Origin of the sequence: Psychrobacter sp. ANT_H59, from assembly GCF_008369225.1 — a bacterium.
Classification (GTDB): domain Bacteria; phylum Pseudomonadota; class Gammaproteobacteria; order Pseudomonadales; family Moraxellaceae; genus Psychrobacter; species Psychrobacter cryohalolentis.
Map to the genome: position 1 here is coordinate 403,699 of NZ_VOBE01000002.1, position 115,343 is coordinate 519,041.

Below are 115,343 nucleotides of genomic sequence, written 5' to 3' on the forward strand. Positions count from 1 at the left end.
TGACTTAGGCGATGCTTTGGATAAAGCGGCATTGAATGAAGCTCTGTCTACCATCACACAGCAACCATATCGCAGTATTGGTGTTGGCGCACAGATTTTGCGTCATTTAGGGGTACGTGATATGCGCCTCTTGTCTTCACCGATGAAGTTTTATGCCTTATCAGGTTTTGATTTGAACGTGGTTGATTTTGTCCATGCACCAAAGCAAGATTAATAGGCTTAATTAATAGAAACTTATGATCAATAAAAAAGGCGCATCAACTGAGGTTGGTGCGCCTTTTTTCTTATTTGCTCAACGCTTAATCACAAAGCATCATACTTAGAGTTGTGGGATATGACCGAATGTTGCTTCTAGAGCTAGTAGTCGTTCACGCTCCTCATTCGTCCATGGCTTTTTATCTTGACCATTGCTCTCTAAGCGCACTATCACTGCCTCAGCGGTCGCAACGATGGCAGCTTGTGCCGTACTATAATAGCTGTACTCGATTACTATGCTGGTGGTACCCAAACGCTGGCAACGAACGCCTAATAACAAGGTATCAGGAAAAATCACTGGGCGCAAATACTGGCAGCTTGATTGTGCCAATACCGTAACCATATTGCCATCAAACATGCCCAGCGTTTGCAAATAGCCAATACGGGCTGACTCAGCGTAGCGATAGTACACCACATTATTTAGGTGATTAAAGGCATCCATTTCACCCCAATGAATCGGCTGCTGATGGATAATAGGATAATGCGCTAGCTCTTCAGGACAATGATTGTCCAAATTATCAATGATAGATGTTTGATTGAAAAGTTCCATAACTGCCTGTCTCTTATTTTTATAATACTTTAAAACAATAACACTTTAAAACAATCGTATAAATCCGTAGTGCATTAACGTTGCGGCTTATTTAAAATCTGTGAGGTTAATAATGGCGATGTTTTTGGTGCATTGACAATCAGTCTATTCAAACCTTCTATCACTTCTGGCATATTCTTAGGAGAGGATTTGGTCTGCAAGTCATTTTTGTCTGACTGTTGCTTGTTATCGATAGAAGCCTGTGATTCTGCTTGTTTAGGCATCAGCGTTTGTAGCTGCTTACGTGCTTGATTTAAATACATGACTAACTGATCACGATCGTGCATATTGCTGGCTTGGCTGGCTAGATTTAAGGTCATGATGGCTTCATGAATCGTCAGCTGCCGACGCGTTAAACGGCTATTGTCAGTAAATTGGCTCGTAGCTGTGTTTTTCTGTAATGAACTGTTGAGCTCAGTATTAGCAGCACGCTCATGGCGATATAAAAAGTCTTGAATATTTTGAATCGCCAGATTTTGCAGCTGCCAAGAGCTTGGCTGAGCACTTCTCGCCTGCAAGCGCTCAATATCTTTAACCAAGCTTTGCTTAATAACAACCGTTAGCGCAGGCGCAATCTCATTACTTTTCTGTGAAAGCTGCCAATGCAGACCTTGCAATAAATCAATCGCCGCACTGCCATTACTGTCTGCCAACAACCTATCAGCAGCTTGTATCTGGATACGTAATAAATCCAGCTGGTTTTGAGCTTGGCTATTGACCGCTGCACTAGTCGCTGGCAGCGTTTGTTGACTCATCGCAAATAAGCGGTCGTCCATCTCATTTAAACGGCTGACAACTTGCTCATTACTTTGCAAGCGCTCATTGACCGTATGCTGAAAACGCTGCTGACTGATATACAGCCACAGTAAGACGCCTATCAACAATAAAATAACCACCCATTGCAAGCGTAACAAGAACATATTTGCTTGCCGGCGCTGCTGAAGAGCAGAAGGATCTTTCGATAACGATTCAGAATTCATTGGCATAAGGCCACACCGTTCATGATTGATAAGGTTAAGCGTAAACAGTTGAGCAAGTAGTTTAAATAATTTTAGAGTAGTAGCACGTTACGCTAAACGTCTCTTTTTTATCTCAAATTTACTATATGTTAAATATTATAAACTGGTTTTCTTAATAGTAATAAGAATGGTTTCTGGCGCCAAATCCTCTACGCGCCAATAACTTAAATTTTGCTCAGCAACCATATTGGCTAAGCGCTCACCCAATACCACATAACAAAAGTCTGATAGTTTAAGTGGCGCATTGACTGACATTACTTGGTGTTCTGCTGCTACATCGAATGTCTTAGTAGACAGAACGATACTTTCCCAATGCTCAAATGCGGTACCACTACTTACAATGACAATGGGTTTTATTTGCTGCGACGCGGTTATGCCAACGGTCGCATTTCGATTATTGAAATCTTGTAGCCATTGCTGATACTGCATCATGGCATCAATAGGCATTTTGCGCTCGTACCAAGCAATGCTATCGATATGCACACCGCGCGCTTGCAAAGTATCGACCAATAATCGTCGTCCACCAAGACCTCGCCACACGAGTAGCTTATCCCCCGCCTGCAGGCTATCAATCTCAGGCATCGCTAGCATACCTTCGTTATTAGCAATAGCAGGCTGTAGTACTTGATAACTGGCGTTTGATAACTTTGCCTCATTTAACACAGCAGCAGTCGCTTCACCAACCGTAATCAGATGGCTTGGCGCTACTAAAATATTAGAGCTACCTTCTATAGCCTCTACTTCTTTATCAGTCGCGCCATTATCTTGGTGCTCACGCTCAAGCAACTGCCAAATAGCCAAACCTGAGGCTGCCGCTGTCGGGCTCACGATGACCAGTGCTTGATACTCTCCTGCTAGCCATTGGCGCATCAGCATCATATCGTTATCAGTGGTCAAACGCGGTTGCAGTGTCAACATCGGCATATCAACAACCGACATACCTGCCGCTTGTAAATGTCGCGTCAGCGGTGCGGCACGCTCGACTGGGCGCGTATTGATGACAAGTTGCGGCAGCAATAATGGCGTATTAATTGGTTGATTTGAATCCGTGGACTTAGATGATGACCAAGACATAAATATACCGTGAAAAAAGCAAATAGAGTTAGCACCATCATAGAGTCATCTAAACTCTGATAACTCTATGACTGAGTTGATAATGGTGATCCAGTGTTATACAGACTAGCTATTACTCAGGATGATAGATCGCTGATAGAATCTCACCAGCACCTGCTTGTAATAACATCTCAGCAACTTCGATACCCAACTGGTTTGCTTGGGCTTCTTGCTCAGCTTGACTGCCCATCAACGTCTGGCGCTTGTCCACCTTAAGCAGCTCGCTACCATCTTCTTGACCAACGCGACCGCGCAGCCATAAGGTATCGCCAGCATCGTTGTTACCATTGTCATTATCATTGCTATCATTATCAGCAGCCAATGCATCTGCTTTTTGTAATACAGCATAAGCGGCGATAGGTACTTGGCAACCGCCCTGCAGATGACGATTTAATGCGCGCTCAGCGATTAAGCGGATACGGGCTTTGTCGTCATTGAGTGGTACCAATAATTTTAATACGTCGGCATCATCTTCACGACATTCAATTGCTAACGCGCCTTGCCCAACTGCTGGCAAGCAAATATTGATATCCAACTCACTACGAATACGTGCATCAAGCTCAATGCGCTGTAGACCACTAGTCGCCAAAATAATCGCATCATACTCGCCCGCATCTAACTTGCTTAGTCGCGTGCCGACATTGCCGCGGAGGGTTTTAATTTGCAAATCGGGACGATAAGCTTTGATTTGACACTGACGACGCAAACTTGCAGTACCGACTACCGCCCCTTGTGGCAACTCATCGATACTATGATAAGTATTCGATACAAAAGCGTCGGTTGGTGAAGCACGTTTGCAATAAACGCCTAGCGTCAACCCTTCTGGTAAATCCATGGGCACGTCTTTGAGTGAGTGCACTGCGATATCTGCTTGCTTGTCATATAGTGCTTGCTCAAGCTCTTTAACAAATAAACCTTTGCCGCCAATTTTAGCCAGTGGCGTATCCAAAATTTTGTCACCTTTAGTGACAATTTTTAGCAGATTAATTGTCATCTCAGGATACAAAGCTAGTAATCGATCACGAATATGCTCAGCTTGCCATAATGCCAGTGGGCTCTGGCGCGTAGCGATATTTAAGGTAGTCAAAGCAGGTTGCTGCATGGTGCTCATAAAAGGCCTCAATAATTTTAATACTAAACGGTCATTGCTCGACGATAATGTGAGTTTTTCGCCCAAGATGGGGCATAAAAATGGTTTATAACGATAATAATGCAAAAAAAATACCCCTATTTAAGCATAAATAAGGGTTTGATGATATGGCGTGATTATTTTAGGAGACAAAGTGAGGCATGCTTAGATGTTTTGAATCTTTTCGCGCAGCCCTGGTAAATGGCGGCGGCTCACTGCCAAAGTCTCATCAATTCCTTTAAAATGTAACTGATATTGGCCGGCATCTAAAGTCTCTAAAAAATCTAAATATTTGATATTGATGATAGCGTTACGATGTACCCGGAACAGCTTGTCTTCAAACTCTTGCTCAAGCTCTTTTAAGGTGTCATCAATGAGCACGATGCCATCCTTGTGCCGTACTTTGACGTACTTCTGATCTGCCGTAAAATAGTAGATATCTTTGAGTTTTATCAGCTCAACACCGCGATGGGTACGCGCTGCAATATGTTCGCGCACTGGACGAGACGTTGGACTTTCAAGTTTACGAATCTCATTGAGCTGCGCCGCATTGAGATTGGTGGCTTTTTCTAGGGCTTCGAGCAACTCATCTTTATTGGCAGGCTTTAGCAAGTAACCAATGGCATTGGCTTTCAAAGCGGCAATGGCATAATGATCATAGGCCGTCACAAAGATGATTGCGGGCGGATGTTGCAGCTTAGCAAGCTCTTGCGCACACTGTACGCCATCCATCTCAGGCATACGAATATCTAGCAATATGATGTCTGGCTGCTGAGATTTTACGGCACTAATGGCTTCGATACCCGTCTTTGCTTGGGCAACCACCTCATGACCTGACTCTTTAACAATCCTAACCAAACGTTCACGAGCTAATGGTTCATCATCACAAACTACGATCCGCATGCAAGCTCCTTTTAAGGGCATACTTTGAACATATATTTAAAAATATCAATAATATATTAGCACTTATAACCTATCATTTAGTATAGGGAAATAATGGTTTTTGATAATAGATTTACCTTAATCAGACTTATCATCTGTCCATACTATTCGTGCGATATAATAAATGCTGCAATAAATATGCCACGGTTAAAAAAGCTATAAGCTAACGTCCTGTAGCGGATAATCGATAGTGGTCATAATCTGTTTGCTTGTCACCCTACTTTGGATATCTGCACTCTGACCAAAATACGCTTGTAAGCGCTGCGCTTGAATATGAAAATCCATATGCTGGCGCAAATCATGATGGATCATTAAACTATTTTTAGGTAATTGCACATTAATGATGATTGCCACACGGTGCTGCAGCCACGTGACATGAATATCGATATATACAGTCTCAGTGCTCCTCTCAACCACATTCAGCAGCATTTTTTCAATCACGCTCTGTAAACCCAAAGCGGTGATGACCATGTCATACATGATATTTTCATCAGGCAGCTGCCAACTTACTACCAACTTGTCTGCCAATCGAATCGTCTCAATGGCCAAATAATGCTCACAAAGTGCCACCTCTTCTGCAAAACTGATCTCGCGTGCACCATTAAAGCTGGCACGAAATAATACTGAAACGTGTTGTAATAAATCAGCAGCGCGAGAAGGATTGGTCTCAATCAGTGACATCAAGGTATTAATGGTATTAAAAAAGAAATGCGGTGCCAGACGCGCTTTTAATACATCATTTTGTGCGGCAAGCTTTTTTTCAAACGATTGCTTCAACGCCGTCATCTCACGATAACGACGTAAAAAGATCAGCAATCCCGTAATAGTAAATCCTGCAATAATTAAAGTATTAAAGATAACGGTTGAAATAAAAGCAGTGAGAGTAAAGGTAAAGGCGCCTGTATTGATCATCAATAATAGAACCAGTATCAACGTGATAATGGCACTGATAGTAATGATGAACAGAACATATAAGCTCACCTTCAATGTACGCATACGTTTAAAAACAGGGCGTAGATAGTCAATGAGATAAAAGGAAGGCAGTAGTGTTAAGGTGGTTTGGATAAATCTTGCCGTCATTTTTATGGCAAATTGTGTTTCATTGACAACGCTATGACGATCGACAATCGCTAAAAAAAGCGACCAAAAAAATATTACCAGCAGCCATTGCCAAGGTTTCATGATTTCCATGAGCTTGGGTATAAAAAACTCTAAGCGCTCCGCTAGTAAGGCAACCTCATCATTTGCTATACTTGAGTTCTTATTCTCTTGACTTGTCTTAGACTGATATGAACGCCAATTCTTCAAACCTTAGTAATCCCGATTCAAATAAAAATTCATCTGCTTCTGAGTTTAGCACAGATGCTTCTATAACAAACGCTGCCGCACAGAACAGCCCTACTACTAGTAGTAGTCAGGGTCAGCAAATGTGGGGAGGACGCTTTAGTGAAGCGACCGACAGCTTTGTGGCAGCCTTTACCGCATCGGTTGGTTTTGACCAGCGCTTTGCCCGCCACGATATTCAAGGCTCAATTGCCCATGCGACCATGCTCAGAGAATGCGGTATCTTGGAAGCTGATGACGTTGCAACGATCATTGATGGTTTGCATCAAGTGCTACGCGAAATCGAAGCCGGTGAGTTTAATTGGTCGATTGCGTTAGAGGACGTGCATATGAACGTCGAATCGCGCTTGACGGATATCGTCGGCGCGGTGGGCAAAAAGCTGCATACGGGTCGCAGCCGTAATGACCAAGTGGCGACTGATATTCGTCTTTGGTTACGCGAAGAGACTGATAATATCATTGGGCTATTGGTGCGCTTGCAAAGTGGCTTGCTAGATTTGGCTGAGCAACATACTGATACCATCATGCCAGGCTTTACCCATTTACAAACCGCGCAGCCGGTCAGCTTTGGTCATCATGTCATGGCATGGTTTGAGATGCTATACCGTGATACCGAGCGCCTAGTCGATGCCCGTCGCCGCATTAACCAAATGCCGCTTGGTAGCGCGGCACTTGCTGGTACGACTTTTCCAATTGACCGTACCATTACCGCTGAGCTATTAGGTTTCGAAGGCATTTGCCAAAACTCGCTAGATGCCGTATCAGATCGTGATTTTGCCATCGAGTTTACTTCTGCAGCATCTATTTTAATGATGCATATGTCACGCATGAGCGAAGAGATTATTCTTTGGATGTCAGCACAATTTAACTTTGTGCAGATTCCTGACCGCTTTTGTACCGGCTCATCTATCATGCCGCAAAAGAAAAACCCTGATGTACCAGAGTTGGTTCGTGGTAAAGCCGCACGCGTATTTGGTCAATTGATGACGCTACTTAGCCTAATGAAAAGTCAGCCGCTTGCTTATAATAAAGACAATCAAGAAGACAAAGAACCGCTATTTGATTGTGTTGATACCTTGACCGGTTCATTACTAGCATTTGCTGATATGCTACCAAATATCACGCCGAACAAAGAAAATATGCGCGCCGCCACGATGAAAGGTTATGCAACTGCAACTGATTTAGCGGATTATCTGGTGCGCCGTGGCGTGGCGTTCCGTGATGCTCATGAAGTGGTCGGTAATGCCGTCGCTTTGGGCATTGCTGAGGGCGTTGATTTAAGCGACTTATCTCTTGCGCAACTCCAGCAGTTTAGCGATGCGATTGGTGAAGACGTGTTTGAGTATTTAACCTTAGAAGGCTCACTTGCCGCGCGTGATCATTTGGGCGGTACTGCGCCGAATCAAGTCAAACAAGCCGTTAGCCGTGGTCGTACTCGATTGGAATTATTCGCTTAATATCTGTTTAATAGTATTAGCGCTTTATTATTAAAAATGCCCGCCTTCGTTGCGGGTGTTTTTTTGAGCATAATCAGGTACAGTATTAGGTAATATCATTTGTTATTAACCTCATTAAAAAAACCATTATAAACAGGAGTCATTCATGACCGAAACCTTTAACCCACAAGCCAATACCGTTTTTTGCCGCAAATATCAGCAAGAGTTACCAAAAATGCCGCATCCGCCTTTTCCGAATAAAAGAGGTCAAGAACTGCAAGAAACCGTGTCTGAAAAGGCTTGGAAAGAGTGGCTTGAGCAGCAAACCATGCTGATTAACGAAAACCATCTTAGTATGCTAGATCCAAAAGCGAAGCAATTTTTGACTGAGCAGCGTGATAAATTTTTAGATAATGAAGATTATGAGCGTGCTCAGGGATGGACACCAGAAAGTTAATATTGAAACGGTACTAACAAATCGGTAAATGACTAGGACTTGTCGTCGAAGTTTGATAGTATTAAGAAGATTCACAACACTGACAGACTCGGGGTGCGATATATATTGACTGCTTAATATGCAGTTGACGTATGGTCGCTGAGAAACCACCCGCCGAACCTGATGCGGTTAGTACCGACGCAGGGAAGTCTTAAGCTTATGTTATATCTGTATAAAGGGCGCGCAGAAATGCCTTCTTATTATTGTTCATATCTAGCAGCGCTTTATATTGCTGTATGCCAATAAATAAAATGATGCCCACCAATCCTTTATAGATAAGCTATCAAAATAAATTTTGATAGCATTATTGTTTCGTGATTGAATTTATCGATATGGGATAGGCTTGCCCCGCAGATACTGGCGGTGTTGATTTTATTCAAAAACCAACACGCTAGGACAGCATATGACTATTTCAGATATTGGCTCGCAAGCCACCACGCATACCCCTGTAAAAGCAAGCAAAGCAGACGCACTAAAAACTCCCGCCCATCGCAGCGAAACTGACGCCCGTTTTGAAGAAGACGCACGCGACCTACATCGCATTTTGCCTGCCTCTCGCAAAGTCTATATCGAAGGCTCACGCCCTGATATTCAAGTGCCGATGCGCGAGATTACCCTAGACCCTACTCCTATCCAAGGCGTGTCCGAGTCCGAGTGGGAGCAAAATCCACCGTTTTATGTGTATGACACCTCAGGCGTCTATACCGACCCCAATGCCACGATTGACTTGACCAAAGGTCTGCCAAAACTACGCGAAGGTTGGATAGATGAGCGCGGTGATACCGAACAGCTAGCTGGTTTATCAAGCTCATACGGTCTAGCGCGCGCACGTGATATCAGTACTGCAAACTTACGCTTTGCTCATATTGACAAGCCTCGCCGTGCTAAAGCTGTTGATGGGAAAGTAGGTAACGTTACTCAATTGCACTATGCTCGCCGTGGCATTATTACCCCAGAAATGGAATATATAGCTATCCGCGAAACTCAAAAACAGCATGAGCTGACTGATATGCGCCAGCACGAAGGCGAGACTTTTGGTGCGCACACGCCAGCAATTATCACCCCAGAATTTGTCCGCAGTGAAGTTGCCGCGGGTCGCGCTATTATCCCTAACAATATCAACCATCCTGAATCTGAGCCGATGATCATCGGGCGTAATTTTTTGGTGAAAATTAATGCCAATATCGGTAACTCAGCGCTGGGTTCTTCTATCGATGAAGAAGTCTCGAAAATGACGTGGGCGACGCGTTGGGGTGCGGATAACATCATGGATCTGTCTACTGGTAACCATATTCATGAAACCCGTGAATGGCTGATTCGTAATTCACCTGTACCGATTGGTACGGTGCCGATTTATCAAGCGTTAGAAAAAGTTGATGGCGTAGCCGAAGATTTAACGTGGGAGATTTTCCGTGACACCTTGATTGAGCAAGCCGAGCAAGGTGTTGATTATTTCACCATTCACGCTGGCGTATTGCTTGAATACGTACCGCTAACTGCAGGACGCTTAACCGGTATCGTCTCGCGTGGTGGCTCTATCATGGCACAGTGGTGCATGTTTCATAATAAAGAAAGCTTTTTATATACTCATTTTGAAGACATCTGCGAGATTATGAAACAGTATGATGTGGCATTTAGTTTGGGCGATGGCTTACGTCCGGGCTGCTTGCAAGATGCCAATGATGAAGCGCAGTTTGGTGAGCTGCGTACCCTTGGCGAGCTGACGCAAGTGGCATGGAAGCATGACGTACAGGTCATGATTGAAGGTCCGGGACACGTGGCAATGAACCGTATTAAAGAAAATATGGATTTGCAGCTTGAAGTTTGTGCTGATGCGCCCTTTTATACACTAGGACCCTTAACCACCGATATCGCACCCGGTTACGACCATATTACCAGTGCCATTGGGGCGGCAATGATTGGCTGGTTTGGCACTGCGATGCTCTGCTATGTGACCCCAAAAGAGCATTTAGGGTTGCCGAATAAAAAGGACGTCAAAGATGGCATCATCACTTATAAAATCGCCGCTCATGCTGCTGACCTTGCCAAAGGACACCCCGGTGCGCAGGCACGTGACAACGCGTTATCCAAAGCGCGTTTTGAATTCCGCTGGGATGATCAGTTTAATCTAGCGCTCGACCCAGATACCGCGCGCGAATTTCATGATGAAACCTTACCCAAAGATGCACACAAGACGGCACACTTTTGCTCGATGTGTGGTCCAAAATTTTGCTCGATGAAAATTACTCAAAACGTGCGCGATTACGCTGCTGGACTCAAAACCTTAGCCGATACAAAAAACAGGGTGACTCCGCAATCAGGTGCGCTCAATGATGCCGAGCATTTGATTAAAAAGGTGGATACAAAGCTGGTCGATCAAGTCGGCTCAGCAAGCGCTGATGAAGTCAGTAAAGGGATGGCAAAGATGACTGAGAAATATAACAACGAAGGACATCAGTTATATAAAGAGGTATAAGTTTTATAAGCTCATTATCGTAAGTAAAAAAAGCCCTACTATTTAAGTATTTACACACTTATTTAGTAGGGCTTTTTGCAGTCTGACATCTAATAAAAATACTTTCAGTATTTTTCACGGAGTTAATTAAAGTAAATTTAAACATAAAATTTTTTTGTAAAAACTATGTATGCAAGGTAAGTCATAAATATCTTTGATAACTATAAAAGAGACAAGTAACCAATATAAAATTACGAATGTTCGGATAAATAAAAATAGACAATTCTTATATATCGAGTAATATATCCGTAAGGAACACTAACATTTCTGTTATTTAACATTCAGGGTAAAAGTATGAATCATATTTATCGTGTTGTCTTCAATCATTCTTTAGGTGTCTATCAGTGCGTGTCTGAACTTGCCAAAACTTGTGGCAAATCTTCTGGTAAATCATCAACCTCTACCTCAAACAACAATTTTTCCTTACGCGCATTATCAACTGCTCTATTTAGCGTCCTCGGACTGAGTATAGCCAGTGTGACTCATGCCACTACCTATGATAATGGCACAGTAAACATTGTGGGTAATGGCTACACTATCGTTGACGATATCGTAAAAAATGATGGCACTATTCTGAAGAATAATGATGATACGAATAACTATTCTTCTATGCAGATGAGTGGTGATCAAGATGCACCTTCACGTCTTTTGATTACAAAAAACGGAGCGGTGCAGACTAACCGGTTCGATGTCTCTAGAAATGCATTATTAAATATTGAAGCTGGTGGACGTTTAGACACTGACAATATATATACGAATAACTACTACGGCCCAGATAGTCAGCAAGTAACTGGTGATATTAATATTAATGTCAATGGTTCAGGTTCATTGCTGAAGGCTCAAAATTATCTACAAATTATCTCTCACAATACCGGAACAACCACACTTGCCGTAGAAAATGGTGGCACGGTCGAAGCAGGCTATTTAAATATATCTTCATACAGCTATTTTGATGAAAACAATCAGTTAATAACTGGTGAAACCAGTGTCAAAATTGATGGTTTAGACTCATCCCTGAAGGCACAAGATTGGTTCTCGATTGGTTCTCAAAATTCAGAAACCACGCTTACTGTAGAAAATGGTGGCACAGCTGAAGCAAACTCTCTAGGTATATACTCATATGGTTATTACAATCAAGATAATCAACCAGTAACAACTAGCAAGACTAATGTCAACATTGATGGTTCAGGCTCATCCCTGAAGGTTAAGGGAAATGTGAATATTTCCTCTGGAAATTCAGGAACAAGTACACTGACCGTAAAAAATGGTGGCACAGCCGAAGCAAACTCTCTAAGTATAGATTCATATGGTTATTATTATCAAGATAATCAGCCAATAACAACTGGCGAGACTAGTGTCAATGTTGATGGTTCAGGCTCATCCCTAAAAGTTCAAGAAGATGTGCTTATTAGCTCTCGAAACTCAGGGACCAGTATACTTACCATAGAAAATGGCGGTACGGCCGAAGCAGACAATCTATACATAGGCTCGGATGACTATAACAACTCTACCAGCACTGCTAGTAAGAGTGTCGTGAACGTCAGTGGTAATGGCTCATCACTAACTGTAAACAACCTGTACGCTGGTATAGGTAGCTCTGATAGTGATCCTCATATTGGTATTCGTGCTGTTAACGCTGTTAATGCTGTTAATGCTGTTAATGCTGTTAATGCTGTTAATATTACTAACAAAGCAGTTCTGAACTCTAATAACGCCTATATTGGTTCATCTGCTGGCGTAGATGCAAAAGTATCATTGGCAGGTGGTGCACGATGGAACAACGTGGAAGCCATATATATTGGTACCTCTACACTTCCATTCGAGTCTGAATTTCCACCTGAGCCTCAACCTGAGCCTCAACCTGAAGCCGAGCTTAAAACTGCCCTCTTAGAGATAAGTGGAGAAGACACCAAAGTATCTACAATGGATCTTTTCGTAGGGGCTGCTGCTAGAGGTAAAGGTCAAGTTGATGTTACTGATCAAGGGACACTAGAAGTGACTCGTCAGTTGCAGCTCGGAGGCTCTGATACTGAAGGTGCAAATGCAGTAGGTGAATTGACAGTAGATAATGCTACTTTGATCGCGCCCGTCACTGTCGTAGGTGCTTTTGGCAGCGGTAAATTAAATATTGTTAATAATGGCGTCATCAAGACTCAAAGTATCGGAAGATTTGATAATTCTACAAAATCGGAAATCAACTTTGATAACGGTACATTAGAACTGACAGAGTTTCAGCCAGAACTATTCAGAAACTTTACGGGTGACAACCTCATTAATTTAGGTACGGGTGGCGGTACAATTGATACTGCTGGATTTAACGCCCGCTTATTTGAAAACACCACTTTAGCAGGTAGTGGTGCCGTTATTACTGGCTCAGGTGACTTTACCAAGAAAGGTACTGGCATGCTAGCGATGGCCACTACTGCCAAACAGTGGAAAGGCGCTACTAACATCAAACAAGGCACTCTTCGTCTCGATGGCGACTACACCATGCGTGATGGTGAAATACTAGGTATTGGCCTAAATAGCTTAGATGATTATGGTCAGCTAGTCGTAAAAGGTAACGCTAATATCAGCCAAGGTCAACTACAAGTCAATGCATCAGACGCTGTAGCAGGCATGTCTGGCAGCAATGAGTGGAAAAATATCGTTAGCGCAGACAGTCGTACTGGTGAGTTCACGGCTGTAAATGACAATAGTAACCTAGTTAGCTTTGTGGCAGATTATAGCAATCCAAATGCTGTGCATTTAAAAATGGTAGCGCCGACTCCGACTCCGACTCCGACTCCGACTCCGACTCCAACTCCAACTCCAACTCCAACTCCAACTCCAACTCCAACTCCAACTCCTGATACTACTTTTGTAGAATCAGTAACTAATCAATCACAGCGTAATGATCTAAGCCTTGCTTACGTCTTAGATAGAGCTATTCAAGATCGTGTAGCGAATGGAAACAATGATTTAGCTGATGACCTTATTAGCTCAACCATTAACTTTAACCAATCTAAACTGGCGGCAGCAGCGAACCAATTGCAGCCATTATTTATGGGTGCCACTAATCGCATCATTACTGATACCAACTATGCCGTTAGTGAGGCAGTGACTGAGCATCGTTCAACCACGCTTGAGCGCAATCTTTGGGCAAAAATAATCGGTAATAACGGCACTCATGAAGCGGAAAACGGTATTACTGGCTATGAGACGGAAGGCTATGGTGCTGTCGTTGGATTAGATACACCGATTAATAGCGATTTTAACTTAGGGGTTGCAGTTTCTTATATCAATACTGATGCGAACACCGATGGCAGTAATCTAGATCATGATTTGACCGCTAAAAACTGGCAAATTCTCGGTTACGGTAACTATGCTGCGAGTGACGCGACGAATGTAAACTTCCATGCGGGTGCTGGTAGCAGTGATGTGAAAGGCGAACGCAATCTATCTATCTTAAATAATGCTGTTGCTAGCTCTGACTACTCTGTTGATACCTTGCAAGCAGGAGTGGGTGTTGGTCATCGCGTCGGTACTGAGCAGCGTCATATAACACCATTTGCTCAATTTAACTACGCACAAGCAAAAAGTGATAGTTATCAAGAAACAGGTGCTGGTGTCTATAACTTGAATGTCGATGGAAATAAATACGAGTCAATGCGCTGGACAGCGGGTCTGCGTTTATCACAACTATTAACGCCAAAACTTGCTTTGACTGGTCAATTAGCAGCCGCCATTGAAAACGGTGATCAACATTCTGATATTACTGCCAGTTTCATTGGTATGCCGAATGACAAGTTCACGACCGTTGGTCAGGAAGTTGGTCGTGAGATTGGTATCGCTGGTATCGGTCTTAGCTATACTCCGACTGCTAATATGAAGATCTCAGCGGGCTATCGCGGAGAATGGCGTGATAACTACGATGAGCAAGGCGCGAGCATCGCCCTACAAACGACTTTTTAGTATTTAAATAGTTATAAAACAAAAAAGCTTGAATCTAATTAAATTAGGTTCAAGCTTTTTTTATGTTTCTAATTTAATGTTCACTTATCTTCGATATTAATTCTCGAACCTTAAACCTTCGACGCCTGATAAATCTCATCAATTGAAGTATTAATAGTATCGGCAAACTCTTGATCGCTTTGCTGCTTGCTCAAACCTTCAGTAAAGGCACGTGAGAAGCTGGCAATCATACCCGGATTTTGCTTCAATTTTGCGCAGGCATCCGTGCGACTATAACCACCCGATAATGCCACGACTTTCAATACTTTTGGATGATCAATCAGTTCTTGATAAAATCCGGCTTCTTCAGGTAAGGTCAGCTTGAGCATCACTTGTTGCTCATCATTTAAGCGCTCAAGATTGTGCAAAATACTGGTTTTAAGAATCAGCTCACAATCATGCTTTTTCTCACTATTGATATCAATTTCTGGCTCAACGATCGGCATTAGACCCTTTGATAGGATTTGCTTTGCTACGTCAAACTGCTGTTGGACGACTAGCTCAATGCCATCAACACTTGGCTCATAAATCACGGAGCGCATTTTAGTACCAAATACTGGATAGTTTTTTGCTTTGTCCAATAATAGATCTAGATTTGGCATCGAGCGCATGACTTGCACGCCATTCATACGCTCTGCTAAGCCTTTATCTACCTTTAAAAAAGGGACGATTTGCTTGTCTTCCCATAAATAGTTGGCAGTGGGCTTGCCATTGACCGCGCGCTCCATAGTATCTTCAAACAAAATTGCACCAAGTACCCGCTCATTATCAAAGCAGTCGCACGTCATGATACGTGCTCGCATCTCGTGCACTTGGTCAAACATGGCTTCGTCATTGTCATAGGCATCGCCCATAACCCCATAATTCTCTAACGCTTTTGGCGTGCTGCCACCACTTTGGTCAAGGGCTGCAATAAATCCCGAACCATTTTTGATACGTTGTAATTGCTTTTGGTATTCCATGGAAAGAGCATCCTATTTTATTTATTGAGGTCAAGTGTCACAAATGATATTTTTAGCTGATATTAGTTTAACTGTTCGTAGATAACCTTACCATAGGATGCTATATGTGCCTATAACTGAACGGCAAAAGCATTTATAAAATTGTTGTCATACCTATATTACACCAAAGATATCTACGCCAAAAACAAGACTGTGACACAGCAAATCGCCAATAATAAACCCAATATATTGATACGGTTGAGTGATTCTTTAAATACTCCAACGCCTATAAGAGTAGCAACAGCAATCACACCAACGTTCATCCCAGTAAAGACGATACTTGGCGATTCTGACAATACTTGATGGGCGCGAATATAAGCATAAATATTACCCATATTTAGCGCACCAAGTAATATCCCTGCTGCAAGTGCACTGCCCTGCCAGCGTACGCGCATGATGAGCAGATAAATCAACAATAGCAGACCTGCCAACCCAAAACTGACAAAAAGTGTCAGTGGAAAGGCAGCACCTTGCTTGGCAACTTGTTTAAATAGAATATCAATAACGCCATAGCCTGTCCAAACGCCAAACAACCATAGCGGTGTATGTTTGGCTTGTTTGCTAATCTCACCCTGCTGCGGACGATAAATCAGCGCCCCGAGCGCCAAAAACCCGAGCAATAAGCCAAAAACGCGTATGCCGGTGAGCACTTCACCAAATAATAAAAAAGCGGCGACAATAGGAATGATCAAGGACAGTCGCTGAGCGGCATCAGTAGCTACCATACCGACTGCTTCAATCGCGCGCCCGAGTATAATAAATACCGCAGGCAGTAGTACACCAAGGGCAATAATAATTGCCCATGCTCCACCAAGGTCACTCATGCCACTGACATCTGGCTTCAATAAAAACCAAGTCAATAAAAAGGCGACCGGATAGCCGGCAACGATGGTTTGACGAATATCAATATCACGTTGGCGCAATATTTTAAGTAACACAGAGACGGCAACGCTACACAGCACTGCTATCGTTAAATACATCATAACGCTTTACCTTAGTCATCCATCATATCAAGGGTATATATCAGTATTAATTTAAAAGGAGAGAAAACCATAGAATGTAACAATATATTTCTTATGCAGCAAGCTATTTATGCCCATGTATCATCAGATCGTCCTATGAGTGTCTGATGCGTTCAAATTACAATTAGCCTGTAAGCGTGAGGGTTAAGATTTGCTAAAATAGCACACTACTTACTCACTTATATAATTGCTCAAGATTGCGTCTATTCACGCTTTTCTTGACGTATTGCTATTGCCTATGAACGCTCTATTTCGCTTTTTTGAAAATCGCCTGCCGGCCTTCCCTGAAACTCCAATGCCGCTGCCCTCACCTCGCGATGGTATGCTAAAGTTTCTGTGGGCGTGCACCAATGGTTTACGCGGCTGGCTACTGCTGTTTATGATTTTGTCAGCCGGTATTGGTATTTACGAAGCCATGCTCTTTGCTTGGATTGGTAATATTGTTGACTGGCTTGGGGTTTATACCCCGCAAAATCTGTGGCTAGAAAAAGGCGACATGCTGCTGCTTATGCTGGCGGTCATGATTGTCAGCCCATTATGGATTGCCTTATCCTCATTTATCCATTTTCAAACCTTGCAAGGGGTATTCCCCATGCAGATGCGCTGGCGTTTTCATCAGCGTATGCTTGGTCAATCGATGCAGTTTTATCAAGATGAATTCTCCGGTCGCGTTTCTGCTAAAGTGATGCAAACCGCATTGGCAGTACGTGATACCGTTATGACAGTTACTGACATGTTTATGTATGTCGCTGTCTATTTTATTACTTCAGGTATCATTCTCTTCAATCTTGATAGTTTGCTACTGATTCCCTTTATCGCGTGGTTTGTATTAGTTTGGCTTGCGATGTGGTATTTCATACCTAAACTCAAACAGACGGCTATCGTACAAGCAGATGCGCGCGCCTTGATGACGGGGCGCATTACTGATGCCTACGCCAATATTATGACCGTCAAGCTGTTTAGTCACTCGCGCCGTGAGCTCAGTTATGCCAAAAACGCCATGGGGCAGTTTTTGGGTACCGTCCATGCACAAATGCGCTGGGTCAGCTATCTTGAGTTTTCAACGCATTTGATTAGTGTTGTTTTGGTCAGTAGTACTGCCGGTATTGGCTTGTATTTATGGCAACAAGAAGTCATTGGTGTCGGTGCTATTGCTGCTGCAACTGCCATGGCGCTACGCTTGAATGGTTTAACGCGCTGGATTATGTGGCAGACGGCAAGTTTGTTTGAAAGTATCGGTACGGTACAGGACGGTATGCGTACCTTATCTGCACCGCAAACCATCATTGACAAACCCAATGCACCAGCTTTAAAAGTCACAGAAGGTCGTATCGTCTTCGATCATGTCGACTTCAGTTATGAGAATGACAGCGATGATACAGACAATAATGATGGTGGTAATTTAAACGACGGCAATCTATCAGCCACGTCTACTATCAAACTTCTCGATAATTTTTACTTGGACATCAAACCCGGCGAAAAAATCGGTCTGGTTGGACGTTCAGGTGCCGGCAAATCCACCTTGGTCAATCTACTCTTACGCTTCTTTGATGTCGATAAAGGTAAAATCCTCATTGATGGTCAAGCGATTGATGAGGTGACCCAAGAGTCCTTACGTCAGCAAATCGGCATGGTGACCCAAGATACCTCTTTATTACATCGTACCGTACGCGAAAATATTGCTTATGGTCGTCCTGATGCTACTGACGAGCAGATTATCATCGCGGCAAAACAAGCTCAAGCATGGGACTTTATCAAAGATTTATATGATGATAAAGGCAACATGGGGCTTGATACTCAAGTTGGTGAACGCGGCGTCAAACTTTCGGGTGGGCAGCGTCAACGTATTGCCATTTCACGTGTTATGCTAAAAAACGCGCCTATTCTACTGTTAGATGAAGCCACCAGTGCGCTCGATTCTGAGATCGAATTTGCAATTACTGAAAGCTTAAACGATATTATGACTGGCAAGACAGTTATTGCCATCGCCCATCGCTTATCAACCATTGCTGCTCTTGATAGACTGGTTGTGATGGATAAAGGTCAAATTATTGAGCAAGGCAGCCATGATGAACTATTGAATCTACATGGTATCTATGCACGATTATGGCATCGCCAAAGCGGCGGCTTCTTAGGTGAAGACAGTTAATTAAAAGCGCTTTATTAAGAGCAACTTCTCACAGGGACGTGTTTATTTTATGGAAGCTTATACAAATCGCATCAACCTTGCTGGTAAACAGGCTCGCTATTATGACTTACAGCAACTAGGCTCAGCCAATCAAACTGATTATAAACGTGCGTCTGCCCATTTTTATGGGGGTAATAGCTTTACCGTTGGTACCTATACGCCATTGTTAAATGAGCTGGCAGCCAGCTTTGAGCTGAGCTCATTGGCATTACGCGGCTATTGGTACGATAAACCGCAAGCACGCCGCCTAACGCGTGAACAAGATGCTGAAATGCTGATTGAGTTTTTAGAAAAAACCCAAGATAAACCAGTTGTTGGCATTGGACACTCGCAGGGCGCAACTGCTACTGCAATGGCGGCGGCTCAGCGTCCAGAGCTTTTCTCAGAACTCTATCTTATCGAGCCTGTTACCTTTACCAAAAAACAAGCAAGAATATATAATCTGTTGCCGCGGCAGTTTTTACTAAGCCAAGAACCCTTTAAAAGTACAGTAACTAAGCAAACCACTTGGGCAAGTATTCAGGAATACTTCGATCACTTGCGGGAACAGAGAGCGTATCAACGTATCAGTGATGCTCACTTAAAAACCTTTGCTACACAAAGCTTGAGCGCTAACAATGACGGTAGCTATACTCTGCTATTCTCACCAGAACAAGAGTTAGCTAATTATTTTGGTGCCCCTCATATTGATGCCGCACTCAAGAAATTAAGCTGCCCTTACACTTTGATTACTGGCAAACCCACCTTATTTATCAATCCAAAAGTGCGTAAACAATGGCACAAATTTGTTCCTGATAGCAGTATTATTTCCTTACCAGAGTATGGACATTTATTACCCATGGAGGCGCCAGAAATCTGCGCTCAAATTATCAATGAGCATTATCAGAGCAATAAATAAGCTGACCTATGACTGACCTTTTTGCGCCCAAACCGACTAACAATCTACTGCCTTATGACGGTCAGGTAAATGACTTAGGAATTGTGATCGATTATCCCAGCCCTTTATTTTATAACTTGGTGACTGAGTTACCTTGGCAAGAAGATATCGTTACTTTATTTGGCAAGACACATGTCACAACGCGTCAAATCGTTTGGATGGGTGATAGCAATATTGACTATCAGTACTCTGGTCATACGCGTCAAACCATACCTTGGACAGATACTGTGTTTCATGTGAAACATCATATCGAACAGAAATTATTAGATCTTGGAATTGATGCCAATTTTAATTCCTGTTTACTTAACTATTATCCTTCTGGTGAGGATGGTATGGGCTATCATGCCGATGATGAAAAAGAGCTTGGTGAGCAACCGATTATCGCTTCATTATCTCTTGGTGCTACGCGTAAATTTGTCTTTAAACATAAAAAAACTCAAGATAAAGTTGAGCTTTATCTTGAGTCAGGTCAGCTAATTGTCATGCATGGTGATACTCAGAGCTTTTGGAAGCACAGTATTACCAAGACTAAAAAGGTAACCACAGGACGCATTAGCCTAACCTTTCGGCAAATATATCCAAATAATCGAAGCTAACCATTAGCTAAATCTATTATCCAATCAACCTCGGCTCAACTGACTTTCAATACCAATTTACCAAAAGCATCGCCTTTTTGCAGCTCATGATGGGCGGTAACGACTTCTGACAATGGATAAGTCTTTTGCAAACGTAAAGTTAGCTGACCATCTGCTACCAGCTGTAGCACTCGTGCCATATCTTCACCATTACGCTGAGCCGCATAACCTTCAACGCTTAGATTTTTTTGACTGCCTGCTTCTTTGAGTTTATCTACCCAAATTGTTGGTAGTACATATACACGTCCAGACTCTTTGACAACGTCTAGCGCCCTTACACCCGCTTCATCACCGACCAAATCCAATAAGACGTCGGCTTGCAGCTCAGGGAACGGATCATTTTTGGTGTAGTCAATCCAGCCTGTAAGCTGGCTAGTATCTATCAAGCTATCCAGTTTTTTATACTTTTCTGCTGAGCAAATAAGCGTAACTTTAATATTATGTTTAGCGATTTTTTTCATCAAAAGCTGTATCAATAGATGACCAACACCGCCTGCTGGGGCATTCATCACTACATGCTCGCCCTCTTTGATATCAGCAAACTCAACAAACTGTAGCGCCGTTTGTCCGATACAAGGTAATGCGCCTGCCTGCTCTAAGGTGACAGCTTCAGGTACACGTGCCAGCATTTTAGCATCAACAGCGACATATTCAGCATAGCATCCACCGTTAAAAGTTAATGCTGCGACTTTATCACCAACAGCAAATTTTGTACTTTGACTGTCAACTACTGTGCCTGACATATCAAAACCCAAAATAGCTGGTTGATTATGATCAAACTTATCTTTTTGGATATTGGTGGCGCCCCAGCCTTTACCTTGACGAGTTTTATAATCGACTGGATTGATACCGGCGTAAGCAACTTTTACCAGCACTTGATCATCTGTCAAATCAGGTACGGCAACATCATCTTGGTATATCATGACTTCAGGTTCACCAAACTCACGTATGAGTACGGCATTTTGAGTCATTGGTATGCTTTCATCAGACATTATTTATCATCCTTGTTTATTTTACGGTTTAGCGTTATTTATTCCATTAATAATTTTTACTCTATAGCAACGCCAGTTCTGCACTCAAAGGCAGATGATCAGACAGGGTTGACCACGGTTTACCCGTATGTACCCAAGCATCTTTTATTCTGAGATTACGGACGTAGATACGGTCTAAGCTCAATACAGGTAGCTTTGCTGGAAAGGTAGGCAGCAGTTTGCCGTGACAATGTTTAAAAGCTTCCGTCATACCCAAGCTTGATGCCAATCTATCACAAGACATTTTTTTCCAGTCATTAAAATCGCCCGCCAAAATCAGTGGCTGGTCAGGGGCAATCTCATCTCGGACATAGTTAGAAATCGCTTCATATTGCTTGATACGATCGCGCTCAAATAGGTTTAAATGGGCGCATAAAACCACCACTGGCACCTCCCAACCTACCGGCTGCACTTCACAATGCAAAACCCCGCGCTGCTCAAGCTTATTGACCGTAATATTGACGTTGTGCTTGGGATCAAGTGGAAATCGGCTCAATACGGCATTGCCATGATGGCCATTATCGTACTCTGAATTTTTGCCATAACTGTTTTCTAATTGCAGATATTCACCAAACCATTCGTGCTGAGACTGGTCAGGGTACTCGTTATATTGAATATTGCGCTTAAGGTTTTGCCCCTGTACTTCTTGTAGGCAGAGTATGTCGGAACCTATAATATCAAGTGCTTGGGCGATACCCTGAACTTTGACCTGGCGATTCATCGGCGACATGCCTTTATGAATGTTATAACTTGTGAGTACAAAAGAGGTGGTATTAGTCATAATGGTAGTAGTCATAAACTCAGTATTTATAGAGTAGGTATTAGGTATTGAATATGGTCAGCTCAAAATAAAAAATAATCGTTTGAAATAGAATCGAGGCACTAGAAAACCATACATGTAAAAAGAGCATTGGCTCATACTGAACCAATGCTCTCATACTATACCTATGTGCTATCAATGACCAATGGCTAATTCGTTACTGAGCCTATGTCATCTATTAATAGCGGGTGACAAGAGCAATCGGTTGGTCTGCATTCATAATATCTTGTGGCATAAAGACCGCTTTACCGCCATTATGAATGACATGCTCAATGATTTCACCAATAGCATCATCAGTGATACCTTCTGCACTTGAGTCGTCCGCAAGACTTAGCGTTTGCGCTTTTTCATCAATTTTGGCTGGTTGAATATAGCCACGGCGGACATACAAGGTATCGCCTATACCCTGAAAAGCACTGCGATAGACTTCTTGCAAATCAGTCTGTAGTTTGTTTGCCCCGCGCGCTTTATCAATCTCGCCCAGTGCCGCTTGGTGTAAGGAGGTACGATAACCTTCTACTGCTTCTTGTACACTGTTGATAACATGCTGTGCACCACCCTCATCTAGATTGGTGGCGTTTGATACCGTAGCAATGATATTATCCGGACGGTCACAAACATCTTTATAGTAGCCAATATTTTTGCTATCACCGACTACGACTAGCGGCATTTTATGCTCGCCCCACAGCTCTTGAACACTCTTATCTACTTGGTTAAAGAACTCTTTTAACGCACTACTCTCATTATTCGCTGAGCGATCTGATCCGCCATCGCTTGTCGTATGAAGTCCATTATTGTCGATAGGAAATGGAATGTTTTCCATATTATTTTGGGCAGTATCGTCTAGATCGAACTCTCGTATCACGCGATCATTAGAGGCTTCAATTAAACGTGCCTTATCACGAGTCAATACCAAAGTATAATAATGCACAGCGCTTGCCATATCACGCACTAAATCACGGGTCGCAAAACGATGTGAGATAACCACGCGCTCAGTGGTATCAATAGGCATACGGATCACTTGCACATCGTCAGTACTAGCAAAAATAGCTAAGGTATCTAGATTAAGATTATGATTCAGCTCTTTGGTCTTAGCATGGATATTGTCTAAGATAGTGGTTGCCGTACGCTTGTCATACTCATTGGTTAGACGTTCTTCGACGACTTTTAATTGGTTTTTTAGGGCAATAGGGTCTTTGTCATTAGCAGGGTGTTCGCGGTGCGTTTTGACAAAAATACTGACTGCTGGATTCGCCTTTGTCTCACGTAAGCTTTTAAGAGTTGCTTTCATTTAATACTCCTTGTTTTATGACTATAAATTTCCAATACTACTTTTGGTACGCCTTGCCTGTTACTTATTCTAGATTTTTGCGGTCAGGCGACTGCATACTCTTAATAACATAGCATGCTTAACAGGCTATTCATACTACAGCACTATTAACGCCTGTTATCCTATTACACTACCAACTTGACCACACAAGCTATAGGGTTAATTTGCAAGCAAATGATGATGCTTTGTAAATAATATCAACGCTTGCCACAATAACCTTAATAACAGTAGCCTTAATAAAGGTCACTTGATTAACAGCTTATCAAAGCTCAAGCTTTCAGCTTGTATTTTCATTAATGAAGACCCATCATTTAAATATTACAATGCTGATTATTAACAATGTTTATCAATACACCATAACGATTAGCCTCACATCAAACTATTTAACATTAAGAAACCTTGATATTAATATATCTTTAAAATATAAACAGTAGCGCCTGTTAATCATTTGAACGATTTGAATAATTACGCCAAATTAAACCCTTTTATCTATCAAACTCATTATTTATAACGGAACCTTTTATGACTTCTATTTCTTCAAAGTTACATCTTGTCGATTTTGCCGATACTGCACCAAGCACTTTACAACAGCAAGTAATCAGCGGCATTGACACGGCTAATGCGTTTTTAGATGAGTTGACGGTGTGTACAGATAGCAAGGATACGTCTACCTCGATAGACGCTGAGCAAGCGCTAATTGATATAAAAAACTTTGACCACATCAATTTGGCATTGGATCGAAGTTGGGGCATTTTGTCGCATCTGAATAGTGTCATGAGTAATGATGAGATCCGCCATGTCCATCATGAGCTGTTACCAAAGCTATCAGCTTACGGTACGCGCGTTGGGCAGCATCAGCCGCTATTTAGTCGTTATCAAGCGATTGTCAGTGATAAAGCTTTCTTCGCAACTCTTGAGCCGGCACGAGCACGAGCTATTGAGCTTGCGCTACGTAGCTTTGAGTTATCAGGAGTCGCATTACTAAAAGCTGAGCAAGATAAATTTGCGGCTATTCAAAGTAAGCTATCTACGTTATCAGCCACTTTCTCAGACCATGTTTTAGACGCCACTCAAGCTTATGCGTTGCCGCTTAAAACAGAGCAGTTAGTAGGTTTGACTGAAAGTGGTTTGGCATTAATAGCCGATGCTGGTGAGCAGTACAAAACAAGCCAGCTTGCAAATGGTTCGCTCACGCAAACAGAGATTGATACCTTACCGATGCCTTATTATGTGGCAAGCTTAAATATTCCTGTGTATCTTGCCATTATGACCCATGTCGATGATCGCAACTTACGCGAGACGTTATATCGTGCCTATGTCACTCGCGCCTCTGAATTTGATGATCATACTAATGCTAAAGGTCAGTCTCTAAATAACGCAAATATCATGAGTGAGATTTTGCAGTTACGTGAACAAAAAGCCAGACTATTGGGTTTTCATAACTATGCAGAGGTATCGCTATCGACCAAAATGGCAGACAGCGTGGCAGAAGTAGAAACCTTTTTACGTGATTTAGCAGTTCAAGCAACGCCAACTGCTGCGCAAGATTTGGCGCAATTGCAAAAATATGCGCAAGATTACGGTATTGAAGATTTGCAGCCGTGGGATAGTGCTTATATCGCCGAAAAGGTCAAACAAAGCGAGTTCAGCTTATCACAAGAAGAGATTCGCCCGTATTTCCCATTACCAAAAGTGATTAGCGGGTTATTCGCTATCGTTGAGCGTTTATACGGTATCAAAGTACAAGAGCAAAATGAATCCGTATCACGCTGGCATGATGAGGTGCGTTTTTATCAGTTATTTGATGCTGATGATAACTTGCTTGGCGGTTTTTACTTTGATTTATTTGCCCGTAGTGGTAAACGCGGCGGCGCCTGGATGAGTGGCTTTCAGTCACGTTATAGTTATGAAGAGCAAAACCATCAACAGCTACCAGTGTGCTTTATGGTTGGTAACTTCACCCCAGCACTCGATGGTAAGCCAAGCTTATTGACTCATGATGAAGTTGTCACCTTGTTTCATGAGTTTGGTCACGGTTTACATCATCTGTTGACTCAAGTAACGGTAGGTGATGTTGCTGGCGTCAATGGCGTAGAATGGGATGCCGTCGAGCTGCCAAGCCAATTTATGGAAAACTGGGCATGGGACGCGGAAGGTATTGCTCTTATTAGCAGTCATGTCGAAACTGGCGCGCCATTACCAAAAGAGAAACTCGATGCGCTATTGGCAGTCAAAAACTTCCAAAGTGGTTTGCAAACGCTCCGTCAGATCGAATTTGCTTTGTTCGATTTGTTGATTCATGCGCACACGCCAGCGCTTAATTATGAAGGTATCTTGACTACGCTTAACAGTGTACGTAATGATATTGCCATTTTACAGACGCCTGATTACAACCGCTTTGCCAATGGATTTAGTCACATTTTTGCTGGTGGTTATGCCGCTGGTTATTATTCTTATAAATGGGCAGAGCTGTTGTCTGCTGATGCTTTTAGTAAATTTGAAGAAGACGGCATTTTTAATCCCATCACAGGTAAAGCCTTCCGTGAGACTATTTTATCAGTGGGCGGTAGTTTTCCAGCTAAGGTGAATTTTGAAAACTTCCGTGGTCGTAGCGCCAGTATTGATGCTTTGCTACGTCATAGCGGTTTTTCTGATACTAAAGACCAGACTAAAAGTAGTACGGCTGCCAATGCCTCAATAACACGCGAGGTGATTTAAATGCGCTATCAATCAACGCGTCCAAAGCGGCAGTTTTTAGCGGGCGTTCGCTGTCCGAAATGTCAGGTCATGGATGCAGTAGTACAAGTCAATATCGTTGTGCCAGCGCCTGATGAATATATTGAATGTACGCTATGCGGGCATACTGAAAATCGCCCTGATCCTGATGAAATCAGCGCAAAGAACCATCTTGAAGACCAATTAACTCGTGACGCCATGATTACCGGAACCAGTGGGACGGTCAAATTCAAAGAATAACTCTTTATATTTGACAATCAGAAAGTCATATCTCATGATTGCTATAAACAATGCTGTATTTAATCGCCCTTCTATCAATAGATGGGCTTTTTTATTTCGAGTTTGCTATAGTATGGCAGGATATCTTTAACCTAAATTGAACGTAGTATGAAAAGCAGAAAAATGCGTCCTTTCTCCCATAAAGTCTCAAAAAAATCTACCCATTCTGCTAAGCCACGTCAAAAATGGTGGTTTGGTATTTTATTAATTGTGCTGTTAATCGGTTATTTCGTTTGGAAAGGCACGGCACCTCAATCTAATCAGAGCTCTGCTGAAAATTTGCCGGTGACTTCCGAACAAGATAAGCCTCCACAGATTGCTTCTGTACCATTAGAAGATGACGTTAATAATATTATTGATGATGAAAATCAAGGTAGCGCTAGCATAACGGATTCTGATATCTCAGATCCCAAGGCCATCTTAGAAGCCCCATTACCAAAAACGAACAGCTTAGCCAAAGAAGAGATTGATCGTTTAGAAGATGAACGTAAGCGCTTAGCCGAACAAGAAAAGCTCGCTGCTGAACAGATTGCCATGACCAAACAATTAACCGAACTTAAGGCTCAAGAAATCGCATTACTTGAGCAACAAATTGCCCAATTAGAGGCTGATACTGCGGTTAAAACCAACACTAATTAGCAGTTATCGCCAAATAATGTATGCTTTTATTCAGGGGTTGATGATGGCATCTTTGCAACTCACTCATAATCCTATTTTAAATAGCAGCGCTCAGCTGCTCATACTTCCTGTTAATAGCGCTGGTCTCCTTTTAGATCCTATTTTGACTCGCGCAAAAACCCTATATCCTGATAATTATCAACGTTACTATCGTGCGTGCCGTGATGGTAGCTTAATGGTTGGTAGCTGTTTGTTGCATAAACGCATACGTGAGCAAGCTGGTCTTAGTGTCAGTAGTAATGGCAACCAACCCAGTTATATTGCCAACCTTGTTATATCAGATCACCCTTATCATCCAGTAAGAGTACGCTGGTTGACGGCAGCTTTAGTAGATTTACGACAACAACTGACAACGCTGATACGCTATCAAGGTATCCGTCACATTGCTCTGCTTGCCCGTCCACTTATCTACAACCATTCACGCAATGAAGCCAATCCTTCGACGAATGAGTTTCTTATAACAAACGCGCTTCCATTGGATTGGCATATTGATATATTGCCTCTCATAGCCCATTATTTAGCAAATTTACCTAAGCTTCGCATTGATATCCATGTACCTAAAGACGTTGCCATATAACATATTTTCTAATTTTAGTTATATTTTACGTCCATAAAAAAACCGCCTTGAGCACTCATAATAAGTGATTCAAGGCGGTTCTTTAAATATTAACGCTATCAAATATCAAGCATTAGCTCTGCTCAATACCTTTCATAGTCAACTTGATACGACCACGATTATCAACGTCTTGAACCAATACTTTAACGATTTGACCTTCTTTTAGATAGTCAGATACATTCTCTACGCGCTCGTCTGCGATTTGCGAGATATGGACGAGACCATCAGTATTTGGCAATACGTTAATAAAGGCTCCGAAGTCAACGATACGAGCAACCGTACCTTCGTAAGTTTTACCTACTTCAACTTCTGCCGTGATTGCTTCAATTTTAGCGATCGCTGCTTTGGTTGCCGCTTTATTTTCACCAAAGATACGGATGGTACCAGCATCATCAATGTCGATAACCGCGCCAGTTTCTTCCGTTAGCTGACGAATCGTTGCGCCGCCTTTACCGATAACATCACGGATTTTATCCGGATTGATCTCAATTACGGCGTAGTTAGGTGCATGAGCATTAATTTCAGTACGGCTTTCAGGCAATACTTTGTTCATCGCATCTAGGATATGGATACGACCAGCATGAGCTTGTTTTAACGCTTGCTCCATGATATCTGGGGTAATACCTTCGATTTTAATGTCCATCTGTAGAGCAGTAATACCGTCTTTAGAACCAGCGACCTTAAAATCCATATCGCCAAGATGATCTTCATCACCTAAGATGTCAGACAATACGGCAAAGCGCTCGCCTTCTTTAACCAGACCCATGGCAATACCAGCAACCGGTGCTTTAATTGGCACACCAGCGTCCATCAATGCCAAACTTGCACCACAAACAGAGGCCATAGACGATGAACCATTTGATTCAGTGATCTCAGAAACCACACGGATAACATATGGGAAGCGATCGCTATCAGGCAGCATCGCTTGTACACCACGGCGTGCTAGACGACCATGACCGATTTCACGACGTTTAGGAATGCCTTCACGACCTGTTTCGCCTACTGAGAAATGCGGGAAGTTATAATGCAACATGAAATGGTCACGAATGGTACCCGCTAGTGAGTCAATCATATTGACGTCACGAGTATTACCAAGGGTAGTCGTTACCAATGCTTGGGTTTCACCACGTGTAAACAATGCTGAACCATGAGTAAATGGTAATACGCCGACTTGTACATCAAGGGCACGAACGGTTTCTAAATCACGACCGTCAATACGTGGCTTGCCTGACAAGATATTGTCACGAACGGTACGATATTTTAGATCGTTATAGATTTCTTTAAGCTCAGCAACATTATTGCTATACGCCTCTGACTCAGCATCACCAGCAAGAGCCGCGATTGCAGCGTCTTTGATTTCGTCAAGTTTCGCATAACGAGCTTGCTTATCAGTAACGGTATAAGCGTCAGATACTTGCGTACCGAACTGCTCTTTCATGCTGGTCTCTAATGCTTGATCGCGTACAGGAGCGGTATATTGTTGCTTAGCAGTACCAATTTCTTCTGCCATTGAGGCAATGTTATCGATAACGATTTGCTGCTGCTGATGACCGTATAAGACCGCACCTAGCATTTGATCTTCTGATAGCTCTGCAGCTTCAGACTCAACCATCAATACTGCAGACTTGGTACCAGCGACGACCAAGTCAAGATCACTTTCTTTAAGCTCTTCAAGGGTCGGGTTCAGTACGTATTCGCCATTGATAAAACCAACACGCGCCGCAGCAACAGGACCATTGAACGGGGCATCAGAGATAGCTAACGCTGCTGAAGCACCGATTAGTGCTGCGATATCCGCTGATTGAGTTTTGTCAGATGACACAACCGTCGCTGTGATTTGAATCTCGTTTACATAGCCTTCAGGGAATAGTGGACGGATTGGGCGGTCAATCAGACGCGAGGTTAAGGTTTCAGACTCGCTCGCGCGACCTTCACGTTTGCCGTAAGCACCTGGAATTTTACCTGCTGCATACATTTTTTCTTGGTAGTTTACGGTCAATGGAAAGAAGTTTTGACCTTCTTTGGCATCAGACTTTACAACCGCTGCTACCAATACAGTAACGCCGCCCATATGGACTAAAATCGAGTTGGCTTGACGCGCAATACGTCCTGTTTCGATAACAACTTGCTGGTTACCGTATTGGAATTCACGCTTAATGGTATTAAACATTGTCATATAATTTTCCTAATATTGACTGACGAAATAATATCAGCACAAAAAACACTGATATCTGTCATTAAAATTCTTTGTATATAGCTTCTAATTGACTGTCTTTACAGTTATAAATCCTGTCTATCGAAACTATTATTATCAAATATTTATCTTATGCTACTGGCTTGTCTAGCTCGCTTAGCCCTGCATATTGGTTAATGCTAAAATTCGGTTTGCTATAACGATCATTTAAATTTTTATAGCATCAAAACCACTCCATCTATGGAGCCTCTTCACTACTTTACCTATGCATGTTTATCTATCATAAACAGTGCAAAAACCGACTAAGGCATCATTTTACAGTGATTTATGGTCATTGACCAACCTAATGCACTACTATCTATTTCTTAATAATTAGTTAAATATAAGCTTTTGTTTCTGTACTTAAACTCATACCATACTAATAAGCATAAAAAAACGGCGTGAAACTATTCCACACCGTTTTTAGAAAAATCTATTTTATCGATATCAACAAGCAAGTTCCAAATAGCTGCGCAAAAAATCTAAAATACTTCCCAGTTAAGGCATATCTCGTTTTAGCAACCATTTGTACTACTGTCGTCAAATTAACGACGTAGACCTAACTGGCTAATAAGGGTGGTATAGCGACCAAGATCTTTACCTTTTAAGTAATCAAGCAGTTTACGACGGGTATTAACCATACGGATAAGACCACGGCGGCTATGGTGATCCGCTTTATGTGCTTTAAAATGGTTTTGTAGATCGTTGATGCGAGCACTTAACAAAGCTACTTGAACTTCTGGTGAACCAGTGTCACTTTCACCACGTTGGTATTGAGCAATGATTTGTTCGCGATCGGCATTAGTTAGCATAAATCTCTCCGGCAATGCTAAGAGCACCAAGATAACCTTAAAAGTTTAAGTATCAAGGGGCAATAGAATAGTCAATAAAATAGCCTGTACGTCATTCAGGACAACCCTGCATTACTAGAGTTGACCTAGTGTACGACAAGCTCAATGAGTCATAACTGTCATTTAAAACCATTTAGAATAATCTAAACCGTATTTAAATATGACGCCAATTATAACAAAAAACTGCTGGGCTAACAGCAGTTTTTTGTTATGGTTTTAAGAATATCTGATTATTGGTAAGTAAGTTTAGTAAATTGTTAGTACCCATCAAAAGTAAACATGAAATGTAGATACCAGCCTTATAATCTAAGACTTATTTATTTTTTTGGATATCTTCTTCACTAGCCGTACCGCCTAGCTCATCGTCTGCTAAAGGCACAGTCGTAGCTTCTGCTAAACTATCAGGAGAGTTATCAGCACGAGGATTGATATCTTCTACAAGTTGATTAATCTCTTGTTCTTGCTCATCCATATTTTTTACTGAATTGCTCATAGTAACTCCTATTTACATTTAACTCATATATTCATACTTAAGAAGCTATTTATCTTCCTTCGTTTCCAAGTTATCAGCAATACGCTCTGCGGCAGCTTCAGTGTCTTCTGTATGATTATCTTCCGTCTGGCTTTTAAGCGCTGCTTTAGCAGAATCAGAACGTTGTTGCTCAAATTTGGTATCGTTTGGATTAGGCTGTGTCATCGTGTTATATCCTTATAGATAATGAATAAAAATTACTCTAAGTTAAAACGATTAGAACTTATGTTAAAGCTTTATCAATCGCTGCGACGAAATTATTAATATCATCTGGGTTGCGTGAAGTAATCAGATTACCGTCTATCTGCACGCTTGCGTCTACGAATTTTGCCCCAGCATTTTCTAAATCAAGTTGTAAAGTATGATAAGCCGTTAACGTTTTACCCTTAGCTATACCAGTATTGATTAATATCCAAGGCGCATGGCAGATAACAGCAAGCGGTTTACCAGCCTCATTTATTGCAGTAATAATACTATGTGCATCTTCGTTACCACGCATGGTATCAGCATTAACCGTACCACCCGGCAAAACTAAAGCATCATACTCCACAGGTTTTGCATCTTTTGCAAAAATATCAGCGGTAAAGGTATCGCCTTTGTTGACGTCTTGCTGCATACCTTGGACTTCTTTTTCTTTATTGGTGGTTATTAGAAGTGTGCTGTAACCTTTGGCTTTTAGTTTGTTGTTAACCTCTTCATATTCTGCTTGTTCAAAGTTGTTATGAAGTAAAAAAGCAATCGTTTTCATAGTACCTCCTATTATTTGTAAATTATATTTATGACTGAATAATTTTCTTATAATTGTAAAAATTAATTTATATGAATTAATGTCTTGTTATTTTTATTTAGTTTTACTGCTCAAATTTATCATTATTATTATTATTTTATTCAACAATAATCTATAGTAAATCCGTTTTGTATTATTATCACCCTTTCATATTGTACTTTCTTATTATTCTTTTCATCCATGTCATGCTTTCCCTAGCTGACTTAATCAAGATACAAAAAAAGCAGGTTTCACTATAGGTGAAACCTGCAATAAAATGTGACGATATGTGATTTGTGTGAACTCTTAGTAAGTTTTGCAGCTTTTAAGTTATAAATCTAACCAGATTTACATGTTGAAATTACAACTGAATCAGCTTTTTAGGTTGCAATCGACCATTTAAGCTCACTGCCCCTAAACCAATAAACGCACCCTGCTCATCAATAAGACGAATATCTATCGGTATTTCATGTACCAATTGCTGCTCGTTATCATCGTTAGTATCTTCTATATTTTGACTATCAGCAGCGCTGTTATTGTTAGCAGCTAAATGCTGATCGATAGCTGTTGTGATATAACTTTGCACATCATCAGTCAACTGATCGATAACATTCAAGCGTTGACCCATTTGTACGCGCTCGCACTGCTCTGACGATAGTGACAGCTCAGCACTAATATCAATGCAGGCATCTACTGGCAATAGATATGTCTGACGTTGTTCTAATGGCAATGCTTCTAAATCTGCAAGCGCAATTGTCTCATCGATTTTAAAATCACCCACTTGTAGACGGCGCAATGCCGTTAAATGTCCAAGTGTACCCATCGCTTTAGCAATATCTTCTGCCAATACACGCACATAAGTGCCTTTTGAACAAGTTACTGTTAACTGGATTTGCTGCTCATCGGTTGCTTTTAACTCAATGGCTTTAAGGACAATGTCTCTTGGCGGGCGGTCTACTTCTATACCAGCACGAGCATATTCATAGAGTTTTTTGCCATCTTTTTTTAAGGCAGAATACATCGGTGGAATTTGCTGCTGGGCACCTAAAAACTGCTGAGCGACTTTGTCTAACAGTGCATCATCAAACGCTGGAATCGGTGCCTCAGCAGTGACTTGACCATCGGCATCACCAGTATCAGTTTGACTGCCAAGTAAAATAGTCGCTTGATAGGATTTGTCCGCATCAAGCTGATAGTGACTGAATTTGGTCGCTTCACCCAAACAGATAGGCAATAATCCCGTTGCCATTGGATCAAGTGTACCGGTATGACCTGCTTTCTTGCTGTCATGGTTAGGTGATTTAAATAAATATTTTACCTTTGAAACCACTTGCTGAGAAGTCATACCTTGAGGCTTATCGACTAAAATCACACCAGAAACTTTAATCTTGTTAGGGTGATTACTAGACTTTTTACCCGCTTGCGTAGACGCGATAGACATAATGGCTTTTACCCTTCTATTCTTCGTTTTCTTGCTCGTCAGATTCATTTTCTTCAGTTTTAATAACTGCTTTACTGATTAAATCCATCATGTAATTACCACGGGCAGTCACTTCATCATAATGAAAGCGCAAACGCGGTGTTGTGCGAGTCTTTAAACTATGGCTCAGCTCCGTACGCAAAAATCCTGCTGCTTTGTTTAGCACCTTGATGCTTTCTTCATGATTTGACATGGTCATGGCATCATTGAGCTCAGGCTCCATAATGGTCACATACACATCAGCATAGCCCAAATCTGGGCTGACTTTAACACTAGAGATAGTGACAAAACCTGTCAGACGCGGATCATTGACCGCGTCACGGATAAGGACAGCAAGCTCACGCTGAATCTGATCAGCTAAACGTTGTAAACGTTGGTTCATGTTATTACCTTGTTTTTATTGATCAATATAATCATTTATTAATAAGTTTAACGACTAATATTTGTTAAAAAAGGCCTAGCAGGATGTACCTGTTAGGCCTAAGTACAGCTGAATATTTATAAGATAGCTAATCCATCATGCCATGCGCAGTTAATAAAGCGGGTTGCATGATGCACCATCCTAATTTCACCAGTGACTTTAGATAGTACGTGCGAACTCTTGAATCTCAAAGACTTCGATTTTATCACCAGCTTCTACATCGTAACCGCGGACGGCTAGACCACATTCCATGCCCGTACGTACTTCATTAACGTCTTCTTTGTAGCGACGTAATGACTGTAATTGACCAGTAAAGATAACTTGGTCATTACGTAATACACGGATAGGTTTGTTGCGATAAATCGTACCTTCAACCACCATACAACCAGCAGCTGCACCAAACTTACTAGAGCGGAATACTTCACGAACGTCTGCAACACCTAAGATTTTCTCGCGATGTTCTGGCGCAAGCATACCGCTCATTGCCGCTTTCACATCATCAATCAAGCCATAAATAACGCTGTAATAGCGGATATCCATGTTGGCAGAATCTGATTTACGACGTGCGGTAGCATCTGCACGAACGTTGAAGCCTAATAATACCGCTTCACTAGATTCTGCTAGCGTCACATCTGACTCAGAGATAGGACCAACGCCTGAGCTGATCACACGGACTTTAACTTCATCCGTCGATAACTCATTCAATGCAGCAAGTAGTGCTTCAAGCGAGCCACGAACATCGGTTTTTAGAACGATATTTAGGTATGAAACATTACCCTGTTCCATCTGATCAAACATGCTCTCTAGACGCATCGCGTTTTGACGCTCTAGCTGACGCTCGCGCTCACGGTTGGTTCTAAAGTCCGCGACTTCACGGGCTTTTTTCTCGTCCGTTAAGACTAAGAATTCACTACCAGCTGCCGGCGTTTCAGGTAAGCCTAATATCTCTACAGGGATAGAAGGTCCAGCTGATTGAATACGTTTGCCATGTTCATCAGTCATCGCACGAACTTTACCGTAATATTCACCAGCTAAGACTAAATCGCCTTGTTTTAATGTACCTTTTTTGACAAGGACACTAACGACAGGACCACGACCTTTTTCAAGTCTTGACTCAATAACCACACCTTGAGCAGGACCATCTAATGGTGCTTCTAATTCCATTAGCTCAGCTTGTAAGCTAATAAGCTCTAGCAGCTCATCAATACCATCACCTGTCTTGGCTGAGATACGAGCCATAGGAGTATCGCCACCCCAATCTTCCGATACCACTTCTTTTGCAGTCAACTCGTTAAGAACACGATCAGGATCAGCACTTGGCTTATCCATTTTGTTGATAGCAACAATCAGCGGCGTACCAGCAGCACGAGCATGATCAATCGCTTCTTCAGTTTGCGGCATCATGCCGTCATCTGCAGCAACGACCAATACAACGATATCTGTCGCTTGAGCACCACGTGAGCGCATTGCACTAAAGGCAGCGTGACCTGGAGTATCAAGGAAAGTAATAACACCACGTGCTGTTTTCACATGATAAGCACCGATATGCTGAGTAATACCACCTGCTTCGCCCGTAGCCACTTTCGTTTCACGGATTTTATCTAGTAATGACGTCTTACCATGATCAACGTGACCCATGATAGTGACTACTGGTGGACGCGTTTGTACGTTACTGCTGCGCTCATCAACAGCATCTTGTAGATCGTCTTCAACTTTAGTATCACTGACGGGTACTGGATTGTGACCCATCTCTTCTACAATTAGACTAGCGGTTGCTTGATCAATCATGTCTGATTCGCGAGCAATTTCACCCATTTTCATGAGTAACTTAGTCACTTCACGAGCTTTCACTGCCATGCGCTGGGCAAGATCAGAAACCGTGATTTGCTCACTGATTTCTACATCATAAACAATTTTTTCGACAGGCTTTTCAAATTTATGCTGTGAAGACTGGCTTGAACGTAGACCGTTTTTGCGGTTCTTAATTTCACGCTCGTCTTGATTTTTACGACGACCACGGCCACGGGCACTAGTGGTACTGGTGCCACGCTTGATTTCACGACGTTCTTTCTCAAACGATTCTTCTAATGCGTCACCGACCAAACCTTCTGCCAATGGCTCATCTTTACGAACTTCAGTTGCGGGCTGATCAGTATATTGACCAGCCATTTTACGCATTTGCTCAAGCGTACGCTTTTGCGCTTCTTCAGCTTGGGTACGGCGTGTTTCAGTTTCGATCTCGCGTAAACGAGCTTCTTCTTTTTCACGCACTTCACGAGCTTTACGCTCAACTGCCGTCTCAACTTTTGGTTTTGTCGCTGTAACTTTCTTCTTAGGTTGGTCTTTCGGCTTAACTTCAATAGTAGTCTTGCCGCCTTTTTTCACAACCACTGACGTTGAAATATCGTCATTCTTGTCGTCTGACTTTTTGCTAGAGCCAAGGCTTGCACGCATCGCAGCTAAAGTAGCAGCTTGACGCTCCTCAGATTTTTTCTTAGTAGCAGCACGGTCTTCGGCATCTTTAGCAGCACGCGCTTGCGACTCAATCATCGCTTGCTCACGTGCAGCCAATTCTTCAGCCATCTTTTCTGGATCAGGCTTCTCGAACACTTTCTTTTTACGCACTTCAACATTGACGCTCTTAGATTTGCCCGAAGAGCCAGTCACACGCGCAGTACTAGTCGTTTTAGACTTCAGACTAATGCGACGCTTTTCTTCCTGACCATGACTTTGCTTTAAATACGTCACCAACTTTTCCTGCTCAAGCTCGGTGACTAAGTCACCTTCTGCACGCGCAGGCAGTCCAGCATCTACCAATTGCTGTTGTACAGCACTTGCGGTTTTGCTTACCATATCTGCCAGTTCTTTGACGGTCTTATCTGCCATTTATTATCACCTACTGTCTATTATTTGCTATATGTTCAATTCAGTTGTTGGCTACAAATGATTGGGGTAAGGCTGATATAAATTTTGCTCATACCAGCACTTTATTATCGATAGCATATCACCAAAAGACAGCGATATGCAGTTACCGCTTATTCATTGAACCAAGATTCCCGAGCTTTCATGATGAGTTTTCCTGCGGTTTCAGTATCTAAGTCTTCGATATCTTCTAAGTCGAAGACGGCTTGTTCTGCCAAGTCATCCACCGTAATGATGTCTTTTTGAGCCATTTTATAAGCCCAACTGACTGTCATTCCTTCAAGATCTTGTAGTTCCTGACTTGGCTCTTTCATGTTCTGTTGTTTGACCAATTCGTCTGCAATAACGACTTCTTTCGCACGCTCTTGGATCATATCAATCGCTTCATCATCTAATCCTTCAATATCGTAAAAGGTTTCGACAGGTACATAAGCCACTTCTTCAATACTGGTGAAACCAATATCGACAAGCGCTTGTGCTAGGTCTTTATCCACTTCTAGGCGTTCATAGAATAGTTCAATGAATGCTTTAGATTCGTTTGCTTGACGCTGCTGATACTCTTCTTCTAGCATCATATTTAGCTTATAGCCGGTCAGCTCAGAAGCTAAGCGTACGTTTTGACCTTGTGAGCCAATCGCACGTGCTAGCTGATCATTGGTACTAAAGATAATATCAGCCGTTTGCGTATCTTCATCTAGGATGATACTGCTTACGTCTGCAGGCTCTAAAGCGCTGATGATAAATTGGGCAGGATCATCTGACCAAACCACTACATCAATACGCTCGCCATCAAGCTCTTGCTGTACTGCTTGGATACGTGTACCACGCATACCAATACAAGCACCAACCGGATCGATACGATGATCGTTGGTCTTAACCGCTATTTTAGCACGAGTACCCGGTAAGCGCGCGACGTTACGGATTTCGATAATTTGTTCTGCAATCTCAGGCACTTCTTTTTGCATCAATGCCGAGAGCATTTCAGGATGAGTACGTGATAGAAGCAACTGAGCGCCGCGATTTTCACGGTTCACATGATATAAGATGGCATTGATACGCGATTTTGCGCGCAATTGCTCACGTGGCAGCATCTGATCACGTGACAGATAACCCTCAGCATTATCACCTAAGTCAATGATGTAACCATCACGGGTTTGTTTTTTGACTTCGCCATACATCATCTCGCCAACACGTGGCTCAAAAGCATCTGCTACTAAATTACGCTCAGCTTCACGAATCTTTTGGATGATAACTTGTTTGGCTTGAGTGGCAGCAATACGACCAAACTCGATCGACTCAATTTGCTCTTCTTTAATATCACCGATTGACCATTCTTCTTGATCAAGGTCAGTAATCGCAAGCTGACAAGCAGGCATTTCATGGTCTTCATCTGCAACCACTGTCCAATAACGATAAGTATCATAATCGCCTGTTGTACGGTCAATTGAGACCCGCACTTCTACTTCCGGCTGATCGGTATATACTTTTTTCTTAGTCGAGACGACCAAAGCATCTTCGATTGCTTCAAAGATATCTTCAGGATTTAAGCCCTTCTCGTTACTGACAGTTTCTACTACCGTTAAGATTTCACGACTCATACTATGCCTGTCCTATCATTTTTTAATTGACTTAAATTTTATAATTTTTGACTTACTCTATATTTTCACCATCAGTCATCTAAGCTATTAGACTAACTGCGTTTATACACTAAAAGGTCTAATAGCGAATAGATTAAGCATCTTCGTAAATCAAATTGGCTTTATCAATATTGCTTAATGCAATCTCAAACTGCTCACCATCAGTGGCAGTCAGCTTTAAAGAGGTGGCATCGATACTGTTTAAAGTACCAGTTGCTTTACGGCGTTTTTTATCACCTTCACCAATCGCTTGTATCAAACGCAAGCTCACTGTCTGACCGACATAAGCATGCATTTGCTCATCTGAAAAGAACGCACGGTCAAAACCAGGTGAAGAGACTTCTAAAATAAACTCACCGGAAATCGGGTCATGAACTTCAAGAATACCGCTCACTTGGTGATTCACTGCTGCACAGTTTTCAATCGTTACTTGTTTATTTTGAGCTTGCTCTTCTGGCAATGCCTCAATATAAATGCGTAACAAAGAGCGATTACCTTGCGGTGCAAACTCGATACCCCATAGTGCCACATCGCAAGCCGCGACGGCAGGGGCAATGATATTAGTCAATTCTGTAACTTTGGTCGAAAGCTTCATAATCTATTTATATTTTCCTATTCACTTATCTATCTTACTTAATAAATCCTGCTGAAGTTTTTCTTCATCATTATTTAATAAGAACCTATCGTTATTTAAACCACAGTGATTGTCTTATGCTTAAAGCATAAACACAAATGATATCTACCGGGTATTTATATCAGGGTAAGCTTAACAAATATCAAGCTCAGCCGCGCTATGCTTTTATTACTTATAAAGCAGTACTATCGATAAAAGAGTGAGGAATAAAAGATAGTGTGCTTAAGTATCATCGCGCCATGAATGACATGTGATGACAAGCTTCTATAAATGGTATCGCACTCTATAGACATAGAGCTTAGCATAAGTAGGATAGATATCGCGATTACACAGACCGCCAGATACAAAAAAACCCACAAGCATAATGGTGGGCTAATTGTTACTGACAAATTTAGTGTGCAAAACATCAGTATAAAAAGTGGTAGCGGGGGCTGGATTTGAACCAACGACCTTCGGGTTATGAGCCCGACGAGCTACCAGACTGCTCCACCCCGCATCAATCTAGAACGCGTATTATAGGGAGGTTTTATAGTAGTGTCAATCTTTATTTAAAAATAATTTAAATTAAAAATCTTAGCTATTTATGAACAACTCACTTAATACGATACAACTTTAAAACTTGGTGCGATTGGGGGGACTTGAACCCCCACAGCTTGCGCCACCACCCCCTCAAGATGGCGTGTCTACCAATTCCACCACAATCGCATTACTCTAACTGTTCTCTCTATATTCTCAATACCCATTATAGTTGACGCGTAAGGTAAGCATCAAAGGTCTAAGACTTGTAAAAACAGAAAAAGCATTGTAAATGTAACGCTTTCAAATAGCAAGGGCTGCCTACTTAAAAAACTAGAGTAACAGCAGCTACTGAGGATTTTGTGTCAAAGGCCGCGGTGTTTGTGGTGCTGAAACTGGTGCATCTAGACGAAACTGATCTTCTGCCTGCTTACGAGCATGGACCGCAAGGGTCATACTAGTGATAAAAAATATGGCGGTCAACACTGCTGTCGCGCGTGTTAAGAAGTTGGCAGTGCCCGCCGCACCAAATACTGTACCTGATGAGCCGGCACCAAAAGAAGCCCCTGCATCTGCCCCTTTACCATGCTGTATCAAAATCAAGCCAATCATGGCAATCGCCACGATAATATGCAGGGCTAATATAAACGTAAACATGGTGGCCTCTTTTGCCGCGTAATGACGACTGATAACGAAAAACAAATCGTATGGTGTAATAGTGATAAAGATTGGCGGTAAATGTTGCCATATCGATGATATAAATAGGGCGTATTGTACACGATTGCAAGGGCACTGTTAAACCCACTTTTGCCAACTGATAAAGACATTTTGTGAATAACAATTACAATAAAGACTCACGTTTTTATTATATCTATCAAGAATCTACTAGATACTGGCTTGGCTAAAAGCAGTGGCAATCGTCAGAAAGCTGTCAGCTTTCAATGAAGCACCGCCAACTAAAGCGCCATCAATCATAGGATCAGCAGCAAAGCTATTAGCATTATCAGCATTGACACTACCGCCATACAAAACCGTCATATTAGACAATGAGTCGGCAAATCCTGCCAACGTTCGCTTGATATGCTTATGAGTGGCGCTGACTTCTGCTACCGTTGGCACTTTACCTGTACCTATTGCCCATACTGGCTCATAAGCAATAATGAGACGAGTCGGTAATGCCTCAATAAGTTCTGGCTGCTGTGTAATGAATTCTTTGATAACTGCTAACTGATTATCAATGACTTCAAGCGTTTGCTTGGTATCATATTGCGCTTGGCTTTCACCAATGCAAAATACCACGCCTAAATCTTGTGACAACGCATGAATCATTTTTTGCAATAAAGAATCGTTAGATTCTTGATGATACTGACGGCGCTCTGAGTGACCAAGGATTGTCCAAGTCGCTCCAGCATCGACTATCTGCTGCGCTGAACATTCACCTGTATAAGCACCAACACTGGCACTGTGTCCACTAACGTCTTGAGCTGCGCACAGTATTGAGGTGTCTTTTAGGCGACCATTCACTGCTGCTAAATGTATGAAGCTTGGTGCTACCATTATTTGACAACGCGCGGAGTTATCGTGGCTCATTTGCTTGGTTGTACTAATAGCAGCGCATAAGTCGTCCAGTAGTGCGTTTACGTCATGGCTCGTTGCTGGATTCTGCTTCCAATTTCCAATTACCCAAGCTTGCATTCTTCTCTACCTTGTCTTATATATGGCTGCCAATATGGCTAATATGCGCGCAAGTATAACAAATATTTCACAAGTGCTATAGTATAGTGCGCCCCAAATCAAAACTGACCTTTCAACCGTTGCTTTAGTAACTATTGCTGAATAATTATTTTTGATTAGCGAATCGAGCCCTACACTCTATAAAACCTTTGCGCTCACGTAAATCCCTATATGATTTTCTCAATATAGGATAAAGTGCAGACAATCGATTTTTTTATCTCAAAGCCATATTTAAAATAACTATTTTAATAATTAGCTCAACTATCAACGATAAAATGGCAATAAGTAAAACATGGTGAATAGCCTGCTATTTAGGTAAATCTATCGCCTACCAGATATCGAGCAAGGAGAAGTCTTAATGTCTATCACAACCAGTAAATACGGTGGCTTAGCACAGCAGCTGATTAGCGAAGGTATCGTAAGCGAAGCGCATATGAAAGCGGCACAGACTGATTCGCAGCAGCAGCAAGTAGGACTGGTCTCTTATCTGGTAGAGCATAAGCTCGCCAATGCCTATCAATTGGCTCAAATGCTATCGCAAGCATTCGGCGATCCTTTATTTGATCTTGATGCGCTAAGCTCAGAGGTCATCCCAAAAGACTTGGTCGACGAAAAAATCGTCCGTAAGTTTAATGCCTTGCCAATGTTTAAGCGTGGGCAACGCTTATTTGTGGCACTGAGCGATCCGACCCGTATCGATGCGATTGATGCGATTGCCTTTAACTCTCGCTTGTCAATTGAAACCGTTGTAGTCGAAGAAGATAAGCTTAAAAGGCGTATTGAAAGCTTCTATGCTGATAGCATGCAAAATTTTGATAGCTTTTCTAATAGTGATTTGCATATTGGCTTTGATGAGAATCAAGAAGAAGATGACGGTGAGACCAAAATCTCTGATAGCGTCGAGGAAGCACCGGTCGTCAAGTTTGTTAATAAAATGCTAGTAGATGCCATTCGTATGGGTGCGTCCGACTTACATTTTGAGCCCTATGAAAAAAGCTATCGAGTGCGCTTTCGAGTCGACGGTGTGATGCAAAAAATGGCCAACCCGCCCGTACAACTCGCGGGGAAAATTGCTGCGCGTTTAAAAGTAATGTCACAAATGGATATCTCAGAGCGCCGTGTCCCTCAAGATGGACGTATTAAGCTAAAGATATCTAAAAATAAGGCCATCGATTTTCGGGTAAGTTGCCTACCTACCTTGTTTGGCGAAAAACTGGTTTTGCGTATTCTAGATCCCTCATCAGCCATGCTTGGTATTGAAGCGTTGGGCTATGAGCCTGACCAACAAGATATGTTTTTGGAGGCGTTACATAAACCGCAAGGCATGCTCCTAATTACTGGTCCCACTGGTTCTGGTAAAACCGTCTCACTCTATACTGGTATTAACATCCTGAATACTGGTTCGACCAATATCTCGACTGCCGAAGATCCTGTCGAAATTAACCTTGAAGGTATTAATCAGGTCAACGTCAACCCAAAAGTGGGGCTGACTTTCTCCACCGCCCTTAAGTCTTTCTTACGCCAAGATCCTGATATTGTGATGGTTGGTGAGATTCGTGATCTTGAAACTGCTGAGATTGCGATTAAAGCAGCACAGACAGGGCACATGGTACTTTCAACCTTACATACCAATTCAGCGCCTGAAACGTTAACGCGATTACGCAATATGGGTGTCGCTTCTTTTAATATTGCCACTTCCGTGAACTTGGTCATTGCCCAACGATTGGCACGGCGCTTATGTAAAAACTGTAAAAAACCTATCAATATTCCGCGTCAAAGTCTGCTTGAGCTTGGTTTTACAGATACAGATTTGGACAATACAGACAATGTCATCTACGAGCCAGTCGGTTGTAATGAGTGCCGTGAAGGCTACAAAGGACGTGTGGGCATTTATGAGGTGATGAAAGTCACTCCAGATATTTCACGTATTATCATGGAAGATGGTAACGCGATAGACATCAAAGATGCGGCGCTAAAAAACGGTTTTAGAGACTTACGTCGCTCTGGTGTTTTAAAGGTTTTACAAGGTGTCACCAGTATTCAAGAAATGATGCGCGTGACTTCTGAATAGCATATTTGGTTGAAAAGTTTGGTACAGATATTACTCTGAGTAAATTTCATTATGTCCGTAAAGCTTGTTGTTTAATTACTATTAAACAATAATATCCAGTAGGAAAAATAAAACAGATAAACACTGGTTTTTTGCGCTAAAATAAAGTATATCCGCTTAAAACAATGGGTTAACTACGTTTTATAGCAGGCATTATCTATATTGGACTATATCAGACCATTTTTTGAAGGAACGGACATGGCAAAAGCTAAGACCGACATGCTGTTAGACTTTGTATATGATGGCGTCAACCGTCGCGGGCAAAAGGTAAAAGGTGAGACGACCAGTCGTAGCTTAGAGCTTGCCAAAGCCACGTTGCGCAAACAAGGTATTACGGTTAAAGGTATCAAGAAAAAGCCAAAACCCTTATACACCTTTAAAAAGTCTATCAAGCCTATCGATATTGCTATTTTTGCACGTCAATTGGCAACTATGATGAAAGCTGGGGTGCCATTGACTCAATCCTTTGAGATTGTCGCGGACTCTCTAGATAATCCGAGTATGAAAGACTTGGTGTTACAAATTAAAGCCGATATCGAAGCTGGTGGCACTTTTTCATCGGCATTACGTCGCCATCCCCGCTATTTTGACGATCTTTTTTGCTCGCTTGTTGATTCTGGCGAGCAGTCAGGTGCGTTAGAAACTATGCTGGAGCGAGTTGCGACTTATAAAGAGAAAAGCGAGCTGTTAAAAGCTAAAATTAAAAAAGCCATGAAATATCCTATCGCGGTCGTTGTAGTTGCTATTATTGTCACCATTATTTTGCTTGTTAAAGTCGTTCCAGTGTTTGCTGATTTATTTGGCTCTTTTGGTGCAGAATTACCTGCTTTTACCCAAATGGTCGTAGGTATGTCTGAGTGGATGCAAGCATGGTGGTTCATCTTAATTGTATTTATTGGTGGCGCTATTATTGGGTTTTCAGAAGCTAAGAAGCGTTCAAAGAAATTTCGCGATGTCTTAGACCGTGCAGTATTAAAAGCCCCAATATTCGGCAATATCGCTTACCAAGCGGTGATTGCGCGTTTTGCTCGTACGCTGTCTACGACTTTTGCTGCCGGCGTACCGCTTATTGATGCGCTCGATTCTACTGCTGGTGCAGCCAATAATATAGTTTTCTATAACGCTATTCAGCAAATCAAAAATGACGTCTCTACGGGACAACAATTACAGTTCTCAATACGTTCAACTAATTTATTTCCAAGTCTTGCTATTCAAATGGTAGGTATCGGTGAAGAGTCTGGTAGCTTAGAAGAGATGCTCGATAAAGTAGCAGTCTATTATGAAAACGAAGTTGATAACGCTGTTGATGGTTTGACCAGCTTGATGGAGCCGCTTATTATGGCGGTACTTGGCGTATTAGTTGGTGGTTTGGTCATTGCCATGTACTTACCAATCTTCCAGATGGGCTCAGTAGTAGGTTGAAAGCTAATTAAAGGACAGCTAATTCATGCAATTTATACAGTTACTACAAGAAAATATGACAATCGCTTTGGTCGTATTTGGTCTACTAGGGCTGTGCGTCGGTAGCTTCTTAAACGTGGTAATTCATCGCACTCCATTGATGATGGTATCGGCTTGGCGAAAAGAGTGTAGCCAGTTTATGTATGAGCAAGCAGATATGCCGCGTGAGCATACGATGCCAATAGTTAATATTGTTGCCACTGATACACCTATTACCTTAAGTAAACCAGCATCGCGCTGCCCGCACTGTGCCCACAAAATTAAGTGGTATGAAAACATCCCTTTAATCAGCTGGATATTACTACGCGGACGTTGCTCAGATTGCAAAGCTGCTATCGGACTACGCTATCCTGTCGTGGAGCTGGTCACTGCGCTGCTATCTGTATTGGTCATTTATCAGTTCGGCGTCAGCATGGCTGGACTATCAGCATTGGTTTTGGTCTGGACACTGATCGCCTTAACTGGTATCGATTTTGATACACAGTTATTGCCTGACCGCTTAACTTTTCCATTAGCAGGGCTAGGACTGGCTGTAAACTCACAAGGTTGGTTTGTGCCCCCTACTCAGTCGATATGGGGCTTGTTATTGGGATTTTTATCGTTATGGATAGTGGTCAAGATATTTTATTTAATCACCAAAAAGCATGGTATGGGACAAGGTGATTTTAAACTATTGGCAGTACTGGGCGCTTGGCTTGGTCCTCTGATGTTACCATTGATTATCCTTCTGTCGTCTTTACTTGGCTCCATCGTTGGGCTTATCTTGATGAAAAAGCAAGGCGAGAGCAAACCTTTTGCCTTTGGTCCTTATATTGCTATTGCCGGTATTGTGGCGTTGTTATACGGCTCAGATATCGTTAATTGGTATTTAGGCATGTATACTTAAGCAGTAGTCACTTCTCAATCAGTTATCTTAACCTTTCATTGAGTACAGTCATTATCCTTCTATCAGTCAGATAAGTCATCATTATGTCAAAATACGCAGCAGCACCTTCATCTTATTCGCATCAGCCACAAACGCCTGAGCATAAAAGTAAAACATTGGTAGTAGGTTTAACGGGTGGTATCGGCAGTGGCAAATCAGCCGCCAGCGACTGGTTCGCACAGCAGGGAATCGATATTATTGATGCAGATGTCATTGCACATGAAGTGGTGGTCAAAGGCAGCTCAACGTTGCGCAAAATCCAGAGGAAATTTGGAGATTGGGTGCTAAATGCTGATGGCGATATGGACCGCGCCGCTGTACGAACCCATGTTTTTACTTACCCTGATGCTCTAATTGAGCTTGAAGCGATTACCCATCCCGCGATACGCGAAGCTGCAAAAAAGCAATTGGCAGAGAGTACCTCGCCGTATGTGGTGTTGTCAGCGCCGCTATTGATTGAAGCAGCAGAAGCCGGGCTTGCCAATTTATGTCAACGTATTTTGGTGATGGATGCCACAGAAAATACCCAACTTGCACGAGCCAGTCAACGTGATGCGCTAAGTGTGCAAAAAATTGAAGCCATTATGGTCAATCAGCTTAGCCGTGAAGAGCGCAATCGTCATGCGGATGATGTGGTATTAAATGAGAGTGATCTTGCGGCCCTATATGTACAATTAGAGCCGCTCCATCAAGACTATCTTAAGCTTGCCCAGCAGCTAAAGTTCGCTGCCGATTAATCTCATACAAAGCCATACCTGTCGCCACACTGACATTCAAGCTTTGCAAGTTGCCATGCTCGTTGCCTGACATCGGAATATAAACCAGCTCATCGCAGCTTTCTGTTGTCAGGCGACGCATCCCCTCACCTTCTGAACCCATGATAATAGCCGTTTTACCAGTCAGATCTGCAGCATGGATTGGTTTGGCATCGGCATTAAGAGCGGTACCAAACACAAAAACGCCGGCATTTTTAATTTTTGTCAGCGTGCGTGCCAGATTGGTTACGCTAACAATAGGCATCATTTCAGCCGCGCCGACTGATACCTTGGCAACCGTTGGCGTCAAGCTAGCTGCATGATGTTTCGGACAAATGACTGCATCGACACCCATGGCTACTGCTGTACGCAAACAAGCGCCAAAATTATGGGCGTCCGTAATTTGGTCTAGTACCAGTAACAAACAATCATCTCGACCAGCAAGCGTATCTAGCAAACCTTCATCAGCAAAGCCTAAAGGACGGGCGTTCAGCACTACGCCTTGATGTTGCGGGCTACCACACAGCTGAGTAAGTTTGTCTTTTTGCGTTGGTTGAATACTGATGCCATTATCACGTGCTTGCGCCATAATAGACTGTACATGACTGTCAGTCTCGCGCCCTTGCTGTACAAACAAGCTCAATCCATCAAGAGGACGGTATTCGAGCAAGGCATCAATGGCATGAATGCCATAAAAATAGGTAGGTTTTGCCATAGTAGGCCTATTGATTATAAAGTGGGTATTGCACAGTGTTATAAAAAACATGCAATAAAAATAGAGATGTGTAATTGTAGCAATTAATGACCAGCTTCATCTAAATAATGTCAGCAAAAAAAAGAAATAAACCTGATAAGATTTATTTCTTTGGAATCATTGGCTTTTGGCTTCATCAATTATCTAACGACACTTTAAGACGTATTAGCCTTCTAAGTGACAGATATACTGAACGATCTGTTCTGTGCGTAAATTGAAACCACTATTACCTTCAACCACGAATGACTGTCCTGCGCGGTAGTAGCTGAACTCCTCTTCCCCATTTATTTTGACTTCGCACTCACCGCTAGTGATTTCAATACGTTCAGATGTATTGGTACTAAAGTGATAATGCTCGACCAAATTATCACAAGGTAAGATAACACCTAATGTCTTATGACGACCGTCCTCGAACATAATGGTATGGCTTGAGCAACGACCATCATAGGATATCGTGGCTTGAGCATTGACTGTTACATTAGTAAATTGCGCCGCTGTCATAGTGGCTTCCTTATCAAATAATTATTGCCAACTAAAAAACCAAATTGAATGTGTAGATAAGCAAATGCTTAGATAAGCGTTGTTATATCTACCTTTTACCATCGACTCTAAATCATTTTTACTTTGCTGTGCGATGATTATAGAATTGATTTATCTTATAGGTTTAAAAATAACCATTTATTACTGATAGTTACTGACACACAGGTTTGTATCATGTTCTACAAGCTAACTGCTCTGTCGTAGAATGCACGAAAATCTGGTGGTAAGAGTTTATCATTATGTGAGATTATGCTACCACATTATATCTATAAAGTTTGTTACAGCCGCAGAAAAGTTCCGCTTATTATGATGGCTTTAAGTGATGTTATTGATTACCTTTAATATTTGTATTTAAGATTATTTGCCACCATACTATTTGCCAATTGCATTTATCTATGTTGCAGTATGAACTGAACCGATTCATTCCTTTATTTAACCTATTGTAAAGATGACCTCCTCGTATGATATGACATCGTATTTGAGGTTTGTTGTCTGTCATGAGAGGCGTTGATGCTAGTATCATTAACTTTAAATCAGTTTGCGTTAATTGCTCAGCATGAGCTGAGTGTGGCTGAAGGCTTCAATGTCATCACTGGTGAGACGGGTGCTGGCAAATCGCTATTACTCGATGCGCTGTCTTTATGTATAGGCGAGCGCGCAGACAGTGCGATGGTCCGGCATGGCGCGGCGCACGCGGATATCTACGCGCAATTTGATGTAGAAAACAATAGTATTATTGCTGAATGGTTTGCCAAAAATGAGCGGGCGTTAGAAGAGCCAGATGTATTGATTCGCCGCCAGCTTAGCAATACAGGGCGCTCAAAAGCATGGTTAAATGGCACACCTGTCAGTTTGGCTGAGCTTAAGAGTTTAGGTGCATTGCTGGTCAATATTCATAGTCAACATGCTCAGCAGGCGCTACTCAAGCCACAATTTGTAGTGCAATGGCTAGATGAAATGGCACAGATAACTTCTCTTGCTACGCAGACTTCAAGTAGCTATCAAGCTTATCAGCAACTTAAACGCCGCGCTGACGATCTCGCTAGCCGTGAAGCTCAGCGCCAAGATCGTATTCAACTGTTGCAAAGCCAGTTAGCAGATATCGCACCGTTATTGGTCGTTGATTATGCAGAAGTAGAAGCGGAACACGAAGAATTATCTAATATTGAAGCACTAATGATCGAGGCCAGTCATGGTTTGCATTTACTCGATAATGATACCGATGAGCCCGATGTAATGACCTTGCTCGGGCAAGCAATTAAACTATGCGACAATCAAATGAGCGTGAGCCAAACCTTTGAGCAAGCCTCAGAACAGCTACATTTAGCGCAGCAGCAAATCACAGAAGTGACAGGGTTGCTATCAGATTACGCTGAGCAGCAATTGCCTGACCCTGAGCGTTTGCAGTCATTAGACAGTTTAATCAGTTTAGGTCATCGCCTATCACGTAAGCATAACTTGCCAGCGAGCGACTTGATTCATGAAGCAAAAGGCTGGGAAGCGCAATTAGAACAATTAGAAAACGAGCCAAGCAGTGATGCAATGGCGGCACAAATTGAGCAAGCATGGCAAGAGTATGTAGCACTAGCAACTGAGCTAAATAAAAAACGGGCTAAAGCTGCCCCGATTGTCAGCAAACAGCTGATTAAGCAACTACAGCCGCTTGCCCTACCTAATGCACGTTGTGAATTCGTTTTTACCAAAAAGACCGATGTCAGCCAATATAATGGACAAGGCTGTTATGATATCGACTTATTATTCAGCGCCAACGTCGGTATGCCGATGCAGCCGCTACACAAAATCGCTTCAGGCGGTGAGTTATCGCGTATGGCACTAGTGATGCAGGTATTGCAAGCGACCAATGCAGATAATAATGCGGCAAAACCTATGCTAGTCTTTGACGAAGTTGATGTTGGTATCAGTGGCGGTACGGCGCAAGTGGTGGGCGAGCTGTTGCGCGCCCTTGGGCAAACGCAGCAATTACTAGCCATTACCCACCAAGCCCAAGTCGCCGCGCAAGCGCATCAGCATATCTTGGTACAAAAACACCATGACGAGCAAACTGAAAGTGAGCTTGTCATCTTAACCGAGAGCGCGCAAGTCGATGAGCTGGCACGTATGTCTGGTGGCGTTATTATCACCGATGTCACTCGTGACCATGCGCGCAGTTTATTGAGCGATGTTAAATGATCATTGATTGACCACCATAAACACCTTTTTATTGCTAAATCCTTGCTTTAGTTGATTTTTTATTCATTATCGCCATATAGTGGTGTCAGCTCTGTTATTTTACCTTTATTAGTAGGTTGCGTTTGTCTCTATGTCCAAAGCCAATTTGACCCATCATTTTTTAATCGCGGCGCCTGAACTGTCAGACCCACGGTTTGAGCAGGCGCTGATTTATATCTGTCGTCATGATAAACACGGCGCCCTCGGTCTGATGGTCAATCGTCCATTAGAGCAGGCACGCGTGGGAAAACTGCTAGAAGATCTGGATATTGAGGTTACAGACGCACAGGTGATGGAAGATCTGGCATTAGAAGGTGGACCTATGTACCCTGAGGTTGGCTTTGTACTGCATACAGGGCAGCCAGAATGGGCATCGTCTTTTGCGATTTCAGAAAATGTCTGCATCACTACCAGCCAAGATATCCTCAAACGTATTGCAGCCGGTCAAGGCGTTGGTCATTATCAGCTCTGTTTAGGTCATGCCAGCTGGGGTAAAAAACAGCTCGATCGTGAGCTTGCTAACGGCGACTGGCTGGTATGCCCTGCTGATTTAAACTTATTGTTTGATACGCCTTTTGAGGAACGTTGGCAAATAGCCGCCGATAAGATTGGGGTTAATTTTGATTATTTAAGCAGTGACATCGGTCATGCTTAATCTCATATGCTGAACGAATACAGAACTAAAACTAGGAAACATCCCTTATTATGGTAGATAGCACTCTTATAAAAGATAGTACTGATACTAGCGTTGCTGAGCCAGCGATTAAGCCACACCTTATCTTAGCCTTAGATTATGGGGTTAAAAAAATGGGCATGGCACTCGGTAATAGCTTGACAGAAACGGCGCGTGCCTTTGATATTTTAGCGATGAATAATGGGCAACCTGATTGGGATAATCTACTCGGTATTATCAAGGTTTGGGGCGTGGCAAAGGTAGTAGTCGGACTGCCGTTAAATATGGACGGTAGCAGCTCTATGCTGTCAAAACGAGCACATAAATTTGCCCGTCGTCTAGCACATAGAATCATGGAGCAGCATTTACCTGTCATCGTATCTCTATGCGATGAGCGCCTAACATCGGTCGCCGCGCGTGAGATAGCATGGGAAAATGGCTGGATTAAACATGAGCGCGCTCCGATTGATGATATCTCTGCCTGTATTTTAATGTCGACCTACTTTGCTGATCCTCATAGCAGTATCGCCATCGACGCCATCAAAGCAGATTAATTGAGCGTTAGCTTTCTTTTTAATGTCCCATCAATACCTGATATAGTCGGTTCTACATAAAAGAAATACAAATGTTATCAATCACTACTGGGGTTAGTTTTCCTTGCTTGCTGTGCCTACGCAGACAGAGGCTGCGAATAATTAACTCCAGTAGTTCTGTACCCTTTTAAAAGTGAATTAACTGTACCTCCTCAATCCAAACGAATAAATGACTGATTATTATGACCTCTGTCTCAGACCACTCTTTGCACAATAGCTCACGACATGGTTTTGCACCGCTTGCTATTGCGCGTATCAAAGGCGCCCAACGTGTCAACCAAATAGCCGTCTATCTCATTTATGCCGCTATTATCGCTTTTATGGTTTTTGGCACCATTGCTAGTATCAAAGCCTTTCATGACAATCAGCTCCTGTATCAACTATTCTACAACTTACCTTATGCTTTGGTGGCGCTGACCATTCCACTGACGCTATATAATGCCTTTATCATCTATCGCTATCGTCTCAATCAAACCTCGATGGTTATCATGACCATTGGTGTCTCAAGTATTATCCTGATCGGCGGGCTGTTATTTGCCGATACGGCTTGGTTAGGATTGGCATCGTGGCTCGGTGTGGCTTTTTTATTTAAGGTGAGCTTTAAGCGCTTCTTTAATTTCTTAGCCCTAGCCGACTTACCTGAAAATAATAAAATTATTACCCCTACTGATGCAGAAAATACGCCTTTATAAAATCGTTAGTAAACAAGTATTCAGCTACCAAACTTATCTATTAGGTTTATAAAACAAAATATGACGACTTCAATATTAGACACGACTATTCACCATCATCTAGATACCCAAGGACTGATTTGTCCTGAGCCAGTCATGATGCTACATAAGACAATTCGTAAAGCGGATGGCGGCGATGTGATTGAGATATTAGCCACTGATCCTGCCACTACGCGTGACATTCCTAATTTCTGCCGGCACTTGGGACATACCCTTGTCCATCAAGAAACGCTAAACGATGCGCCAACCTATCGTTATTTAGTCAAGAAAAAGAGCGCTTAGCGCAATATATAATGCAGAAATATCTTTGCGTTATAAAAATACATCATTCACATTTGAAAGGTAGGTCGCGTGTTAGCAACAGAAATACAGTACGTGCAATGGCACGAAAATGAAACCTTACGTCAGGCCCGCTGGTTGTCTCAAAGCAATCATGTGCCGCCTGCACGTATTGTTGTGGTCGACGACAAAACAACAGCCGATGAGGCTTATCGCTTGGCTTGTGCTGGAACGTCAATGCTGTGGCGCGGTGATTTTAATAATGCAAGGCAACTACTGCAAGCCATAACTCGACGCATTGACCGTGCGAATGAGCGTTCTGAGCAGCGTAAAATTAATAAAGAAGCTAATAAACCTGCTAAGTCCGCTAAATCTACAGATGAGACTTTGGCACCCTCTAAAGACATCCCTAATCTTTTTCATCAGCAACGCCAAGTCCAATCTCAGCGTTCGCGCCTATTAAGCCGTTTATTATTAGAGCTTGATGCAGGTTATGTCAGCCAGTTACGCCGCGCCCCTGATGTCAGTGCTGCTTGTACCGCTGCTTTTGGTGAGTTGAATGAGTCATGTCTAATTTCATTTCGTGACCTGCAAGGTGCCTTAGGTGCGGCAGGGTGGCGTGTAAAAGGCGTGGCAATCGAAAATTTGGGTCTATCAATTTTCCCGCATTATGGCGTCTTTGCACCGACTCGTCATGAGTATGTACAGCTGTTGCTCGATGCACCGTTGCCAGCAAGTTATGATGTTGCTTTTGATATCGGTACCGGAACCGGTTTGCTTGCTATTATTCTGGCGCAGCGCGGTGTGAAGCAAGTGATTGCGACGGACTTAAATCTGCGTGCATTAGCCTGCGCTAGTGACAACCTTACACGTTTAGATTTACCTGCAGTGCAATTGCAGCAAGCAGACTTGTATCCGAATGATGCGCCATTGGCTAATTTGCTGGTCTGTAATCCACCTTGGTTGCCTGCCAAGCCAACCTCGCCCTTAGAATTCGCCGTCTATGATGCCAATAGCACGATGTTGCGTGGGTTTTTGCAAGGCGCAAAGCAACATTTAGCTAAGCAAGGAGAGGTCTGGTTGATTCTGTCAGATTTGGCAGAACATTTGCAGTTGCGCAGTCGCGATGAATTATTGGGCTGGTTTGCTAATGCTGGTTTAGAAGTAAAATACCGTCTCGATACCCAACCTAAACACGGTCGAAGCCAAGACGATACTGATCCACTATTTGCAGCGCGTAATGCGGAAGTCACCTCGCTATGGTGTTTGGTAGCTGTTAATACTTAAAGGGTAAAAATGACTTTGCCAAATTTTATTAACTGATAGTCAACTTAAATATAAAAAATATTATTTATATCCACTTGTAATTTCTTATACCACTGCCGAGTATGTTTTATGAGCCGCGACCGTGCCGTACAGCAGCGCCAACCAAAAGCGCTGGCCGTAGATGATGAACCGGCTTATATAACCGAATTTCGTCAAGCAATGCTGGCTCGTGGTTTGGCCACGCGTACCCGTAACGCCTATGTGCGTGATTTGCGCTCCTGCGAATTGACCAATCATACGGCATTAACGCGTTGGCAGCCCGAAGATGTGCTGCACTGCCTGTCTATTCTTACTCAAGATGGCAAAACGCCGCGTACGCAAGCGCGCATGCTTTCAAGTTTGCGTCAGTTTTATCTGTGGATGATTGCCAGCAACCTACGTGAAGACAATCCTTGTGAGCGTATTAAAAGCCCAAAACTTGGTCGTCCACTGCCAAAAGATTTGGCAGAAGCTGACGTCGACAATCTCCTTGCCGCGCCCGATAGCAGTACTGCGCTAGGGCTACGTGATAAAGCCATGTTAGAGGTACTTTACGCTTGCGGTTTGCGCGTTAGTGAGTTGGTTAACTTGTCTCTTGAACAAGTGAATCTAAACTCAGGCTGGCTACAAATCACGGGGAAAGGCAATAAAACCCGCTTAGTGCCTTTAGGGGAATATGCAGCAGATGCGCTTGAAGATTATTTGACGCATGGACGTGGTGATTTGATAGCCCATTTAAAAGCAGGAAATTGCCAAGCAGTGTTTTTAACTGCGCAAGGTGGCTATATGACCCGGCAAAACTTTTGGTATCTGCTAAAGAAATACGCCAAAGTTGCCAGTATTGATAAAGACCTATCACCGCATACCTTACGTCATGCTTTTGCTACCCATTTACTCAATCACGGTGCCGATTTACGGAGTGTGCAGTTATTGCTTGGACATAGTGATTTATCGACGACGCAGATATATACCCATGTGGCGACGGCTAGATTGCAAAAACTCCATGCTGAACATCATCCAAGGGGTTAGCTTAATGATCTACGAGATATTATTACCAACATAAAAACCTATGAATTAAAGCAAAAAAACGGCAATATTATAATAATACTGCCGTTTTTTCATACTTAATAGCAACGTAATCTTGCTTATATGCTATAGCGATAATGAGGACAAGCCTGCATATTCTGTGCCTTTTGATAGTACATAACGCTTACTGGTTTCCCCATCCGTTAAGAAGCCGCCAAACGTCTGCGATACAGCGCTAAATAAAATAATACTGACAGCAGACAATGCTTCTTCAGCCAACTCTGTGGTATTTAATAGCTCTTTGGCTTTGGCCACACTAATCACAGCACAGCTTTCATTTTCACTAAGACGAGGCTTGGTCTCTTCATTATAGTTTTTATAACAAAAAGCGATAGACACATATTCATCACAACCAGATAGCTCAGCCAAATAAGCTTTGTCGATAGTTTTTACTGCTTCCACACATTTGACACCCGGCTGTTTTTTGAGAGGCTTAATACGCTTACTATGCACGATATGAATAAATGTTTCTTGCGCTGGATTTATTTTCGTTTTGATTTTAGACTTCATATTTAAGCATCCTTTCTAGTTGAGTAAAGCTTGGTGAATTTAAACTTAGTAAGCTGGTACAGCTCCTAGCATGACCGTAATTCTTCATATCAAGAAGATACTAGAATAAATAGTTGACCAATTAGTTAGCTTTATTAGTATTCCATAGCTTTAATAAGGATGCTATAGCATTTACGATATAAATGCGTAAACGGGTAACTTCAACCTGACATAAATCTGACAATCGTTCCTATCAAATACTCCTCCTTTAGTGCCCATCACAATTTCCACTAATACGTAGCTGCAAATCTTCCCTTTTATCGTTACAATACTCATCATAATGTGCACCCTGTTCGTTTGAGCAATGCACCACCTTTTACTTATCCATAATCCGAGAACTCCATGAGCCATAGACCACCTAGCGATCTATTAGAAAAAGCCAAATACTGGCGCGAAGATATTAATTTTCGCGAAGACGTACTCGGCAAGCCGTTTGATTTTGCGACCACGTGGGGTATTTTTTCACCACAAAAGCTCGATGACGGTAGCTTGATGTTACTTGATTATGTGGATTTTCAGGCGGATGATGACTCGATAGATTTGGGCTGTGGCTACGGCGTTCTGGGTATGGCAGCAGCGCGCGAGTGTCCTAATGGTCAGCATACTTTGATTGATAAAGACTTTATGGCAGTAGAATATGCGCGCCTTAATTGTGAAAAGAATGGTCTAAAAAATGTCGATGTACATTTATCAAATGGCTTTAATCACGTGGCAAAAGACAAAGACTTTAGTCTTGTTATGTCAAACTTACCAGCCAAAGTAGGCAAAGAGCAGCATTACCTTTATTTCCTAGATGCTCATGCGCGTATGCGTAAAGGTGGGCGCTTTTACGTGGTGACGATTAATGGCTTACGTCAATTTATGAAACGCTCATTTACCGAAGTCTTTGGAAATAGCGAAAAGGTAAAGCAGGGCAAGACTTATACGATTACCATGGCAACCAAAGATTAAACGCTAGAATCAGACAAATAAAAAGCACGCTAAATCATAAGGATCTAGCGTGCTTTTTTATGGCTAAACTTTTAGATTTACCTCATTTTGAGAGTTACATCTGCCGTTTCAGTAAATATCCACCCAACAATGCACTGGCAATAATTGGCAGTATCACCATCATTAGTGGCGAAAAGCCCGTTGCTAGTGATACAAAACCGACCAAATCCTGCACATAACTAAAGAGCAAACCAAATAATAATGCCACGACGATACGCAAGCCGAGACTGTGCGTACGCAATGAGCCAAAGACAAACGAGCAGGCGACAATCACTAATGACAAGATAGACAAGGGTGATAATAGCTTTTGCCAAAACGCCAGCTCATGACTTAAAGAGCGAGTGCCTTGCTGACGCATAAATTGACGATGCTCATAAAGTTGCGTAAGAGATAAATCCTCAGCTTGACGCGTGAGCAAATACACAGACTCAGGAGCAAACGGTAAACTCAATGTGTCTGTGGGCGATATGGCTTGGCTACTTTCAAAGCCTTGATTAATCATCAGCTTGGTCATATTGTTCAGCTGCCACTCATAACGATATCGCTCGCTCGGTTTGCTGCTAGCAGTAGCAAGCGCCTCGCGCCCGATATATTTACCACCTTCAGCATGAATGGCGGTTTGCAAGTTGCCGTTATTATCTAAGTGCCAACGCTTTACCTGACCGATATTCCCTTTGACATCAGCATAATCGATATACAAGATATCACTACCATCCGGCTTGGCACTGCCGTCTTTTGTATTCTCAAAGCGTGGTTGCACTGTCCAGTAACCACGTACTGAAGTCACTAGCGAGCTGTTATCCTCACTATTAATCTCATTTGCCAATTGATTGGAATACGGCAACACAAACTGGTTAATGAATAATGCTAATACTACAAAAATCATAGCTGGCTGCAATACCCAACTGACGATTCGATAAACGCTAATACCAGCAGCTCGCATGACGACCAGCTCACTGTTATTGGCCAGCAAGCCCAAACCAACGACCGCACCCAATAATGCCCCTGTTGGGATAAATTGCTCTAAAAAATAAGGTGAGCGATAAAAGATATATCTGATTGCCTCTCCCATCGTATAGCTATCATCTAGCGAATCAAGCTCAGATAAATAAGAGAATACCAGCTGTAATGCCCACAATCCTATGACCGCAGCGATAATCGCCAGCAAGGCATTTAGTTTCACATAGCGGCTAAGCACTTTGAGATTAGTCGGTTTTGGGCTAAGTAGCGATTTAGCATTTGGCGAATTCGGCTTTGATGATTTAGAGAATAGAGCACTCATTAGGATTGTCCTCCTTGTGAGCTACTATTTTGATTGTCGGCAACCGTCAAAAGCTCATTCTCTGGCTTGCGAAAGCGCAATCGGTGCTGCACGCGGCTACCCCAATTCATATACAGTGCCAATGCCATAAACCCTAAGATGAGCCATGCATAGGCCCAAACGCTTACACTGCCTTTACCGACAGCATTTTTGAGCGAGATGATACCGAGCGCGCAGCTGACAAACAGTAAAATAGAGGGAAATAGGCGTAACCAACGACCTTGACGTGGACGAACTTGCGCCAGTGGTACGGCGAGCATCGGCGCAATAATCATCAGCCATGGTAACGATAAACGATAACCAAGCTCGCCTTGGGCCGCACGCATGGCATTATTACTGCCCACTTGCGCATTGCCTGTTGCCGCTTGCCATAACGGACCAATCGCTTGCGTCTCGATATTGTCTTCGGTTATGACTTCTTTCGACGACTCCGTCAAGGTAATACGATAGCGATCAAAACCTACTTGATTGTATTTCAAGCTACCAGCCCCGACTTCATAACGGCGACCTTGGAACAAATCCAATTGGGTCACGCCACTATTGCCTGTATCTACTTGTTCAGCACGTTTGGCAAGCGTAATCGTGTCTTTGCTAATATTATTATTGGCAAGCGCTGTGGGCAATTCCGGAATATTGAGCTGTTCGGTAGTTTTGACATCGATGTTATTTTCAAGATCCATGGCACTATTTTTAGTAGTATTATTTTTAGCCCCACTGCCCTTTTTTTCAGGCTCAGACTGAATCAATATCACATCTTGTAATTGTTTTTTATCATCACTTAAACTGCCCACATACAGATGATAATTGCCACTGCTGATAAATTGATTGGGGCGAATTAAGTCAAAGGCACTGGTTAACGCTTGCTGTTGCCAGACATTCTCAGATGAACGCACGCCCCATGGCTTACCAACGATGGATAATGCTGCCTCACCAACGAACAATGCCAAAATCAATGGCGTCATCAAGCGCCCAAGCCGACCGCGCGACACGCCACTGGCATTAATCACCGCCATTTCTTGGTCAACATACAGGCGCCCAAATACCAGCATTAACGCAATAAAAAACGCTAATGGTAAGATAAGCTCTAAGAAATACGGTAGGTTATAACCAATGATGGTAAACAGCAAACCAATATCTAAATTACCTTCAGCTGCGATACCAAAATAGCGTATCAAACGTCCGCCAAGCATCATCACCACTAAAAACCCCAAGACCAATGCGGTCGTTGAGGCAACTTGTTGGGTCATATAGCGGCGTAATATCACAGTAGGCACTCTTAGCGGTTGTAGAAGTTGGCGTTCGTGCGGTTCATGGCATCTGTATTAATAAGGACAGTTAAGCTTGACCAGAGACGATAGGCATAACCGCTAATGCTAGCATATTTCTAGAAAAAATAGCGTGGAAATGTGTTTGAAAACATTACCTAGCCGTTATCAATAACGCATTTAGTACTCACTCATCAACAGGGTTAAATGGGGACGTAACTGCGCTATTTAAAACCTAATCGCATTATATAAGATATAAGCGCTTTAACTCAGACATCACGATTAAGTCTCTCATGCATGCTTTCTAACTGAATTTGTGTACTGTACGTATCACGTACTGAATACTATCAGCATTAGTTGTTAGTATTTAACGTTAGTTCCCATTCAAAATTATCTAAGATTTAGCATCTACACTTATATCGTCTACTAATTAACGGAGCATAAAATGTCTATTCCCTCTACTTTACTTGGATTAGCTGGTGGTCAATTTAATGAGATTGATTGGTCAAATTGCGCTATCGTCATGATTGATTTTCAGAATGAATATGTTGATGGCGCGATGCCGTTAGGTGATGCCGGTAGTAAAGCTACTGCGAACGCGTGCCTGCTACTCGATAGAGCTAGAAGCGAAGCTATCCCGATATTTCATGTTACTCATCACGGGCAGGATAATGACAAAATTTTCAATCCATTATCATCAAAAGTAGATATTATTAATAGCCTGCAGCCCATTAATGACGAAAAAACCATTGTTAAAATGCACCCTAATGCATTTTATGATACCGAGCTGCAAGCGCTAATAAAATCGGCTGGTAAGCAACAAATTATTTTTGCAGGCTTTATGAGCCATATGTGCGTCAGCTCAAGCGTCAGAGCAGCCTTTGATTTGGGTTTTGAAAATTTCGTGTGTCATGATGCTTGTGCCACGCGCGATCTGCCTAGTGTTGCAGGACAAGTCATAACGGCTAGTACTGTGCATGATAGTGCGATGGCTGCACTTCAAGATAGATTTGCCGCTCTAGTAACGATTGATAAGTTGACTAACAGCTAACGACAGACCCTAGAGTAATGCAAGAAATAGCTCCAGAAACATTACCTAACCCTTGCTAACTGCGTACTGTGTGCCGATATGCTACACTACTATGCTTGCTTGATAGGCGTGCTATTTAAGATAGGTAGCAGTTAGAATAACCTACCGATTCAAATACGTTAGCAGTTAAAATTTGATATCTTTTTAAATTTGACACCTTACTGTATTCACGCTTTTAAAAAAATGCATTCATCTAATAAGGATAACAATATATGAATATTAAATTAACGCAAAGTTTACCGAAAACCCATACACAAAAAATTCTTAAAAAAGAAGCTAAAAGTAAAGACGCCGCTTGCCTTGTCGTCTTAATCGATGATAAGAAAAACATCTTAGCTGAGTCGGTATTGAGTGATTATCAAACCCGTATTGAGCAATTGATTGAAGTATCGCACTTTAATGGCAAAGCTTGTGAGACAGTTGCTGACTATGCGTTGGCTGGCGATAAAAAAACCACTAAAGAAAATCCAGTACAGCTGTTATTGGTCGGTGTGGGTAATATTGATAAATTACGTCATAGCGTTCTAGAAAAAATTGCCAATACCATTTATAAGAGCACGCAAAAGCGTGTTGACTCTATCACTGTTGCGCTGGGCGATAGCTTAGAAGAAAACCATTTTAGTCAATTCGCGCTGAGCCTACTGGCAGCAAGCTATCGTTTTGACAAGTACAAATCTGAGCAGCAAACGCCTGTTTTAACGGATATTTACTTACTGGCAGAGCCATCTTTAGAGGAATCGTTAAACTTTGCACAAGCGGTCTTTACTGGTCAAAGCTTAACCCGTGATGTCGCCAATGAGCCGGGTAATATCTGTTTCCCAGCGTATATGGCTGAGCAAGCACAGGACTTAGCAGCCACTTATCCTGACCTCTTAAAAGTCACCGTATTAGGTGAGAAAGAGATGTCAGCATTAGGTATGAACTGCTTCTTATCGGTCGCGCAAGGCTCGACCAAAGAGGGCAAGCTGGTGTTAATGGAATATCGTGGCAAGTCTAATTTTAGCGTCAATGCTGATGGCGATACTAGTAAAGCCATTACCAACAGCGCAAAAGTAGCGGGTGGTCTAAAAGCGTTAGCTGATAAGTTACCAACCAAAGCTGCTAGCAAAAAAGCCGCTAAAAACGCGAAACAAGATAGTAATGACGATGTGCAAGTTGCAAATGACGACTCGCCTATCGTATTGGTTGGTAAAGGCGTCACCTTCGATTCAGGTGGTATCTCAATCAAACCGGGTGCGGCGATGGATGAGATGAAATTTGATATGGGCGGTTCTGCTGCGGTACTCGGTACCCTAAAAGCATTATGTGAAGCGCGTCTACCTATCAACGTCGTCGGTGCGCTAGCTTGTGCTGAAAATATGCCATCAGGAGAGGCAACGCGCCCTGGCGATATCATCATAGCAATGAACGGTAAGTCAGTTGAGATATTAAATACCGATGCTGAAGGTCGTTTAGTATTGTGCGATACCTTGTGCTATGTACAGAAGTATTATCAACCAAAAGCCATCATCGATGTCGCAACCTTGACTGGTGCTTGTGTGGTTGCGCTAGGTCATGTCCGCTCAGCAGTCTTTAGTAATGACGAAGATGTGTTATTTGACTTAGAAAACGCAAGTCATTTATCAGGTGATCTTATCTGGCACATGCCGATGGATGACGAGTATCAAGCGCAGATTGACTCGCCTATTGCTGATATTCAAAATATCGGTGGTAAAGGTGCTGGTGCTGTTACTGCCGCATGTTTCTTATCGCGCTTTATAGAAGAAGGCCAAGCATGGGCGCATTTAGACATCGCTGGTACGGCATGGATTTCAGGTCAAGACAAAGTTGCGACTGGTCGTCCTGTACCGTTATTTATGCAATATCTGAGAAATAGTGCGAACATGGCATAACTTATTAATGAAAACCAATTAATGAAAATCAGTTTATGAACGTTAGCTTCTATGTATTAACTGAGAATAAAGCCCAAGATTTCTTGGGCTTTATTTGTCAGCTGACCCAAACCGCGCTTAATAAAAGCAATCAATCGTTGTTAATTCTTATCGACGATGATGAATTGCTCTCGACGCTTGATAAGGCATTATGGGAGCAAGAGGCTACTAGCTTTATCCCCCATCAACGCCTTTTGAATGCTGATACTGATATCAACCATAAAGCGTTAGCGCCTGTACTTCTTAGCAATTATATGCCTGCTAACTTTAAAGGTATGGTTCTTAATACCACTATACATCCAGTAAGCACTTTTATGACAGCTACTATCAATGCGAAACCTACTCGTGTCCTTGAGCTGATAAAACCTGATGCAGCTAGTGTGCAAGAAGGTCGTCATAAATATAAAAGCTACCAACAACTCGGCTATGAGCTGACCCACTTTACAGTTTAATTCTTCAAACCGCTTTATTTGTTACGGTAAAATCATTCTTTTTGTCACATACAACGCCTTTTCTTTAGCTCTATCAGCCCAGTCAGATGCGGGTTAAAGGTAGGCGCTTATCCCAAAAAATGCTACCATCCTCCGATTATTTTTCTGTTTTCGCTATAAATATCTTATTTATTGACAAGGTTGAGGGTGTATAGATGCGTTCATTGATTGCGATGTACCAGCGTATAGGACTGGTACCGCTTATTATTATCGGTTTAGTATTAGGGGTATTAATAGGTTGGTTGGCACCAAATGTTGGTATTGCATTAGGATTATTGGGTACTTTATTTGTGGGGGCACTAAAAGCCGTCGCGCCGATACTGGTATTCGTTTTGGTCATGGCAGCCATTAGCCAACATCGTAGTGGCAACGAGGTCTATGTTAAACCCGTGCTGATCATGTATATGTTTGGCACTTTTTTAGCAGCGCTGACTGCTGTAGGGGCAAGCTTCTTATTTCCAACCGAGCTGGTTTTAGTCAATGCGGTAATTGAGCAAGTACCGCCAGCAAATTTAAAAGAAGTGTTGACCAACTTGCTGATGAATTTGGTCGCCAACCCCGTTCAGGCTATCGCTGAAGCCAACTATATTGGTATTTTGGCATGGGCAATTATCATTGGTTTTGCTTTACGTCAGGCGAGTGATACTGCTCGTACCGTGGTCGGGGATTTTTCTGATGCCATCTCACAAGTGGTAAAATGGGTTATTGCCTTAGCACCTTTTGGTATTTTGGGTTTGGTTGCCAATACGGTTGCTGAGACAGGCTTTGAAGCTTTAGCTGGCTATGCACGCATCTTGATGGTATTGGTCGGTTGTATGCTATTTATCGCGCTAGTCGTCAATCCACTCATTATCTTAGTTAAGACAGGAAAAAATCCTTATCCGCTCGTGTTTATCTGCTTACGTGAGTCTGGTATCACCGCCTTCTTTACCCGCTCATCAGCGGCAAATATCCCTGTCAATATGAACCTTGCGCGTAAATTGGGTCTACATGAAGACACGTATTCAGTGACTATTCCACTGGGTGCTACCATCAATATGGCGGGCGCTGCAATCACCATTAACGTTTTAACGCTTGCTGCTGCTCATACGCTCGGTATCGAAGTGACGTTTGCCTCAGCACTGCTATTAAGCTTGGTCGCAACGATTAGTGCCTGCGGCGCATCTGGTGTTGCTGGTGGTTCATTGCTACTGATTCCATTAGCGGCAAGCCTATTTAGTATTCCAAATGACATTGCGATGCAAGTAGTCGCGATTGGCTTCATCATCGGCGTCATACAAGATTCTGCAGAAACTGCTCTGAACTCATCAACAGACGTCTTATTTACCGCTGCTGCTGATCCAAAATATGCTCGTTAATTTGCTATAAAATCGTATGCTTAAATGCTAAAGAGCCCAATCAATGATTGGGCTCTTTTTTATGATCGGCTTTTACTGTTCATTTAACTATTTTAATTGATCAATCGTGACTTCAATAACAGGTGCTTGCATATTCAATTGGCGTTTTAGTTGGCGCAGTTGCTCGATTTCATCTAGCAGCTCAAGTATCAGACCAATTGCTGGCACGCTGGCTTCAAAGTCGCGACTTAGGCGGGACGCACGGCGCACAGTCGTCAGCTGATAGCCAGTAAACTGCTCGCGCTCTGGTACATCATATTCGATGATGTTCTCTTCAATCAGCTCGATCACCCACTGGCGCTCTTGACCACAGGCAGATATCAGCTCATCTAAGCTCATGATGATGTCATTAAATTCAGGCGAGTGTTTCATAGCGATTATCCTCGTTTTTCTTTATTTTATCGTTATCGTCTACATCTCTATTAGGGTATTAAACGGCTTTTATAAATCTATTTGTTTATCGTTCAATGGTTATGTCAGTGAAGGCTTGTTTTAGTGCTTCATAAGCGTTGGTTTCCGCTTCACTATTGATATCCGGATTGACAATATTTAGGGTTAAGTATAAATCGCCTGCTTCTTTAGCAGGAATACCTTTGCCTTTTAAACGTAAATTGCTGCCTGATTTGCTGTTTTTAGGGATACTCACACCCAGCGTGCCCGCTGGCGTACTAACATTAATTTTTTCACCCAGTGCTGCCTCCCATGGGGCGATGTTTACAGTTTGGTAAATATCTGCGCCTTCGATACGGATATTTGAAGCATGACTGATTTTAACCTTTAAAAATAAATCACCATTTTTACCATTACCGCTGCCAGCCGCTCCTTGTCCAGCCAATCGAATTTGCTTGCCATCCGTAATGCCTTTAGGAATTTTAATTTTAAGGGTCTTATTATCGTAGCCCACACTGCCATTTGGCTGACGCACCGGAACATTTAACTTAATACTATAGTCATCACCGTTATAGACTGAAGCCAAATCAACCGTAATCTCGGCATGTTGATCTTGACCTTTGCTATCTTGGTTGCTAAAGCCGCCATATTGCGACTGACCACTATTTTGTCCGTGTGCGCCGCGTCCAAATGCCGAAAAAATATCATCGAAGCGGAAACCTCCATCGCCGTAAGCCTCACCTTCCCCAAACTGATCTTTGATATCTTCCCAACGGAAGCCGCCCTGACCAGCACCTGCTTGCCCGCCAAAACCGCCACCTTGACCAGCAAAAGGATTGTTTAGCATCGCATCATATTCAGCACGCTTGTCCTTATCTCTGATGGTTTCATAAGCATTATTAATCTCAGCAATCTTATTATCGGCATCTGGCGCATCGCTGACATCCGGATGATATTGACGGACGAGCTTACGATATCTTTTTTTAATATCGGCGTCTGAGGCGTCTTTTTTGACCCCTAAAATGTCATAGTAGTTTTTTTCTGCCATGTTATGTTCCTCAAAATAAGATCTATTAATAATAATGAAATGCCAATTGTAAACGCTAGTAATCGAAATTAGGTTGGCGATATAACAGATTGTGACCCTAGTCTACTTATAATGATAGCGCTAAAAAAACCAAATACCATTATAGAAATATTACCAATATAGGGGATTCAACTTAAAAGCGATACCTTGCGCTCGCTATAAATTATTATCGTCTCTGCTAGGCGGATAGTAGTATGCAAGGGATATTTTTCTCTGAAACATACTATCTAATACGAAAAATTTTTACTTTCAACTGATTTTATAATGAGAGAATCGACCAATACATTGTTTATATTGACAGCAATCTAAATATAGCAAAATAGGTATATATATCATAACTTACTGTTAAAAAAGCGTTTTTGACCTAAAGAGTTTTTTTACAGAGCTGTAAGAATGTGAAAAGTTATTTCTTGTATGATGTTTTATATTATTTGTACTCATAGGGAGTATGCATAACATAGGCAAGAGTATCTGTCTATTTCTTCAATAGCAAAAAGGTTTTAAATGTCTTATTTAATCAAGTCTTTAGTCATCACTTTATCAATACTATTGAGCGCCACTGCTTTCGCCGGTAATACCAGCTACTACGGTAGCAAGTTCCACGGTAAGCGTACGGCAAGTGGTAGTATCTTCAATATGAACTCCCTGACAGCCGCACATAGAACGCTGCCGTTTGGTACGAAGGTACAAGTGACCAACAAAAAGACAAAGCAGAGTGTGATTGTGAAAATTACAGATAGAGGGCCTTTTATACGAGGTCGCATCCTTGATTTATCTAAAGCTGCTGCTGGTCAAATAAACTGTCAGCTTTGTACTACTACGATGGAAATCCTATCTTATGGTGATGGTCGATATCGTAGAGAGTAAGGCAATAAAGTAAAAAAAGGGAAGGCGTAAGCCTTCCCTTTTTAATGACTGAGTTTTATCGCTTGGTTTCGATTAAAAACTAATTGATAAAAACTTCACTATATTAGCCGATATTGGCTTCCATTTCTTCCAAGGTTGTCATTGCCAGTAGCAATTTTTCTTCATGTTGACTATGTTGTTGCTGTAGCGCGGTTTGCTCATTCAGCAATATCATCAAATCAGCCTTACGACTTTCTTCATAAAGATCCGTATTCGCCAGCTTTTCTTCTAACACCAGTAGCTTTCCATCAATTGTTGCCAAGGTCTTTTCTGTATTTTCAATATCACGGCGAATAGGCGCGGTTAATTTGCGTTGTTCAGCGGCCAGCTTGCGCTGCGCATCTTTACCCACTTGCTTGCTTGCTTGGCTACCTACTGAATTAGCATCTGTTTCACGTGAAACAAACTTCTTACTCTCTTTTTTACTTTTCTTCTTACTGGTATTTTTGTCTTGCGAATTTTCTTGTTTACGTTTTTCAGCAAGCCATTTACCATAATCACTGATGTCACCATCGAACTCATCGATTTGACCATCATGTACCAAAAATAGCTCATCACAGACATTGGCAATCAACTCGCGGTCATGCGAGACCAGTACTACTGCCCCTTCAAACCCTTGCAAAGCAATGGTCAAGGCTTGACGCATTTGTAAGTCTAAATGATTGGTTGGTTCATCGAGTACCAGCACGTTCGGACGTTGCCAAACAATCAAAGCCAATGTTAAGCGCGCACGCTCACCACCAGAAAATAGCTCGCTTATGGTATCGATACGGTCGCCACGGAAATCAAAGCTACCCAAAAACGAGCGTAACATCGCATCAGACGTTTTGCCTGCCAAACGACGCAACATCTCTATCGGCGTTGCCTTGGGATCAAGGATGTCCATTTGATGCTGGTTAAAGTAGCCAAGCTTTAGCGTATCAGAAACGTTATAGCTGCCCTTTAATACGCCAAGCTCACCGACCAAGGCTTTAATCAAGGTCGATTTACCAGCGCCATTCATTCCAAGCAGCCCAATACGAGTATCAGGAGTGACTTGTACGTTTGCATTATAAAGTAGGGGGATGTCGCTATAGCCAATATCCGCATCAGTCAGCTCAATCAGCGGCGAGCTCATATTAGCCGGCTCATAAAAGCGGAACGAAAACGGGTTATCTGCCATCATCGGCGACAGCTCAGCCATGCGCTCAAGCTGCTTGATACGGCTCTGCGCTTGCTTTGCTTTACTGGCTTTAGCACGGAAACGACGAATAAAGTCATCCAAATGTGCTTTGGTCGCTTCTTGCTTCTCAAAAGCTTGTTGCTGCTGCGCCATACGCTCATGACGTGTGCGAATAAACTGTTGATAGTTACCGGTATAAAGGGTGATTTTTTGCTGCTCAACGTGCAAGATATGACCAACGGTGTTATCTAAGAACGTTTGATCATGCGAAATCACGATGACCAAACCAGTAAAGGCATTAATCCACGTCTCAAGCCACAAGATAGCATCCAAATCCAAATGGTTGGTTGGTTCATCGAGTAGCATCAAGTCAGCGCGGCTCATCAAGGTCTTAGCAAGGTTTAAGCGCATACGCCAACCCCCTGAAAACCCTTCTACTGGTAGTTCATGCTGGTTGGTATTAAAACCAAGACCCGCCATAATTTGCGCGGCTTTGGTTGGCGTACGATAGCCATCGATTTCATCAAATTGCTGATGCAGCACACCAATCTGCTCATCACTGACGCTGCTCAAATCATTCAAAGTAGCATTAATCTCGTACCACTGCTCATCACCGCTTAGCACATAATCAATCGCCGTCTGTGTGGTCGCGCCAACTTCCTGCGCCATGTGCGCTACGTGCCAGCTATCAGGGATACTCACTTCACCCCTATCAAGGGTCACTTCGGTATCGCCGGTACCCATTCGTGTCAATAATAAGGCAAATAAGGTCGATTTTCCGGTCCCGTTATTGCCCGTTAAGCCAACTTTGTGGCCCGGATGTAGCTGGAAGCTTGCCCCTGCAAACAACTCACGACCATCACGGCGAACACCAACGTCTTTAAATTCGATCATATAATTTCTTCATCTCAGCGGTAATATAAAACATAAGGCAATAGGAAAAACACTTATCTGGCGTGTTTACTGGCGGCTATTATTTCAAACGCCTAACCGATAGGCAAACAATTAAATAAGTATTTTAAATTCAAACCTTTATACTGCTACTAATTCCCTTGTATTAACAAACAACAAAGGGCATATATAAGTACGTTATAATAGCAAACGCTATTATTACCCTTGACAAATTAGTCATTAGCCCAACTATGTTATACTAGCAAAACACTATTGACATCAGGCAGTTAAGTGCTGATATTCTCAATTAAAGCCTAGTTACTATGCTGTCTATATCGCAGTGGTTGTCCAAAAATAGCGATACCTTGCATAAAGAATAGTGCAGTTGCCGGTAGGTCATGAATAGCAGCTATGAAAAGCTACTGGCAAGTCATCTTAGCCTATATCAATAGACGACCTCGCATACGTAAAAATAATAACATCTGATTTTAGCAATTGAGGTAGATATGAACCAACCAGCCAACCAATTTAATCCAAGCTCAAGCCAACCTGTAGATCCAACGGTTCTGAACCTGACTGACAGTGCGGCACAAAAAGTCCGTCGCCTGCGTGAAGAAGAAGGTGATAGCAACTTGATGCTACGCGTCTATGTCACTGGCGGTGGCTGTTCAGGCTTTTCTTATGGCTTTAACTTCGCCAATGAGCTCAATGAAGATGATGCCAACTTCGATAATAACGATGTGACCTTGGTCGTTGACTCATTAAGCTATCAATACCTGCAAGGCTCTACCGTTGATTATACCGAAGGCTTGGAAGGCGCACGCTTTATCGTGACCAACCCTAATGCTACGACCACTTGTGGCTGCGGCTCGTCATTCTCGATCTAAATATTCGCTTTGGTATATCTTAATATCCAATGACTATATAAAGAATTATTCTGCTATGGCACTTACCCGATTGGTAGGTGCTTTTTATTTCAGATATTTTTCCTGTAAAAATTTGGGTGCATGGGCTATTGATAAAAATAGAGTTGCCCTCCATAAAAGCTTTCAAGAAAATAAGCACAAACGATCAATTAAAGTCACAACTTTCTTAGGGCTTTACTGCTATTTTATGGCTAGATTTTCTGCCAAACAATGTGGAATTCACCTTCAGTAAAACGGACAGTATTTGTAATCGTGCGTGGTTTTTAGCCTGTCTTTGGGCTAAACTGAAGCCACTATTCTCTATTTTCCGATTAGCCATTAATGGTTTTTTAATCAATAATAACCAATAACAACAGATGATCCTTATGAGTAATTTTGCGAGTAGCTTTGTCGATTTTGATATTCCAAACTGGTTTGCCAGCGAGCATTTAGCAGGCATGTTACGTGGTATCGAAAAAGAAGGATTGCGTGTTACGCCTGATGGTTATTTGGCCCAAACGCCGCACCCTGCCAAACTCGGCTCCAAGCTGACTCATCCTTTTATTACGACGGATTACTCTGAAAGCTTACTTGAGCTGATTACCGACCCCAAGTCATCACCAAAAGAGACGCTAAACATGCTGCGTCAGCTGCATCTATTGGTCTATAAAGGTATGCCTGAAGATGAGCTGATGTGGCCGCTGTCTATGCCTTGTATGCTATCATCAAATGATGAAGATATTCCGCTCGCGGACTATGGTAGCTCTAACACGGGTAAATTGAAAACTTTGTACCGTAGTGGACTTGGTGTTCGTTATGGTCGCCGGATGCAGACCATTGCAGGTTTACATTATAATTTATCATTTGGTGACGATTTATTCACTGCGTGGCAAACACAAACGCCTACTGCACAATCTCTGACATTAACAGAGTTTAAAAACGATAAATATCTGGGTCTGATTCGTAACTTTAAGCGCCTGACCAGCTTGGTGCTGTATTTATTGGGCGCAAGTCCCAGTGTTTGCCCTTGTTTTGTTTCAGGGATTGAGCACGACCTTGAGATGTTCAATAATTCAACCTATTATAAACCAACTGCTACCAGCCTGCGTATGGGCAAACTTGGCTATACCAATAGCGTGCAAGAGCACCTTGATATCCGCTACAACAATTTGCCTGAATATGTCAAAGGTCTGCGCCGTGCGATTCAAACCCCGCACGAAAGCTTTGAGAAACTCGGCTTAGATGACGAGAATGGCAATCCTATTCAAATCAACAATCATATTTTACAAATAGAAAATGAATACTACAGCCCTATTCGTCCTAAGCAAATAGCCATGAGTGGCGAAAGCCCAACTGAAGCACTTGAGCGTCGTGGTATCGCTTATGTTGAGTTTCGTGCGATTGATTTGGACCCTTATAGCGATATCGGTATCCGCTTATCTAGTGCCTGCTTTTTAGAAGTGATGGCGCTTTATTGCTTGCTTAGTGATTCCCCTGAATTAATGCCTGAGGAAGAAGATGCGCTCGCTATCAATCTTGAGCGCGTCGTTAATGAAGGTCGCCGTGAAAATCTACAAATCCTTAATAATGGTGCCGAGCAATCATTAGAGAGCTGGATGCTAATGCATTTGAACCGTATGCAGCCGTTAGCTGCACTATTAGATGCACACTATGGCGGCAATGATTATCGGGCGGCTGTTGCCTTGATGCAAGGCAAAGCTGGTCACTCTGAGTCAACTATTTCAGCGCAAGTGAACTCTGATAGCAAGCGCTTGGGCAGTTTATGGCAGTTGGGCTTTACCTTAGCACAGCAGCATCGCGACTCGTTATTGCAGCAGACGCTCAGTCCAAATACCCAAGCAAAATATGAAGTGCTCGCCGAAAAATCTATCTTACAACAAGCGGAGATAGAAGCAGCTGAAACAGAAGATTTCATGGATTTCTTGCAGCAGTATCGTTAATCTTTCATATCTTTCTGTCCTTTATTAACAAGCACTTTATAAGAGTATCTGCCCCATGCTACAGCTAACCACTTACCGCAATCTGCAAGTGTTTTTAGTCATAATGACCGCGATAGGCATGAGCTTTGCACTATTTTTCTTACAGCGTTATATGGGGTTCTCACCTTGCCCGCTTTGTATTTTTCAGCGGATTGGTCTAATGTTCATGGGCGGGTTTGCTTTAATCGCCGCTTTGTTTCATCCAAAATCGATGGTTATCAGACTACTACTTTGGCTTGGTAGCTTAGCGGGTATCGGCTGGGCGGCGATAGTCGCAGGACGTCATGTTTGGCTACAGCATTTACCAGCAGATCAAGTCCCGTCATGTGGTCCGGGTTTAGATTATTGGCTTGATACCTTGCCTATGCAGCAGGTATTAAAAGAAGTATTTGCGGGCTCTGGTGAATGCGCCTCTATTGACTGGACGTTTCTGGGCTTAAGCATCCCTGAACAATCCTTGATTTTATTTAGTATTCTCATACTGACCCATTTGCTTATCTTGTGGCGTATCGTACGTCCTGCTACTCCTAAGCCTCTCGCTCGATAAATAACGCACGGCGCGCTATTCATAGTTTCTCCATTTTTATCACATAATTTAACGAAATCAAGCTCGCAACGCGGGCTTATTGTCGTTACTCTAGTCGTTTTCGTTCTATGTGGTTTTTACGCTGATTTTAGAGTCAAAATGACATCAGTTGTAATTAGCAATATTGTTTAAAAATCTGCTCTGTGGTAATACTATGATAAATTTTTCGCCTGTATTTTCTGCTTCCTCGCTTAACAACCGCTGTCTACGCCTATTATTAGCCGTACCGGTCTGTATCGCCTTGGTGAGTTGTGACAGTGCTTCTTCTTCTACAAATAAAAATACCCAAGGTGCGCCGATTAACAGCGACCAAAGTAACGTTTTGAATAATGATGAGCCTGCCTTAGAAGACAATAGTGCTAAAGCATCAGCTAATGAAGACAGTGATCAAGAAGGACAGGCACTTATTGCAGCAGCAAACTCGAATGATAACTCAGCACGTTCACCGATGATTTCAGCAGCAAATAGCGATAGTATGTTGCAAGCGACCTTGATGGGCGATTATGGTGGCGTTGTCCCCTGCCCATCTTGTGGCAGTATCGACCTCACTTTGAACTTATTCGCTGACGGTTCAGTATTGAAAACCAGTGTTTTTAATCAGGCTAAAACGCCGCAACCGCCTTTGATAGAATCCGGTGTCTATCGTCAAGACAATGATGTAATTACTATCGTTTATGAGAAAAAAAATATCGAAACCTATCAAATTCAAGACAATCACTTGATCATGATGGATGAGTATAAAAATCCTGATGAAAACTATGCTTTAGCACGTCAATAAATGCGTGAATGGCAACGCCATACAGCATCTTTGAGATAACGCTAAATCCGACTACTTTATAATTTTGATAACGCCTATTTACTAGGCGTTTTTTATTGGTCAACGAACCATGATTACTTTACAATGAGCGCTTGCCTGCTGTGCTACGGTCGTTGGCTCAACATAAAAGAGTACTGGCTTAAATAGTAATTTGCTAAGATAAATATTAGCTCAGCCAAAATACAGCAATCTCTTTTATTACCTTACGTTAGATTTTCATTCCTCTTATTCAAGCTCGTACGGAACGTCTATGCATATTCATATTCTTGGTATTTGTGGTACTTTTATGGGCTCGCTGGCCTTATTGGCGCGCGAGCTTGGACATACGGTCACGGGCTCAGATGCCAACGTTTATCCGCCGATGTCTACCCAACTGGAAAACGCGGGCGTGACCATTGAGCAAGGCTATCTGGTAGAGCATTTACAACCAGCACCAGATTTGGTCGTGGTTGGTAATGCTATGAAGCGCGGTATGGATGTCATCGAATATATGCTGGACACAGGTCTACGCTATACCTCAGGACCACAGTTTTTATCTGAGCAGGTATTACAATCGCGTCATGTGATAGCCGTTGCCGGTACTCACGGTAAAACCACGACGACGACCATGCTCGCTTGGATATTGCACTATGCGGGTATCGATACTGGGTTTTTAATCGGCGGTGTGCCACTGGTTGATACTGCTGATGCACACTTGCAGCAAGTCTTTGCTCACAGCAGTTATTTGGGTGCTGACAAAATTGATAATGACGATTCATCAAATACTGGCTATTTCGTCATTGAAGCAGATGAGTATGATTCTGCATTTTTTGATAAGCGTTCAAAGTTCGTACATTACCGTCCGCGTACGGCTATTTTGAATAACCTTGAATTTGATCATGCGGATATTTTTGCGGATCTTGATGCTATTCAGACCCAGTTTCATCATATGGTGCGCATGATTCCAAGCACTGGCAAAATCATTATGCCCACAGCGACTGCCAGCTTAGAGGAAACGTTAGCGAAAGGTGTTTGGACACCTGTTTGGCGGACAGCAGTATTGGACTCAGCGGCACATAATACTCATGCAACAGATAATACCTACGCAAAAGATAAGCATGTAAAAGATAGTAGCGATTGGCAAGCTGAACTTATTAGCGAAGATGGTGGTCAATTTGCTGTCAGTTTTTTGGCTGATATTGCTGATAAAGAAGCCACGGGAGTCGTCGATTGGTCGATGAGCGGCATTCACAATGTGAATAACGCCTTGGTTGCTGTCGCAGCGGCTTATAACATCGGCGTCAGTGTTAAAACTGCCTGCGCGGCGTTATCAGCATTTGCGGGTATCAAGCGCCGAATGGAGCTTATAGGCAATGTAAATGATATCTTGGTCTTTGATGATTTTGCTCATCATCCAACGGCAATTACGACCACTTTGGATGGGGCTAAGAAAAAGCTAGCTGATAGACGACTTTGGGCAATTATTGAACCACGTAGCAATACCATGAAAATGGGTATCCATCAAGACAGTCTGGCGCAGTCCGCTGCTCTCGCCGATCATACATTGTGGTATGAGCCTACCGGACTGGAGTGGGGTCTAAAAGAAGTCATTAATAATGCCACTATCGCAAATCCAGATATTGGCAGCCAACAGGTACTCTCTAGCGTAGAAGATATCATTACTCATATTTGCACATATGCCAAGGCTGGTGATGCGATTGTGATTATGTCTAATGGCGGCTTTGAAGGTATTCATCAGCGTTTATTAACCGCTTTAGCTAATAGTTAGTCTGGCTCTATAACCCTGTAAAATAACAGGCGTAGCTGATTAATAATGAGCTACGCCTTTTTATTTCTTTTTATACTTATAAAAAACTATCTCTACTTTGATAGAGACATACAGTCATTTCATTATCGACTTTACTACCTTTGTAACACCCCGTTTACCTATTTCCCCTGCTAAATAGCAAATATCGCTTTTTCCTCACAGAGCCCATACATAGGTAACATTTTTTGCTTATTTCTCGATCTCAATAATGTTTACAATGGACTCAACAAAATAAGTAAACCATTATAAATGATAGACACTTTAGGAGAATTGATATGAGCTTTATTTGGATGATTATTGTTGGTCTGGTTGCAGGTTTATTGGCACGTGCGATTAAGCCAGGTAGCGATCCTATGGGTTGGATTATGACGATTGTATTGGGTGTCGTTGGTGCGATGCTTGGTGGTTTCGTTGCTGGCCTAATTGGTATTAATGCTGATGGCGGTTTCACTGGTCTAATCTTCTCAGTAATTGGTGCGATTATCTTACTGTTCATCTATGAGATGATTATGAGTAAACGTCGCGTATAATTGGACACAGCTAAATAGCTAATATATTTCAATAACGAATACATAAAATAAAGGTCTTGTGCAATCAAGGCCTTTTTTATTGTTTCAAATTCCTCTATCCATACATTATTACTATATTTTTCTTATATTTATCAGTCAGGATATCTCTCTTTAGCTATTGATAAGCATTACTTTTGTCCCCATTTATCTTATAATATCAAACCTATTTTTTATCTTTATCATTGAGGTGAGCCTTATGGCGTTACTCCCTATTTTAAGCTATCCCGACCCGCGTCTGCGTACGATTGCAACGCCTGTCAAGGAAGTCACTGCTGAAATCAAAACCTTAATCACCGATATGATTGAGACCATGTACGATGCGCAAGGTATCGGTCTGGCTGCAAGCCAAGTGGATCACCATATCCAGCTTATCGTGATGGATTTATCAGAAGATAAAGACAGCCCAAGAGTGTTTATCAATCCAACAGTGACGCCATTGGTTGAAGAAAAGCAGCCGTATGAAGAAGGTTGTCTGTCCGTGCCAGATGTCTATGACAGAGTTGAGCGCCCAAATAAAGTGCGTATCGAAGCCCTAGATGAGAACGGCAATAAGATTGATGAAGAAGTAGAAGGCTTACTTGCCGTTTGCATCCAACACGAAATGGATCATCTGAATGGGGTGATTTTCGTCGATTATTTGTCGCGTTTGAAACAGACACGTGCGCGTGATAAGGTGCGTAAAGTCCTTAAAATACGTGAAAAACAAGGTGAGCAAGTGGCGGAAAAAGAGCCACAGCCAGCAAACTCTTAATCTATTTCTTTGATAAGCTGATTGTCACATACGTTTATCGTCAAGTGGTTTTGTTATGGCTTATGCTACGTTTTAGACGCTGTCTGTTTTAGATACTGCACATAGCGCAGCAATAAGGCGATGACTAAACGCTTAGATTTTAGCGTAAAGAGTTTGGCTTTTATTATTAGTTCTGGTTAGCATCACTCCTTGTTAGCTTCATTTCTTGTTCTCATTAAATACTGTTTTTATTAAAGGTCTTACTATGATTAAAATCGACCAATATTTTGACCCTGCCGGCTGGCAGAAATTTACTAAAGCGGCTGAAGGTCGTGAAACACCATTTTTGGTGGTTGATCTTAATCGCATTAAAATAAAATATCATGAAATGGTTGGTTTTTTTCCTCATGCTAAAATCCATTATGCGATGAAAGCAAGCCCTGCTGTCGAAGTTATCAATCTGCTTGCTGAGCTTGGTTCAAACTTTGACTGTGCATCGATTTATGAGCTTGATCGCGTGCTTGACTGCGGCGTTGAGCACTCACGTATCTCTTATGGTAATACCATCAAAAAGCCTGAACATGTCAAATACGCCTTTGAAAAAGGAGTTGATTTGTATGCGACCGACTCAGAAGCAGATTTAAAAAACATCGCAAAACATGCACCTGGCTCAAAAATATTTGTACGTATCTTGGTACAAGGGTCAGATACCGCTGAATGGCCATTGTCACGCAAATTTGGTTGTCACCCCAATATGGCGATTGAACTATTGATTCAAGCGCAAGAATTGGGCTTAGTACCTTATGGCATCTCATTCCATGTGGGCAGTCAGCAAAAAGATGTTGCCGCTTGGGATGATGCTTTAGCCAAAGTTAAATACATGTTTGATTGGATGAAGAACGAAGAAGGCATTAAGCTTCAAATGATTAATTTGGGTGGCGGCTTTCCGGCAAACTATCTGAGCGAAGTCAATCCTATCAAAGTCTATGCTGAAGAGATTCAAAGCTACTTAAGCGATGACTATAGTGCTGAAGATATGCCAGAGATTATTTTAGAGCCCGGTCGCTCATTGGTTGGCGGTTCAGGCGTACTGGTTAGTGACGTGGTATTGATTTCTCGTAAATCGCATACTGATCTGACACGTTGGGTCTATACCGATGTGGGTTTATTTCAAGGTTTAATTGAAACCTTAGGTGAAGCCATCAAGTACCCCGTTTATACACCTAAAATGGAAACCTCAACCAGCGCGGGTACGGTGGTATTAGCAGGTCCTACTTGTGACTCAACTGATATTATGTATGAAGAGGCAGGTTATCAGCTACCAGAAGAGCTGGAGATTGGTGACAAGATATTTTGGTTAACTACGGGTGCTTATACCAACTCGTACTCATCTATTGAGTTCAATGGTTTTCCACCGTTAGAAGTGGTCTATGTTGACTAATTTGTGATAAATAATCGTTACTATAAAAAGCGCGGCATTGTGAATAACAGTGCCGCGCTTTTTATAGTTTATTTCGCTATAGTATTTATCATTAGCTACTGTACTAGTAGCGATATTGGCACATCATTGTTACGGCTGTTATTTTGGTTGCCACCATAACCTGCGGTCTGATTTTGGCTGTTTTGAGAGATTTTCCCGATAGTCACCCACTGTCCACGTGGCACAATAATGGTGCTATGCGATCTTTGCCCTTGCACGCTACTATTATAACCATAGCCATTATAAGAAGGATTGGCGCGCACGAGCTTTTCTTCAACTTGGGTCAATTGTACTTCGACTTGTCCATTAGCAAGCAGCCTTGGCGTGACCGCAATACCTTGGCTCGTTGGCAATAAGACCTGCTGCTGGATAATAATAATTCCTACTGGACGGTTGTAAGCTAGATAGGTTCGATAACTATTGGCAGTATAGGTTTGATTTAGTGCGTAGAGTGTATCAGTACTGATGCTTGCCGCGCTACCTGACAAGGTTTGTACTTGATATAAATTATTTGTTTGTTGTTGGCTATTACTCTGGTTGATAATCCCTACGCCTTGTATACCGCTATTACTAATAGTGACTCGACCTTGCTGAATATTACCCTGAGCCCTGCTGTTATTGCCGACACGCACAGCGACCATCAATGCCTGTGGCTGACGGTCAATCTGTGCCAATAGCTTTTGTACTGCCTGATAGTTGCTGGCAGTGGTACGAAGCACTAGCTTATCTTGATAAATCGACACCGTGCCGCCGTCGCGACTAGCATTTAACTGCTGACGAACGGAAGGTAGCAATGCATCACCTCCATACGTATGAATGACATAGGTTTGATAAGCAGCTGCTTGTACGACTATTGGCACTACAGTTAAACTTAGGATAAATGCTATCTGGCGTCCATAACTTATGGTTTTGACAGTTTTTATAATAGCCAGCTTTCGACCAAAAATCGCTATTAGATTTTCACTAAACTTATTCATAATTGACCTCTAGCAATAGTTAAACGCTATCAAAAGCCATACTCAGCAGCTACCAAACTATGAGAAAAAAACCTTAATAATTCAAACCTTGTTCGTTAAAGCCTAGTCATTTAAACCTAAGACATCCTGCATATTATATTGTCCAGCCGATTGTTGAACAATCCACGTAGCGGCACGCATAGCGCCAGCAGCAAACGTCATTCTTGCGCGCGCGCGATGGGTAATTTCAACAACTTCGCCATCTGCAATAAACATCACAGTATGATCGCCGATGATTTCACCGCCACGTATCGCATGAATACCAATCGTACCTGCTTCGCGCTCACCAGTTTGTCCTTCACGACCATAGACAGCGACGTCTTTTAGATTCTGTCCACGTGCTTCTGCCACAGCTTCTGCCATCATGTAAGCCGTACCTGATGGCGCATCGATTTTATGCTTATGATGCGCCTCAATGATCTCTACATCAGCATCAGTGCCAAAAGCTTTGGCAGCCATACCTAGTAACTTTAATGACAGATTAACGCCTGTTGAATAGTTACCCGCATAAACGATCGCAACTTGCTCACTCGCTTTTGCCAATACTTGCTCTTGCTGCTCATTAAATCCTGTCGTGCCGATAACCATAGCGACGTTGTGTTCAGCACAGACTTGCATGTTTTGTTCAGTAGCAGCAGGCAAGCTAAAGTCAATCAATACATCAATCTTATTAATCACTGACCGTAAATCATCAACTATTTGCACATCCAATCGACCGACCGCAGCAACTTCACCCGCATCTGCTCCAACCAAACTTGAGCCTTGACGCTCAATCGCTGCAATTAATGTCGTTTGTGGATTGTCTTGTATCGCTTCGATAAGCATACGTCCCATACGTCCACCTGCACCGATGACACCGACATTAATCATTTTTTTATTCTCTGGCTGACTCATATAATTATCCTAAGTACTTTATTTTTAATACGCTGGTTTTTAAATTTATTAGGCTAAGTTTAGCAAATATCAGCTTATGAATGGTTTTTTATAGCACCAATAAAAAGCTCGATAGTTTCACGTGAAACTATCGAGCTTTTATCAGTTATTCATTCAAACACCAAATACTGTTAGTCAAACAAATCGCCAATCTTTTTAAAGAAAGATTTTTTATGTGGTGACTGCTGATGCTTACTATCACCATCCAGTGTATCTTGGAATTGACGTAGCAAATCTTTTTGCTCACGAGTCAGATTCACTGGTGTTTCGATGACCACACGGCAGATCAAATCACCTTTCATGGTCGTACGTACTGGTGTCACACCTCTACCACGGACACGTAATAATTTACCACTTTGTGTGCCTTCTGCAACCTTGATTTTGACTTTGCCATCTAAGGTTGGGATTTCAACTTCCTTACCGAGTGCTGCATCAGTGATACTAACTGGCACATCCATATACAAATCTGCACCTTGACGGGTAAAGACGTTGTGCTGTTTGACACGTACTTCAACGTATAAGTCGCCGTTTTGTACGCCAGCGCCGCCCGCTTCGCCTTCGCCTGCTAAACGGACGCGATCACCATCATCAACGCCTGCTGGAATAGAAACTTCTAGCGTGCGTGACTTGTCTTTGACGCCATTACCATGACAGTCAGAACAAGGGTTTTTAATTTGTTTACCAGTACCGCCACAATGTGGGCAGGCCTGTTGAACGGCAAAGAAGCCTTGTTGCATACGAACTTGACCTTGACCATGACAGGTTTGGCAAGTCACGATATCAGAGGCATTTTTTGCGCCTTTACCATCACAAGTATCGCAAGGCGCAGGAGCTGTAAAGCTGATTTCTTTTTTGCAGCCGCGTACCGCTTCTTCTAAAGTCAGCTCAATCACATAACGTAAGTCTGAGCCGCGACGCGAACGCCCACCGCCGCCACCACGTGACTGACCAAAGATATCACCAAAGTTGCCAAAGATATCACCAAAGATATCTTGGAAGTTCCCACTACCGCCACCGCCGAAACCACCACCGCCCATGCCGTTTTCAAAAGCAGCATGACCCATACGGTCATAGGCTGAGCGTTTTTCTTCGCTACTTAATACTTCATAGGCCATCGATGCTTCTTTAAATTTTTCTTCAGCATCTGGGTCTTCAGAGTTACGGTCTGGATGGTATTTCATGGCAAGCTTACGGTAGGCTCGCTTGATCTCTTTGTTATCAGCGGTCTTACTGACACCTAGTATTTCATAAAAATCGCGCTTACTCATGGGCTCTCCTATCGTCTTCACAGTCCACCGCTTGGTTGCTTTATCGTTCAATACTGCTCATCATCGCAAAAAATGTTTCACATGAAACATAGCGGAATACAGAGAACAGTGATGACAATCGTATAAATCTTACCAGCGAATACAGTGGGGTGCTGCTTAGTCAAATCAATTATTAAAAGTTTGCGCTATTTATGGAGATGACAGCACCATTTATCAAGTTGGCAGAAGTACAAAGTGTTAATTAGACTCTTTAGTTAATATTAAAAAGAATTCATTAAGGAATGAACAAAGGTTTTTATACCTACATAATGCTCAGCCATGCTAGTATTTATCGCCATATAGATAGCGGTAGTCGAGTCCGTTTAAAACATGAATACCACTAAAGATGATGCTCTTTTATTTTAAGCCAACTGTACTCGAACATTACTCTTTAAAGTCCTATTTATACTCATCGCCATTACGCTGGTATCAAGGTATCGATTTTATGAAAAAGCTGATTATTTTATTAATTGTCATTGCCGTTACTATCTATGCAGGCTCGCCTTATTACAGCGCTTATCAGCTTAAAAAAGCTTATGATGCCAAAGATGGTGCGACTATCGCGGCAGCTATCGACTATGAGCAAGTACGCCCAAGTATGCAAAACCAGCTCACTGAGCAATTTGCCGTGACCATGACAAAATACCCATTGGTCGCTGAACTTGGCGGCGAGCCACTAAAAGAGGCGGCTAATGGTTTTATTATGCAAGCAGTCGCTGGTGCCATCACGCCACAAAACATTGAAAAAGTCATCAATACCCAAGGTCAAGCCAATACGGCCACTAAAGAGCTGGCGGCAGCGTGGGCAATCGCTAGCAATCAAGTAGATTTAAAAAATCTCATTCGAAATCTGATTATTCATCGCGGTGATGTTAATGCTGTGGTCAAAAATCAGATGCAGCAAATCATGGAAAAACAAGCCGATGAGCTTGAACAGCAGGCAGCCCAAGGGACAGATAGTGACAAACCCCAATTAAGTTACTGCGGTATCAATTGCTTCACCATCAGTGGTCAGGTAAAAGGCTATCCTTTGACTATAGAGATGAAGCGTGAAGGAGTAATTAACTGGAAAATCGTCGATATCGTCTTGCCGCAATAGACTTGCTACCATCAACTGTTATATGAATAAAAACCCGCCCTATGAGCTATATTCATAGGGCGGGTTTTTATTTATTATTCAATATGATATCCATCATAACTATTATAGAAATATCACACTATAAAAATATCAACGACTTATTTTACTCCCAAGAATTCTAAAAACTCAGGACTCTCAAAGCTCGCTTGAAACAGTACACCATCTTCACGATAAATAGCAGGAGTTGCCATGACGGCTAAACCTGCCGCTTTTTCACGATTGCCTGCCACATCATCAGTTTTGCAAGATGCAGGCGCTGGTGTCATCTTGCCATGTAGCATCGCCTGATCAAGCGCTTTACGACGACTTTCCTCATTACCTTGGCACCAGATACCGCGCATTTGCTCAGGCGACGCTTCATAAATCGGATAACCAATGGTTTTTATCGTCACACCTTTGGCATTAAGCATCGGCATCTGCTTATGTAATCTGCGACAATAAGGGCAATTGACATCCGTTGCTACGTAAATCACCGCTTTTTCAGCACTGGTGGCAGGATAGGTAATTAGCTGCTTAGTATCCAATGTAGTTAGGACAGATTGATTTTTAAGCTTTTCAAAGCGGTTATCAAGCCCAGTAAACTGACCATTTTCGATGACTGATATCTCACCATCGGTGATGTACTGGGCGTCATCTGATAACAAGAACGGTACGCCCTCTAAAGTCGCACCCCAAATCACACCAGGTACTGCAGTGTAAAAGAACGGTGTTTTGTTACTCATGTTCTTAAGCGCGCCCATATTTGCCAATATGTCAGATTTGGCACTGGCACTGACAGGCTTACCAATTTGCGCGCTGGTGCTACGTGCTGGCGTTTTGGTCACTACCCGCTTGCTTGGATTCTTTTGCAGCTCGCCTTGAATGACATATTTACCATCTTCAGTAATATGTAGCGGCAATTGCTCAGCCAAATTGACTTGATACATATTGGGTAATTTAGAAGATACAATCGAGGTTATCTGCGTTTTGATACCTGCTTGAGTCAGCAATTGGCGCAAACGGCTATCAACAGATTTACTGACTGTACCAATAGCTTTCATATTCTGACCAGCTTGGGCACTGTGGTTAACCTTTTGGCTGACTGTTTTATTGGTCATATCGGCAGTGTTCGGCTGCGCGCAAGCAGTGGTTGCTAACAACATAACACCAATCAAACTTGCGGAGTTTAATACAGGGAGTTTCACAGAGACCGTCCTATCTGGTTTTTAATAATGATCGTTATTCACTCATGCCTATTTAATAAAAGAGCAGTAAATAACATTATGTAAAAATATAGATTAAAAAAGATAGGCTGACTGTAGCACAAGGAGGGGTTTTTCAAAGTATTAAAGACTTAATTTTGCAAAACTGCTACTGAGCTTTAAGAGATAGGCAACACAGGCAGCCACTAATACTAATTGACAGAAATAACTGAGTAGCAGAACGCAAAAAGCAGCACACTATTGAGTGGCTGCTGATTTTGGAGTAATTTTTCTAAAGCATGGTTGTATAACCTAATAGGCTATAACTCTAAAATTTTGCTACTTCTTCTGGTGTTAAGAAGCGACTGTCGCCTTTTTCTAACCCGTCTAAAGTAATATGACCGACACTAGCACGATGTAGCTCAACCACTCTATTACCGAAATAGCCCATCATACGTTTTACTTGATGGTATTTACCTTGCTCTAAGGTTAAACGCGCATGAGTTTCATCGATAAACTCGAGGGTCGCAGGCTTGGTTTCTTCGTGATCACCTTCTAAAAGGATGCCTTCAGCCACTTCCTTAGTAGCATTGGCTTGAGCGTCACTATCCATAGCATCTGCTAACGTCAACTCGTAGACTTTGGCATGTTCATGCTTTGGGCTAGTTACGCGATGTAGCCAGCCGCCATCATCACTGATGAGTAATGCGCCAGTCGTATCAACATCAAGACGCCCAGCAATACGTAAACTGCCAAGCTCTGGCACCGCAATAAGGTCAGTGACGATTGGGTATTCTTTAGCCTTTAGGGTACATTCAAAGCCTTCTGGTTTATGAAGCAAGATATAGCGATTGCCAGTGGCGACCGACAATGGCTCGCCTGCCCACTGTACATCGTCATTAACAATATCGACATGTACACCGGGATCTTTAATGACTTGCTCGTTTACTGTGACTTCACCAGCGTGCAGAATTTTTTTGGATTCTTTACGCGACAGCTCAGTGGCTTTACTCAGAAATTTATCTAGACGCATACGATTTGCCTACCATCCGTTTTGGGATACTCACTCTCAATCAAAGACCAACGATGCATACACATGCACGTCTGTTGTTGGCTATCTTCAATGGTCAGAAGTGGTACTATAATTAAAAATGAAATTTACACTGCGCCAAATACGGACAACAGTGAAAGTTAGACAAGTTTACCATATCCAACCTAAGCCTGATGAAATATGAGCTATCAAACGCTAAAACGTGCCGTCACTGCACGCTTAGAAATCAAAAAATCTGCCTTTATTACCTATGCTTATCCAGTGACCTCGCGTGAGCAGGCAATGTTTCATGTGGAACAACTACGTGAGCAATATGCTGATGCCCGTCATCACTGTTGGGCTTATATTATTGGCGATCCCAATAACACCACCAGTGCAGGGTTTGACGATGATGGCGAGCCCAATGGCACTGCGGGACGACCGATATTAAACGTCTTGCAACATAAATCTATCGGCAATGTCATTATTATCGTCGTCCGTTATTTTGGTGGTATCAAGCTCGGTGCTGGCGGTTTGACCCGTGCTTATGCAGGCTCAGCGCAAGCGGCAGTGGATGAGATGATACTAAGCCCCTATGTTCCTATGATCACAGTACAAATACTGGCAGAATTCGCCACCGAAGCCCAGTGCCGCTATGTCGTTGAGAGCTTAAACGGCAGCATAGATAATGTCGCCTATAGTAAGCAGGTTACCTTGACTGTGACGCTCGCTGAGGCAAATATCGAGCACTTAAAAGAACGTCTTGCGATGGATGGACGCGTATTAGATAAGTCTTAAAATTAAATGAGTAATCATGCGTTCACTGAAAACCATTGGTTTTGACGACGACCTTGGATATGATAAAGCACTGATTTTCAAAGACGATTTTTTAACGAACATAAAATAAGACTGAAATATGCCAACCTCAAAGTCGACAAAACCATTCGCACCTGCCCCTTTTAAACCGCCGTTTTGGCTCACCAATCCGCACTTGCAAAGTATTTTACCAAAGTTTTTTGCGCCAAAAACACCGAATTACCGACGCGTGATTAAACAAGATTCACTTTGCGAAACTGATATCGCTTATGACTTTTATGACGCCCATCCTGTCCAAGATTTAGAAAATGGCAAACTTGAACAAACACCATTAATCGTACTTTTTCATGGGATGGAAGGCAGCAGTGATAGTCATTATGCGCGTGCGTTAGCATATCAGATGCATGCGCAAGGCTGGCATTTTGTCGTCGCTCACTTTCGCAGTTGTGGTGGTATTCCCGCTAATGGCAAAGTGTTCTATAACGCTGGTGACACGGGCGAGGTGCATCATATGTTAGAGAACTTACGCGAGAATTACGCCCATATTTATGGGGTTGGCGTGTCACTTGGCGGTAATGCCTTGGCAAAGTATATGGGTGAATATGGTGATGAGGCGCTATGCGACGGCGCAGCGGTAATATCTGCGCCAGTTGACATGTCATCGGCTGCTATTACGATGCATAGCTTTTTGAGTCATCGTATCTATACCCCATATTTGCTCAACCCGATTATCAAAAAAGCCTTGGCAAATGAAATTACTGCAGACGAGATTATTTCTATCAAAGCGGTAAAACGCATTAGCGATTTTGATAATATCTTCACTGCGCCTAGGCATGGTTACCGCTCTAATAATGATTACTACCACTCATCCTCTGCCCTACCTCACTTAAGGAATGTCACACGCCCGCTGTTGCTTATTAGCGCCAAAGACGATCCTTTTATTGGCTTTACTGCCACGCCCAATGATGTCTCAGACAGTGTCACCATATTAGATACGGCACACGGGGGTCATATCGGCTATTTGCGTTATCGTACAAGCAATAGCAATGTAAAAACTCCAAGTAAAAAATCAAAGTTTGACATCAACTGGATACCTGAAACCGTGAGTGCCTACTTTAATCATATTGGCGTGCCATCTAATAAAACTAGATAAATTATAAAATAAAAAACATCATTTTTATCTTTAAATATTTTGAGACTGCTTTATGTATCCATTTATCCGTTACGCCAGCACCATCGCCCATGCCGCGCTGCAAGTGAAAAAAGGCAATACTTTGACGTTCAAAGAAACCAGTGAGATTACCTTTCGCTGCCGTCTGACAGATATTGATAATTTCCTAGAGATGAATAATGGTCGCGTGCTGACCCTTTATGATATGGGGCGTACCGACTTTGCAGTACGGAGCGGGCTTGGCACTCAACTGCTTAAGCAGCGTTGGGGCTTGGTCGTCGCTGGTAGTACCATCCAATATCGCAAACGCATTCGTGCTTTTGAAAAAGTCACCATGAAGACCAAAATCGTCGGCTTCGATGAGCGCTGGATATATATTGAGCAATCGATGTGGGTAAAGGGCAAGCCTTGCTCGTCGGCACTACTACGTACAGGCGTCACCAAAGGCGGTAAGGTCATCGAGACGGCACGAGTACTGGCAGCTTTAGACCAATCGGATTGGCAGCTACCGCCGAGCGGCTATGTGGCAGAATGGATTGTCAGTGATGCCGACCGTCCATGGCCGCCACAATCTTAGGTTTTGCTAGGCTTACCTCAAAATAAGGACTGATTATTTAACCATTTGCATCGCAGCGCTTCGTCAAAATCCGCTTGTCATGATCAATTTCTTCATAGACAGCTATTCACAATCAGTTAACCTTATAACTACTGTTTGCTAACAATACATTATATAAATAAATATAATCAATGTTAGGATAGTAGTGAGTTTTATACTCAACTGAATACTATCTAATTAGAAATAATCTAATAAAGGAAAATAATATGGTTAATAATACGGATTATGTCGGTACGCTGTTTGATAATAGTGAGTCAAACCCAAGCAAGATCACCTTAGCTTTTACTATGGCGGGTGTGGCACTTAAAAAAGGTCACTCTGCATCAATCATATTGATGGTGGACGCGGTACATTTGGCATTGCCAAACGCTTTAGATAATGTCGATATTGGCGATCCCTTTGAACCTGCTGGCGAATTACTAGAAGCCTTTATCGAAAAAGGCGGTCAAGTATTGGTTTGCGGCGCGTGTATGAAACATGGTGGCGTAGAAGAATCAGCCATTGATAAGCGCTTCACGGTCATCAGTGGCGATGATGTGGTTGAGCTGTTGATGAATACTAAGGGATCTTTGCAGTTGAATTAAGCGTTTAAGCTAAGTAATTAGTATATAAAAATGGGTCAGTTTTCTTAATTATCTTTTTGATAACTTAAGAGCTGACTTATTTTTTAGCGTCAAATTCTAGATTTCTGACCTTATTCCCATTTTGAATGATAAGTATTGGCAACAGTCTTATAGTTGAAATCCAACCTTCCTATTCAGCAACTAAATACACATTATCTAACACGCACGCCGTCCAGCTTTGCTAAAGTAAGTCATGCAAACCTCTTCATAAAATAAGAAGGAAACCAGTCATGACCTTACTGAATACTCTTGATTTGACCTACCCTATTATTCAAGCGCCAATGGCAGGAGCAACCACCCCTGAGCTGGCGGCGACGGTGAGTAAGTTTGGTGGATTAGGGTCATTGGGGGCTGGCATGACGGCGCCAGACGTTTTAAATAGTGAAATCAACACCATTAAATCGCTCACCGATTGTCCTTTTATGGTCAATCTGATGGTGTTATCAGAGCATGAATCTAGTGCTTTAAATAGCGAAATCCCTGCTTGGCTAAGTAATTACTATCAAGAGAAAAATATCGAATTTACTCTACCGAAGCACCCAGCGCTAAGCTTTGCAGAGCAGCTACAAGTGCTCTATGACAATCCCGTTCCTGTCGCCAGTTTTACCTTTGGCATTATCAGCGCTGAGCAGGTGCAGCGTTTGCAAGGTCTAGGCACACGGGTCGTCGGTACTGCCAATCATCCATTGGAAGCAAAAGCATGGGCAGATATTGGTGCAGATGCGGTATGCGTGCAAGGGGTCGAAGCGGGTGGGCATCGCGGTGGTTGGTTGCCGCAAAGTGAAAACGATCCATTGGGATTATTGACGCTAATAAGTCAAACGCGTGCCTGCACCGATATTCCTTTAATCGCGGCTGGTGGCCTTATGAACGGACAGGACATCAAAGCGGTTCAAACAGCTGGTGCCGAGCTGGCGCAAATCGGGACGGCATTTTTGACCACAGATAAATGCGCTATCAATGACACTTATAAGCAAGCGCTGCTCGATGCCAGTCAAGGTAGACGCAGCTCTGAGACGCGCTTAACCAGATTATTTTCAGGGAAACAGGCTCGTGGTTTATTAAATGATTATTTGCGTGATTTTGCTCAATTTGAGAGCGCGCATGAGCTACCACCTTATCCACAATTAAATGCGATGACCAAATTTTTGCGTGCCCATGCAACCAAAAACCGCGATGCCGAACATCAGTCTTTATGGGCAGGACAAGGCGTCGCTTTGGTCAGACAAGAGCGCACGGTTGAACTGCTAGAGCGACTGGTAAGAGAGAGTTAGTTTGATCGACGTAGGCTGATTTTTAACTCAGCCTACAATAGAGTAGATACAGTTTTAAAAGAATACAGTGCTACTGGGATTAATTATTCGCAGCCTCTGTCTGCGTAAGCACAGTAAGCAACAAAATTTGATACCAGTAGCACCTTATAATTTTTGTACTTATCTCATTGAAGACTAACTACAGCTCATATCTAATCAAACGTTGGATTATTTACGCCTTAAAATATCATATGTAAATGACTAGTTCTTTAACCCTTCACGAAACGCTTTATAATCATTTGCCGTATCTTTCACCGCTTCTATCATCGGTACATGACCGATTTTTGGCATCGTAATCACTTGTGATTGTGGGATGATTTCTTTTATTAGCGTCACGGTTTCAGGCTTGATGACCTTATCCTCCTCACCCCAAACGACTAGTGTTGGAATATTATATTCAGCGATAACCTTGGCACGCTGCTCAACATTGTCTTCAACTATTTGCGCGAGTATTTTGGATTCTAATGCTTTATTAGCGATACGCTCTTGCGCGAATACGGCTTTTACAGACTTAGGAATATAAGGCGGCTTAGACATAACAAAGTCATACATAGCATAAAAGTCTTCCTTCTTATCGACCAATAGTGGGTTGTTCTCAAGAGTTGCACTTTCTAAGGATTTCGGCACACCCACTGACCAAAAGCCCGCACTATCTATCAGCCACAGACTTTTGACTTCTTTAGGATACTTCGCAGCATAAGCCACACTGATAGCGCCGCCCATTGAGTTGCCACCGACATGAATGTTAGATGCCAAGCCTTTAGCTTGCAGTAGCTCGTGTAAGCGCGTCGCTTGCGCCTCCGAGCGATAGTCAGCCGCCATCGGTTTACTAGAGTCACCAAAGCCGAGCAAATCAGGAATGATCAGATTATAGTTCTCTAACTGCCGAGCGATACGGGTAAAGTTGTCTTTATTACCGCCAAAGCCATGAATCAATAATAAAGGCTCGCCCGCGACATTACCGTTTTCTGCATAGACTATTTTATCGCCAGAGCTTAACGTAAATGACTGAGTCGTAAGGTCTGATTTTGAGCGTTCATACTGAATAATCTTTTGGGTGGTATTTATCGCCAAGGTATTGGGCGCGGTGGTACAGCCAACTATTGAAAGACTTAGTAGAGCAGCAAAACCTAGGCGTTTTAATAGCATCGAAATATCCTTTTTGAAAACTAGAAAAATGAAGTAAGAAGTAAGAAGTAAGAAGTAAGAAGCATCATCCTAGCACACGAGTATTTTAAGTTTAAGCATTCATAATAACTACCTTCCCCTATAAATTGCTCGACAATCGCCTAAAAAAATGACAGGCAAATAATCATAGCGTTTGCTGAGGGGTTACAGCTCTAATAAAGACCGTAGACGCTTTCTGGTTTATGATAAGCGCTTTTGTTTAGTTGGCCCTGCATATTGCAAAAGGATAAACATTGAGTAAAACAGATACCTCCATTGGTAAACGGCGTGACCTCACCCAAGGCTCAATCCCTAAAACCATGCTCTTATTTGCATTACCAACCCTTGGGTCATCTGCGTTACAGTCATTAAACGGCTCGATCAATGCTGTCTGGGTAGGTCGATTTTTGGGTGAGGAAGCGTTAGCAGCCACAGCCAACGGCAATATCTTGATGTTTATATTGATCTCCTTCGTGTTTGGTTTCGGTATGGCGTCTACTATTTTGATTGGTCAGGCAATGGGCAGCCGTGACAACGCTATGGTTAAGAAAACCATGGGAACGGCGCTGGGCAGTATTATTCCGATAAGCGTAATAGTGTCGGCAGTAGGGTGGATATTTGCGCCGATGCTGCTTGAGCTGCTTGGTACGCCGGCAAGTGCTGTCGATCTTGCCCTAACCTATCTGCGCATGATTTTTATTGCGATGCCCGTCACACTTACGTTTACGCTGATAATGATGGCACTGCGCGGGACGGGCGATTCGACGACGCCGCTTTGGTTTATCATTATATCGGTCGTTATTGACCTTATTTTGACGCCGACGCTGATTTTGGGTCTAGGACCATTTCCCGAGTGGGGCATATTTGGCTCGGCTTTCGCAACAGCTGTCGCAAATACGCTAGCGCTCATTGGCATGTTAGTCACTATGTATCTGCGTGGCTCTGTGCTGACGCTTAAGTTGCCGGAGCTTCGCTTTTTGCGCGCAGACCGAGACATCCTGAAGTCGATGTTTTCTAAGGGGTTACCGATGGGTCTACAGATGATCGTCATCTCTTCGGCAGCATTGACAATGTTATCGCTGATTAATCGCGAAGGTGTACAGACCACAGCCGCTTACAGCGCAACCCAGCAGCTTTGGACCTACGTGCAGATGCCAGCAATGGCGCTAAGTGCTGCGGCCAGTGCGATGGTTGCACAGAACATCGGTGCCAATCAATGGCACAGAATCGCAGGGATCACACGCTGGGGACTGATTTTTAACCTGGCATTGACCGGTTTTATTATTGTGCTACTGACCATTTTTGATGAGACCATTCTGGGCTTTTTCCTTGGCAGTGACAGTGAAGCGGTGCCGATTGGGCGTCATATTCAGCTAATGGCGACATGGGGTTTTATCTTTTTTGGGATAGCACAGGTTTTGTTTGGCACTATGCGTGCAAACGGTTATGTGATTTGGCCGCTGATTGTCATGGTCATTTCGATGTATCCAGTGCGTCTTGGATTTGCTTTCGGGCTTTATCCTCTACTTGGAACCGATGCCCTTTGGCTATCCTTTCCAGCAGGCATGGTGGCAACCGCCGTGATGGGAGCAGGACTATATTTGTACGGCGGATGGCGCAAAGGCAAACACTTGCCCGCAGAGGAAGCTGCGCAAAGGTCTGAGGAGTTTCGCGCGCATACAGGCACCAGTGCGTCGTTTCGAGATCTTTTACCGACGACTGTATGGAAGCTGTCACCTTTGCGCCGTATCACAAGGTTGCATCGACGACTTCATAGAAGACTTCATCTTTATAGACTCCGTGTGATAAAAAAGAATAAACGATAATGGCGTTATGCATATATCTATTTATAACGCCTAGTCGGGCGGCTTTTACTCATTAGCATGGGCGAGTAAATTGTTCATCATACTTGCCTACCACTGCAAATACCGAAACTGGTTTTACCTTTAACTGAAATTTTCATTACCTAATAAAAACTGCACCGCTGCGGCTGCATGAATAGCGGTGGTATCAAACACGGGGATTGGACTGTCTGCTTGGCTAATTAACAGTCCAATTTCGGTACAGCCTAATATCACGCCCTCAGCGCCTTGTGCTGCTAACTCATTAATCACTTGCGTATAATATTGCCGTGAGCTGGCAAGCAATTGTCCTTGGCACAGCTCATCATAGATGATGCGATGGACTTCGACACGCGCATCGGTATCTGGTATCAGCACCTGCAAGCTGGCATCAATCAGACGCTGTTTATAAAAGTCCTCAGTCATGGTGAATTGTGTACCGAGTAAGGCAATCTTGGTTAAACCTTGCTGCTTAATCGCGTCTGCGGTCGCATCAGCAATATGTATCAGTGGCAAATTCGTCGCCGCTTGTACCTGCTCTGCTACTTTATGCATGGTATTGGTCGCAATTAATAAACCTTGGGCACCAGCCGCTTGTAAGCGCTTACCACTGTTTACCATGATATCACCCAACTCTTCCCACTTGCCTTGGGCTTGTAACTCGCCAATTGGCGCAAAGTCGACACTATGAATCAATAAGTCTGCTGAATGTAAGTTGCCAAGCTTAGCCTTGATACCTTCATTAATCAGCCGATAATAGCTTTGGGTACTCTCCCAACTCATTCCGCCGATGATACCCAAGGTTCGCTGCTTTTGAACGGTCATACTATTACTCTTTATATGTATTTCAATCTTACTTATCGTAGCAAAAGTTCAGCTTCAATTTGCCAATATTTAGAATATTCTCATTATTAGAAAAGAAATAACGATCATTAAAATGTAACGAACGTCACTATTAATAACAACGATTTTATCCACTCACCAGCATACGCTATGATAGTCAATAACGACGCCTCATAATGCTATTCATCATCGTTCATTGAGCCTCACTATTATCATGTAGGAAAATTCAACATTATGGCAAACTTCCCTATGATCAGAATACGCGCGCGGCGCAAGTACTACCGTCTTATCTTTACTGGTCTGATGGCGCTGATGATGTCACTTATTATCTCATCCGCTCTATTACTGGTTAAAGTAGGGTTCGTCGATGGCTTCTTTATGGAATTAATGCACTCGTGGGTACTGGCCTTTGTCTTTGCGTGGCCGAGCGCCTATATCTGTGCGTATCTGGTACAAGAGCACGTGCTTAGTCGGATTGAGTTTTATTGAGTCATACGACGATAAGTACATAACAACGTTCCTTAACCAAACAAGTACTGATAACTGGTAAGCAGAGTTGTTACTGTTGATGGTTGCAAATCAACTCACTTCTTAGACAAATATCTAAAAACTAAAAAAAGGATTTATCATGCGTAGCGCAACTTATGATCATTTTGGCAAACCCACTGAAGTACTCAGCATCGGCGACCGCCCTACTCCAGAGCCTAAAGCCAATGAAGTCCGAGTCAAAACGATACTCGCTTCTATCCACAACCATGACCTACTAACCATTCGCGGTCAATATGGCTTTAAACCTGAAATGCCTGCCATCGGTGGTAGTGAAGCGGTCGGTATCATCGATGCAGTAGGCAGCGATGTTAAGAATCTGAAAGTCGGTCAGCGTGTCGCAGCCGCCAGTGTACAAGCGACGTGGGCAGAGTATTTCGTCGCTGTGGAAGATATGGTATTCCCGATGCCCGACAGCTTAGATGACGAAATGGCAGCACAATTGATTGCAATGCCACTGAGCGCGCTGATGCTGATCGAGTTCTTAGAACTAAAAAGCGGTCAGTGGGTTATCCATAATGCTGCCAATGGCGCGGTCGGCAAATCGCTCGCCATGCTAGCTGCCGCGCGTGGTATTAACACCATTAATGTCGTTAGAAGTGGCGATGCTATCAAGGAATTAGAAGCACTGGGTATCAAGCATGATATCAATACCTCAGATGACGACTGGAAAGATCAAGTAAAAGCCATTCTTGGTGATGAGAAAATCAGTGCTGCGGTTGATTCTATCGGTGGTGAGTCTAGTAATGATCTGCTGGCGTTACTGGGTCATGGTGGCACATTAGCATCGTTTGGCATCATGTCAGGCAAACCAATGGTGCTAAATCCAACCCACATTATTTTTAAACAAGCGACGATTAAAGGCTTTTGGGGCAGTAAAATCAGTCAAGAAATGAGCGTTGAGAATAAGCAACGCTTGGTTGATGAGCTGATCGAGCGTGCTAACAATGGCAACTTAAAACTGCCTGTTGAAGCGACCTTTGATTTGGCTGATATCTTAAAAGCAGTTGACGGGAAAATGCAGTCAGAAAAAAACGGTAAGGTACTGTTAAAACCTTAAGATTCATTTTATATCTTAAGGTTTCGAGCATTTTTCTCTACTCGCAAATGGATATTTATATAAAAAATCCAATTAGGAATAGCCTTATGTCTAAACAAACAACGTTTAAAGCTTTGGTCGTCGAAGAACATGCTGACGGCACTTTTAGTAAAAGTATTCAAGAACGCAGCGTCAGTGATTTACCTGAAAACGATCTATTAATCGAAGTGCATTACTCATCACTAAACTTCAAAGATGCCATGTCGGCATCAGGTAATAAAAGAATAACCAAGCACTATCCACACACCCCTGGTATTGATGCGGCAGGCGTAGTGATCAGTGATAAATCAGGCACGTTTACCGCAGGTCAAGAAGTCGTCGTCTTTGGCTATGATTTGGGCATGGATACCGATGGTGGTCTCAGTCAGATGATATCTATACCCGCCGATTGGGCGGTCGAATGCCCATCTTCTTTGACATTAAAAGAAGCGATGATATATGGTACTGGCGGCTTAACGGCTGCATTAAGTATCCAAAAGCTAGAAAAAATGGGTGCAAAACCCAGTGATGGTCCAGTCGCGGTCACGGGCGCAACGGGCGGTGTTGGCAGCATCAGTATCGCGATTTTAAGTCAGCTAGGCTATGAGGTGATTGCCTTTTCAGGTAAGCCTGAGCAAAGTGACTATCTAAAAGAGCTTGGTGCAAGTGAAGTCCGTCATCGCGATACCATTAACGAGGTCGGAGATAAACCTGCCGGTCGTGAACTGTGGGCAAACGCTATTGATACGATTGGCGGTGATTATTTGGCCAACCTACTTAAGCAAACCAAAGCGGGCGGCGCGGTCACCTCTTGTGGTTTGGCGAGCGGCGCTGAGTTTTCGATGTCAGTGATACCTTTTATCACCCGTGCGGTGTCATTATTAGGTATCGATTCGGTCTATATTCCACTGGCTGATAAAAAAGCGATTTGGCAGCGTGTCTCCACCGATATGAAACTGCCTAATTTAGAGAATTATTGCGAAGAGATTACGCTTGAGCAAACGCCGGAATACTTAGATCGCTTTATGGCGAGTCAAACGGTTGGGCGTTATGTGGTGAATGTTCGGGGTTAGGGTTAGCGTTATAAATAAAAGGCAGCATCCTAAAAGAAATGCTGCTTTTTTTTGGTTTTAGGAAATTAAATCTGCGTTCATTTGCGTTCATTTGCGTTCGCAAAATACTTTAGAACACTGTCATAGTAAATCTATTCAACGCGATACAATCTAAAATTCTTCAATTATATTTCTGGCAATATCTATGGCTTTTTTCGTATTACGTTTATCAGTAAGCAAACCAAGTTCATTGATTCTATATTTGATTGATGTTTTACTGACTCCAAAATGATTAGACAAATGATTAATCGTTTTAATAAAATCATGCTGGTTTATAGTTTGATCATCCAAGTAAATATGATCAAAGCTTCTAATTCCTAGATTTTTTCGATATGTTATAAATTCATATATGAACAATGGTTTGGGTAAGAATAAAGCAACTGAGAATTGGTTAGCTTGCCACTCAATCCATTGTTTTTCATTAACTAATAAGTGTTTATCAGCGAAAGCATTGTAATGTGAGTCTTGAAAACGCTGATAATGTTCTTGGTTAATTTTCAGTTTAGAATGAAGAAATATATGCCCTAACTCATGACCTAGAACAAAGAAAAATCTATTCGTATTTACGATAGATTTATCAATACTTATTACTCTGTTCTTAACATCGCAACAACCAAATAAATTAGTTCCATCGCTTGATATTATTCGGTTATTAAGATCGAAATTGATATTATATTTTTGTCTCAAATAATCTAAAAAACTAGAAGCCTCTATCGGTGTTCTTGTTTTCCTATAATTACTTATAACTTCAGATGCAATAAACGCAATATCTTCTATAGAAAGCTGTTCTAATCCTAAAACTTTATTAACACCTAGAGTATCTCGGATAAAGTTAAATATTATGTTTGCTACAGGATCTTCACTCTCTTTATCCTCATTGTCACTTTTTCTATGTAATATAATATTGTAATCGTCTTAGTGAGCCTCAATTAGCATCATTCCTGTGCTTTTTGCAAAGTTGAAGGCTCCTTCCTGAAAAGAACGTGCAGAAATCATAATTGCTTTAGCATTTTTTCCTGACACCTGATCTACTTTTGATTCGAACTCCTCTACATCATCAACAGGTACATCTTTAGTACGATAATTCTTACATTCAATAATAAGTAGCATCGAGTAATTTTTAGCATCTTCAGGCCATATCTCTATAGCGAGGTCAAAAATTATGTCTTTTTTTCTTTTATCTGAATAGTACTTCTTTTTCCTAAAAACTCTAGCATGAGATGCACTTATCCCTAGTTTGTCATTCTTCACTGCGTGTTCGATTAGGTCATAACATTTATCCTCAAATATATCGCCTATTTTAACTGTGTTCATAGATACTCATCATTTGATATAGGACTATATTGGTAAGGTTTAAGATAGCATATTGACTACATGTTAAGAAATAGAAGTTGGCTTATTGTTTGGTGTCAAGCCTGGCTTAGCTTGTTTCAACCAAAAAAAACACCCAACCAAGTTGAGTGTCTTTTTATTGCTATATTGAACTAATCAGATTTTTAGTTTGCTCTGATTAAAAGCTATTCCCACTCAATCGTCGCTGGTGGCTTGCTCGACACATCATAAGTCACACGTGATACTTCGGCGATTTCATTCATAATGCGATTCGATACCGTTTCAATCAAATCATATGGCAGATGCGCAAAGCGAGCCGTCATAAAGTCTACCGTTTCAACCGCACGTAGCGCGATTACCCACGCATAGCGGCGGCCATCACCGACCACGCCAACCGATTTGATTGGTTGGAATACCGCAAACGCTTGCGCGGTCTTCTCATACCAGCCTGAGCGTTCTAACTCTTCCATAAATATCGCATCAGCAGAACGCAGGATATCGGCAAACTCTTTGGTCACTTCGCCCAAGATACGTACGCCCAAACCCGGTCCTGGGAACGGATGACGGTTGATCATTTTCGCAGGCAAGCCAAGGGTAATACCCAATTTACGCACTTCATCTTTAAACAAATCACGTAATGGCTCAACCAATTCAAACGCCAAATCATCTGGCAAACCACCAACGTTATGATGGCTCTTAATGACGTGCGCTTTACCTTGATGCGATTTAGCTGATTCAATCACGTCTGGATAGATCGTGCCTTGCGCTAAAAATTCGATGACTTTACCATCGCTTTGCTCGCTGACTTCACGGGCGCTATTAGCGAATACATCGATAAAGGTTTTACCAATGATTTTACGTTTAGCTTCAGGATCAGACTCGCCAGCCAATGCGGTTAAGAATAGCTCTTCAGCATCGACACGAATGACTTTTACGCCCATGTTTTCTGCGAAGATTTGCATCACTTGGTCGCCTTCGTGTAGACGTAAGAGACCAGTATCAACAAATACGCACGTTAATTGATCGCCAATCGCTTTATGCAGCAATGCTGCGACGACTGAGCTATCTACACCACCTGAAAGACCGAGCAATACTTGCTTATCACCGATTTGCTTTTTCAGTTGCTCAATACGCATATCGATGATGTTATCAGGCGTCCAGCTACCGGCGCAGCCACAGATTTCATGGACGAAACGACCAAGTAATGCAGACCCTTGTGCGGTATGCGTCACTTCAGGATGGAACTGCAAACCATAATAATGGCGCGAATCATCTGCCATGATCGCAATCGGGCAGCTTGGCGTGCTGGCGACGATATCGAAACCTTGTGGGGCATCGACCACTTTATCGCCATGACTCATCCACACATTTAGCTTCGCTGCTGCGTCTTCGATACCATCAGTCAGCGTTGATTTGCCATCGATATTGATGGTTGCTGCGCCAAATTCATGGATATCACTGGCATGAACTTTACCACCGAAGCGCTCTGCCATCGCTTGCATACCATAGCAGATACCCAATACTGGTACGCCTAGATCAAATACGGCATCATTGATGCGTGGGCTGTCATCTGCGTGGACGCTCTCAGGACCGCCAGATAAGATAACACCTTTTGCGCCAAAATCGATAATGCGCTGAGTGTCGATATCATAAGGAAACATCTCACAGAATACGCCTGAATCACGGACACGGCGGGCGATAAGCTGGCTGTACTGTGAGCCAAAATCGAGAATTAAGATGCGATCTTCTTTAATAGTAGGAACGTTGGCAGCAGTTGTCATAACGTAGTGTCCATCAATAAATAAATTGGTGCGCTATTTTAACAAGTTTCACGAATGTAGTGGCGGTTAGATATGCGTTTATTATTGTCTATTTTTGAATTATTCTACTAATGTTTAGCATATATCAAATAAGCAGATCATTTGTGATATGCTAATTCGATAAAGAAAAATATCCTCATTGCCTGATTATGGACAATGAGATAGCCACAGTAGCGACACTCAAACCGTGATTATAAATAGATAGGTTAAATTTACTATGAGCAAAATTAAATCCTTTATGCGTAAAACGTCTAAAACTGCCTCTATCTCAACGACCTCTCCTATTGATAATACCAGTTTAGATACGCTCTCCAAAATAGATACGTCCGTCATTACGCCTGCCAACACACCTATAGAACAGACGCGCTGGAATGGTTGGGGCAATGTCAGTATCAATAAAAAAGTCTCGCCACATGGGGCAAAACTGATCAAATCCCATATCGGTAAAACTAAAAAACTGTCTTCTATCAGCTTACAAAAGGTGCTCAAAACCGTTCCAAAATCACGCTTACCTGCTGCTATGATTGAGCTTGATACTGTATCTGTCGATAACGAAGTAAGACTCAGACACGCCCGTGGTCAAAGCTTTCCGGATTGGATAGCCATGCACGGCGGCGACTTTGAGGTTTTTCCTGATGGCGTGGCGCATCCGCAATCAACCGCTGATGTCGAAACCTTATTAAAACTAGCCAGCGAGTACGACCTGATCGTCATTCCTTTTGGCGGTGGTACCTCAGTCGCTGGTCATATCAATCCGCAAAAGGGTTCACGCCCTGTATTGACTATCGCTATGAGTAGGATGGATCAGCTGATTGACTTGGATATAGAGAGCCAAATTGCTACTTTTGGCGCAGGGACACAAGGTCCAGCAGTCGAGGCGCAATTAAATGCTCACGGTTACCGTTTGGGACATTATCCGCAGTCGTGGGAATTATCGACGCTTGGCGGCTGGATTGCAGCACGCTCTAGCGGTCAGCAGTCTTTAGGTTACGGACGTATCGAGCAGATGTTTGCTGGTGGTACTTTGGTAACACCGTTAGGGGTACTCAATATCGCTGATATTCCAGCGTCAGCAGCAGGGCCTGATCTGCGTGAAATGATGATGGGCACTGAAGGCCGCGCCGGTATTTTTACCGAAGTCAAAATGCGCGTGCAGTCGCAACCGGAAGAAGAGCTCTTTAAGGTGGTGTTTTTGCCCAATTGGGAAGCGGGTAAAGAAGTGCTTAGACAAGCCGTGCAGAGTAATATTCGCTTATCCATGCTGCGTCTGAGCAATGCGGTCGAGACTGATGCTCACCTACATTTGGGCACGTCACCAAGTCAATTTTTAGCCATTAATACCTATCTAAAAGCTCGCGGATTAGGTTCACAAAAAGTCATGCTGACTTATGGCGTATCAGGTGATAAAGCACAGAATGCGCTGGCACTGACGCAGTTTAAAAATCTATTAAAGCAGCATGGTGGCATCAGTGGCAAGCTTGCCAATCTGATGGGCAAGATATGGTCACATGGACGTTTTAAATTTCCATATTTGCGCGGTACTTTGTGGGAAAAAGGCATCATGGTGGATACCTTTGAGACCGCGACCAATTGGCATAATATCGACGAGCAAATGCAGCAGATGCAAGAAGCGGTGCAAACTGCACTGGCAGACGAAGGCGAAGCCGTGATGGCATTTACGCATATCTCACACGTTTATAAGCAAGGTGCTAGCCTTTATACTACCTACTTCTTTAGAGCGGCACAAGATCACGCCAGTACCTTAAGTCGCTGGCAAAAAATCAAGCATGCTGCCAGCTCAAGTCTGGCAAATGGTAAAGCGACAATATCGCACCAGCATGGTGTCGGTCGTGACCATGCCCCTTACCTCACTGCTGAAAAGGGTAAGCTAGGTATTCAGGTTACCCGTGATATGCTTAAAAGTCTGGACCCTGAGCAGCGTATGAATCCGGGTGTTTTGATTGAATAATAACTTTATTCAAAAACCTTGTTTATAGTTAGTTTGGTTTAAGAGCGTTACAGCGCGGCTGGCATTGATTTTTCGCAGCCTCTGTCGGCGTAGGCACAGCACGCAAGGAAAATTAATACCAGTCGCGCATTATAATATAGTGTATTTATTTTATTTAGTAACGACTATGAATTAGATTATTTGGATAACATACATAGTTGAAATTAAGTAACAATTAAAATGAGTCGTCTATGAACCGAGCTAATCAACATCAACAACGCCAGCAAGCATTAGCACCACTGTCTCGTTCTGACCCATGGGATATGCTCATTATCGGTGGCGGGATCACTGGTGCTGGTATTGCTCGCGAAGCAGCAAGGCGCGGCTTAGCAGTCCTATTAATTGAGCAAAAAGACTTCGCTTGGGGCACCTCCAGCCGCTCAAGCAAAATGGTACATGGCGGGTTACGTTACATTGCCTCAGGCGATTTCAAGACGACACTGCACAGCGTACGCGAGCGTGAACGCATGCTGAATGAAGCAAGTGGCCTCGTTAATGAGATGCACTATGTCATGCCCCATTACAAAGGCAAGTTTCCACCGCCATGGATATTTAATAATCTACTTAGGGTATATGATAAGCTCGCGGGTAAGCACTACTTTAAGTACTTTAAAAAAGACGCCTTTCTTAGCCTTAATCCTCATATTAGACAAGATAAGTTTTTGGGTGCCAGTCAATTTAGTGATGCTGTGACCGATGACTCACGGCTCGTGATGCGGGTATTGGACGAAGCTATTCATGATGGCGCGCACGCGATTAACTATCTTAAAGCAGAATCACTCATAACCACTGAACAAGGCTTAGTGGTGGGGGCTACTCTAAAAGACAGCTCTCCTCAACATAGCACTCATACTTACGACGTTCGGGCCAAAGTCGTGGTCAGTGCCACGGGCGCTTGGGCAGATACGTTACGGATGCAAGCCAGTCAGCAAACGGAACAAACCTTTCATAAGCAAATTCGTCCATCGCGTGGCAGTCATTTGGTGGTCAGTCAAGAGCGCCTACCGCTCAATCAAGCCTATACCTTTTTGCATCCTGTCGATAAAAGAGCAATCTTTGTCTTTCCGTGGGAGAACCGAACCGTTCTTGGTACTACTGATTTGGACCATCCACCCTTAGATGATACAGAAGTCGGCATTACCAATGCTGAGGTGGACTATCTGTTGACCGCGACCAACGATCTTTTTGATGATGTAGATATTAGCCGCAAGGATGTCATCAGCTCATGGGCAGGCGTGCGACCACTGATTTCTGATGGCAATGATGGTAAGCGCGTCAGTCCTAGTAAGGAAAAACGCGATCATAGCGTCTGGTTGGATAATAATCTGGTCACTGTAAGCGGTGGCAAATTAACCACCTTTCGCCTAATCGCCCTTGATGTACTAAAAGTCTGTCAAAAGGTGCTCGAACTCGATGAATCAGCTACTCAAGATAATGTGTTATATAGCAGCCAAGTTTTTAGCAATCAAACCTCAATCAATCCTAAATTTACTGCCCTGCCGCTACCATTACAACAGCGCTTAAAAGGTTTTTATGGCCTACAGCTCGATACTTTGCTAGAGCTGGCTCATGACGATGACTTGGCTTATGTAACCGATAGTAATACCATTTGGGCGGAGATTCGCTTTGCTGCTCGCTATGAGCAGGTTATTCATTTGGATGATTTATTACTACGACGCACGCGCTTGGGTCTTATATTGCCCAATGGTGCGATGACCCCGCTAATCAGTCAGCGAGTCAAACAAATATGTCAGCAGGAGCTAGGCTGGGATGAGCAAAAATGGCAGCAAGAGGCTGACCGTTATCAAGCCTTATGGCAACGCTACTATTATCTGCCTGCGGCTTAGCGCTCTTTTACATCCTAATTTATCTATACTAAACTCAGTGTTGAAAAGATATGACGGAACTGGGATGAATTTTTTTAGCCTCTATCGGCGTAGGCACAGCAAGCTAGAAAAATTAATACCCGTTCCGCTTGATACTCTAAGTTAGCTTCAACCTATATTCCCACATAGTTAAGGATGACTATGACCGACAACTTTGATGCGCCTATTTATTTCTTAGCGATCGACAATGGCACCCAAAGCGTCAGAGCGCTTATCTTTGATCAATTCGGCACCGAGATAGCCAAAGCACGCGTCCCTATCGAGCCGTATTTTTCTGAGCAGCCTAGTTTTGCCGAGCAACATGCCGATTACTATTGGCAAAAATTAAGCGAGGCCTGTCAGCAGTTGTGGCAAAATTGCGATATCACGCCAGCGCAAATTGCCGGCGTCAGTCTCGCCACCCAGCGCTATACCATGATATGTTTGGACAAGGATAAACAACCGCTACGTCCAGCCATTGTATGGATGGATTTGCGTCGCGGCGAGAACAATGACATAGGCTTTCTAGGTCCACTCACCAAAGTCATCGGTATGGGCGAGCTGGTACAAGAGGCGCAGCAAAAAGCACGCTGTAATTGGCTTGCGCATCATGAGTCAGAGATATGGGAGAAAACTACTCATTATGTCAATTTATCAGCGTACCTCACCTATCAGCTCACAGGCGAGATTGCCGACTCTACTGGTCATGCCTTAGGCTACCTGCCTTACGATTACAAAGCGCAAGCATGGTTTAAGCCAAACAACATCAAATGGCGATTGTTCAGTTGCCGGATAGAGCAAATGCCTAGACTCATTGCACCGGGGCAGCTACTTGGTCATATTACCGCTCACGCTGCCGCCGCTACTGGTATTCTTGAAGGCACGCCAATGATTGCTGCCGCCAGTGATAAAGCTTGCGAAGCGTTGGGTTCCGCCGGACTTGCCGCCGATACCGCCTGCTTAAGCTTTGGCACTACTGCGACTATCAATACCACGTCGAGCCGTTATATTGAGATACTCAAGCACATGCCCGCTTATACCGCCGCCGCGCCAAATTACTACAATCATGAGTATATGATTTATCGCGGCTTTTGGATGGTCAGCTGGTTTAAGGAGCAATTTGCCCACTATGAAGAGCAACTAGCAAAAACGCAAGGTGTTGATACTGAAAAACTACTCGACAAGGCAGTCAAAGACATTCCAGCAGGCTGTATGGGTTTGATGATGCAGCCATATTGGTCACCCGGTGTTCGTCATCCGGGGCTTGAAGGCAAAGGTGCGCTTATTGGTTTTGGCGACGTACATACGCGAGCGCACGTTTACCGCGCTATCCTAGAAGGGCTGGCTTATGAGCTAAAGCTTGGTTTTGATACCATTGAGAAGCGTACAGGCAAAGCCATTAAACATCTGCGTGTGTCTGGCGGTGGTTCCCAAAGTGACTCAGCGATGCAACTGACGGCAGATATCTTCGGTATGCCCGCTTATCGACCGCATACTTATGAAGCCTCAGGCTTAGGCGCTGCTATCAATTGTGCGGTGGGACTTGGCGTTTATCCCGACCATTTAACCGCAACTCAGGCCATGACCCATTTGGGTGATGGGTTCTTACCTATCGAAGCCAATGTCCAGCTCTACAAACGCCTTTATAATGAGGTTTATCTCAAAATGTATGAGCGCTTAAAGCCTTTATATCAAAGCATTCAAGATATTACGGGTTATCCAGCTAAGTAATATAGTCAGTTCGATATAAAAGAGGCATGTTAAAAATAGCGTTATGCTGGGATAAACTTTCCTCGCTTGCTGTGCACTTCGCACTCCAGAAGCTTCGCAAAATTTATCCCAGCAGCACCGTATTCTTTTTAAATTGAATCGACTATATTAAAAACATCGCTATTTAATGCTGTTTGCATACGGTTTAGCCCTTCTATCAGCAGCGCTTTAGGACACGCCACATTAAGGCGCATTTTAAGATGGCCTTCACCACCATATTTAATCCCTGCACTCAGCTCAACCTTGGCCGCTCTCAATTTGTCATAAAGCATTTGATTTTCTTGCGCATATGCCGAACAATCTAGCCAAATCAAATACGAAGCTTCTGGACGCATCACCTTAATTTTAGGTAAATGCTCTTCTAAAAATTGCAGGGTTAAGTCAATATTGGCTTCAATATAAGTCAGCGCCTGCGCCAACCACTCGTCACCTTGCTCATAAGCACTACGCATCGCTGTATAAGCAAATAAGTTTAGCTCATGCTCGTCACTTAAACGCTGCTGCTGGTTAATTTTACTCAGTAATCCGCTGTCTTTAGCAAATATCATCGAGCCTTTGATACCGGCAATATTAAAGGTTTTGGTCATCGAAGTTAGGCTGACGACTTTGTGCTCATAGCCTGTTGCTAGGGTTAAAAAAGGCGTGAATGTATGCCCACTCAAAGTTAAATCTTGATGAATCTCATCACTCACAATTGCCACATCGTGCTTTTTGCAAATCGAAAGCAGCGCTTCAAGTTCATCCGCCGTCCATACCCGCCCGCCCGGATTATGCGGATTGCAGAACAAATACAGCTTAACTTTATGCTCGATAATCTTAGCTTCTATATCAGCTAAATCAAGATGATACTTACCTTCAACCTCCTTTAATGCAGAGGTCACAAGCTTACGACCATTGTCCAAAACCTTGGTCATAAAAGGCGTATAGATAGGATCATTAATGAGTACCGCATCCCCTTCCTCGGTAAATACTTTCATCATCAGCACCAAACTTGGCACGACACCCGGAGAAAACAGGATATCCTGCTTATCCAGCCACAAGTCATAACGACTGCCATGCCAGTCGATAATCGCTTGATACAACGGCTCGGTCGGCACGGTGTAACCCAATATGCCATGCTGCGCTACTTGTTCAATCGCCGCTAAAATAGGCTGGGCGGCCTTAAAGTCCATATCCGCGACCCATAGCGGAATCGTGTCATCGGTATAGTGCCATTTAAACGACCCCGTATCACGTCTGTCTATTATTTCATCAAAGTTGTACAACACCAGCATTCCCCTTTACGATTGCTTTATATTATAACTGTTCATTCGTCGGCTTAAATGATATTTAAAAATATAACATCATCATTATTTGAATAATGGCTAAAAATTAGTGTTACATTAATATTGCGGACTCTACATATGATCAAGTTATTTATGCCAGAGTACGCTGATATTGCAAGGATTGTGATCTATCAGCTTTTACCCAAACCCCCTACTAAGCCAAGATGGCTTGTCTAAAAGGATTTAGCATGATGAAAATGGATTCCCTATCAAAATTAGCACTCAAAATCAGTTCCCTTACTCTCGCCATTGCCGCAACTTCTGCATGCACTGCTATGGCAACAGGTGCTGACTCCCAAGTTTCAAATACCCAAACCACTACGAATAGTACTGCCATTACTTTAGGCAATAGTGCTATGTCTAGCGGCACTAACGACACGGTTGCTATCGGTAATATGGCCAATGCAGGTCTGAACTCAGCAACCGCTGTCGGCGGTCAAGCCAACGCTGCAGGTCTAGGCTCGACGTCTATCGGTTGGCAATCCAAAGCCACAGCTGAACGCGCGCAAGCCTTTGGTCATCTAGCCAATGCTAGTGGTGTTCGCGCTACCGCAGTTGGTGAATCAGCCATGGCTGGTGGCACTAACGATACCGTCGCTGTCGGCAATAAAGCCAATGCAGGTCTAAACTCCGCAACCGCTGTCGGCGGCGAAGCCAATGCCGCAGGTCTAGGCTCGACGTCTATCGGTTGGCAGTCAAAAGCCACTGCCGAACGCGCGCAAGCCTTTGGTCATATCGCCAACGCTAGCGGTGTACGCTCTACCGCAGTTGGTGAAGCGGCAGCCGCACAAGGTGCAAACTCGGTAGCGTTAGGCAATAAATCTATGGCTGGCGGCATAAATAGCATCGCTATCGGTAACGGAGCAATGGCGGCGAAAAATAACCAAGTCGTCTTAGGTAACGCCGGACAAGTGCAGTCTAGTACCGCAGCACAATCAGGTACTGTCAGAATCGTCACTATCGATGACAACGGTACGTTAGGCACTATGATGGTTGACTACTATAAATCAGCTAAATAATTGTAGTTGAGCAGTTAATACTGAAGCTGGTGTAGTTATAGCCAGTTATACTCGATAAAATAATGAGACCTCGCCATGGCGGGGTTTTTGCTATTTGAGATTACGGTACTAGGTTTAGGGGTTTGGCGTGGGGCTTTAGATGGTTTGGGAATAGTTTAGAATTTGCGGATTAGAAGGTGAAACCGTTGCAGTAATAAGGGGAGCCAATCCTGCCATCCGCTATTATCTGCTTATCTAGGCGTGGCGCGGCCACGGTTTGGGTCATTCCTGTTTGGTCACGATACTGTCCCAAAACCTAGCCTTCGCAACACGCCTATTCAAGCAGGATAGCCGCTACTGTCAGGGCTAGCTGTTACATCATATTCTTGCTTATAGCTGTCGTAATCGAAACTGCTAACTACATTTATACCAACCTCCTGGACTAAAAACTAATTTTGTGACATGCTTGACAATATAGCGAAATATTGAATTAAATCGTGTACTAATAGCGCCTTAATTCATATAATCTCTATATTACTTTAATATTGTTCATAAAACAGGCGTCTAAATGTCATTTAAAGTGCTAGATTTGTTCTCAGGTGCGGGCGGAATGGCTGAAGGCTTTCTTCAGGCTGGTTTTGTCATACCTTATGCAAGCGATATCAGTGAGCAAGCCAAAGAAACATATACAAACCGTCATAAACAGTTAGGCCACGATATTAAATTTTTTCAAGGTGATATCAATGAATTGAAAATATCAGAAAATTTAAATAATTTTCTTGGTAACGATATAAACAACATTGATGTAGTGACAGGTGGGCCACCATGCCAAGGATTTAGCTTAGCTGGAAGACGAGACGAAAACGACACTCGAAATAAACTAATTCATAGCTATATTGAAGTACTTGAAACCGTTAAACCTAAGTATTTCGTAATGGAGAATGTATTAGGTATTTTATCATCTGAACTTAGTATTTTTGATGGGCTAGCAGATACCTATCAGAACGAGAAGCTAACTACAATTCTAGAGAAAGAATTTAAGCATATTGGCTACTCACATGTGGTACGTAAAGTTATGGACGCCAGTCAGTACGGCGTACCTCAGAAACGTATGAGGGTGATATTTTTAGGGACAAGAGATGATATCTATCCTAAATTAAAACATCCAGAGCCAACATTAGACTATTTGAATTCCGCTCAATCCGCTATTGAAGATTTAGAGAGTATTGATATAGGCAAAAAGGTTTTACAATACAATAAGTCGGCTACCTCAAGCTATCAATTAGATTCTAGACAAGGTAGAACACCAAATATAGATGGAAAAACAATTGAAGCGACATCTCTTCACAATCATGAAGCTAGCCGACATACCGCGATTGTGACCGAGCGATTTAAGACTCTAAAGTCAGGCGAAAATATTCGCAATATGCTCGGCCGTCTCTCGTCTGAAAAGGCAAAAAAACTAGCTACCAAAAAGAATAACTGTAAAAAAATTATAGCTGAACAACCTTCACCAACTGTATTAACCTTACCAGACGACTTGGTTCATTATAAGAAAAATAGAATCATGACGGTTCGAGAAATGGCCCGACTTCAGTCATTTGATGATAGCTTTGAATTTTTAGGAAAGCGTACAACTGGTGGAAGTAGACGCAAAAGTGAGACTCCTCAATATACGCTTGTAGGTAATGCTGTTCCACCACTCTTAGCCAAGGCAATTGGTAATGAAATAATGGCATGTTTAGTGAAGTCTAGATCAATTGATACTAAAAATAGCGAAGTAGCTTCAAAGGAGTTGTTGGATGAAGTTTAAAACAAGTTCTGGTATTAAGAGTATTGTCGGTAAAGACTTAATAACGGATCGTTATGTTGCCATATTTGAGCTCGTTAAAAACAGCTACGATGCTAGAGCTACGGAAGTAATTGTCTCTTTTAACACTTCTAATGATTCTGCAGAAGGTATTGGCTCATTAGATGATGGAAAGATTTACATTGTCGACAATGGTGTCGGAATGTCTAAGGATGATTTAGACAATAAATGGCTTAGACTCGCCTACTCAGATAAACAAGAAGGTTCTCTTGAAGAAGAAGATGCTGATAAAAATAGCTTCAGAGAGATCAAAAACCGTGTTCTAGTTGGTTCAAAAGGAATAGGTAGGTTTTCTAGCGATAGTTTAGGTTCAGTCATCACTATACGTACGAAGGTTAACTATGAAAATATTGAGCATCAATTAACTGTAAATTGGGATGATTTTGACAGAGATCTTAAAACACTATTTGAAGATGTTAGCGTTGAGTATAAAGAAAGTAGTCAGTTATCTCGTTCTAATATAGATAGCTATACAATTATTGAAATTTCAAATCTTAGAAATACTTGGACAGAGGAACAGTTAGACGGTGTTACCGAAAAATTAAGACGGTTGAAGAATCCATTTATTGAAGATGATGATTTAGATATCTATTGTGGTGTAAATATATTTATATTGAACCAAAAGTACAACCTTAATAAATCTAATCTTATTTATAGTAACATTGCAAACGTACTCAAAGAAAAAAGTATTAATATAACTGCGTCTATAAACCGCTCGAATGAAGGGGAATATAAAACTACTATTGCATTACATGATAGAGGAAATCTAGTATATATAGTTGAAAAATCAGATGATTCAATTTTAACGCATGTTGATGAAATAGAAATCTCGGTAAACTACCTAACTACTAGTGCTAAATCTACATTTACGAGGCGTATGGGTATTCAGCCAATCAACTATGGCAATATTTTTATATATCGCAATGGTTTCCATGTTAGCCCTTATGGTGAAGAGCACTATGATATCTTTGGTTTGAATCTGCGAAAAACACAAGGTTATAGCCGCTATTTGGCTACGCGTGAGCTTATAGGATTTATAAGTATAAAGGATAGCAAAAACCTTTTAAAAGAAACATCTTCAAGAAATAATGGATTTATCGAAAATGGTTATTTTAAAGCTCTTAAAGAGTTTTATATGGATTTTATACAACGTCCACTTGAACGTTATGTTCAAATAATAAACTGGGGAGAAGTAAGAGACACAGGGGAAGAAATTTATCTCACAAATAAAAATATAGATCAAAACATCAAGGAGAATTTTAAAAAATATATTTCTAGAAACAATTTTAGGGTTATTGAATTTAATTCAGATTTAGATTTTGAAAAAAACAAGCCTGAAAAAATAATTGAACGTATCGAAGAAAGCTTAGCTAATCCTAGCTACGCTAAAAATAACAAAAAACTGGAAAGCGATACTAAAATACTTAGCAAACAATTCAAAAGTCTCGAGAAAGAGAGAGCAGAAGAAAAAAGAAGAGCTAATCTAGAATTAAAGAAAAATGAGGCCTTGGTACGCCAAAATAAAAACTTGAATGCTAAAAGAACTGAAGAGTCTTATAGCCAACAAATATCTCATCATTTTAAAAAATTCTCATCTCGCCTTAGAAGCTCTGTTGAAGACCTTGAAAAAATAAAATCTTATATACCTGAGCAAGAAAGTTTTAACTTTAATAACGCTTTAAGAAAAATATCTCGTACTCAATATGAACTTACAGCATTTCAAGAGCTGTTAACTAAGACAGAGATTGAAACTAGAAAAGGAACTCTAATTAATTGGGTGGAGTTCTTTACTTGGTATTTCGAAGAGAAAGAGTCTGCTCGACTTCAGGTTACTATAATCTGTGAGTTGAAACATCCCTATAGTGAGTGGGAAGTATCAAAAACAAATGCAGTTGAAGTTATAATGATGCTCGAGAATTTTTATGAAAATGCCTTGGAAAGAAATGCAACAGTTCTTGATATCACCTTCTATCAAAATAAATTCACTGTTGCTAGTGACTCAACTCCAATACCTGAAAACTCAATAAATGATATTTTTGATCTTGGTTTTTCTACTAAAAAGAATGGGACAGGAATAGGGTTAAATCAAATTATGAAGTTCCTAAAGAAAAGAGATATGGAGATAGAAGCTAAAAATTTAAACAACTTTGTTCAATTTACCGTTAGTAGGAATAAAAAATGAGATTAGATTTTAACTATGTGATTATTGATGATGATTTCGAAGATGATGACGACAGTATAGATGTAAGAAATCTTATAAATAAAATTGACTTAAGTTTAAAAAATAAGGGTTTTAATCCCAATCACCATGAATATGAATCTAAAAGTGAGTTTGAAAGGGCTATAAGCGCGGACAATATTTCGACAAAGCGAATTGATTTGTATTTAAGTGATAACAATCTAGGTGACGACTCTGACGACCATGACAATGAAGGTATAGAGATATATTTAGAACTGAAAAAGAGTTTTATATGTGATTTTGCGCTATATACGCGTTCTAACACATCTGAAATTGTCAAAAAGATGGCTAGTTATCTTGTTGAGCATCAGTATCCTGGTCTTTTTTCTAGATTTACCTTTATACCTAGAACACCAAATAACGAAAGGTGGCATGATGATGTTCTAGTTTTACTAGATCATATAATAACAAAGCGTGAAGAAATGAATAATTTAAGAGGCCTCTTTGCTGAAAAAATATCAAAGATAGATGCCCATTTGAGGACAGTTTTTGCATCTAATGTTAATTTAGATGATAACCTTAAAGCTATAATCAACAAAATTCCAAACGATAGATTTAATAAATCTAATATTGAAAAAAACCAACTCGATAGATTGAGACAAATTAGAAATGCATTATTACATCAGGATGAACAATACGACTCTGTTAAACAAGAATATAGAATAATATTCGAACTTGAAAGTAATAAAGGTAAGGTAATGATAACTGAAGGCGAATGCTCAAAATACCGAACTCAATTAAATGAGGTATGTAGAGAAATTCTATCTTGGAGTTAAATCAGAGTCCATAGCTTTAAATTTTTAACGACATTCTATAGTTTTTATTTTTCATTATTGTCTATTTATTTAGAATTAGAGTTGATATGGTCAAGTAATATATTATACTACAACCTATCAGAGTAGCAGTGTAATATATGATATTAGTAGATAACTATTTCTGAGTATAGTAAAGAAACTAACTAAATCTTAATATAGAAAAAGCTTTGAAAACCAAATTATTTACAAAGCTATCTCCCCTTAAACTCAGCCTCACGTCTCTCAACCATCGCCATCACGCCCTCTTTGGCATCTTCTGAATGAAAGAGCGATGGCAGATAACTATGGATATTGGCTAATGCAGTCGCAGCCCCATTACGGCTGGCATCTTGCGCTGAAGACAGTAATCCTTGCACGCCAAGCGGTGCAGCGTTGCAAATCTCTTTAGCGATAGTTAGCGCGCGCTCGTATTCTTCTCCATTTGCCACCACTTCGCTGACCAAATTCAGTCTATCAGCCGTTTGCGCGTCAAAGTTTTTACCTGTTAATAGATACGGCATGGCTTTTTGCCAGCCAGCTGCTGCTACAAAGCGTACAGTCGCGCCACCAAACGGCATAATACCGCGCTGAACTTCCATTTGCGCAAAGTTGCAGTTATCACTGGCGATAACCACATCACTACTGAGCATCAGCTCAATCCCAGCGGTAAAGCACGTGCCTTGTACCGCAACCACAATAGGTTTAGACCGTAACTTGCCACCGATTCCCCACGGATCGATTTCGTCGGCAGCAAACTCAAACGCGCCTTTATCCCATTTATCCTGTAGCTCCATTAAATCAAGCCCTGCAGTGAAGTGCTCACCGTGAGCGAATATCAGCGCACAGCGAAGATTGGCATCGTTTTCATAATTAGTGAGTGCCTCAGACAATTGCTTAATCATATGGCTATCAAAGGCATTGCGTTTATCGGCGCGATTTAATCCAATCAAGCAGATATAATCTTGGATGTCATAAGTGATGCGAGTGTCTGTACTAGTAGTACTTTCCGTAGTCATATTTTTATCCCTATTAGAGCGATCGTTTTATGGTTTGTCACATGGCGAATTAATACTGCTAAAAATCATGTAACTTACTTTCAATATAGACATACGCTACGTGCAACGCAAGCATCGTTTTAGCATGAGCATCAATAGCTGGTATCGATATTAGTTGACCTCATTTACGCTAATATGCAACTATTATCCAACTCAAGAAATGAATCAGAGCACGTTATGGAATTTTGGCACGGTTTTTTGCTTATCACCAGCGTCCATCTACTCGCTGCCGCCTCTCCGGGTCCTGATTTTGTATTGGTCTCGCAGCAGACTTTAGCAAAAGGTAGACGCACGGGTTTGATTTGTAGCCTTGGCATTACTTTAGGTCTTGCGATACACATCACTTATTCGGTGCTAGGACTGGCAACGGTGATTGCCCATTCGCAGCCATTACTTACTGCTATTAAATGGTTAGGTGGCAGTTATCTTATTTATTTAGGTTGGCAAGGTATTCAAGCCAAAGCTAAAAAGCCATTAGACTCAGAAAATTCAGCAAGTGCAACCGATTCAGTTGTTAGAGTTTCACAAAATACGCTTGCCAAGCAAACGACCCTTAGCACTCACACATCGCTTTCTAATAAAGCCATTTCTAATAAAAAACCGCCTACTGATACAGACTCAACCGCTTCCATTCTACGCCGTGGATTTTTTTGCAATGTGTTTAATCCCAAAGCGCCCGTCTATTTCGTCGCGATATTTACCCTCGTTTTATCACCCGATATACCGCTGTGGCAATTGGCTATTTATGGCGTATGGATGATGGTCTTGCAGATGGCATGGTTTAGTACCGTGGTGATGTTACTGTCTATTCCTGCCATTCATCGTCGCTTTCAGCGTTTTGAACATTGGATCGACCGTGTATTGGGTACAGCGATGATAGTATTGGGATTAAATCTGATTTTACGTAGTCGATAAGACGCTAGTGACTCGTGAAATCTGCTAAAATGGTGCATTATATTCAAACATCAAAGCCCGATACTATGACCAGTAAGCCTATGAACCGTCGCCCGACCGCCAACAATCACCGAAACAGATCGCCTGAGACTGCTAAAAAATTAGGGCAGCTACATCCGCGCAATCCGCACCAAGGTCGTTATGACTTTGAAGTATTGACTCGCGCTTTGCCTGAGCTTGCTAAGCACACCATTACCAATCCTAAAGGTGAGTCGACGATTAACTTCTCCGACAGTGCCGCCGTGCGCGTACTGAATCAGGCGTTACTAGCTCATTATTATGGCGTGAAATTTTGGGATATCCCGGAAGGCTATCTATGTCCACCGATTCCAGGACGTGCCGATTATATTCACTACATTGCCGATTTACTCGCGCAGACGACGCATGTTAATAAAGAGAATACCCCGCCGACTGGTAAAGAAATCCACGCCCTCGATATCGGTACTGGTTCTAGTGCTATTTATCCGATTGTTGGTAGTCAAAGTTATGGCTGGCGCTTTACTGCCTCTGATATCGACCCTATTTCGGTCAATACCGCCGCGCTGATTTGTGAGACCAACCCAAAGCTAAAAAGCGCCGTTAAAGTCAAACTACAGACCGAACCTAAATTTATTTTTAAAAATATCATCGGTCGCCAAGATTACTTTGATGTGGTGGTATGTAATCCCCCGTTCCATGCCTCATTAGAAGAAGCGATGGAAGCCAATAGTCGTAAGCAGCATAATTTACAACGACATCGTGGTAAGAATGAGAATGAACAAATCAGCCGCAGCTCAACAAAGCCTGGCAATGCCGCGCAAAACCTAAACTTTGGTGGTCAGCATAAAGAGCTATGGTCTGAGGGCGGTGAGATTGCCTTTTTAACCAAAATGGCAAAAGAGAGTCAAGATTTCGCTGAGCATGTTGGCTGGTTTACGACACTGGTATCTAAGTCAGAAAACGTAAAACCTCTGCAATTACTGCTAAAACAACTTGGTGTTGCCCAAATGCGTATCATCGAGATGAGTCAAGGTCAAAAAAGTACTCGTATACTTGCATGGCGTTTTAACACTGATGAAGAGTAAATACTAGTTAAGATTATAATAATCACAGTTTCATGTGAAACAAAAAAGCACCTCTTTGATCATCAAAGGGGTGCTTTTTATTGTAGAGAATTAATCCAAATAATGGTGCTTATTAACGGATAAACATAACCTTTATACCAATGGCTATCAATACCAATCCACCAAGTATCTCAGCTTTATCCTCAAGCCACGTTCCAGAAGACTTACCTAAATAGATCCCAAAAAAGCCAAATCCAGCGGTAACAATAGCGATGATGGAGCACGCTAACCACGCATTAAGTGCCAGTAAATTTAAAGTAAATCCTGCTGCCATGGCATCAATACTGGTGGCAATAGCCAGTGTAAACATCATGCGATGATTGATTTTTTCTTGCATATTTCTATCAAAACTGTCTTCTAATACCGCTTCAATCTCACCATTAAAAGCTTCATATAACATCTTAGCGCCAAGTAAAATCAAGATACCACCGCCAATCCACGGTGCAGCAGTCGCTAACCAGCCTAGCAATACTGCACCCAATAGATAACCAATTAGCGGCATAGCGCCTTGTGCGATACCAAAATACAGTGCTGCATAAACCGCTAAACGTAAAACATAAGCGGACGATTGTTTTTGGGACTTAGCGCCTAAACCAATTGATACCGCAAACGCATCCATTGCCAATGCTATAGCAAGTAAAATAACTTCGATCATTTCTATATCCATTATTTAAAGCATTTATTCAATTAAGTTTCACGTGAAACAAGCTTGATATTAAAAAACCACCGCATTGGTTGCCAAAGCGGTGGTTTTTCATTGATTCACAATATTATGCCATTTAGATATCTAAATTAGAAACCGTTAACGCATTTTCTTCGATAAAGATACGACGCGGCTCTACAT

Annotated in this window: 101 protein-coding genes, 2 tRNA genes and 1 riboswitch (2 of these 104 only partly in view); of the genes, 56 read left to right on the forward strand and 47 right to left on the reverse strand. The window is 42.4% G+C overall.

Features of this window, described 5'->3' with window-relative positions:
• On the forward strand, positions 1 to 214 hold the 3' portion of the coding sequence (gene ribBA, locus FQ083_RS04775; protein ID WP_011512477.1) for a bifunctional 3,4-dihydroxy-2-butanone-4-phosphate synthase/GTP cyclohydrolase II. Its footprint begins 899 nt before the window's first position; only the last 214 of its 1,113 coding nucleotides appear in the window; its start codon lies beyond the left edge, outside the window; its stop codon occupies positions 212 to 214.
• A 105-nt stretch (positions 215 to 319) separates the two neighbouring features.
• Here the strand turns inward: ribBA and FQ083_RS04780 are convergent, their stop codons facing one another.
• From FQ083_RS04780 to FQ083_RS04805, 6 genes are all read right to left on the reverse strand, one after another.
• Positions 320 to 805 (reverse strand): acyl-CoA thioesterase, encoded by a 486-nt coding sequence (locus FQ083_RS04780; RefSeq protein ID WP_149409033.1) that lies wholly within the window; start codon positions 803 to 805, stop codon positions 320 to 322.
• A gap of 74 nt (positions 806 to 879) precedes the next feature.
• Positions 880 to 1,830 (reverse strand): hypothetical protein, encoded by a 951-nt coding sequence (locus FQ083_RS04785; RefSeq protein WP_149409034.1) that lies wholly within the window; start codon positions 1,828 to 1,830, stop codon positions 880 to 882.
• 129 nt (positions 1,831 to 1,959) lie between these two features.
• Positions 1,960 to 2,937: a uroporphyrinogen-III synthase gene (locus FQ083_RS04790; RefSeq protein WP_149409035.1), complete on the reverse strand. Its 978-nt coding sequence runs from the start codon at positions 2,935 to 2,937 to the stop codon at positions 1,960 to 1,962.
• A gap of 112 nt (positions 2,938 to 3,049) precedes the next feature.
• Entirely contained in the window at positions 3,050 to 4,087 is a 1,038-nt protein-coding gene (hemC, locus tag FQ083_RS04795; RefSeq protein ID WP_149409036.1) for a hydroxymethylbilane synthase, read from the reverse strand.
• A gap of 183 nt (positions 4,088 to 4,270) precedes the next feature.
• Positions 4,271 to 5,008: a LytR/AlgR family response regulator transcription factor gene (locus FQ083_RS04800; protein ID WP_011512472.1), complete on the reverse strand. Its 738-nt coding sequence runs from the start codon at positions 5,006 to 5,008 to the stop codon at positions 4,271 to 4,273.
• Between the two features lie 195 nt (positions 5,009 to 5,203).
• Entirely contained in the window at positions 5,204 to 6,355 is a 1,152-nt protein-coding gene (locus FQ083_RS04805) for a histidine kinase (protein WP_149409037.1), read from the reverse strand.
• A gap of 119 nt (positions 6,356 to 6,474) precedes the next feature.
• Here FQ083_RS04805 and argH point away from each other — a divergent pair, with 119 nt between their 5' ends.
• The 4 genes from argH (at position 6,475) to FQ083_RS04825 (ending at position 14,792) form a co-directional block, all read left to right on the forward strand.
• Complete coding sequence (gene argH, locus FQ083_RS04810) at positions 6,475 to 7,848, forward strand: argininosuccinate lyase (RefSeq protein ID WP_149409155.1); 1,374 nt, start codon at positions 6,475 to 6,477, stop codon at positions 7,846 to 7,848.
• A 145-nt stretch (positions 7,849 to 7,993) separates the two neighbouring features.
• Positions 7,994 to 8,284 carry an oxidative damage protection protein gene (locus FQ083_RS04815; RefSeq protein ID WP_149409038.1) on the forward strand — a complete coding sequence of 97 codons (291 nt, stop codon included), beginning with the start codon at positions 7,994 to 7,996 and terminating at the stop codon, positions 8,282 to 8,284.
• 79 nt (positions 8,285 to 8,363) lie between these two features.
• Positions 8,364 to 8,487, forward strand: a riboswitch (TPP riboswitch).
• Positions 8,488 to 8,726: 239 nt separating this feature from the next.
• Positions 8,727 to 10,799, forward strand: coding sequence for a phosphomethylpyrimidine synthase ThiC (thiC, locus tag FQ083_RS04820; RefSeq protein WP_149409039.1), 2,073 nt, complete (start codon positions 8,727 to 8,729; stop codon positions 10,797 to 10,799).
• A gap of 333 nt (positions 10,800 to 11,132) precedes the next feature.
• Positions 11,133 to 14,792, forward strand: coding sequence for an autotransporter domain-containing protein (locus FQ083_RS04825; protein ID WP_149409040.1), 3,660 nt, complete (start codon positions 11,133 to 11,135; stop codon positions 14,790 to 14,792).
• Positions 14,793 to 14,902: 110 nt separating this feature from the next.
• Here FQ083_RS04825 and FQ083_RS04830 read toward each other — a convergent pair whose 3' ends face one another.
• Entirely contained in the window at positions 14,903 to 15,793 is an 891-nt protein-coding gene (locus FQ083_RS04830; RefSeq protein ID WP_149409041.1) for a fructose bisphosphate aldolase, read from the reverse strand.
• A gap of 173 nt (positions 15,794 to 15,966) precedes the next feature.
• Complete coding sequence (locus FQ083_RS04835) at positions 15,967 to 16,815, reverse strand: EamA/RhaT family transporter (protein ID WP_149409042.1); 849 nt, start codon at positions 16,813 to 16,815, stop codon at positions 15,967 to 15,969.
• 277 nt (positions 16,816 to 17,092) lie between these two features.
• On the opposite strand from FQ083_RS04835, the gene FQ083_RS04840 reads away from it, so the two are divergent.
• The 3 genes from FQ083_RS04840 to FQ083_RS04850 are packed head-to-tail and all read left to right on the forward strand — an operon-like array spanning position 17,093 to position 20,575.
• The gene (locus tag FQ083_RS04840; protein ID WP_149409043.1) at positions 17,093 to 19,003 is read left to right on the forward strand and encodes an ABC transporter ATP-binding protein; all 1,911 of its coding nucleotides are present in this window, start codon (positions 17,093 to 17,095) and stop codon (positions 19,001 to 19,003) included.
• A gap of 49 nt (positions 19,004 to 19,052) precedes the next feature.
• On the forward strand, positions 19,053 to 19,940 hold the full coding sequence (locus FQ083_RS04845; RefSeq protein ID WP_149409044.1) for an alpha/beta fold hydrolase: 888 nt from the start codon (positions 19,053 to 19,055) through the stop codon (positions 19,938 to 19,940).
• Between the two features lie 8 nt (positions 19,941 to 19,948).
• A complete protein-coding gene (locus FQ083_RS04850) occupies positions 19,949 to 20,575 on the forward strand; it encodes an alpha-ketoglutarate-dependent dioxygenase AlkB family protein (protein WP_149409045.1) in 627 nt (208 codons plus the stop codon).
• 35 nt (positions 20,576 to 20,610) lie between these two features.
• Here the strand turns inward: FQ083_RS04850 and FQ083_RS04855 are convergent, their stop codons facing one another.
• The 3 genes from FQ083_RS04855 to FQ083_RS04865 form a co-directional block, all read right to left on the reverse strand.
• Complete coding sequence (locus FQ083_RS04855) at positions 20,611 to 21,606, reverse strand: NADP-dependent oxidoreductase (RefSeq protein ID WP_149409046.1); 996 nt, start codon at positions 21,604 to 21,606, stop codon at positions 20,611 to 20,613.
• 61 nt (positions 21,607 to 21,667) lie between these two features.
• On the reverse strand, positions 21,668 to 22,426 hold the full coding sequence (locus FQ083_RS04860) for an endonuclease/exonuclease/phosphatase family protein (RefSeq protein ID WP_041752899.1): 759 nt from the start codon (positions 22,424 to 22,426) through the stop codon (positions 21,668 to 21,670).
• A 217-nt stretch (positions 22,427 to 22,643) separates the two neighbouring features.
• Positions 22,644 to 23,756, reverse strand: a complete 1,113-nt coding sequence (locus tag FQ083_RS04865; RefSeq protein ID WP_011512460.1) for a hypothetical protein — start codon at positions 23,754 to 23,756, stop codon at positions 22,644 to 22,646.
• A 561-nt stretch (positions 23,757 to 24,317) separates the two neighbouring features.
• Here FQ083_RS04865 and FQ083_RS04870 point away from each other — a divergent pair.
• From FQ083_RS04870 to FQ083_RS04885, 4 genes are all read left to right on the forward strand, one after another.
• Positions 24,318 to 26,513, forward strand: a complete 2,196-nt coding sequence (locus tag FQ083_RS04870; RefSeq protein ID WP_149409047.1) for a M3 family metallopeptidase — start codon at positions 24,318 to 24,320, stop codon at positions 26,511 to 26,513.
• On the forward strand, positions 26,514 to 26,771 hold the full coding sequence (locus tag FQ083_RS04875; protein WP_149409048.1) for a YheV family putative metal-binding protein: 258 nt from the start codon (positions 26,514 to 26,516) through the stop codon (positions 26,769 to 26,771).
• A 147-nt stretch (positions 26,772 to 26,918) separates the two neighbouring features.
• A complete protein-coding gene (locus FQ083_RS04880) occupies positions 26,919 to 27,449 on the forward strand; it encodes a hypothetical protein (protein WP_149409049.1) in 531 nt (176 codons plus the stop codon).
• A gap of 43 nt (positions 27,450 to 27,492) precedes the next feature.
• Positions 27,493 to 28,065, forward strand: coding sequence for a hypothetical protein (locus FQ083_RS04885; RefSeq protein ID WP_149409050.1), 573 nt, complete (start codon positions 27,493 to 27,495; stop codon positions 28,063 to 28,065).
• Between the two features lie 112 nt (positions 28,066 to 28,177).
• Here the strand turns inward: FQ083_RS04885 and pnp are convergent, their stop codons facing one another.
• From pnp to tpiA, 14 genes are all read right to left on the reverse strand, one after another.
• Entirely contained in the window at positions 28,178 to 30,280 is a 2,103-nt protein-coding gene (pnp, locus tag FQ083_RS04890) for a polyribonucleotide nucleotidyltransferase (protein ID WP_149409051.1), read from the reverse strand.
• A 602-nt stretch (positions 30,281 to 30,882) separates the two neighbouring features.
• Positions 30,883 to 31,149 carry a 30S ribosomal protein S15 gene (rpsO, locus tag FQ083_RS04895; RefSeq protein ID WP_011512454.1) on the reverse strand — a complete coding sequence of 89 codons (267 nt, stop codon included), beginning with the start codon at positions 31,147 to 31,149 and terminating at the stop codon, positions 30,883 to 30,885.
• Positions 31,150 to 31,501: 352 nt separating this feature from the next.
• Positions 31,502 to 31,681 (reverse strand): hypothetical protein, encoded by a 180-nt coding sequence (locus FQ083_RS04900; RefSeq protein ID WP_149409052.1) that lies wholly within the window; start codon positions 31,679 to 31,681, stop codon positions 31,502 to 31,504.
• 45 nt (positions 31,682 to 31,726) lie between these two features.
• Entirely contained in the window at positions 31,727 to 31,885 is a 159-nt protein-coding gene (locus tag FQ083_RS12640) for a hypothetical protein (protein WP_188004066.1), read from the reverse strand.
• A 58-nt stretch (positions 31,886 to 31,943) separates the two neighbouring features.
• Positions 31,944 to 32,468 carry a type 1 glutamine amidotransferase domain-containing protein gene (locus FQ083_RS04905; RefSeq protein ID WP_149409053.1) on the reverse strand — a complete coding sequence of 175 codons (525 nt, stop codon included), beginning with the start codon at positions 32,466 to 32,468 and terminating at the stop codon, positions 31,944 to 31,946.
• A gap of 379 nt (positions 32,469 to 32,847) precedes the next feature.
• Positions 32,848 to 33,927 (reverse strand): tRNA pseudouridine(55) synthase TruB, encoded by a 1,080-nt coding sequence (gene truB, locus FQ083_RS04910; RefSeq protein WP_149409054.1) that lies wholly within the window; start codon positions 33,925 to 33,927, stop codon positions 32,848 to 32,850.
• Between the two features lie 16 nt (positions 33,928 to 33,943).
• Entirely contained in the window at positions 33,944 to 34,348 is a 405-nt protein-coding gene (locus FQ083_RS04915; protein ID WP_011279383.1) for a ribosome-binding factor A, read from the reverse strand.
• 198 nt (positions 34,349 to 34,546) lie between these two features.
• Complete coding sequence (infB, locus tag FQ083_RS04920) at positions 34,547 to 37,273, reverse strand: translation initiation factor IF-2 (RefSeq protein WP_011512449.1); 2,727 nt, start codon at positions 37,271 to 37,273, stop codon at positions 34,547 to 34,549.
• A gap of 149 nt (positions 37,274 to 37,422) precedes the next feature.
• Positions 37,423 to 38,907, reverse strand: a complete 1,485-nt coding sequence (nusA, locus tag FQ083_RS04925) for a transcription termination factor NusA (protein ID WP_011512448.1) — start codon at positions 38,905 to 38,907, stop codon at positions 37,423 to 37,425.
• Between the two features lie 133 nt (positions 38,908 to 39,040).
• Positions 39,041 to 39,541 (reverse strand): ribosome maturation factor RimP, encoded by a 501-nt coding sequence (gene rimP / locus FQ083_RS04930; protein ID WP_011512447.1) that lies wholly within the window; start codon positions 39,539 to 39,541, stop codon positions 39,041 to 39,043.
• 458 nt (positions 39,542 to 39,999) lie between these two features.
• Positions 40,000 to 40,076, reverse strand: a tRNA-Met gene (locus FQ083_RS04935).
• A gap of 124 nt (positions 40,077 to 40,200) precedes the next feature.
• A tRNA-Leu gene (locus tag FQ083_RS04940) sits at positions 40,201 to 40,285 on the reverse strand.
• A 159-nt stretch (positions 40,286 to 40,444) separates the two neighbouring features.
• The gene (gene secG, locus FQ083_RS04945; protein WP_011512446.1) at positions 40,445 to 40,753 is read right to left on the reverse strand and encodes a preprotein translocase subunit SecG; all 309 of its coding nucleotides are present in this window, start codon (positions 40,751 to 40,753) and stop codon (positions 40,445 to 40,447) included.
• A 228-nt stretch (positions 40,754 to 40,981) separates the two neighbouring features.
• Positions 40,982 to 41,791 carry a triose-phosphate isomerase gene (gene tpiA, locus FQ083_RS04950; RefSeq protein ID WP_149409055.1) on the reverse strand — a complete coding sequence of 270 codons (810 nt, stop codon included), beginning with the start codon at positions 41,789 to 41,791 and terminating at the stop codon, positions 40,982 to 40,984.
• Between the two features lie 397 nt (positions 41,792 to 42,188).
• Between tpiA and pilB the strand changes: the two genes are divergently transcribed.
• The 4 genes from pilB to coaE all read left to right on the forward strand — a co-directional run bounded on the left by pilB (position 42,189) and on the right by coaE (position 47,063).
• Positions 42,189 to 43,901: a type IV-A pilus assembly ATPase PilB gene (gene pilB / locus FQ083_RS04955; RefSeq protein WP_149409056.1), complete on the forward strand. Its 1,713-nt coding sequence runs from the start codon at positions 42,189 to 42,191 to the stop codon at positions 43,899 to 43,901.
• A gap of 237 nt (positions 43,902 to 44,138) precedes the next feature.
• Positions 44,139 to 45,362, forward strand: a complete 1,224-nt coding sequence (locus tag FQ083_RS04960) for a type II secretion system F family protein (protein WP_149409057.1) — start codon at positions 44,139 to 44,141, stop codon at positions 45,360 to 45,362.
• 25 nt (positions 45,363 to 45,387) lie between these two features.
• Positions 45,388 to 46,287: a prepilin peptidase gene (locus FQ083_RS04965; protein ID WP_149409058.1), complete on the forward strand. Its 900-nt coding sequence runs from the start codon at positions 45,388 to 45,390 to the stop codon at positions 46,285 to 46,287.
• 83 nt (positions 46,288 to 46,370) lie between these two features.
• Entirely contained in the window at positions 46,371 to 47,063 is a 693-nt protein-coding gene (coaE, locus tag FQ083_RS04970; protein WP_149409059.1) for a dephospho-CoA kinase, read from the forward strand.
• Here coaE and rlmB read toward each other — a convergent pair.
• Positions 47,026 to 47,796 carry a 23S rRNA (guanosine(2251)-2'-O)-methyltransferase RlmB gene (rlmB, locus tag FQ083_RS04975; RefSeq protein WP_133103981.1) on the reverse strand — a complete coding sequence of 257 codons (771 nt, stop codon included), beginning with the start codon at positions 47,794 to 47,796 and terminating at the stop codon, positions 47,026 to 47,028. The two genes, coaE and rlmB, sit on opposite strands and share 38 nt — an antisense overlap.
• Before the next feature lie 204 nt (positions 47,797 to 48,000).
• Positions 48,001 to 48,336 (reverse strand): pyrimidine/purine nucleoside phosphorylase, encoded by a 336-nt coding sequence (locus FQ083_RS04980; RefSeq protein WP_011512439.1) that lies wholly within the window; start codon positions 48,334 to 48,336, stop codon positions 48,001 to 48,003.
• Between the two features lie 549 nt (positions 48,337 to 48,885).
• Between FQ083_RS04980 and recN the strand changes: the two genes are divergently transcribed.
• From recN to xerD, 7 genes are all read left to right on the forward strand, one after another.
• Positions 48,886 to 50,565, forward strand: a complete 1,680-nt coding sequence (recN, locus tag FQ083_RS04985; protein ID WP_149409060.1) for a DNA repair protein RecN — start codon at positions 48,886 to 48,888, stop codon at positions 50,563 to 50,565.
• A gap of 130 nt (positions 50,566 to 50,695) precedes the next feature.
• A complete protein-coding gene (locus FQ083_RS04990) occupies positions 50,696 to 51,259 on the forward strand; it encodes a YqgE/AlgH family protein (RefSeq protein ID WP_149409061.1) in 564 nt (187 codons plus the stop codon).
• A gap of 50 nt (positions 51,260 to 51,309) precedes the next feature.
• The gene (ruvX, locus tag FQ083_RS04995) at positions 51,310 to 51,831 is read left to right on the forward strand and encodes a Holliday junction resolvase RuvX (RefSeq protein WP_020442455.1); all 522 of its coding nucleotides are present in this window, start codon (positions 51,310 to 51,312) and stop codon (positions 51,829 to 51,831) included.
• 221 nt (positions 51,832 to 52,052) lie between these two features.
• Entirely contained in the window at positions 52,053 to 52,562 is a 510-nt protein-coding gene (locus tag FQ083_RS05000; RefSeq protein WP_149409062.1) for a hypothetical protein, read from the forward strand.
• 60 nt (positions 52,563 to 52,622) lie between these two features.
• Positions 52,623 to 52,883, forward strand: coding sequence for a sulfurtransferase TusA (gene tusA / locus FQ083_RS05005; protein WP_020442453.1), 261 nt, complete (start codon positions 52,623 to 52,625; stop codon positions 52,881 to 52,883).
• Positions 52,884 to 52,952: 69 nt separating this feature from the next.
• Positions 52,953 to 54,167: a methyltransferase gene (locus FQ083_RS05010; RefSeq protein WP_149409063.1), complete on the forward strand. Its 1,215-nt coding sequence runs from the start codon at positions 52,953 to 52,955 to the stop codon at positions 54,165 to 54,167.
• 108 nt (positions 54,168 to 54,275) lie between these two features.
• Positions 54,276 to 55,214 carry a site-specific tyrosine recombinase XerD gene (xerD, locus tag FQ083_RS05015; protein ID WP_011512432.1) on the forward strand — a complete coding sequence of 313 codons (939 nt, stop codon included), beginning with the start codon at positions 54,276 to 54,278 and terminating at the stop codon, positions 55,212 to 55,214.
• Positions 55,215 to 55,337: 123 nt separating this feature from the next.
• On the opposite strand, the gene FQ083_RS05020 is transcribed toward xerD, so the two are convergent.
• Complete coding sequence (locus tag FQ083_RS05020) at positions 55,338 to 55,781, reverse strand: hypothetical protein (protein WP_011512431.1); 444 nt, start codon at positions 55,779 to 55,781, stop codon at positions 55,338 to 55,340.
• A 381-nt stretch (positions 55,782 to 56,162) separates the two neighbouring features.
• On the opposite strand from FQ083_RS05020, the gene FQ083_RS05025 reads away from it, so the two are divergent.
• Positions 56,163 to 56,771 (forward strand): class I SAM-dependent methyltransferase, encoded by a 609-nt coding sequence (locus FQ083_RS05025; protein WP_020442451.1) that lies wholly within the window; start codon positions 56,163 to 56,165, stop codon positions 56,769 to 56,771.
• A 94-nt stretch (positions 56,772 to 56,865) separates the two neighbouring features.
• On the opposite strand, the gene lptG is transcribed toward FQ083_RS05025, so the two are convergent.
• On the reverse strand, positions 56,866 to 58,092 hold the full coding sequence (gene lptG, locus FQ083_RS05030) for an LPS export ABC transporter permease LptG (RefSeq protein ID WP_149409064.1): 1,227 nt from the start codon (positions 58,090 to 58,092) through the stop codon (positions 56,866 to 56,868).
• Positions 58,092 to 59,378 (reverse strand): LPS export ABC transporter permease LptF, encoded by a 1,287-nt coding sequence (locus FQ083_RS05035; protein ID WP_149409065.1) that lies wholly within the window; start codon positions 59,376 to 59,378, stop codon positions 58,092 to 58,094. Before FQ083_RS05035 ends, lptG begins: the two co-directional genes overlap by 1 nt.
• A gap of 463 nt (positions 59,379 to 59,841) precedes the next feature.
• Here FQ083_RS05035 and FQ083_RS05040 point away from each other — a divergent pair, with 463 nt between their 5' ends.
• From FQ083_RS05040 to sstT, 4 genes are all read left to right on the forward strand, one after another.
• Positions 59,842 to 60,447: a cysteine hydrolase family protein gene (locus FQ083_RS05040; RefSeq protein WP_149409066.1), complete on the forward strand. Its 606-nt coding sequence runs from the start codon at positions 59,842 to 59,844 to the stop codon at positions 60,445 to 60,447.
• Between the two features lie 251 nt (positions 60,448 to 60,698).
• Positions 60,699 to 62,378 carry a leucyl aminopeptidase gene (locus FQ083_RS05045; protein ID WP_149409067.1) on the forward strand — a complete coding sequence of 560 codons (1,680 nt, stop codon included), beginning with the start codon at positions 60,699 to 60,701 and terminating at the stop codon, positions 62,376 to 62,378.
• A gap of 35 nt (positions 62,379 to 62,413) precedes the next feature.
• The gene (locus FQ083_RS05050; RefSeq protein ID WP_011512425.1) at positions 62,414 to 62,869 is read left to right on the forward strand and encodes a DNA polymerase III subunit chi; all 456 of its coding nucleotides are present in this window, start codon (positions 62,414 to 62,416) and stop codon (positions 62,867 to 62,869) included.
• 194 nt (positions 62,870 to 63,063) lie between these two features.
• Positions 63,064 to 64,266 (forward strand): serine/threonine transporter SstT, encoded by a 1,203-nt coding sequence (sstT, locus tag FQ083_RS05055; RefSeq protein ID WP_011512424.1) that lies wholly within the window; start codon positions 63,064 to 63,066, stop codon positions 64,264 to 64,266.
• Positions 64,267 to 64,353: 87 nt separating this feature from the next.
• Here sstT and FQ083_RS05060 read toward each other — a convergent pair whose 3' ends face one another.
• Positions 64,354 to 64,677: a chaperone modulator CbpM gene (locus FQ083_RS05060; protein WP_020442445.1), complete on the reverse strand. Its 324-nt coding sequence runs from the start codon at positions 64,675 to 64,677 to the stop codon at positions 64,354 to 64,356.
• 85 nt (positions 64,678 to 64,762) lie between these two features.
• Positions 64,763 to 65,743 (reverse strand): DnaJ C-terminal domain-containing protein, encoded by a 981-nt coding sequence (locus FQ083_RS05065; RefSeq protein ID WP_149409068.1) that lies wholly within the window; start codon positions 65,741 to 65,743, stop codon positions 64,763 to 64,765.
• A 543-nt stretch (positions 65,744 to 66,286) separates the two neighbouring features.
• Here FQ083_RS05065 and FQ083_RS05070 point away from each other — a divergent pair.
• The gene (locus FQ083_RS05070) at positions 66,287 to 66,649 is read left to right on the forward strand and encodes a septal ring lytic transglycosylase RlpA family protein (protein ID WP_011512421.1); all 363 of its coding nucleotides are present in this window, start codon (positions 66,287 to 66,289) and stop codon (positions 66,647 to 66,649) included.
• Between the two features lie 103 nt (positions 66,650 to 66,752).
• On the opposite strand, the gene FQ083_RS05075 is transcribed toward FQ083_RS05070, so the two are convergent.
• Positions 66,753 to 68,744, reverse strand: a complete 1,992-nt coding sequence (locus FQ083_RS05075) for an ATP-binding cassette domain-containing protein (RefSeq protein WP_149409069.1) — start codon at positions 68,742 to 68,744, stop codon at positions 66,753 to 66,755.
• Positions 68,745 to 69,247: 503 nt separating this feature from the next.
• Here FQ083_RS05075 and erpA point away from each other — a divergent pair.
• From erpA to FQ083_RS05115, 8 genes are all read left to right on the forward strand, one after another.
• On the forward strand, positions 69,248 to 69,628 hold the full coding sequence (erpA, locus tag FQ083_RS05080; protein ID WP_011279349.1) for an iron-sulfur cluster insertion protein ErpA: 381 nt from the start codon (positions 69,248 to 69,250) through the stop codon (positions 69,626 to 69,628).
• 395 nt (positions 69,629 to 70,023) lie between these two features.
• Positions 70,024 to 71,607, forward strand: a complete 1,584-nt coding sequence (gshA, locus tag FQ083_RS05085; protein ID WP_410477354.1) for a glutamate--cysteine ligase — start codon at positions 70,024 to 70,026, stop codon at positions 71,605 to 71,607.
• Between the two features lie 55 nt (positions 71,608 to 71,662).
• Complete coding sequence (locus tag FQ083_RS05090) at positions 71,663 to 72,193, forward strand: disulfide bond formation protein B (protein WP_149409071.1); 531 nt, start codon at positions 71,663 to 71,665, stop codon at positions 72,191 to 72,193.
• A 193-nt stretch (positions 72,194 to 72,386) separates the two neighbouring features.
• Positions 72,387 to 73,010 (forward strand): copper resistance protein NlpE N-terminal domain-containing protein, encoded by a 624-nt coding sequence (locus tag FQ083_RS05095; protein WP_149409072.1) that lies wholly within the window; start codon positions 72,387 to 72,389, stop codon positions 73,008 to 73,010.
• 289 nt (positions 73,011 to 73,299) lie between these two features.
• Positions 73,300 to 74,817, forward strand: coding sequence for a UDP-N-acetylmuramate:L-alanyl-gamma-D-glutamyl-meso-diaminopimelate ligase (gene mpl / locus FQ083_RS05100; RefSeq protein ID WP_149409073.1), 1,518 nt, complete (start codon positions 73,300 to 73,302; stop codon positions 74,815 to 74,817).
• 314 nt (positions 74,818 to 75,131) lie between these two features.
• Positions 75,132 to 75,386, forward strand: a complete 255-nt coding sequence (locus FQ083_RS05105; protein ID WP_149409074.1) for a GlsB/YeaQ/YmgE family stress response membrane protein — start codon at positions 75,132 to 75,134, stop codon at positions 75,384 to 75,386.
• 235 nt (positions 75,387 to 75,621) lie between these two features.
• Positions 75,622 to 76,176 carry a peptide deformylase gene (gene def, locus FQ083_RS05110; protein ID WP_149409075.1) on the forward strand — a complete coding sequence of 185 codons (555 nt, stop codon included), beginning with the start codon at positions 75,622 to 75,624 and terminating at the stop codon, positions 76,174 to 76,176.
• Between the two features lie 244 nt (positions 76,177 to 76,420).
• The gene (locus FQ083_RS05115; protein ID WP_149409076.1) at positions 76,421 to 77,596 is read left to right on the forward strand and encodes a type III PLP-dependent enzyme; all 1,176 of its coding nucleotides are present in this window, start codon (positions 76,421 to 76,423) and stop codon (positions 77,594 to 77,596) included.
• A gap of 95 nt (positions 77,597 to 77,691) precedes the next feature.
• Here FQ083_RS05115 and FQ083_RS05120 read toward each other — a convergent pair whose 3' ends face one another.
• The 3 genes from FQ083_RS05120 to dnaJ all read right to left on the reverse strand — a co-directional run bounded on the left by FQ083_RS05120 (position 77,692) and on the right by dnaJ (position 80,852).
• The gene (locus FQ083_RS05120; RefSeq protein ID WP_149409077.1) at positions 77,692 to 78,612 is read right to left on the reverse strand and encodes a hypothetical protein; all 921 of its coding nucleotides are present in this window, start codon (positions 78,610 to 78,612) and stop codon (positions 77,692 to 77,694) included.
• A gap of 102 nt (positions 78,613 to 78,714) precedes the next feature.
• The gene (gene dapB, locus FQ083_RS05125; RefSeq protein WP_149409078.1) at positions 78,715 to 79,545 is read right to left on the reverse strand and encodes a 4-hydroxy-tetrahydrodipicolinate reductase; all 831 of its coding nucleotides are present in this window, start codon (positions 79,543 to 79,545) and stop codon (positions 78,715 to 78,717) included.
• A 170-nt stretch (positions 79,546 to 79,715) separates the two neighbouring features.
• Positions 79,716 to 80,852: a molecular chaperone DnaJ gene (gene dnaJ, locus FQ083_RS05130; RefSeq protein ID WP_149409079.1), complete on the reverse strand. Its 1,137-nt coding sequence runs from the start codon at positions 80,850 to 80,852 to the stop codon at positions 79,716 to 79,718.
• A gap of 484 nt (positions 80,853 to 81,336) precedes the next feature.
• On the opposite strand from dnaJ, the gene FQ083_RS05135 reads away from it, so the two are divergent.
• The gene (locus FQ083_RS05135) at positions 81,337 to 81,990 is read left to right on the forward strand and encodes a DUF2939 domain-containing protein (protein WP_262880846.1); all 654 of its coding nucleotides are present in this window, start codon (positions 81,337 to 81,339) and stop codon (positions 81,988 to 81,990) included.
• Between the two features lie 137 nt (positions 81,991 to 82,127).
• Here FQ083_RS05135 and FQ083_RS05140 read toward each other — a convergent pair whose 3' ends face one another.
• On the reverse strand, positions 82,128 to 83,213 hold the full coding sequence (locus FQ083_RS05140) for a thioredoxin fold domain-containing protein (RefSeq protein ID WP_149409080.1): 1,086 nt from the start codon (positions 83,211 to 83,213) through the stop codon (positions 82,128 to 82,130).
• A 325-nt stretch (positions 83,214 to 83,538) separates the two neighbouring features.
• Positions 83,539 to 84,243, reverse strand: coding sequence for a pseudouridine synthase (locus FQ083_RS05145; protein ID WP_149409081.1), 705 nt, complete (start codon positions 84,241 to 84,243; stop codon positions 83,539 to 83,541).
• 198 nt (positions 84,244 to 84,441) lie between these two features.
• Between FQ083_RS05145 and FQ083_RS05150 the strand changes: the two genes are divergently transcribed.
• The 5 genes from FQ083_RS05150 to FQ083_RS05170 all read left to right on the forward strand — a co-directional run bounded on the left by FQ083_RS05150 (position 84,442) and on the right by FQ083_RS05170 (position 88,740).
• The gene (locus FQ083_RS05150; RefSeq protein WP_020442430.1) at positions 84,442 to 85,038 is read left to right on the forward strand and encodes a YigZ family protein; all 597 of its coding nucleotides are present in this window, start codon (positions 84,442 to 84,444) and stop codon (positions 85,036 to 85,038) included.
• Positions 85,039 to 85,156: 118 nt separating this feature from the next.
• Positions 85,157 to 86,209 (forward strand): YheT family hydrolase, encoded by a 1,053-nt coding sequence (locus FQ083_RS05155; RefSeq protein WP_149409082.1) that lies wholly within the window; start codon positions 85,157 to 85,159, stop codon positions 86,207 to 86,209.
• A gap of 52 nt (positions 86,210 to 86,261) precedes the next feature.
• Positions 86,262 to 86,804 (forward strand): acyl-CoA thioesterase, encoded by a 543-nt coding sequence (locus FQ083_RS05160; RefSeq protein ID WP_020442427.1) that lies wholly within the window; start codon positions 86,262 to 86,264, stop codon positions 86,802 to 86,804.
• Positions 86,805 to 87,049: 245 nt separating this feature from the next.
• Positions 87,050 to 87,427 carry a DsrE family protein gene (locus FQ083_RS05165; protein WP_149409083.1) on the forward strand — a complete coding sequence of 126 codons (378 nt, stop codon included), beginning with the start codon at positions 87,050 to 87,052 and terminating at the stop codon, positions 87,425 to 87,427.
• 269 nt (positions 87,428 to 87,696) lie between these two features.
• Positions 87,697 to 88,740: an NAD(P)H-dependent flavin oxidoreductase gene (locus FQ083_RS05170; protein ID WP_149409084.1), complete on the forward strand. Its 1,044-nt coding sequence runs from the start codon at positions 87,697 to 87,699 to the stop codon at positions 88,738 to 88,740.
• Positions 88,741 to 88,980: 240 nt separating this feature from the next.
• Here FQ083_RS05170 and FQ083_RS05175 read toward each other — a convergent pair whose 3' ends face one another.
• The gene (locus FQ083_RS05175; protein ID WP_149409085.1) at positions 88,981 to 89,928 is read right to left on the reverse strand and encodes an alpha/beta fold hydrolase; all 948 of its coding nucleotides are present in this window, start codon (positions 89,926 to 89,928) and stop codon (positions 88,981 to 88,983) included.
• A gap of 338 nt (positions 89,929 to 90,266) precedes the next feature.
• Between FQ083_RS05175 and FQ083_RS05180 the strand changes: the two genes are divergently transcribed.
• Positions 90,267 to 91,772 (forward strand): MATE family efflux transporter, encoded by a 1,506-nt coding sequence (locus FQ083_RS05180; RefSeq protein WP_262880847.1) that lies wholly within the window; start codon positions 90,267 to 90,269, stop codon positions 91,770 to 91,772.
• A 120-nt stretch (positions 91,773 to 91,892) separates the two neighbouring features.
• On the opposite strand, the gene FQ083_RS05185 is transcribed toward FQ083_RS05180, so the two are convergent.
• Positions 91,893 to 92,612 (reverse strand): aspartate/glutamate racemase family protein, encoded by a 720-nt coding sequence (locus FQ083_RS05185; protein WP_149409087.1) that lies wholly within the window; start codon positions 92,610 to 92,612, stop codon positions 91,893 to 91,895.
• A 252-nt stretch (positions 92,613 to 92,864) separates the two neighbouring features.
• Between FQ083_RS05185 and FQ083_RS05190 the strand changes: the two genes are divergently transcribed.
• The 3 genes from FQ083_RS05190 to FQ083_RS05200 all read left to right on the forward strand — a co-directional run bounded on the left by FQ083_RS05190 (position 92,865) and on the right by FQ083_RS05200 (position 95,327).
• Positions 92,865 to 93,119, forward strand: coding sequence for a DUF2798 domain-containing protein (locus tag FQ083_RS05190; RefSeq protein WP_149409088.1), 255 nt, complete (start codon positions 92,865 to 92,867; stop codon positions 93,117 to 93,119).
• A gap of 139 nt (positions 93,120 to 93,258) precedes the next feature.
• Positions 93,259 to 94,236 carry a zinc-binding dehydrogenase gene (locus FQ083_RS05195; protein ID WP_149409089.1) on the forward strand — a complete coding sequence of 326 codons (978 nt, stop codon included), beginning with the start codon at positions 93,259 to 93,261 and terminating at the stop codon, positions 94,234 to 94,236.
• 86 nt (positions 94,237 to 94,322) lie between these two features.
• On the forward strand, positions 94,323 to 95,327 hold the full coding sequence (locus FQ083_RS05200; protein ID WP_149409090.1) for an oxidoreductase: 1,005 nt from the start codon (positions 94,323 to 94,325) through the stop codon (positions 95,325 to 95,327).
• 150 nt (positions 95,328 to 95,477) lie between these two features.
• Here FQ083_RS05200 and FQ083_RS05205 read toward each other — a convergent pair whose 3' ends face one another.
• From FQ083_RS05205 to guaA, 3 genes are all read right to left on the reverse strand, one after another.
• Positions 95,478 to 96,053 carry an ImmA/IrrE family metallo-endopeptidase gene (locus FQ083_RS05205; RefSeq protein ID WP_188004067.1) on the reverse strand — a complete coding sequence of 192 codons (576 nt, stop codon included), beginning with the start codon at positions 96,051 to 96,053 and terminating at the stop codon, positions 95,478 to 95,480.
• 228 nt (positions 96,054 to 96,281) lie between these two features.
• Positions 96,282 to 96,680 carry a restriction endonuclease gene (locus FQ083_RS05210; RefSeq protein ID WP_149409092.1) on the reverse strand — a complete coding sequence of 133 codons (399 nt, stop codon included), beginning with the start codon at positions 96,678 to 96,680 and terminating at the stop codon, positions 96,282 to 96,284.
• Positions 96,681 to 96,883: 203 nt separating this feature from the next.
• The gene (gene guaA, locus FQ083_RS05215; RefSeq protein WP_133104009.1) at positions 96,884 to 98,479 is read right to left on the reverse strand and encodes a glutamine-hydrolyzing GMP synthase; all 1,596 of its coding nucleotides are present in this window, start codon (positions 98,477 to 98,479) and stop codon (positions 96,884 to 96,886) included.
• A gap of 256 nt (positions 98,480 to 98,735) precedes the next feature.
• On the opposite strand from guaA, the gene FQ083_RS05220 reads away from it, so the two are divergent.
• The 3 genes from FQ083_RS05220 (at position 98,736) to FQ083_RS05230 (ending at position 104,122) form a co-directional block, all read left to right on the forward strand.
• On the forward strand, positions 98,736 to 100,487 hold the full coding sequence (locus FQ083_RS05220) for an FAD-binding oxidoreductase (RefSeq protein ID WP_149409093.1): 1,752 nt from the start codon (positions 98,736 to 98,738) through the stop codon (positions 100,485 to 100,487).
• A gap of 230 nt (positions 100,488 to 100,717) precedes the next feature.
• On the forward strand, positions 100,718 to 102,373 hold the full coding sequence (locus FQ083_RS05225; protein WP_149409094.1) for a glycerol-3-phosphate dehydrogenase/oxidase: 1,656 nt from the start codon (positions 100,718 to 100,720) through the stop codon (positions 102,371 to 102,373).
• Positions 102,374 to 102,553: 180 nt separating this feature from the next.
• The gene (locus FQ083_RS05230; RefSeq protein ID WP_149409095.1) at positions 102,554 to 104,122 is read left to right on the forward strand and encodes an FGGY-family carbohydrate kinase; all 1,569 of its coding nucleotides are present in this window, start codon (positions 102,554 to 102,556) and stop codon (positions 104,120 to 104,122) included.
• A gap of 128 nt (positions 104,123 to 104,250) precedes the next feature.
• On the opposite strand, the gene FQ083_RS05235 is transcribed toward FQ083_RS05230, so the two are convergent.
• The gene (locus tag FQ083_RS05235; protein ID WP_149409096.1) at positions 104,251 to 105,435 is read right to left on the reverse strand and encodes a MalY/PatB family protein; all 1,185 of its coding nucleotides are present in this window, start codon (positions 105,433 to 105,435) and stop codon (positions 104,251 to 104,253) included.
• 239 nt (positions 105,436 to 105,674) lie between these two features.
• On the opposite strand from FQ083_RS05235, the gene FQ083_RS05240 reads away from it, so the two are divergent.
• The 4 genes from FQ083_RS05240 to FQ083_RS05255 all read left to right on the forward strand — a co-directional run bounded on the left by FQ083_RS05240 (position 105,675) and on the right by FQ083_RS05255 (position 111,369).
• Positions 105,675 to 106,505: a hypothetical protein gene (locus FQ083_RS05240; RefSeq protein WP_149409097.1), complete on the forward strand. Its 831-nt coding sequence runs from the start codon at positions 105,675 to 105,677 to the stop codon at positions 106,503 to 106,505.
• 547 nt (positions 106,506 to 107,052) lie between these two features.
• Entirely contained in the window at positions 107,053 to 108,297 is a 1,245-nt protein-coding gene (locus FQ083_RS05245; RefSeq protein ID WP_149409098.1) for a DNA cytosine methyltransferase, read from the forward strand.
• A complete protein-coding gene (locus FQ083_RS05250; protein ID WP_149409099.1) occupies positions 108,287 to 110,536 on the forward strand; it encodes an ATP-binding protein in 2,250 nt (749 codons plus the stop codon). Before FQ083_RS05245 ends, FQ083_RS05250 begins: the two co-directional genes overlap by 11 nt.
• Complete coding sequence (locus FQ083_RS05255) at positions 110,533 to 111,369, forward strand: hypothetical protein (RefSeq protein ID WP_149409100.1); 837 nt, start codon at positions 110,533 to 110,535, stop codon at positions 111,367 to 111,369. The genes FQ083_RS05250 and FQ083_RS05255 overlap by 4 nt, the downstream gene beginning before the upstream one ends.
• 230 nt (positions 111,370 to 111,599) lie before the next feature.
• On the opposite strand, the gene FQ083_RS05260 is transcribed toward FQ083_RS05255, so the two are convergent.
• Complete coding sequence (locus FQ083_RS05260; RefSeq protein ID WP_149409101.1) at positions 111,600 to 112,403, reverse strand: crotonase/enoyl-CoA hydratase family protein; 804 nt, start codon at positions 112,401 to 112,403, stop codon at positions 111,600 to 111,602.
• Positions 112,404 to 112,619: 216 nt separating this feature from the next.
• Here FQ083_RS05260 and FQ083_RS05265 point away from each other — a divergent pair, with 216 nt between their 5' ends.
• On the forward strand, positions 112,620 to 113,357 hold the full coding sequence (locus tag FQ083_RS05265; protein ID WP_149409102.1) for a LysE family translocator: 738 nt from the start codon (positions 112,620 to 112,622) through the stop codon (positions 113,355 to 113,357).
• Between the two features lie 65 nt (positions 113,358 to 113,422).
• A complete protein-coding gene (gene rlmF / locus FQ083_RS05270) occupies positions 113,423 to 114,460 on the forward strand; it encodes a 23S rRNA (adenine(1618)-N(6))-methyltransferase RlmF (RefSeq protein ID WP_149409103.1) in 1,038 nt (345 codons plus the stop codon).
• A 112-nt stretch (positions 114,461 to 114,572) separates the two neighbouring features.
• Here rlmF and FQ083_RS05275 read toward each other — a convergent pair whose 3' ends face one another.
• Complete coding sequence (locus tag FQ083_RS05275; protein WP_223145220.1) at positions 114,573 to 115,154, reverse strand: manganese efflux pump MntP family protein; 582 nt, start codon at positions 115,152 to 115,154, stop codon at positions 114,573 to 114,575.
• A gap of 124 nt (positions 115,155 to 115,278) precedes the next feature.
• On the reverse strand, positions 115,279 to 115,343 hold the end of the coding sequence (gene gyrB, locus FQ083_RS05280; protein ID WP_149409105.1) for a DNA topoisomerase (ATP-hydrolyzing) subunit B. Its footprint extends 2,551 nt past the window's final position; the window shows 65 of its 2,616 coding nt (coding positions 2,552–2,616); its start codon lies off the right edge, out of view; the stop codon is at positions 115,279 to 115,281.

Excerpts from the sequence above, each read along its gene's own strand:
- FQ083_RS05150 (WP_020442430.1), top strand. The coding sequence starts at position 84,442 with ATGAGCTATCAAACGCTAAAACGTGCCGTCACTGCACGCTTAGAAATC.
- FQ083_RS04990 (WP_149409061.1), top strand. The coding sequence starts at position 50,696 with ATGTCCAAAGCCAATTTGACCCATCATTTTTTAATCGCGGCGCCTGAA.
- FQ083_RS04870 (WP_149409047.1), top strand. The coding sequence starts at position 24,318 with ATGACTTCTATTTCTTCAAAGTTACATCTTGTCGATTTTGCCGATACT.
- FQ083_RS12640 (WP_188004066.1), bottom strand. The coding sequence starts at position 31,885 with ATGACACAGCCTAATCCAAACGATACCAAATTTGAGCAACAACGTTCT.
- FQ083_RS05235 (WP_149409096.1), bottom strand. The coding sequence starts at position 105,435 with ATGCTGGTGTTGTACAACTTTGATGAAATAATAGACAGACGTGATACG.
- FQ083_RS05230 (WP_149409095.1), top strand. The coding sequence starts at position 102,554 with ATGACCGACAACTTTGATGCGCCTATTTATTTCTTAGCGATCGACAAT.
- recN (WP_149409060.1), top strand. The coding sequence starts at position 48,886 with ATGCTAGTATCATTAACTTTAAATCAGTTTGCGTTAATTGCTCAGCAT.
- dapB (WP_149409078.1), bottom strand. The coding sequence starts at position 79,545 with ATGAGTCAGCCAGAGAATAAAAAAATGATTAATGTCGGTGTCATCGGT.
- FQ083_RS04800 (WP_011512472.1), bottom strand. The coding sequence starts at position 5,008 with ATGCGGATCGTAGTTTGTGATGATGAACCATTAGCTCGTGAACGTTTG.
- FQ083_RS05050 (WP_011512425.1), top strand. The coding sequence starts at position 62,414 with ATGAACGTTAGCTTCTATGTATTAACTGAGAATAAAGCCCAAGATTTC.
- FQ083_RS04825 (WP_149409040.1), top strand. The coding sequence starts at position 11,133 with ATGAATCATATTTATCGTGTTGTCTTCAATCATTCTTTAGGTGTCTAT.
- sstT (WP_011512424.1), top strand. The coding sequence starts at position 63,064 with ATGCGTTCATTGATTGCGATGTACCAGCGTATAGGACTGGTACCGCTT.
- FQ083_RS05060 (WP_020442445.1), bottom strand. The coding sequence starts at position 64,677 with ATGAAACACTCGCCTGAATTTAATGACATCATCATGAGCTTAGATGAG.
- FQ083_RS05180 (WP_262880847.1), top strand. The coding sequence starts at position 90,267 with ATGCTCTTATTTGCATTACCAACCCTTGGGTCATCTGCGTTACAGTCA.
- FQ083_RS04850 (WP_149409045.1), top strand. The coding sequence starts at position 19,949 with ATGACTGACCTTTTTGCGCCCAAACCGACTAACAATCTACTGCCTTAT.
- FQ083_RS05200 (WP_149409090.1), top strand. The coding sequence starts at position 94,323 with ATGTCTAAACAAACAACGTTTAAAGCTTTGGTCGTCGAAGAACATGCT.
- FQ083_RS05190 (WP_149409088.1), top strand. The coding sequence starts at position 92,865 with ATGGCAAACTTCCCTATGATCAGAATACGCGCGCGGCGCAAGTACTAC.
- coaE (WP_149409059.1), top strand. The coding sequence starts at position 46,371 with ATGTCAAAATACGCAGCAGCACCTTCATCTTATTCGCATCAGCCACAA.
- FQ083_RS05075 (WP_149409069.1), bottom strand. The coding sequence starts at position 68,744 with ATGATCGAATTTAAAGACGTTGGTGTTCGCCGTGATGGTCGTGAGTTG.
- FQ083_RS05070 (WP_011512421.1), top strand. The coding sequence starts at position 66,287 with ATGTCTTATTTAATCAAGTCTTTAGTCATCACTTTATCAATACTATTG.
- FQ083_RS04830 (WP_149409041.1), bottom strand. The coding sequence starts at position 15,793 with ATGGAATACCAAAAGCAATTACAACGTATCAAAAATGGTTCGGGATTT.
- FQ083_RS04980 (WP_011512439.1), bottom strand. The coding sequence starts at position 48,336 with ATGACAGCGGCGCAATTTACTAATGTAACAGTCAATGCTCAAGCCACG.
- FQ083_RS05250 (WP_149409099.1), top strand. The coding sequence starts at position 108,287 with ATGAAGTTTAAAACAAGTTCTGGTATTAAGAGTATTGTCGGTAAAGAC.
- FQ083_RS04815 (WP_149409038.1), top strand. The coding sequence starts at position 7,994 with ATGACCGAAACCTTTAACCCACAAGCCAATACCGTTTTTTGCCGCAAA.
- FQ083_RS05245 (WP_149409098.1), top strand. The coding sequence starts at position 107,053 with ATGTCATTTAAAGTGCTAGATTTGTTCTCAGGTGCGGGCGGAATGGCT.
- FQ083_RS05065 (WP_149409068.1), bottom strand. The coding sequence starts at position 65,743 with ATGGCAGAAAAAAACTACTATGACATTTTAGGGGTCAAAAAAGACGCC.
- hemC (WP_149409036.1), bottom strand. The coding sequence starts at position 4,087 with ATGAGCACCATGCAGCAACCTGCTTTGACTACCTTAAATATCGCTACG.
- ruvX (WP_020442455.1), top strand. The coding sequence starts at position 51,310 with ATGGTAGATAGCACTCTTATAAAAGATAGTACTGATACTAGCGTTGCT.
- FQ083_RS05045 (WP_149409067.1), top strand. The coding sequence starts at position 60,699 with ATGAATATTAAATTAACGCAAAGTTTACCGAAAACCCATACACAAAAA.
- FQ083_RS05225 (WP_149409094.1), top strand. The coding sequence starts at position 100,718 with ATGAACCGAGCTAATCAACATCAACAACGCCAGCAAGCATTAGCACCA.
- erpA (WP_011279349.1), top strand. The coding sequence starts at position 69,248 with ATGAACCAACCAGCCAACCAATTTAATCCAAGCTCAAGCCAACCTGTA.
- FQ083_RS04960 (WP_149409057.1), top strand. The coding sequence starts at position 44,139 with ATGGCAAAAGCTAAGACCGACATGCTGTTAGACTTTGTATATGATGGC.
- mpl (WP_149409073.1), top strand. The coding sequence starts at position 73,300 with ATGCATATTCATATTCTTGGTATTTGTGGTACTTTTATGGGCTCGCTG.
- FQ083_RS04785 (WP_149409034.1), bottom strand. The coding sequence starts at position 1,830 with ATGCCAATGAATTCTGAATCGTTATCGAAAGATCCTTCTGCTCTTCAG.
- FQ083_RS04880 (WP_149409049.1), top strand. The coding sequence starts at position 26,919 with ATGAAAAGCAGAAAAATGCGTCCTTTCTCCCATAAAGTCTCAAAAAAA.
- FQ083_RS05160 (WP_020442427.1), top strand. The coding sequence starts at position 86,262 with ATGTATCCATTTATCCGTTACGCCAGCACCATCGCCCATGCCGCGCTG.
- FQ083_RS04885 (WP_149409050.1), top strand. The coding sequence starts at position 27,493 with ATGGCATCTTTGCAACTCACTCATAATCCTATTTTAAATAGCAGCGCT.
- FQ083_RS05265 (WP_149409102.1), top strand. The coding sequence starts at position 112,620 with ATGGAATTTTGGCACGGTTTTTTGCTTATCACCAGCGTCCATCTACTC.
- FQ083_RS05145 (WP_149409081.1), bottom strand. The coding sequence starts at position 84,243 with ATGCGTCTAGATAAATTTCTGAGTAAAGCCACTGAGCTGTCGCGTAAA.
- FQ083_RS05155 (WP_149409082.1), top strand. The coding sequence starts at position 85,157 with ATGCCAACCTCAAAGTCGACAAAACCATTCGCACCTGCCCCTTTTAAA.
- FQ083_RS05120 (WP_149409077.1), bottom strand. The coding sequence starts at position 78,612 with ATGAATAAGTTTAGTGAAAATCTAATAGCGATTTTTGGTCGAAAGCTG.
- dnaJ (WP_149409079.1), bottom strand. The coding sequence starts at position 80,852 with ATGAGTAAGCGCGATTTTTATGAAATACTAGGTGTCAGTAAGACCGCT.
- FQ083_RS04780 (WP_149409033.1), bottom strand. The coding sequence starts at position 805 with ATGGAACTTTTCAATCAAACATCTATCATTGATAATTTGGACAATCAT.
- FQ083_RS05040 (WP_149409066.1), top strand. The coding sequence starts at position 59,842 with ATGTCTATTCCCTCTACTTTACTTGGATTAGCTGGTGGTCAATTTAAT.
- FQ083_RS05210 (WP_149409092.1), bottom strand. The coding sequence starts at position 96,680 with ATGAACACAGTTAAAATAGGCGATATATTTGAGGATAAATGTTATGAC.
- FQ083_RS05025 (WP_020442451.1), top strand. The coding sequence starts at position 56,163 with ATGAGCCATAGACCACCTAGCGATCTATTAGAAAAAGCCAAATACTGG.
- FQ083_RS05090 (WP_149409071.1), top strand. The coding sequence starts at position 71,663 with ATGCTACAGCTAACCACTTACCGCAATCTGCAAGTGTTTTTAGTCATA.
- FQ083_RS05175 (WP_149409085.1), bottom strand. The coding sequence starts at position 89,928 with ATGCTATTAAAACGCCTAGGTTTTGCTGCTCTACTAAGTCTTTCAATA.
- FQ083_RS04840 (WP_149409043.1), top strand. The coding sequence starts at position 17,093 with ATGAACGCTCTATTTCGCTTTTTTGAAAATCGCCTGCCGGCCTTCCCT.
- FQ083_RS05095 (WP_149409072.1), top strand. The coding sequence starts at position 72,387 with ATGATAAATTTTTCGCCTGTATTTTCTGCTTCCTCGCTTAACAACCGC.
- nusA (WP_011512448.1), bottom strand. The coding sequence starts at position 38,907 with ATGAGTCGTGAAATCTTAACGGTAGTAGAAACTGTCAGTAACGAGAAG.
- FQ083_RS05035 (WP_149409065.1), bottom strand. The coding sequence starts at position 59,378 with ATGACCCAACAAGTTGCCTCAACGACCGCATTGGTCTTGGGGTTTTTA.
- thiC (WP_149409039.1), top strand. The coding sequence starts at position 8,727 with ATGACTATTTCAGATATTGGCTCGCAAGCCACCACGCATACCCCTGTA.
- gshA (WP_410477354.1), top strand. The coding sequence starts at position 70,024 with ATGATCCTTATGAGTAATTTTGCGAGTAGCTTTGTCGATTTTGATATT.
- FQ083_RS05000 (WP_149409062.1), top strand. The coding sequence starts at position 52,053 with ATGACCTCTGTCTCAGACCACTCTTTGCACAATAGCTCACGACATGGT.
- FQ083_RS05260 (WP_149409101.1), bottom strand. The coding sequence starts at position 112,403 with ATGACTACGGAAAGTACTACTAGTACAGACACTCGCATCACTTATGAC.
- FQ083_RS05240 (WP_149409097.1), top strand. The coding sequence starts at position 105,675 with ATGATGAAAATGGATTCCCTATCAAAATTAGCACTCAAAATCAGTTCC.
- pnp (WP_149409051.1), bottom strand. The coding sequence starts at position 30,280 with ATGACAATGTTTAATACCATTAAGCGTGAATTCCAATACGGTAACCAG.
- tpiA (WP_149409055.1), bottom strand. The coding sequence starts at position 41,791 with ATGCAAGCTTGGGTAATTGGAAATTGGAAGCAGAATCCAGCAACGAGC.
- FQ083_RS05135 (WP_262880846.1), top strand. The coding sequence starts at position 81,337 with ATGAAAAAGCTGATTATTTTATTAATTGTCATTGCCGTTACTATCTAT.
- infB (WP_011512449.1), bottom strand. The coding sequence starts at position 37,273 with ATGGCAGATAAGACCGTCAAAGAACTGGCAGATATGGTAAGCAAAACC.
- FQ083_RS04915 (WP_011279383.1), bottom strand. The coding sequence starts at position 34,348 with ATGAACCAACGTTTACAACGTTTAGCTGATCAGATTCAGCGTGAGCTT.
- rlmB (WP_133103981.1), bottom strand. The coding sequence starts at position 47,796 with ATGGCAAAACCTACCTATTTTTATGGCATTCATGCCATTGATGCCTTG.
- FQ083_RS05255 (WP_149409100.1), top strand. The coding sequence starts at position 110,533 with ATGAGATTAGATTTTAACTATGTGATTATTGATGATGATTTCGAAGAT.
- argH (WP_149409155.1), top strand. The coding sequence starts at position 6,475 with ATGTGGGGAGGACGCTTTAGTGAAGCGACCGACAGCTTTGTGGCAGCC.
- FQ083_RS05275 (WP_223145220.1), bottom strand. The coding sequence starts at position 115,154 with ATGATCGAAGTTATTTTACTTGCTATAGCATTGGCAATGGATGCGTTT.
- xerD (WP_011512432.1), top strand. The coding sequence starts at position 54,276 with ATGAGCCGCGACCGTGCCGTACAGCAGCGCCAACCAAAAGCGCTGGCC.
- tusA (WP_020442453.1), top strand. The coding sequence starts at position 52,623 with ATGACGACTTCAATATTAGACACGACTATTCACCATCATCTAGATACC.
- FQ083_RS04855 (WP_149409046.1), bottom strand. The coding sequence starts at position 21,606 with ATGTCTGATGAAAGCATACCAATGACTCAAAATGCCGTACTCATACGT.
- FQ083_RS05165 (WP_149409083.1), top strand. The coding sequence starts at position 87,050 with ATGGTTAATAATACGGATTATGTCGGTACGCTGTTTGATAATAGTGAG.
- FQ083_RS05020 (WP_011512431.1), bottom strand. The coding sequence starts at position 55,781 with ATGAAGTCTAAAATCAAAACGAAAATAAATCCAGCGCAAGAAACATTT.
- def (WP_149409075.1), top strand. The coding sequence starts at position 75,622 with ATGGCGTTACTCCCTATTTTAAGCTATCCCGACCCGCGTCTGCGTACG.
- rpsO (WP_011512454.1), bottom strand. The coding sequence starts at position 31,149 with ATGCTAACTAATGCCGATCGCGAACAAATCATTGCTCAATACCAACGT.
- truB (WP_149409054.1), bottom strand. The coding sequence starts at position 33,927 with ATGTCTATCGCGTCTACGCAAGCGGGTAAAAAGTCTAGTAATCACCCT.
- FQ083_RS04835 (WP_149409042.1), bottom strand. The coding sequence starts at position 16,815 with ATGATGTATTTAACGATAGCAGTGCTGTGTAGCGTTGCCGTCTCTGTG.
- rlmF (WP_149409103.1), top strand. The coding sequence starts at position 113,423 with ATGACCAGTAAGCCTATGAACCGTCGCCCGACCGCCAACAATCACCGA.
- FQ083_RS05115 (WP_149409076.1), top strand. The coding sequence starts at position 76,421 with ATGATTAAAATCGACCAATATTTTGACCCTGCCGGCTGGCAGAAATTT.
- FQ083_RS04965 (WP_149409058.1), top strand. The coding sequence starts at position 45,388 with ATGCAATTTATACAGTTACTACAAGAAAATATGACAATCGCTTTGGTC.
- secG (WP_011512446.1), bottom strand. The coding sequence starts at position 40,753 with ATGTTTACGTTTATATTAGCCCTGCATATTATCGTGGCGATTGCCATG.
- FQ083_RS04790 (WP_149409035.1), bottom strand. The coding sequence starts at position 2,937 with ATGTCTTGGTCATCATCTAAGTCCACGGATTCAAATCAACCAATTAAT.
- pilB (WP_149409056.1), top strand. The coding sequence starts at position 42,189 with ATGTCTATCACAACCAGTAAATACGGTGGCTTAGCACAGCAGCTGATT.
- lptG (WP_149409064.1), bottom strand. The coding sequence starts at position 58,092 with ATGAGTGCTCTATTCTCTAAATCATCAAAGCCGAATTCGCCAAATGCT.
- FQ083_RS04905 (WP_149409053.1), bottom strand. The coding sequence starts at position 32,468 with ATGAAAACGATTGCTTTTTTACTTCATAACAACTTTGAACAAGCAGAA.
- FQ083_RS05170 (WP_149409084.1), top strand. The coding sequence starts at position 87,697 with ATGACCTTACTGAATACTCTTGATTTGACCTACCCTATTATTCAAGCG.
- rimP (WP_011512447.1), bottom strand. The coding sequence starts at position 39,541 with ATGAAGCTTTCGACCAAAGTTACAGAATTGACTAATATCATTGCCCCT.
- FQ083_RS04900 (WP_149409052.1), bottom strand. The coding sequence starts at position 31,681 with ATGAGCAATTCAGTAAAAAATATGGATGAGCAAGAACAAGAGATTAAT.
- guaA (WP_133104009.1), bottom strand. The coding sequence starts at position 98,479 with ATGACAACTGCTGCCAACGTTCCTACTATTAAAGAAGATCGCATCTTA.
- FQ083_RS05220 (WP_149409093.1), top strand. The coding sequence starts at position 98,736 with ATGAGCAAAATTAAATCCTTTATGCGTAAAACGTCTAAAACTGCCTCT.
- FQ083_RS04875 (WP_149409048.1), top strand. The coding sequence starts at position 26,514 with ATGCGCTATCAATCAACGCGTCCAAAGCGGCAGTTTTTAGCGGGCGTT.
- FQ083_RS04865 (WP_011512460.1), bottom strand. The coding sequence starts at position 23,756 with ATGAAAGCAACTCTTAAAAGCTTACGTGAGACAAAGGCGAATCCAGCA.
- FQ083_RS04860 (WP_041752899.1), bottom strand. The coding sequence starts at position 22,426 with ATGACTAATACCACCTCTTTTGTACTCACAAGTTATAACATTCATAAA.
- FQ083_RS05185 (WP_149409087.1), bottom strand. The coding sequence starts at position 92,612 with ATGACCGTTCAAAAGCAGCGAACCTTGGGTATCATCGGCGGAATGAGT.
- FQ083_RS05195 (WP_149409089.1), top strand. The coding sequence starts at position 93,259 with ATGCGTAGCGCAACTTATGATCATTTTGGCAAACCCACTGAAGTACTC.
- FQ083_RS04845 (WP_149409044.1), top strand. The coding sequence starts at position 19,053 with ATGGAAGCTTATACAAATCGCATCAACCTTGCTGGTAAACAGGCTCGC.
- FQ083_RS05105 (WP_149409074.1), top strand. The coding sequence starts at position 75,132 with ATGAGCTTTATTTGGATGATTATTGTTGGTCTGGTTGCAGGTTTATTG.